Annotated in this window: 106 protein-coding genes and 1 pseudogene (1 of these 107 cut by a window edge); 72 read left to right on the forward strand and 35 right to left on the reverse strand. The window is 62.2% G+C overall.

Annotation, left to right across the window (positions count from 1 at the left end):
* Both ATC00_RS24100 and ATC00_RS24105 read right to left on the reverse strand, forming a co-directional pair.
* The coding region (locus ATC00_RS24100; RefSeq protein WP_064254945.1) for an alpha/beta hydrolase at positions 1-593 on the reverse strand (593 nt) is incomplete at its 3' end.
* 63 nt (positions 594-656) lie between these two features.
* A complete protein-coding gene (locus ATC00_RS24105) occupies positions 657-863 on the reverse strand; it encodes a hypothetical protein (RefSeq protein ID WP_064254679.1) in 207 nt (68 codons plus the stop codon).
* 277 nt (positions 864-1140) lie between these two features.
* Between ATC00_RS24105 and ATC00_RS34155 the strand changes: the two genes are divergently transcribed.
* Positions 1141-1574 (forward strand): Crp/Fnr family transcriptional regulator (locus ATC00_RS34155; protein ID WP_153045283.1); only part of this gene is annotated, 434 nt, incomplete at its 3' end.
* A 1-nt stretch (position 1575) separates the two neighbouring features.
* A pseudogene (locus tag ATC00_RS33775) lies at positions 1576-1978 on the forward strand (Crp/Fnr family transcriptional regulator); the annotation flags it as partial.
* A gap of 154 nt (positions 1979-2132) precedes the next feature.
* Here ATC00_RS33775 and ATC00_RS24120 read toward each other — a convergent pair.
* The 3 genes from ATC00_RS24120 to ATC00_RS24130 all read right to left on the reverse strand — a co-directional run bounded on the left by ATC00_RS24120 (position 2133) and on the right by ATC00_RS24130 (position 5918).
* Entirely contained in the window at positions 2133-3212 is a 1080-nt protein-coding gene (locus tag ATC00_RS24120) for a nucleotidyltransferase family protein (RefSeq protein WP_064254681.1), read from the reverse strand.
* A gap of 448 nt (positions 3213-3660) precedes the next feature.
* On the reverse strand, positions 3661-4869 hold the full coding sequence (locus tag ATC00_RS24125) for an MFS transporter (RefSeq protein ID WP_064254682.1): 1209 nt from the start codon (positions 4867-4869) through the stop codon (positions 3661-3663).
* Between the two features lie 59 nt (positions 4870-4928).
* Entirely contained in the window at positions 4929-5918 is a 990-nt protein-coding gene (locus ATC00_RS24130; protein ID WP_064254683.1) for an AraC family transcriptional regulator, read from the reverse strand.
* Between the two features lie 1137 nt (positions 5919-7055).
* Here ATC00_RS24130 and ATC00_RS24140 point away from each other — a divergent pair.
* The 8 genes from ATC00_RS24140 to ATC00_RS31630 all read left to right on the forward strand — a co-directional run bounded on the left by ATC00_RS24140 (position 7056) and on the right by ATC00_RS31630 (position 15135).
* Positions 7056-7808, forward strand: coding sequence for a FadR/GntR family transcriptional regulator (locus ATC00_RS24140; RefSeq protein ID WP_064254685.1), 753 nt, complete (start codon positions 7056-7058; stop codon positions 7806-7808).
* Between the two features lie 65 nt (positions 7809-7873).
* Positions 7874-8779, forward strand: coding sequence for a 5-dehydro-4-deoxyglucarate dehydratase (kdgD, locus tag ATC00_RS24145; RefSeq protein WP_064254686.1), 906 nt, complete (start codon positions 7874-7876; stop codon positions 8777-8779).
* Between the two features lie 83 nt (positions 8780-8862).
* Positions 8863-10371 carry an ABC transporter substrate-binding protein gene (locus ATC00_RS24150; protein WP_082912539.1) on the forward strand — a complete coding sequence of 503 codons (1509 nt, stop codon included), beginning with the start codon at positions 8863-8865 and terminating at the stop codon, positions 10369-10371.
* Positions 10372-10449: 78 nt separating this feature from the next.
* A complete protein-coding gene (locus tag ATC00_RS24155) occupies positions 10450-11364 on the forward strand; it encodes an ABC transporter permease (RefSeq protein ID WP_064254687.1) in 915 nt (304 codons plus the stop codon).
* Between the two features lie 3 nt (positions 11365-11367).
* A complete protein-coding gene (locus tag ATC00_RS24160) occupies positions 11368-12291 on the forward strand; it encodes an ABC transporter permease (RefSeq protein WP_064254688.1) in 924 nt (307 codons plus the stop codon).
* Positions 12288-14018, forward strand: a complete 1731-nt coding sequence (locus ATC00_RS24165; RefSeq protein WP_064254689.1) for an ABC transporter ATP-binding protein — start codon at positions 12288-12290, stop codon at positions 14016-14018. Before ATC00_RS24160 ends, ATC00_RS24165 begins: the two co-directional genes overlap by 4 nt.
* On the forward strand, positions 14015-14570 hold a 556-nt coding region (locus tag ATC00_RS24170; protein WP_153045285.1), incomplete at its 3' end, for an aldehyde dehydrogenase family protein. The genes ATC00_RS24165 and ATC00_RS24170, both read left to right, overlap by 4 nt.
* 265 nt (positions 14571-14835) lie before the next feature.
* A complete protein-coding gene (locus ATC00_RS31630; protein WP_072642916.1) occupies positions 14836-15135 on the forward strand; it encodes a DUF982 domain-containing protein in 300 nt (99 codons plus the stop codon).
* 528 nt (positions 15136-15663) lie between these two features.
* On the opposite strand, the gene groL is transcribed toward ATC00_RS31630, so the two are convergent.
* Both groL and groES read right to left on the reverse strand, forming a co-directional pair.
* On the reverse strand, positions 15664-17292 hold the full coding sequence (gene groL, locus ATC00_RS24175; RefSeq protein ID WP_064254690.1) for a chaperonin GroEL: 1629 nt from the start codon (positions 17290-17292) through the stop codon (positions 15664-15666).
* A gap of 29 nt (positions 17293-17321) precedes the next feature.
* A complete protein-coding gene (groES, locus tag ATC00_RS24180; RefSeq protein ID WP_064254691.1) occupies positions 17322-17636 on the reverse strand; it encodes a co-chaperone GroES in 315 nt (104 codons plus the stop codon).
* Between the two features lie 331 nt (positions 17637-17967).
* Here groES and ATC00_RS24185 point away from each other — a divergent pair, with 331 nt between their 5' ends.
* The 3 genes from ATC00_RS24185 (at position 17968) to ATC00_RS24195 (ending at position 19461) form a co-directional block, all read left to right on the forward strand.
* Positions 17968-18429: an Hsp20 family protein gene (locus ATC00_RS24185; protein WP_064254692.1), complete on the forward strand. Its 462-nt coding sequence runs from the start codon at positions 17968-17970 to the stop codon at positions 18427-18429.
* Positions 18430-18530: 101 nt separating this feature from the next.
* Positions 18531-19040 carry an Hsp20/alpha crystallin family protein gene (locus ATC00_RS24190; RefSeq protein WP_064254693.1) on the forward strand — a complete coding sequence of 170 codons (510 nt, stop codon included), beginning with the start codon at positions 18531-18533 and terminating at the stop codon, positions 19038-19040.
* Positions 19041-19086: 46 nt separating this feature from the next.
* Entirely contained in the window at positions 19087-19461 is a 375-nt protein-coding gene (locus tag ATC00_RS24195; protein ID WP_234782414.1) for an NADH dehydrogenase ubiquinone Fe-S protein 4, read from the forward strand.
* Positions 19462-19670: 209 nt separating this feature from the next.
* On the opposite strand, the gene ATC00_RS24200 is transcribed toward ATC00_RS24195, so the two are convergent.
* From ATC00_RS24200 to ATC00_RS24220, 5 genes are all read right to left on the reverse strand, one after another.
* Positions 19671-19970 carry a DUF982 domain-containing protein gene (locus ATC00_RS24200; protein WP_234782415.1) on the reverse strand — a complete coding sequence of 100 codons (300 nt, stop codon included), beginning with the start codon at positions 19968-19970 and terminating at the stop codon, positions 19671-19673.
* Positions 19971-20339: 369 nt separating this feature from the next.
* The gene (locus ATC00_RS24205) at positions 20340-21413 is read right to left on the reverse strand and encodes an ABC transporter substrate-binding protein (RefSeq protein ID WP_064254696.1); all 1074 of its coding nucleotides are present in this window, start codon (positions 21411-21413) and stop codon (positions 20340-20342) included.
* A 29-nt stretch (positions 21414-21442) separates the two neighbouring features.
* Positions 21443-22312, reverse strand: a complete 870-nt coding sequence (locus ATC00_RS24210; protein WP_064254697.1) for an ABC transporter permease — start codon at positions 22310-22312, stop codon at positions 21443-21445.
* The gene (locus ATC00_RS24215; RefSeq protein ID WP_064254698.1) at positions 22302-23192 is read right to left on the reverse strand and encodes an ABC transporter permease; all 891 of its coding nucleotides are present in this window, start codon (positions 23190-23192) and stop codon (positions 22302-22304) included. The genes ATC00_RS24210 and ATC00_RS24215 overlap by 11 nt, the downstream gene beginning before the upstream one ends.
* A complete protein-coding gene (locus ATC00_RS24220) occupies positions 23189-24307 on the reverse strand; it encodes an ABC transporter ATP-binding protein (RefSeq protein ID WP_064254699.1) in 1119 nt (372 codons plus the stop codon). The genes ATC00_RS24215 and ATC00_RS24220 overlap by 4 nt, the downstream gene beginning before the upstream one ends.
* A gap of 277 nt (positions 24308-24584) precedes the next feature.
* On the opposite strand from ATC00_RS24220, the gene ATC00_RS24225 reads away from it, so the two are divergent.
* From ATC00_RS24225 to ATC00_RS24315, 19 genes are all read left to right on the forward strand, one after another.
* On the forward strand, positions 24585-25283 hold the full coding sequence (locus ATC00_RS24225) for a GntR family transcriptional regulator (protein WP_064254700.1): 699 nt from the start codon (positions 24585-24587) through the stop codon (positions 25281-25283).
* Between the two features lie 101 nt (positions 25284-25384).
* Positions 25385-26746, forward strand: coding sequence for an aspartate aminotransferase family protein (locus tag ATC00_RS24230; protein WP_064254701.1), 1362 nt, complete (start codon positions 25385-25387; stop codon positions 26744-26746).
* Positions 26743-28455, forward strand: a complete 1713-nt coding sequence (locus tag ATC00_RS24235; protein WP_064254702.1) for an acetolactate synthase catalytic subunit — start codon at positions 26743-26745, stop codon at positions 28453-28455. The genes ATC00_RS24230 and ATC00_RS24235 overlap by 4 nt, the downstream gene beginning before the upstream one ends.
* Positions 28452-29228, forward strand: coding sequence for an SDR family oxidoreductase (locus tag ATC00_RS24240; protein ID WP_064254703.1), 777 nt, complete (start codon positions 28452-28454; stop codon positions 29226-29228). Before ATC00_RS24235 ends, ATC00_RS24240 begins: the two co-directional genes overlap by 4 nt.
* A gap of 12 nt (positions 29229-29240) precedes the next feature.
* Complete coding sequence (locus ATC00_RS24245; RefSeq protein WP_064254704.1) at positions 29241-29939, forward strand: winged helix-turn-helix transcriptional regulator; 699 nt, start codon at positions 29241-29243, stop codon at positions 29937-29939.
* Between the two features lie 601 nt (positions 29940-30540).
* Positions 30541-31257, forward strand: a complete 717-nt coding sequence (locus ATC00_RS24250) for a winged helix-turn-helix transcriptional regulator (protein WP_064254705.1) — start codon at positions 30541-30543, stop codon at positions 31255-31257.
* A gap of 187 nt (positions 31258-31444) precedes the next feature.
* Positions 31445-32707 (forward strand): 8-amino-7-oxononanoate synthase family protein, encoded by a 1263-nt coding sequence (locus ATC00_RS24255; protein WP_064254947.1) that lies wholly within the window; start codon positions 31445-31447, stop codon positions 32705-32707.
* 58 nt (positions 32708-32765) lie between these two features.
* The gene (gene rctB / locus ATC00_RS24260; protein WP_064254706.1) at positions 32766-33083 is read left to right on the forward strand and encodes an SMa0974 family conjugal transfer regulator; all 318 of its coding nucleotides are present in this window, start codon (positions 32766-32768) and stop codon (positions 33081-33083) included.
* 857 nt (positions 33084-33940) lie between these two features.
* Positions 33941-35689 carry a type I secretion system permease/ATPase gene (locus tag ATC00_RS24265; protein WP_161951943.1) on the forward strand — a complete coding sequence of 583 codons (1749 nt, stop codon included), beginning with the start codon at positions 33941-33943 and terminating at the stop codon, positions 35687-35689.
* Positions 35686-37002 carry an HlyD family type I secretion periplasmic adaptor subunit gene (locus ATC00_RS24270; RefSeq protein WP_064254708.1) on the forward strand — a complete coding sequence of 439 codons (1317 nt, stop codon included), beginning with the start codon at positions 35686-35688 and terminating at the stop codon, positions 37000-37002. The genes ATC00_RS24265 and ATC00_RS24270 overlap by 4 nt, the downstream gene beginning before the upstream one ends.
* A 227-nt stretch (positions 37003-37229) precedes the next feature.
* Positions 37230-37667: a hypothetical protein gene (locus ATC00_RS24275; protein WP_037380690.1), complete on the forward strand. Its 438-nt coding sequence runs from the start codon at positions 37230-37232 to the stop codon at positions 37665-37667.
* 241 nt (positions 37668-37908) lie between these two features.
* Positions 37909-38334, forward strand: a complete 426-nt coding sequence (locus ATC00_RS24280) for a VOC family protein (RefSeq protein WP_064254709.1) — start codon at positions 37909-37911, stop codon at positions 38332-38334.
* Positions 38335-38571: 237 nt separating this feature from the next.
* Entirely contained in the window at positions 38572-39012 is a 441-nt protein-coding gene (locus ATC00_RS24285) for an acetyl-CoA carboxylase biotin carboxyl carrier protein (protein ID WP_064254710.1), read from the forward strand.
* Positions 39012-40403, forward strand: a complete 1392-nt coding sequence (gene accC, locus ATC00_RS24290; RefSeq protein ID WP_064254711.1) for an acetyl-CoA carboxylase biotin carboxylase subunit — start codon at positions 39012-39014, stop codon at positions 40401-40403. Before ATC00_RS24285 ends, accC begins: the two co-directional genes overlap by 1 nt.
* Positions 40404-40444: 41 nt before the next feature.
* A complete protein-coding gene (locus tag ATC00_RS24295) occupies positions 40445-40855 on the forward strand; it encodes a biotin/lipoyl attachment domain-containing protein (RefSeq protein WP_234782416.1) in 411 nt (136 codons plus the stop codon).
* Positions 40852-41562, forward strand: coding sequence for a 5-oxoprolinase subunit PxpB (pxpB, locus tag ATC00_RS24300; RefSeq protein WP_064254713.1), 711 nt, complete (start codon positions 40852-40854; stop codon positions 41560-41562). The genes ATC00_RS24295 and pxpB overlap by 4 nt, the downstream gene beginning before the upstream one ends.
* On the forward strand, positions 41559-42557 hold the full coding sequence (locus ATC00_RS24305; RefSeq protein WP_064254714.1) for a 5-oxoprolinase subunit C family protein: 999 nt from the start codon (positions 41559-41561) through the stop codon (positions 42555-42557). Before pxpB ends, ATC00_RS24305 begins: the two co-directional genes overlap by 4 nt.
* A gap of 38 nt (positions 42558-42595) precedes the next feature.
* A complete protein-coding gene (locus ATC00_RS24310) occupies positions 42596-43402 on the forward strand; it encodes a 5-oxoprolinase subunit PxpA (protein WP_064254715.1) in 807 nt (268 codons plus the stop codon).
* A 12-nt stretch (positions 43403-43414) separates the two neighbouring features.
* The gene (locus ATC00_RS24315) at positions 43415-44617 is read left to right on the forward strand and encodes a pyridoxal phosphate-dependent aminotransferase (RefSeq protein ID WP_064254716.1); all 1203 of its coding nucleotides are present in this window, start codon (positions 43415-43417) and stop codon (positions 44615-44617) included.
* A gap of 195 nt (positions 44618-44812) precedes the next feature.
* On the opposite strand, the gene ATC00_RS24320 is transcribed toward ATC00_RS24315, so the two are convergent.
* On the reverse strand, positions 44813-45307 hold the full coding sequence (locus ATC00_RS24320; protein ID WP_064254717.1) for a BA14K family protein: 495 nt from the start codon (positions 45305-45307) through the stop codon (positions 44813-44815).
* A 173-nt stretch (positions 45308-45480) separates the two neighbouring features.
* Positions 45481-46386, reverse strand: coding sequence for a LysR substrate-binding domain-containing protein (locus ATC00_RS24325; RefSeq protein ID WP_064254718.1), 906 nt, complete (start codon positions 46384-46386; stop codon positions 45481-45483).
* Positions 46387-46668: 282 nt separating this feature from the next.
* Between ATC00_RS24325 and ATC00_RS24330 the strand changes: the two genes are divergently transcribed.
* The 14 genes from ATC00_RS24330 (at position 46669) to uxuA (ending at position 60218) form a co-directional block, all read left to right on the forward strand.
* Positions 46669-47439 carry an SDR family oxidoreductase gene (locus ATC00_RS24330; RefSeq protein WP_064254719.1) on the forward strand — a complete coding sequence of 257 codons (771 nt, stop codon included), beginning with the start codon at positions 46669-46671 and terminating at the stop codon, positions 47437-47439.
* Positions 47432-48139 carry an amino acid ABC transporter permease gene (locus tag ATC00_RS24335; protein WP_064254720.1) on the forward strand — a complete coding sequence of 236 codons (708 nt, stop codon included), beginning with the start codon at positions 47432-47434 and terminating at the stop codon, positions 48137-48139. Before ATC00_RS24330 ends, ATC00_RS24335 begins: the two co-directional genes overlap by 8 nt.
* Complete coding sequence (locus tag ATC00_RS24340; RefSeq protein WP_064254721.1) at positions 48136-48894, forward strand: amino acid ABC transporter permease; 759 nt, start codon at positions 48136-48138, stop codon at positions 48892-48894. The genes ATC00_RS24335 and ATC00_RS24340 overlap by 4 nt, the downstream gene beginning before the upstream one ends.
* The gene (locus tag ATC00_RS24345) at positions 48891-49655 is read left to right on the forward strand and encodes an amino acid ABC transporter ATP-binding protein (RefSeq protein WP_064254722.1); all 765 of its coding nucleotides are present in this window, start codon (positions 48891-48893) and stop codon (positions 49653-49655) included. Before ATC00_RS24340 ends, ATC00_RS24345 begins: the two co-directional genes overlap by 4 nt.
* Before the next feature lie 32 nt (positions 49656-49687).
* A complete protein-coding gene (locus tag ATC00_RS24350; protein ID WP_064254723.1) occupies positions 49688-50524 on the forward strand; it encodes an ABC transporter substrate-binding protein in 837 nt (278 codons plus the stop codon).
* A gap of 249 nt (positions 50525-50773) precedes the next feature.
* Complete coding sequence (locus ATC00_RS24355) at positions 50774-51448, forward strand: 4-carboxy-4-hydroxy-2-oxoadipate aldolase/oxaloacetate decarboxylase (protein WP_064254724.1); 675 nt, start codon at positions 50774-50776, stop codon at positions 51446-51448.
* A gap of 142 nt (positions 51449-51590) precedes the next feature.
* Positions 51591-52388, forward strand: coding sequence for a trehalose-phosphatase (gene otsB, locus ATC00_RS24360; RefSeq protein ID WP_064254948.1), 798 nt, complete (start codon positions 51591-51593; stop codon positions 52386-52388).
* 45 nt (positions 52389-52433) lie between these two features.
* Positions 52434-53822 carry an alpha,alpha-trehalose-phosphate synthase (UDP-forming) gene (gene otsA / locus ATC00_RS24365; RefSeq protein WP_064254725.1) on the forward strand — a complete coding sequence of 463 codons (1389 nt, stop codon included), beginning with the start codon at positions 52434-52436 and terminating at the stop codon, positions 53820-53822.
* A gap of 283 nt (positions 53823-54105) precedes the next feature.
* Positions 54106-54852, forward strand: a complete 747-nt coding sequence (locus tag ATC00_RS24370) for a FadR/GntR family transcriptional regulator (protein WP_064254726.1) — start codon at positions 54106-54108, stop codon at positions 54850-54852.
* Positions 54853-54888: 36 nt separating this feature from the next.
* Positions 54889-55863: a sialic acid TRAP transporter substrate-binding protein SiaP gene (locus ATC00_RS24375; RefSeq protein WP_064254727.1), complete on the forward strand. Its 975-nt coding sequence runs from the start codon at positions 54889-54891 to the stop codon at positions 55861-55863.
* Between the two features lie 67 nt (positions 55864-55930).
* Positions 55931-56503 carry a TRAP transporter small permease gene (locus tag ATC00_RS24380; RefSeq protein WP_064254728.1) on the forward strand — a complete coding sequence of 191 codons (573 nt, stop codon included), beginning with the start codon at positions 55931-55933 and terminating at the stop codon, positions 56501-56503.
* Positions 56504-56506: 3 nt separating this feature from the next.
* A complete protein-coding gene (locus tag ATC00_RS24385; RefSeq protein ID WP_064254729.1) occupies positions 56507-57913 on the forward strand; it encodes a TRAP transporter large permease in 1407 nt (468 codons plus the stop codon).
* A complete protein-coding gene (locus ATC00_RS24390) occupies positions 57910-58977 on the forward strand; it encodes an L-idonate 5-dehydrogenase (RefSeq protein ID WP_064254949.1) in 1068 nt (355 codons plus the stop codon). The genes ATC00_RS24385 and ATC00_RS24390 overlap by 4 nt, the downstream gene beginning before the upstream one ends.
* A gap of 41 nt (positions 58978-59018) precedes the next feature.
* Positions 59019-60218, forward strand: coding sequence for a mannonate dehydratase (gene uxuA, locus ATC00_RS24395; RefSeq protein ID WP_064254730.1), 1200 nt, complete (start codon positions 59019-59021; stop codon positions 60216-60218).
* Here the strand turns inward: uxuA and ATC00_RS24400 are convergent.
* From ATC00_RS24400 to ATC00_RS33880, 4 genes are all read right to left on the reverse strand, one after another.
* Complete coding sequence (locus tag ATC00_RS24400; RefSeq protein WP_064254731.1) at positions 60189-63329, reverse strand: efflux RND transporter permease subunit; 3141 nt, start codon at positions 63327-63329, stop codon at positions 60189-60191. The genes uxuA and ATC00_RS24400 overlap by 30 nt on opposite strands.
* 15 nt (positions 63330-63344) lie before the next feature.
* A complete protein-coding gene (locus ATC00_RS24405; RefSeq protein WP_064254732.1) occupies positions 63345-64529 on the reverse strand; it encodes an efflux RND transporter periplasmic adaptor subunit in 1185 nt (394 codons plus the stop codon).
* 101 nt (positions 64530-64630) lie between these two features.
* Complete coding sequence (locus ATC00_RS24410) at positions 64631-64810, reverse strand: hypothetical protein (protein ID WP_064254733.1); 180 nt, start codon at positions 64808-64810, stop codon at positions 64631-64633.
* Positions 64811-65298: 488 nt separating this feature from the next.
* Positions 65299-65421, reverse strand: coding sequence for a hypothetical protein (locus ATC00_RS33880; protein ID WP_082912542.1), 123 nt, complete (start codon positions 65419-65421; stop codon positions 65299-65301).
* A gap of 350 nt (positions 65422-65771) precedes the next feature.
* Between ATC00_RS33880 and asnB the strand changes: the two genes are divergently transcribed.
* From asnB to minE, 7 genes are all read left to right on the forward strand, one after another.
* Positions 65772-67706 (forward strand): asparagine synthase (glutamine-hydrolyzing), encoded by a 1935-nt coding sequence (asnB, locus tag ATC00_RS24415; RefSeq protein ID WP_064254734.1) that lies wholly within the window; start codon positions 65772-65774, stop codon positions 67704-67706.
* A gap of 26 nt (positions 67707-67732) precedes the next feature.
* The gene (locus ATC00_RS24420) at positions 67733-67996 is read left to right on the forward strand and encodes an acyl carrier protein (RefSeq protein ID WP_064254735.1); all 264 of its coding nucleotides are present in this window, start codon (positions 67733-67735) and stop codon (positions 67994-67996) included.
* 28 nt (positions 67997-68024) lie between these two features.
* Entirely contained in the window at positions 68025-69572 is a 1548-nt protein-coding gene (locus ATC00_RS24425) for a class I adenylate-forming enzyme family protein (protein WP_064254736.1), read from the forward strand.
* Complete coding sequence (gene nadE / locus ATC00_RS24430) at positions 69569-70576, forward strand: NAD(+) synthase (protein WP_064254737.1); 1008 nt, start codon at positions 69569-69571, stop codon at positions 70574-70576. Before ATC00_RS24425 ends, nadE begins: the two co-directional genes overlap by 4 nt.
* A 424-nt stretch (positions 70577-71000) precedes the next feature.
* Positions 71001-71750, forward strand: coding sequence for a septum site-determining protein MinC (minC, locus tag ATC00_RS24435; protein ID WP_037380624.1), 750 nt, complete (start codon positions 71001-71003; stop codon positions 71748-71750).
* Positions 71751-71783: 33 nt separating this feature from the next.
* A complete protein-coding gene (gene minD, locus ATC00_RS24440; protein ID WP_064254738.1) occupies positions 71784-72599 on the forward strand; it encodes a septum site-determining protein MinD in 816 nt (271 codons plus the stop codon).
* Positions 72596-72856: a cell division topological specificity factor MinE gene (gene minE / locus ATC00_RS24445; protein ID WP_037380620.1), complete on the forward strand. Its 261-nt coding sequence runs from the start codon at positions 72596-72598 to the stop codon at positions 72854-72856. Before minD ends, minE begins: the two co-directional genes overlap by 4 nt.
* A gap of 19 nt (positions 72857-72875) precedes the next feature.
* On the opposite strand, the gene ATC00_RS24450 is transcribed toward minE, so the two are convergent.
* Complete coding sequence (locus ATC00_RS24450; RefSeq protein ID WP_064254739.1) at positions 72876-73994, reverse strand: hypothetical protein; 1119 nt, start codon at positions 73992-73994, stop codon at positions 72876-72878.
* Positions 73991-74704 (reverse strand): N5-glutamine methyltransferase family protein, encoded by a 714-nt coding sequence (locus tag ATC00_RS24455; protein ID WP_064254740.1) that lies wholly within the window; start codon positions 74702-74704, stop codon positions 73991-73993. The genes ATC00_RS24450 and ATC00_RS24455 overlap by 4 nt, the downstream gene beginning before the upstream one ends.
* A 213-nt stretch (positions 74705-74917) precedes the next feature.
* Here ATC00_RS24455 and ATC00_RS24460 point away from each other — a divergent pair, with 213 nt between their 5' ends.
* The 12 genes from ATC00_RS24460 to ATC00_RS24515 all read left to right on the forward strand — a co-directional run bounded on the left by ATC00_RS24460 (position 74918) and on the right by ATC00_RS24515 (position 90858).
* Positions 74918-76237 carry a lipopolysaccharide biosynthesis protein gene (locus ATC00_RS24460; protein ID WP_064254741.1) on the forward strand — a complete coding sequence of 440 codons (1320 nt, stop codon included), beginning with the start codon at positions 74918-74920 and terminating at the stop codon, positions 76235-76237.
* The gene (locus ATC00_RS24465; protein ID WP_064254742.1) at positions 76227-77375 is read left to right on the forward strand and encodes a hypothetical protein; all 1149 of its coding nucleotides are present in this window, start codon (positions 76227-76229) and stop codon (positions 77373-77375) included. The genes ATC00_RS24460 and ATC00_RS24465 overlap by 11 nt, the downstream gene beginning before the upstream one ends.
* A gap of 134 nt (positions 77376-77509) precedes the next feature.
* A complete protein-coding gene (locus ATC00_RS24470) occupies positions 77510-79102 on the forward strand; it encodes a GumC family protein (RefSeq protein WP_064254743.1) in 1593 nt (530 codons plus the stop codon).
* 11 nt (positions 79103-79113) lie between these two features.
* Positions 79114-80445: an O-antigen ligase family protein gene (locus ATC00_RS24475; protein WP_064254744.1), complete on the forward strand. Its 1332-nt coding sequence runs from the start codon at positions 79114-79116 to the stop codon at positions 80443-80445.
* Positions 80438-81193 (forward strand): polysaccharide deacetylase family protein, encoded by a 756-nt coding sequence (locus ATC00_RS24480; protein ID WP_064254745.1) that lies wholly within the window; start codon positions 80438-80440, stop codon positions 81191-81193. Before ATC00_RS24475 ends, ATC00_RS24480 begins: the two co-directional genes overlap by 8 nt.
* 24 nt (positions 81194-81217) lie before the next feature.
* Positions 81218-82447 (forward strand): glycosyltransferase family 4 protein, encoded by a 1230-nt coding sequence (locus tag ATC00_RS24485; protein ID WP_064254950.1) that lies wholly within the window; start codon positions 81218-81220, stop codon positions 82445-82447.
* A gap of 135 nt (positions 82448-82582) precedes the next feature.
* Positions 82583-83932 carry a glycosyltransferase family 4 protein gene (locus ATC00_RS24490; protein WP_082912545.1) on the forward strand — a complete coding sequence of 450 codons (1350 nt, stop codon included), beginning with the start codon at positions 82583-82585 and terminating at the stop codon, positions 83930-83932.
* 38 nt (positions 83933-83970) lie between these two features.
* Positions 83971-84327, forward strand: coding sequence for a VanZ family protein (locus ATC00_RS24495; RefSeq protein WP_052035381.1), 357 nt, complete (start codon positions 83971-83973; stop codon positions 84325-84327).
* A gap of 100 nt (positions 84328-84427) precedes the next feature.
* Complete coding sequence (locus tag ATC00_RS24500) at positions 84428-85426, forward strand: glycosyltransferase family 2 protein (protein ID WP_064254746.1); 999 nt, start codon at positions 84428-84430, stop codon at positions 85424-85426.
* 2 nt (positions 85427-85428) lie between these two features.
* A complete protein-coding gene (locus ATC00_RS24505; RefSeq protein WP_064254747.1) occupies positions 85429-87597 on the forward strand; it encodes a tetratricopeptide repeat protein in 2169 nt (722 codons plus the stop codon).
* A 117-nt stretch (positions 87598-87714) separates the two neighbouring features.
* Positions 87715-88752 (forward strand): capsular polysaccharide export protein, LipB/KpsS family, encoded by a 1038-nt coding sequence (locus tag ATC00_RS24510; RefSeq protein WP_064254748.1) that lies wholly within the window; start codon positions 87715-87717, stop codon positions 88750-88752.
* Positions 88753-89046: 294 nt separating this feature from the next.
* Positions 89047-90858, forward strand: coding sequence for a methyl-accepting chemotaxis protein (locus ATC00_RS24515; RefSeq protein ID WP_064254749.1), 1812 nt, complete (start codon positions 89047-89049; stop codon positions 90856-90858).
* A gap of 614 nt (positions 90859-91472) precedes the next feature.
* On the opposite strand, the gene ATC00_RS24520 is transcribed toward ATC00_RS24515, so the two are convergent.
* From ATC00_RS24520 to ATC00_RS24535, 4 genes are all read right to left on the reverse strand, one after another.
* Positions 91473-92042 (reverse strand): TadE/TadG family type IV pilus assembly protein, encoded by a 570-nt coding sequence (locus ATC00_RS24520; protein WP_064254750.1) that lies wholly within the window; start codon positions 92040-92042, stop codon positions 91473-91475.
* A gap of 10 nt (positions 92043-92052) precedes the next feature.
* On the reverse strand, positions 92053-92583 hold the full coding sequence (locus ATC00_RS24525; protein WP_064254751.1) for a TadE/TadG family type IV pilus assembly protein: 531 nt from the start codon (positions 92581-92583) through the stop codon (positions 92053-92055).
* A complete protein-coding gene (locus ATC00_RS24530; RefSeq protein WP_064254752.1) occupies positions 92580-94016 on the reverse strand; it encodes a TadE/TadG family type IV pilus assembly protein in 1437 nt (478 codons plus the stop codon). Before ATC00_RS24530 ends, ATC00_RS24525 begins: the two co-directional genes overlap by 4 nt.
* A 186-nt stretch (positions 94017-94202) precedes the next feature.
* Entirely contained in the window at positions 94203-95222 is a 1020-nt protein-coding gene (locus ATC00_RS24535) for an AraC family transcriptional regulator (RefSeq protein ID WP_064254753.1), read from the reverse strand.
* A 688-nt stretch (positions 95223-95910) separates the two neighbouring features.
* Between ATC00_RS24535 and ATC00_RS24540 the strand changes: the two genes are divergently transcribed.
* Positions 95911-96351 carry a helix-turn-helix domain-containing protein gene (locus tag ATC00_RS24540; protein ID WP_064254754.1) on the forward strand — a complete coding sequence of 147 codons (441 nt, stop codon included), beginning with the start codon at positions 95911-95913 and terminating at the stop codon, positions 96349-96351.
* 148 nt (positions 96352-96499) lie between these two features.
* On the opposite strand, the gene ATC00_RS24545 is transcribed toward ATC00_RS24540, so the two are convergent.
* The 5 genes from ATC00_RS24545 to ATC00_RS24565 all read right to left on the reverse strand — a co-directional run bounded on the left by ATC00_RS24545 (position 96500) and on the right by ATC00_RS24565 (position 103590).
* Complete coding sequence (locus tag ATC00_RS24545; RefSeq protein WP_064254755.1) at positions 96500-99652, reverse strand: efflux RND transporter permease subunit; 3153 nt, start codon at positions 99650-99652, stop codon at positions 96500-96502.
* A gap of 28 nt (positions 99653-99680) precedes the next feature.
* Positions 99681-100820 (reverse strand): efflux RND transporter periplasmic adaptor subunit, encoded by a 1140-nt coding sequence (locus tag ATC00_RS24550; protein ID WP_064254756.1) that lies wholly within the window; start codon positions 100818-100820, stop codon positions 99681-99683.
* A gap of 38 nt (positions 100821-100858) precedes the next feature.
* Positions 100859-101467, reverse strand: coding sequence for a TetR family transcriptional regulator (locus ATC00_RS24555; RefSeq protein WP_064254757.1), 609 nt, complete (start codon positions 101465-101467; stop codon positions 100859-100861).
* 348 nt (positions 101468-101815) lie between these two features.
* On the reverse strand, positions 101816-103360 hold the full coding sequence (locus ATC00_RS24560; RefSeq protein WP_064254758.1) for a M10 family metallopeptidase C-terminal domain-containing protein: 1545 nt from the start codon (positions 103358-103360) through the stop codon (positions 101816-101818).
* On the reverse strand, positions 103357-103590 hold the full coding sequence (locus tag ATC00_RS24565) for a hypothetical protein (protein ID WP_064254759.1): 234 nt from the start codon (positions 103588-103590) through the stop codon (positions 103357-103359). Before ATC00_RS24565 ends, ATC00_RS24560 begins: the two co-directional genes overlap by 4 nt.
* Here ATC00_RS24565 and ATC00_RS33075 point away from each other — a divergent pair.
* The gene (locus ATC00_RS33075) at positions 103589-103750 is read left to right on the forward strand and encodes a hypothetical protein (RefSeq protein WP_082912546.1); all 162 of its coding nucleotides are present in this window, start codon (positions 103589-103591) and stop codon (positions 103748-103750) included. The two genes, ATC00_RS24565 and ATC00_RS33075, sit on opposite strands and share 2 nt — an antisense overlap.
* 21 nt (positions 103751-103771) lie before the next feature.
* Here ATC00_RS33075 and ATC00_RS24570 read toward each other — a convergent pair whose 3' ends face one another.
* A complete protein-coding gene (locus ATC00_RS24570) occupies positions 103772-104821 on the reverse strand; it encodes an ornithine cyclodeaminase (RefSeq protein ID WP_064254760.1) in 1050 nt (349 codons plus the stop codon).
* Positions 104822-104953: 132 nt separating this feature from the next.
* Between ATC00_RS24570 and ATC00_RS24575 the strand changes: the two genes are divergently transcribed.
* The 3 genes from ATC00_RS24575 to ATC00_RS24585 all read left to right on the forward strand — a co-directional run bounded on the left by ATC00_RS24575 (position 104954) and on the right by ATC00_RS24585 (position 106841).
* Complete coding sequence (locus ATC00_RS24575; protein ID WP_064254761.1) at positions 104954-105406, forward strand: Lrp/AsnC family transcriptional regulator; 453 nt, start codon at positions 104954-104956, stop codon at positions 105404-105406.
* 88 nt (positions 105407-105494) lie between these two features.
* A complete protein-coding gene (locus tag ATC00_RS24580) occupies positions 105495-106091 on the forward strand; it encodes a DUF922 domain-containing Zn-dependent protease (protein ID WP_064254762.1) in 597 nt (198 codons plus the stop codon).
* A 219-nt stretch (positions 106092-106310) separates the two neighbouring features.
* On the forward strand, positions 106311-106841 hold the full coding sequence (locus tag ATC00_RS24585; protein ID WP_064254763.1) for a DUF992 domain-containing protein: 531 nt from the start codon (positions 106311-106313) through the stop codon (positions 106839-106841).
* A gap of 105 nt (positions 106842-106946) precedes the next feature.
* Here the strand turns inward: ATC00_RS24585 and ATC00_RS24590 are convergent, their stop codons facing one another.
* The 5 genes from ATC00_RS24590 to cyoA form a co-directional block, all read right to left on the reverse strand.
* The gene (locus tag ATC00_RS24590; RefSeq protein ID WP_064254764.1) at positions 106947-107699 is read right to left on the reverse strand and encodes an SURF1 family protein; all 753 of its coding nucleotides are present in this window, start codon (positions 107697-107699) and stop codon (positions 106947-106949) included.
* Between the two features lie 151 nt (positions 107700-107850).
* Positions 107851-108252, reverse strand: coding sequence for a cytochrome o ubiquinol oxidase subunit IV (gene cyoD, locus ATC00_RS24595; protein WP_064254765.1), 402 nt, complete (start codon positions 108250-108252; stop codon positions 107851-107853).
* Positions 108249-108878 (reverse strand): cytochrome o ubiquinol oxidase subunit III, encoded by a 630-nt coding sequence (cyoC, locus tag ATC00_RS24600; RefSeq protein ID WP_037380553.1) that lies wholly within the window; start codon positions 108876-108878, stop codon positions 108249-108251. The genes cyoD and cyoC overlap by 4 nt, the downstream gene beginning before the upstream one ends.
* A gap of 4 nt (positions 108879-108882) precedes the next feature.
* A complete protein-coding gene (gene cyoB / locus ATC00_RS24605; RefSeq protein WP_064254766.1) occupies positions 108883-110886 on the reverse strand; it encodes a cytochrome o ubiquinol oxidase subunit I in 2004 nt (667 codons plus the stop codon).
* Positions 110887-110923: 37 nt separating this feature from the next.
* Positions 110924-112084 (reverse strand): ubiquinol oxidase subunit II, encoded by a 1161-nt coding sequence (cyoA, locus tag ATC00_RS24610; protein WP_064254767.1) that lies wholly within the window; start codon positions 112082-112084, stop codon positions 110924-110926.
* A 272-nt stretch (positions 112085-112356) separates the two neighbouring features.
* Between cyoA and ATC00_RS24615 the strand changes: the two genes are divergently transcribed.
* Positions 112357-113697 (forward strand): MFS transporter, encoded by a 1341-nt coding sequence (locus ATC00_RS24615; RefSeq protein WP_037380541.1) that lies wholly within the window; start codon positions 112357-112359, stop codon positions 113695-113697.
* A gap of 149 nt (positions 113698-113846) precedes the next feature.
* Positions 113847-114352, forward strand: partial view of a hemolysin family protein gene (locus ATC00_RS24620; protein ID WP_064254768.1) — the start only. It continues 823 nt past the right edge of the window; the window shows 506 of its 1329 coding nt (coding positions 1-506); its start codon is at positions 113847-113849; the stop codon falls past the right edge of the window.

A 114352-nucleotide genomic window follows, 5' to 3' on the forward strand; every position in this document is an offset into this window, starting at 1 on the left:
AGATCGGAGCGGAACGGATCCTTGATAAGGAGTGCAACCGGAAAGTAGGGGTAAATCGTCTGAGCGAGCGACAGCACCGACAGGTAGCCAGAAACGAGAACGACGGCAATAGCCGGTCTTCGCCGCGCAGTCTCGACCGCGACGCCGCTTCCCAGCGATTGGCCTAGAAGAATGATCTGGCTTTCAGATTCTCCAGCAAGCCAGTCGAACGCGGCAACGCCGTCGGTGAGTAGCCCGACCTCGCTCGGTGTCCCCGTCGACCCGGGATAGCCGCGATAGGAAATTGCCAGCAGGCCGATCCCCCGTGAGGCCAGCGCTTGAGCGAGAAAGCTATAATTGTCGATCCGGTCAGCGTTACCAAGAAAGAACAGCACGGCCGGCTTGCGGGGTTTGCCCCGGCTGTAGAGTCCAAAGAGCGTCTCTCCATCGGGCGTCCTGATATAGACACTCTCGCCCCAGCTTGCGTGCCCAGGCGCCTGCCGCGCACCGGGATAGAGGAGGGCTCTCTGGGAGAGGTAGGTCACGCCGAGGAGGGACACATAGGCGATAGTCGCCACAGTCAAGCACATCAGCAGGAGTTTCGCGGTGCTCACAACATCATCCACCGACGCCTAACCGAGTGCCTCAGCGCCAGAGTGATCGGCATGCAGGGCCCCTCAACACCGCTTCGCTGCGGCGGCTAGATCTGTGTTGTCGCGGATCCCGGACTGATAGGCTTCGATCAGCTTCGCAGCAAGGACTTGTGCTTCTTCCGACTTCAGCGGTAGAGCCCGCAATTGCAGTTCGCTTCGGAAAATTTTCTCGATCATCTTGAGCTCGTCAGGCCCGATTGGGTCGAAGCTCCAAACTCGCTCGGATTTCATCAGCTTTTCCTCTGTGCCGGGTAACGCCGGTCGGTGTCGGCGCAAAGTCTACGCCACTTCACCAATATGGCGAGTCATTAGAGCGCCTAGCGGATCAAGGGTCCGGAACCGTACGAAAGAGGAGGCGAGTCTCACGCGGCCGACGGTGACTCTGCTATTCGATTACACGGGGTGCAGATTGGCGACCGGCAGCCGCCATGCTAATGTGCGATCCGTTTCGGTCGTAGGGGAGTTGGCGGCGAGGCGCCGCGGTGCTCCGGCTCCTAGGGGAACGGCTATGGCAGTTCCTTCCCAAGCTTCAATAGACAATCAGTTGTTGACCCTGCTGCCGGAGCCCGACTATCGCCAGATCGCGCCCGATCTCGACTCTGTCAATGTGGCGAGAGGGGCGTTGCTGGCAACGGCCGGCGATCCCATCGAGCATGTCTACTATCTCACATCCGGCATCGGTTCGCTGGTCGCCTCCACGCCGGAAGGCAACAGAGCAGAGGCGGGCATCTTCGGGCGTGAAGGTTACATTCCGACCTCTGCGGCGATGGGTGTTGAGCTCAGCGTCCACGACGTCATCATGCAGATCGAGGGAGATGCTTATCGGATGGAGTTCACCGCATTCCGGAAGTGGATGGATGATAATCGGAACTTCGCCAAGGTCATGATCCGATGCATCGAGGCCTTCTCGATTCAGCTTACCTACACTGCCATTTCGAACGCNCCGGATGGAGTTCACCGCATTCCGGAAGTGGATGGATCATAATCGGAACTTCGCCAAGGTCATGATCCGATGCATCGAGGCCTTCTCGATTCAGCTTACCTACACTGCCATTTCGAACGCCGTGCACGGGGTGGACGAGAGATTGGCGAGATGGCTGCTGATGTGTCATGACCGTGTATCAGGCGACGAAATTCCTCTGACGCATGAATTCATTTCGCTGATGCTCGCCGTTCGTCGTCCAAGCGTCACCACGGCGCTGCATGTTTTGGAAGGAAACGGCTTCATTCGCTCAGTCAGGGGCAACATCATCATCCGGAACAGACAGGCCCTCGAGGAGTTCGCCCGGGACGCCTATGGTAAGCCGGAAGCGGAATACCAGCGGCTTATGACAGGGCTTTTCTAAGTCCGGAAAGAAGTTTCCAAGTCGGGCCAACATCTGCCGAGGGGCAGGCCATCAATGTGCAAGCCATCAGTGTGCGGTTTTGTAACCGATCCGACACGATTATGCTCCTTTCCAGTTCACGGTCGATCCAACCCAGCCCAGGCCTATTGCTCCCTCAGAATGGCAAGGCCGCTTTTTCTCCTATTTCCTTGCTTCCGGTCTCAAGACATTCCCGGAGCTGGTCCTTACGCTCGTTGGGCAACATCGCGGCTCCGAGCTTGATGCCTTCCTGCCATTGAGGGCCACGTTCCCATGCTTCTATATAGACCATGGCGAGGTCGGAAGATCGTCTGGTCTGCAGCAGAGCCTCGACAAGAATCCCGGCCTGCATCACGTCCTTGTCGCGCTTGAGTGCACTAGTCGCATGACGTCGGGACGCGACGATGAGCTTGTGAACAGCAAAGCGAGCTGGATCGGGGACCAATACCGAAACCCCGGATCCGTACAGGAGCACCGTTCTGACAGGTTCGCGGATAAGGAAATCCATAAACCTAAGCGGTTGTGCGCTAGCTTCACCAAGGGCAGGCATCTCGGCAGGCTTGTCGAGATACTCGTCCTTGCCACGATTGGCAGTCAAAAATTCGACGCGATAGCCTTCGCCATTGATGAATGCGGTCGTCTCGGCCCCCGCCAAAGACGGCACGGCACGGAAGGTCGGATCAATGGATTGCAGCAGTTCGAGGATCGGCGGCAGGCTGTCCATGACGCCGGCCGAAATCGCATAATCCTGTGCGAAATCGGCATCTCCGGTCATGATAGCGGTAGAGGGAAGGCGGACACCCAGAAGGCCCGAATATGTTCGGAAGGCGAGGGTGCCTACAAGCACAGCGCGAAGCCGAAAGAGGCCTGCAGCGGCCAAAGCTTCGACGATCACGCCGGAGTTTCGGTCGGCCGCTAGCAAGCCGCCGTCCCGCGTCAGGCTGGAAACCAGACGTCGCCGTGTCCTGAAGTCGGTTTTGATGGTTGAGAAGTCCTCGACGCGTTTCTTGATCTCAGGATCTTCTACGGGGCCGACATATTTTCGCCTTTGACCGCCTTCGCCATCTGGCTGATCGAAATACCAATAGTCGCGGTCCTTGACTTTGACCTTCACAAAGCGACCTCTCGGCGGAAAGTCCAGCGTCCAAGCGTCATCCATGGCTCGCTGACCGACCTCAGCGAGCATCGCCTGATACATCATGTCGATGGGTTTCAGGATGAGCTTCCCAAGGATTATACTGAAATTTGCGATTTAGTATAACGCGACCGGAGCCGAGGTCAACGCCATTATATTATAATCGCAAATCTGGTATAATCGCCGAGGTGTCGCGCCTAATAGCGCCTGCTCGCCAAGTGCAAAACCCGCAGGCCAACGCAGCGATGATTAAAGGTCGTAAGGTTCGAATCTCTCCAAGGCGGTCGGTCAGGATCCGGGAGCATATCTGGGTCGAGTCGCTATGGCATGACCACGTTTGGGCGCACTGCGGACGGAGATTGGCTCAAGTCCAACCCTCAACTGTCATACTCCGAGGTCGAGCCGGGATTGAGGAACCGCCCACGCGCTCGATGCGATTTCGGAACACCTTGCGGATGCGCCGAACTTTCGCCGCATCCGCAAGCATCTCAAGGCCAGGGATGCGCCTGGTTATGCCGCCAGTACAATATTAGTCGCGGGGCTGGAGCAGCGCCAGTGCGACCGTCGATGCGGCAAGGACGGAGGTAAGAGTCAAGGGTCCAGTGGCGCCATAGTTGTCCACGACGTAGCCGCCGAACACCGCGCCGATACTGATGGCGACTTGGAAAGAGACGACCATCAGACTGCCCACCGCTTCAAGCGCGTCGGGTGCCCCACGGGACAGATTGGTAGGCAGCACCACCGGCGCCATGCCAAAAGCGAAGCCCCAAAGCATAGCGAAGCCGAAGGCGACGACGATATGCGCGCCCCAAAGCACCAAAGCGTGGGTGGCAAACGCCATCAACGCTGCGGTGACCATGAGCGCAACGCGGATATCAGCGTCAGCCATTCGGCCACCGGCAATATTGCCGATCACAGAGGCAATGCCAAACCCGAGCAGCGCGAGGGCAATCGGCCAGGTTTCAAGGAGCGTCACTTGTTCGAGGAAGGGGCGCACATAGACCGAGCCGGCAAAATGCCCCGTCATCAGCAAAAGGATCGCAAGCATTCCCAATTGAACGCCACGCCGCCGTGTCAGCCGGAAGACATCGGCAACGCTGTTGCTTGTGTTCGCAGGCAGCGTCGGCAGGCTAAGAACCTGCAATAGCATGGCTAGCGCGGCAAGCGCCGCTGTCATGGCCATGGCGCTGCGCCAGCCCAGCAAGTCGCTGATCAACGCGCCCATCGAGGGCGCGGCAATGGTGGCGAGCGAGACGCCGAGGGTGACGACCGCCATGCCCCGACCCGTCGCATTGGCGCCGACCAGCCTCGCCACGACGGCAACTGAAAGGGCCCAGAAACCGCTTAGCGCGATGCCCAACCCGGCGCGGCCCAACAGCAATATCCAGAAATCGGTCGCCAGCGCCGCAAGAATATTGGAGCCGATCGCCAAGGCACTGAGACTGACCAGAACCGTCTTGCGGTTTAATCTGCCGATGAGAACATTGCTCAACAGGGCCGTCACCGCGCCAACGGAAGCGGTGGCGGTGACGACCTGTCCGGCCGTTCCCTCACTAATGCCGAGATCGCTTGCCATTGGCGTCAGCAGACCTGCCGGCAGGAATTCGGCCGACACAAGGGCAAAGCTGGTAGCCGCCATCGAAAGGACCGCGAACCAGGTGGTCGCGCTCCAGGCGGCCGGCTCAGCGGCATCAATGTCTATCAGCGCGCTGTCAAACTGTGATGTTGTGTCCGTCATTGAAGCATCTCCAAGGTGTGGAGATCTTCTTAGACCAGTCTTGCAGGATGATATGTAGCTTAGAATCCGAAATCCATGTCCGTTCGTCCGGAAATGCTGCGACGCACAACGCCCGGCGAGACGTTGGTGATGCGCTTGAACGCCCGAGCGAAGGATGCCTCGGATTCATAGCCTAAACGGGTTGCGACCTCAGCAACTGACATGCCGCTTTGCTCCAATAGTTCGCGGGCTAGCTGCATTCGAAGACGAGCGAGATAACGTGCTGCACCTTCCCCTAGAATAGCGCTGAAGCGCTCGGCGAAGATCGAGCGCGATTGACCTGCCACGCCGGCGAGGCTTTCGAGGGTCCAGTTATGGCCGGGGTCGCCGTGCATGGCGACCAGGACGCGACCGATATGCGGATCGCGGATGGCGGCGAGCCAGCCGGTGGTTGAGGCTCCGCTGCAATTGACCCAGCAGCGGATGAGCCGCGCGACGAGCAGGTCCGCCATACGCGATAAAACGGTTGCGCTGCCCATCTGCGGCTGTGCGGACTCTGCCGTCATAGCCGCTAGCAGGGGACCAACAATCGGGTCATTGCCGGCCACATCGCAGCCCTTAATGATTGACGGCATCAAAGCGATCAAGGGATTAAGCGCACCGGCGCCCAAGGCCATGGAGCCGCAGAAAAGGGTGCTGGTCTCACCCGTTCCCTCCCGCACCACTTCGCAGACGTTGCTACCCAACTTGGTCACTTGGCAACTCTGGAGCGAGTCGTCGACAACACCGGGCGCGCTGGCCAGCCGGTGGGCGATGCCTTGCGGCAGCAGCACCAGGTCACCATCGTGCAACTCCTGCCAACCATGCGTTTCCGTATGGATCCAGCACGGCTCCCGGCTGACGAAGTGAAAACGAAGCGACGATTGTTGCGGAAAGGCAATGCTCCATGGATGTCGGAGCTCGCAGCGGCCATAGTTGACGCCACTCAAGCGAAAGTCTCGTAGGACTTCGCTTAGCGCATCCATTGGAATATTTCGCGGCGAAGAGGATCGGGACGAACGGTCAAGCATTTACCCAATTTAGATGCCGTCCGTCCGGACTGCAAGGTGGCCGTGGTTTAATACAATCGGCATTGGCGGGCGACCGCTTCGCGCTCTGCACCCAGCGGCCCCGACCAAGGTAATCGCCTATCATCGGCTCGGAAGTGCGCATCTGCCATACGGGATTTCGGGGTACGCGCTCTACCTTCGCTTTTGGGTTCTCCTTGAGCCGAAAACCGGCTGCGAACGGGCGATCGCTCTGGAGCGCACCCTTCGCTCCGCCGACTGTTAATCGAGGTCGGCCGGGTAAATCAGCGCAAGCTCCATACCAGTTCTGCATGCCAACCTTTGAATGCCATTTCCAACGCCCTATTCGACCGCAAACCGGCGTCCATCGCGATCGGTCTTGCTCTCCGCAACAACATCCGCATCAACGCGGTGGCGCCTGCTGTCGTTGAAATCCCGTCTCCCGCCGCCGTCGGTTCGATCCCAACAAGGCGAGCAGGATACTAATGTCGTCTCCGAGGCGATGAAACCAGAACCCAATCCGGCCGTGCGCTCATGGTTGACAAGCAGGTCGCTGAAACGCTGTATCTGTCCAGTGTGACGCGGGCCGAACTGTTGTTTGGTATCGGTGCGCCTGATGGGCGGCGCAAGATGGCTCTGACCGAAACGCTCGACGGCGTGCTCCAACTGTTTGGCCATCGCGTGTTGCCTTTCGACATCGGCGCGCACTACCGCCCTAGCGGTGGCGGCGCGAGCGGCTGGGAAGGGGCGACGCCCGACGGATATATTGCCGCCATTGCCGCCTCCAAGGGATTTATCATAGCTACGGAACACCAGCCCCTTCGAAGCCGCAGGAGTAATCGTAGTAGTAAACCCTTGGGCACCGATGAAGCCATCTTCCGCTGGTCTCGGGTCCGTATAGGTTCAAGAGCAGCAACTCCCTGCTCAGAATTCAACGAAAAGCAGAAGCCTTGCCGCTGCGCCTGCAGTGGCTGCAATAGCTGCCCTCCTTTTCTGCGCGCGGGCAGTCGTTTCGCTGCTTCCGAACATCAAATCATCGTACGATTGCTGAGGAAGGCATGGAGGATTCATAGGATGCTATCGCTTTTGCTGCCGACTGGGAGTATGCATTATCTCCAGAACGGAAAATCTGGAGGAATCATGCAGCGGGCTGAACGTCCAACGTCGCGCAGATCATTCGCGTCACAGGTCGCCGAAGCCCTGCGCGCGCAGATCGAAGCAGGTTTCTACGCGCCAGGTGACAAGCTGCCGACCGAGCCGGCCCTCATTGATCGCTTCGGGTTCAGCCGTACCGTGATCAGGGAGGCGATCGCCGCGCTGCGTGCCGATGGGCTGGTGGAATCGCGGCAGGGGGCGGGGGTGTTCGTGATAGGTGCGAAGCCGGCCGATGAAGGGCTGAAGCTGTTCACGGACGAGACCGACAAGATTTCCGACATCATCGAGGAGCTCGAGCTCCGCATCGGTATAGAGGTGGAAGCCGCAGGTCTCGCGGCGGCCCGCAGCTCGCCGGCGCAGGAAGCCGAAATCCAGGCGCAGGTCGACAGATTCGCCGACCTCGTCGCTGAAGGCCGACCCACCGACGAGGCGGATTTCCAGTTCCACATGGCAATCGCCACGGCGACCAACAACGCGAGATTCAAGGCCTTCCTCGAACATGTCGGCCGTCGGATGATCCCGCGGGTGAAGTTCAAGACCGTCATGGGCGGGGTCGATCCCTTGCCCAGCCGCGACCAGCCGATCCTCGAGGAACATCGCGAAATCGCCGAAGCGATTATCGCTCGTGACCCGGATAAGGCGCGCGAGGCGATGCGCCGCCATCTCGTCACCGGGATCAAGCGCTATCGCTCGTTAATGATCCGTCGCTCGACGGTGGATCGCGAGAAAGGCGATTGACTCATCTCTAAAGTCATCATATGACTTCCTCCGCGACATCATATTAGTTCGTGGGAGGAATTCCTTTGTCACCAGATGCAATCAAGTCGCGTATCGGCTCGGGTCTGCTGTCGTTCCCGGTTACGCACTTCAACGACGACTTCAGCCTCAACCTCAAGAGCTACCGCGAGCACGTCGCATGGCTTTCCGGCTTCGGGGCCGCCGCCCTTTTTGCCGCCGGAGGAACCGGCGAATTTTTCTCCCTCTCGCCAGAGGAGGTCGGCAAAGTGACGCGCGCTGCCAAGGAAGCTTCCGGCGACGTGCCGATCATCGCCGGCTGCGGCTACGGGACGGTGCTCGCCAAGGAAACCGCCCGCCACGCCGAAGCCGCCGGCGCCGATGGTCTCCTGCTTCTGCCGCATTACCTGATGGAAGCGTCGCAGGAGGGCATCTACCGGCATGTGAAGGCCGTATGCGAATCCACCGGCCTCGGCGTCATCATCTACAACCGCGCCAATTCGGTCGCCAATGCCGAGACCGTTGCGCGCCTCGCGGAAGCCTGCCCCAACCTCATCGGCTTCAAGGACGGCACCGGAAAAGTCGATCTCGTCCGTCAGGTGACAGCGAAGCTCGGCGACCGGCTCACCTATATCGGCGGCATGCCGACGCATGAGCTTTTTGCCGAAGGCTTCAACGGTGTCGGTGTCACGACCTATTCCTCTGCCGTCTTCAACTTCGTGCCAAAACTGGCGCAGCGCTTCTACAATGCGATGCGGGCGAGCGACCGGGCGACTATGGAAGAGATCCTGCACCGCTTCTTCTTCCCCTTCGCGGCGCTACGCGATCGCGAGCAGGGTTATCCGGTTTCGATCATCAAGGCCGGTGTCGACCTCATCGGGCGCACGCCAGGTCCGGTGCGCCCGCCGCTGACGGACCTCAAGCCTGAGGAGAAAGACACGCTGCGAGAATTGATCGAGAAGGCCGCAGCTTAAAATCAGCAGGTTCGGCCGGTGGGTGAATGGGACGAGGATGCTCGCCCGACGTGGCCGAGAAGCAAACACCTAGGGAGGAAAACATGAAGAGGTCAAATGTTCTTGCGATAGCGTCCGCCGTCCTGATGGCGGCCGCCGCATCGTCGGCAATGGCGCAGGCGGGGCAAGAAATCCGCATCGTCCTGCCTGAGCAGCCGGCAAATCTGGAGCCCTGCGGCACGATCATCACCAATGTCGGGCAGATCCTCAGTCAGAACGTGGTCGAGCCATTGACGGTGATCGACCCGAAGTCCGGACAGCCGCAACCGAAGCTTGCGATCGAATGGACGCAGGTCGATCCGGTAACCTGGCGGCTCAAGCTGCGCGGCGGCGTGAAATTCCAGGACGGCTCGGACTTAAACGCGGAAGCGGTCGTCTTCTCGATCAACCGGATGCTCGGCGGCAAGATCACCTGCAGCAACATCGCCAAGTTCGGCGATGCGAAGCTGGAGGTCACCGCCGTCGACGATCTCACCGTCGAGATCAAGTCGGACAAACCTCAACCGATCCTGCCGACGCTCTTGAGCGTCGTCATGGTCGTCTCACCGAGGACGCCGGAGGACAAGGCCGTCAACGATCCGGTCGGGACCGGCCCCTTCAAGCTTTCGACCTTCTCGCCTGAGACCGTCGTGCTCGATGCCTTCGACGGCTATTGGGGCCAGAAGCCGGAATTTACCAAGGCGACCTATGTCTGGCGCCCCGAATCCTCGATCCGCGCCGCCATGGTCGCCACTGGCGAAGCGGACCTGACGCCGTCGATCGCCATCCAGGACGCAAGCAATCCGGAGACCGACTTCGCCTATCTGAACTCGGAAACGACCGCGATCCGCATCGACACCGCCCAGCCGCCGCTTGACGACCCGCGCGTCCGTAAGGCGCTCAATCTGGCGATCGATTGGGAGGGCCTCGCCCAGCTCTTCGGCGACGATGTCAAGCGGGCGTCGCAGATGGTCGTTCCGGGGATCAACGGCCACGACGACACACTCGAAGCGTGGCCCTACGATCCGGAAGAGGCGAAGAAGCTGCTCGAGGAGGCAGCTGCCGACGGCGTTGCCGTCGATACCGAGATCAAGCTCATCGGCCGCAACGGCATCTATCCGAACGGTGCGGAGGCGATGGAAGCCATGATGACGATGTGGCAGGCCGTGGGCCTGAACGTCAAGCTCACCATGCTCGACGTCGCCGATTGGCTCAGATACCTGCAAAAACCCTTCCCGGAAGAGCGCGGAGCCAACCTCCTGCAGATGATGCACGACAACAACAAGGGCGATGCGGCCTTCACGATCCCGATCTTCTACCGCTCGAGCGGCAACTACGCGACTCTTTCCGATCCCGGCCTCGACAAGGAGATCGACGCAGCGCTCGCCGCCACCGGCGAAGACCGCACGAAGAGCTTCAAGGCGATCTTCGACGAGGCGCGCAAGGAGGTGGTAGCGGACATCCCGATGTTCCACATGATCGGCTACACGCGTGTCGGCACCAGGCTTGACTGGAAGCCGGATATTACGACCAACAGCGAAATCCCGCTGGCCAAGATTCATCTCAAGGACTGATCGACCGGATCGCAGGGTGGCCGGCGCCACCCTGCGATCCCATCTGCTTGCGTGCGATACCTTCGAAGGGCATCGGAAATGTTCAGCTACATAGGGCGCCGTGCGTCCCATAGCATCCTGTCGGTCATCGGCCTATTGACGCTGGTCTTCTTCCTGACGCGGCTGACCGGCGACCCGTCCGCCTTGTACCTGCCGCTCGACGCGACAGCGGAAGCGCGGGCCGCATTCGCAAGACTGAACGGCCTCGACCAGCCGATCCCCTGGCAATTTGCAGAGTATCTTAAGGACTTGCTGCATCTCGATTTCGGCCAGTCGCTGCGACAGAACCGTTCGGCGATGGAGGTGGCGCTCCAGGCTTTTCCGGAGACGCTGAAACTTGCCTTCGTCGCGATCACGCTTTCGACGGCGCTCGCTATCCTCGTCGGATCGCTCGCCGCCGCGCGTCCCGGCAGCCTCTTCGACCGTATCGCCAGCATTGCTTCCCTTGCCGGTGCTAGCGCTCCGGATTTCTGGGTGGCGATCGTCGGTATCCTAGTCTTTGCCGTCGGCCTGGAGATCCTACCGACATCAGGCACCGGCAGCTGGGCCCATTGGATCATGCCGATCTTCGTGCTGATGCTGCGGCCCTTCGGGCTGCTCGTGCAGGTCGTGCGCGGCACCATGCTCTCCGCGCTTGCCTCGCCCTACATCAAAACCGCACGTGCCAAAGGGCTTCGCCGGCAAACGATCATCTTCGGGCATGCGCTTCGCAACTCGCTTTTGCCCGTGGTCACGGTCGCCGGCGATCTTGCCACCAGCCTCGTCAACGGCGCGGTCGTGGTCGAGTCGATCTTCGGTTGGCCGGGCATCGGCAAGTTGATGATCGACTCGATCATCCAGCGCGATTTTGCCGTGGTCCAATCGACGATCCTGGTAACGGCGACCGCCATCTTCATCCTGAACATCGCGATCGATCTGCTCTACGCGTTCCTCGATCCGCGCATCCGGTATTGAGCCATGACAATCATATCTCCCGATATCAAGCCGGCGGCGGCCCCAGGCGCCAGTCGTGTCCTGCTCGCCTATTTGCGGCGCGACAGGCTGGCGCTGGCCGCGGCAATTTTCCTAGCGCTCTTCGTAATGGCGGCGATCCTCGGACCATGGCTCGTCGGCGACGCGGCGTCTCGGCTGGGACTGCGCCAGCGCAATCTTGCGCCGTTCTCCCTCGAACATTCATGGATCTACTTTCTTGGCGCCGACACGCTGGGGCGACCGCTTCTCGCGCGTCTGATTGTCGGAGCCCAGAGCACGCTCGGAATCGCCGCGGCCGCGGTTTTCTCTTCCATGCTTATCGGCGGGACACTCGGCCTCATCGCCGGTTACTCCGAACGATGGTACAGCCATATGATCCTGCGCCTTGCAGACGTAGTGATGAGCTTTCCGTCGCTGCTTCTGGCACTGATCGTGCTCTATACGCTGGGTCCGAGCATCACCAATCTCGTTATCGTTCTCGCCATCACGCGCATGCCGATTTATCTGAGGACCGCGCGGGCCGAGGTGCTGGAACTGCGCGAGCGCATGTTTGTCAGCGCGGCTCGCTCGATGGGGGCGGGACCCGCCCGCATCCTTCTGAAGCACATCGCGCCACTTGTCCTGCCGACATTGATCACGATCGCCGCGATCGACTTCGCGACGGTCATTCTGTCGGAATCGGCACTGAGCTTCCTCGGCCTCGGTATTCAGCCTCCCGACTTTACCTGGGGCGCAATGGTGGCGAACGGGCGCGGCTATCTCTCAACCGCCTGGTGGATCGCTTTCTGGCCGGGTCTTGCGATCATGCTGACGACGCTGTCCCTCAACATCCTTTCGAACTGGGCCCGGACCGTCGCCGATCCGCAGCAACGTTGGCGTCTGCAGACTTTGCGAAAGGCAGCCCGATGAAGAACAAACACGATTCCATTCTCAAGGGCGAGGGGCCGATCCTGAAGATCGAAGGGCTCACCGTTGATTTCCTCTCGAACGATGAGCCGGTTCGCGCGGTCGACAATGTCTCCTTCAATGTCAACCGGGGCGAGACGCTCGTCATCCTCGGCGAAAGCGGCTCGGGCAAAAGCGTCAGCACGAGCACGGTGATGGACCTCGTCGATTGCCCGCCGGGCGATATTGTCGGCGGATCGTGCCTCTTCGACGGCACCGAACTGTCGCGCCTGGACGCGGAGGGCCGCCGAAACATCAACGGTCGCCGGATCGCGATGATCTTTCAGGATCCGCTCGCCTATCTCAATCCGGTTTACACCGTTGGACGACAGATCGCGGAGGTGTTCGAGAGCCATGACGCGGCACATGGCAAGCAGGCACGTGCCAACGCAATTGAACTGCTTCGGCGGGTCGGCATCCCCGAGCCAGAAAGTCGGGTGGATTTCTATCCGCACCAGTTCTCCGGAGGCCAGCGCCAGCGCGTGATGATCGCCATGGCGATCGCGCTGAAGCCCGATATCCTGATTGCCGACGAGCCGACGACGGCACTCGACGTCAGCGTCCAGGCGCAGATTCTCGATCTCTTGCGCGATCTCCAGAGCGAGACCGGCATGGCGCTTGTCATGATCACCCACGATCTCGAGGTCGCCGCATCCATGGCCGACCGAATCATCGTCATGAATGGCGGAAAGATCGTGGAATCCGGCCTCGCCCAGGAAGTGTTCAGCAACCCGCAACACCCCTACACGCGACGCCTCATCGCCGCACTCCCGCACGGCGAGGCGGCGGAAACGTCGCACAGACGGTCGACGGACCTTACAGGCGCGACGCTTCTCAAGGTGCAGCACCTGACGAAGGAATATGTGCTTGCATCCGGCGCCTTCGCCGGCAAGCGCACGTTCAAGGCAGTCGACGACGTCAGTTTCGAAGTGCGGAAAGGCGAGACGCTCGGCATCGTCGGAGAGTCTGGCTCAGGTAAGTCGAGCATTGCACGCATTCTGTTGCGGCTGAACGATCCGAGCTTCGGCGAGGCGATCTATGCAGGCGAAAACATCTTCGAGATGAGCGGGAAGTGCCTCGTTGCGTTTCGACGAAAGGTCCAGATGGTGTTTCAGGATCCCTATGGCTCCATGAACCCACGCGTGAACGTCCGCGCCATTATCTCGGAGCCTTGGGCGATCCACCGCGATCTCCTGCCCAGGAGCAAGTGGAAGGACCGTGTGGCGGAGCTTCTGGATCTGGTCGGTCTGAGGCCGGAACATGCCGAGCGCTACCCGCACCAGTTCTCCGGCGGCCAGCGGCAGCGTATCGCGATTGCCCGGGCGCTGGCGAGCCAGCCGGAACTGATCGTTTGCGACGAGGCGGTCTCCGCACTCGATGTCTCGATCCAGGCACAGGTGATCGATCTGCTTGCCGATCTTCGCACGAGGCTCGGCCTATCCTATATCTTCATCACCCATGACCTGCCGATCGTGCGCCATTTCGCCGATCGGATCCTGGTGATGAAACAAGGAAAGGTCGTCGAGGAGGGTCCGACCTCGGCATTGTTCAGCGCGCCGCGACACGAGTACACGCAGAGCCTGCTCAAGGCGGTACCGAAACCGAAATGGCTCATGTCGACCGAAGCGCCGCCGGCAGTGCCAGGCGCGCCTCGACCTGAGCGGACGAGAAACGGGAGCGTGGCAGGATGACACTTCATCAGAATCTCATTGCCGGCGAATGGGTCGGCAGCGACGGCGTCGCCAACGTCAATCCGTCGAACACCAACGACGTCATCGGCGAATATGCCCGTGCCACCGCCGACGATGCTTCAGCCGCGATTGCCGCGGCCAAGGCGGCGTTTCCGGCCTGGTCGCGCTCCGGCATTCTCGAACGCCACGCAATCTTGAGAAAGACCGCCGACGAAATCCTCGCCCGCAAGGACGAGCTCGGCCGGCTGCTGTCGCGCGAGGAAGGCAAGACGCTCGCCGAGGGCATCGGCGAAACGGTGCGTGCCGGCCAGATCTTCGACTTCTTCGCCGGCGAATGCCTGCGCCTCGCCGGCGAGACGCTGCCGTCGGTCCGCCCGAACATCGGCGTCGAGGTCACCCGCGAGGCGGTCGGCGTCGTCGGCATCATCACGCCGTGGAACTTCCCGATCGCCATTCCGGCGTGGAAGATCGCCCCGGCGCTTTGCTACGGCAACACCATCGTCTTCAAGCCGGCCGAACTCGTCCCGGGCTGCTCCTGGGCGATCGTCGACANGATTCCGGAAAGAAGGTCCCCAAGTCGCTGGCCAGCAGATGTTGTCGCGCTCACCCTCAGAGCTCAAAAAAAGCCCTCGGAGCATTTGCCGAGGGGCAGGCCATCAATGTGCAAGCCATTAGTGTGCGATTTGTAAAGTAGGGCACGAATCGAAATTGCTCCATCCTCGCTCGTCCTGCGTACGAAATCGGACCAAAGGCTCGGGCGGTGGAACGACATGTGCGCCTCCTGGTTGGATAGCAGGTTCATAGAAGGGAGGTCTCAATGAAGGAGATCCCCTGGCGCATAGCCATTTCGGTAAGACTTCAAAACGGCATAGAGCGACGGTTCTGTGGCCCGTATGACGCCCTCGACTTCCTCGAACACGAGTGGCCGAACCATGGAAGACGTTACTACCAAGCAGTCAGAGATTGCCGTGCGGCGTTGTCGAGGCTTCAAACAGCCGAGGTGGCAAGGCTATCATTTATCGATGCCTGTATAGAGGCATCGATGCCATTTGCGGAGACCCGTGGCAGTCACACACCGGCTCTGCTTAAGGGCACTTCTGCGCGTCGGCGGTACTGACAGAAACTAGCGTGAATTCCTGACCACATCCTTACGCATCAAAAGACGTTCCCGAGGACTTCGCTCAAACGACTTCTTTCGCCGCCGGCTCTCTTACGCTCGGCGTCTATGGTCTTCGAAATCTACTGCATGTCTCCTTAGATCGACCTCGATTTAAGGAGACATGCAGCAATTCAAAGTGCTGCAGCGACCTTTGCGCGTCTGATAAGACGCGCGGCGCAGTAGCAGGTGAGCTTGTCCGTCATCTGGTTGGGAATGCCGCCGTTCTGCGCGACGAAAGTCCCAACGGAGTCTCCTCCCGATACCATCACTCGCGCTTGGCTTGTCGTGTCGCCGCGTGGTCATTTTTTTCCCCGATTTCTTCAGATCCTCCTTCGGAGCGGGCTGACGGCCTCGGTCCAGCCTACTTGGAGCCGATCTCGGGCTCCTGCCACCCTGCTCCAAACCGATGTTCGAACGCTTCACCCGTTGAGGGCGAAACCATTCGTTCACGGGTCCGCGCCCGTCGGGCGCGGACCCATGCTTCCGTCAGAAGTCCATGCCTCCAGGCGGCATCGGCGGAACCGGCGCCTCCTTCTTCGGCTTCTCGGCGACCATTGCCTCGGTGGTAATCAGCAGCCCGGCGACCGAGGCGGCGTCCTGCAACGCGGTGCGGACGACCTTGACCGGATCGATCACACCTTGCTCGTAAAGGTCACCGAACTCGTTGGTCTGGGCGTTCCAGCCATAGCCAATGTCGGATTTCTCGCGTAGCTTACCGACGATGATCGAACCTTCGGCACCCGCATTTTCGGCGATCTGGCGCACCGGCGCTTCGATCGCACGGCGCACGATCTCGATGCCATGCCTCTGGTCGGGGTTCTCGGTCTGAACGCCGTCCAGGGCCTCGACGGCTCGAAGCAACGCGACACCGCCGCCGGGCAGCACGCCCTCCTCGACGGCCGCCCGGGTTGCATGCATCGCGTCGTCGACGCGGTCCTTGCGTTCCTTGACTTCGACCTCGGTCGAGCCACCGACGCGGATCACGGCAACACCGCCGGCGAGCTTGGCGAGACGCTCCTGCAACTTCTCGCGATCGTAATCCGAGGTGGTTTCCTCGATCTGCGCCTTGATCTGGGCGACGCGGCCCTGAATTTCCGTCTTCGAACCAGCGCCGTCGACAATCGTCGTGTTTTCCTTTTCGACAACCACCTTCTTGGCGCGGCCGAGCATCTCGAGCGTGACGTTCTCAAGCTTGATGCCGAGGTCCTCGGAGATTGCCGTTCCGCCCGTCAGGATGGCGATGTCTTCGAGCATGGCCTTACGACGGTCGCCAAAACCAGGCGCTTTCACGGCAGCCACCTTCAGGCCGCCACGCAGCTTGTTGACGACGAGCGTGGCGAGCGCTTCACCCTCGACGTCCTCGGCGATAATCAGCAGCGGTTTGCCGGATTGAACGACAGATTCGAGAACCGGAAGCAGCGCCTGCAGATTGGACAGCTTCTTCTCGTGGATAAGCACATAGGGCTCCTCCAGCTCGACGCGCATCTTCTCGGGATTGGTCACGAAATAGGGCGAGAGGTAACCGCGGTCGAACTGCATGCCCTCGACGACTTCGAGCTCCGTGACCGCGGTCTTGGCTTCTTCGACGGTGATCACTCCTTCGTTGCCGACCTTTTCCATCGCTTCTGCGAGGAAGCGGCCAATCTCCGTGTCGCCATTGGCCGAGATGGTGCCGACCTGGGCGATCTCATCGTTTCTGGTGACTTTGCGGGCGTTCCTCCGCAGCTCCTCGACCACAGCCTCCACCGCCTTGTCGACGCCACGCTTGAGGTCCATCGGGTTCATTCCCGAGGCCACGGCTTTCGCTCCCTCCTTGACGATCGCCTGGGCGAGAACCGTTGCCGTCGTGGTGCCGTCGCCGGCGATGTCACTGGTCTTTGACGCCACTTCGCGCACCATCTGGGCGCCCATGTTCTCGAACTTGTCCTCAAGCTCGATCTCCTTGGCGACGGTGACGCCGTCCTTGGTGATCCGTGGAGCGCCGAACGATTTGTCGAGCACCACATTGCGACCCTTCGGGCCCAACGTCACCTTCACCGCATTGGCGAGAATGTCGACGCCGCGAAGCATCTTCTCGCGGGCTTCGGTATGGAATCTCACTTCCTTGGCAGCCATTTTTTCTACTCCTCCAATTGGCCCGGCTCTCAGGCGGCCTTCTTCGCCGAGGCTTCGTTCTCAATCACGCCCATGACGTCGGATTCCTTCATGATCAGAAGCTCCTCACCATCGAGCTTGATTTCTGTGCCAGACCATTTACCGAACAGGATGCGATCGCCGGCTTTGACGTCGAGCTCGACGAGCTTGCCGCTGTCATCGCGTGCGCCCGGGCCGACGGCGATGACCTCGCCTTCCTGCGGCTTTTCCTTCGCCGTGTCGGGGATGATGATGCCGCCGGCCGTCTTTTCCTCGGCTTCAATGCGGCGGACCAGGATGCGGTCATGCAGGGGACGGAACGTCATGTCGCTCACCTCGTGGACAAACAGATTTTTAGAAGCTCCTCCGCGCCGCATCCGGCTCGATCCGACGCGGGACGCACGATGTTTTGGCATCGCGCCAATCGATCTGGTTTCTGATTTTTCGAGTTTCAAGAGGGCGGCGCAATTTTTTAGCACTCGATCCATGCGAGTGCTAATCCCATGAATTTATATGGTCTTCCCGCTCCCCCCTTGACGTAACGCGGTGGGATCCCCAACTCATTTCTGCCGACGCCCATTGGGGTCGGCTTGGTCAGGGAGCGCCAAGCTTCTTGGCGCTTCCTCGTATCTATGTTGCTCTACGGAGGATGTAGCTATGAGAACAAGCCTCGACTTTACCCCCTTCTACAGGTCGAGCATCGGCTTCGATCGCATGTTCGATCTGCTGGAAAACGCCAGTCTGAACGCTGAAAACTGGCCGCCTTACAACATCGTCAAACTCGGCGAAGATGCCTACCGCATCGAAATCGCGGTCGCAGGTTTTGCCGAAGACGACCTGACAATCACCCACGAGGCGAACATGCTCGTGGTCAACGGCGCCAAGTCCAAGGATGAGGAGGTCCAGTACCTGCATCAGGGCCTTGCTGTTCGGCCGTTCGCGCGCAAATTCGAACTCGCCGATCATGTCCTTGTCGAGGGCGCAAAGCTCGAAAACGGGTTGCTTGTCATCAATCTCAGGAAGGAGATCCCTGAGGAGATGAAGTCGCGTCGGATCACCATCCAAACCGAAGCGACCAAGCCCGCTTCGAAGCAGATCGAAGGCGACAAGGCAGCCTAAACCGGCTCGCGCCGCTCGAACCTCGGCTGTTTTCGAACAGGCGAGGGCCGGGAGAGAAGCGCAAAAAAAGGAGTGAACGAAACGGAAGAAAGGATGAAGCCATGAATGTACGTGACCTGATCCCCTGGAATCGTAGCAGCAGCCAGGTTCCAAGCGCCTTTCGCGGCGATGACATGGATCCGTTCCTGTCGCTGCACCGCAATGTAAACCGGCTGTTTGACGACGTATTCCGCGGTTTTGGCCAGCCCTCGTTGTTTGGTGGTGCGACGTCCTTCAATGGCTCGTGGCCGACAGTGGAGATCGAGGAGAACGACAACGAGATCCGCGTGACAGCGGAGGTTCCCGGTATCGATCCAGATGACGTCGAGGTGCTGCTGGACGATGGTGTGCTAACGCTTCGCGGCGAGAAGAAATCGGAAACCGAGGACAAGGGCCGCCGGTTCACGGAGCGCTACTACGGGCGCTTCGAACGGCGGCTGGCTCTTGGTGGCCAGGTCGATGAGAATAAGGTCGCCGCAACGTTCAGGAACGGCCTGCTCTCGGTGACACTGCCTAAGACCGAGAAGGCGCGAGCCAACGTCAAGCGCATCAGCATCGATAAGGCCAAATAGTGCCGCCGCCCCGCCGGCCGGGTCGATTGCCCGGCCGGCTAGTCTGGTGACGACAACCGAAGTCATGACGGAACTCCGACAGGGAATATCTGGTAGCGCTGCCCGGAAGTTCGCAGAGCAGGTCAGCGACAGCCAGCATCCCGCGGCTGATAAGGACCGGTTAAAACCAAACATTGACCCGGTAGCACGCATCTTTCGCCCGTCACGTTCCGTGATGACGTCAGCGCGCGTCTCAAGGCGACCTTGGCTGCTGGTGTTCGAACGGAGAGTCCCGCCGACGATCGATTATTTCATGGGCTATACCGGAGGGAGCGACACGCTAGCTCAGCTCGAGCTGCGCTTCCCGTCTCGCGATGCTGCGATTGCCTACGCCGAACGACAGAAACTGAACTACATCGTCCTGGATGACAGAAGCCGCTAGTGTTTAGGGGGAGCGGTAAATGGCTTTGGCCGAAGCGCTGTACCGTTCTTGGCTGCGAATGTTCGGTTCCCATCATCAATCCGGAACCGTCCGCCGCTGCAGCGGTGGACGGTACTCTTGGATCCTACGAAGGCTGGAAACACAAAGAATTGGTACGTGGCCGCGCGAATACGCATCGGGGCACCAAGAGTGCCCCTTTTCTCGCCATCCTAGGCGAGCGAGTGCTGACCGCCGGCTCCGGTCTTCGGCGCAAACATTGCATCCGTGTCCGTCGACATGCCTGCATCACGGCAGAAGTCTACGAAGGCTTCGCGCGCGATAGCCACTGGCGTCATTCGGTTTAGAGCGCGACGACACGTTTGAACGGCTCGGTTGTATTTGCTGCCTCGATCCACCCAATCCCCCTCGAGGAAATCGAGCGCGTCGTTGACAGAAGCAAAGACCTGGGAAGCCCCGTCCTTCATGCGGACGGTCACGGGCGTCATCCAAACCAATTCCGGGTTGAGCATGATGTCCTCCTTTCGCATTCACGCCGGATGAAAAAGAAGCGACGAAAATATCGGCGTCGAAATGGCGGATTTCAAGTCTTTCAGAGCCGCCAGGCCCGGAAAGGAGGTCTAGTTCGCGCGCCATCACCAGACACTCCATACGTGACCGGCAGGCGGCCGCTATGGGTCGCTCCCGGCCGCTGATCAGAAACTGTCGAGCGACTGCTTTTGGAGCAAACGAGGACTTACGTGGTGCTTGCGTAAGCCTCGGTTCGCTCCAAAGCGCGCGCTTGGCTCGAATCGAGCATCAGATTTTACCTTCAGACGATTTTCCCGGGCGGAGGCGCGGCACGCCGCGCCTCGCCTCCATGCACACGGGCAGGCGGGCAATCATCGAATCCACTCGTTCCAGCGCTGCAGCATCATCGCGGCATTGGCGTTGATCCACTCCGCATCGGGAATGATGACGTAATCCCGAACGTCGTCACCCTGCGGCATCGTCTTGCGCGCCTCATCCGACATCATAGCGATTGCCTCGCTGCTCGGGGGCGTGCAGGACAGAACCTCGCATGCCTTGGCCTGGGCCTGCGGAGAGTTCAGCCAAAAAGCCATCAGCTTCAGCGCATTCTCACGGTGCGGCGCGCCCTTTAGCAGCGCTATGCGGTCGCCAACGAGAAATGAGGCGTTGTAGGACCAGGCGATCGGCAGTCCCTCATTGTGCATCGCCTTCGCCCGTGTCAACCAGATCTGCCCCAGCGAATACTCGCGATTGCGAAACCCTTGCACGCTCTGATCGCCCGTCTTCCACCACAGCGAGACGGAAGGCCTGATCTGCTCGAGCTTGGCCAGCGCGCGATCGATGTCGAGCGGAAACAGTTCATCGCGCTTGACGCCGTCGGCGAGCAGCGCGGCGGCCATCACGCGCCAGGGATCGTCAAAGTTCGGGAAGGCCCGCTCTCCCGGGAACTTCTCAGTGTCCCACATGTCGGCCCAGGTCTCGGGAACGGGCTCCCCAGCCTCCCCGATCCTGTAGGCCAGCAGCGTGGCCGTCGACTGAAGCAGCGCCCCGCCGGCCGAGCAGGCATTGGCGCTGAGATCTTCGCGACCCGCAAATTGGCGGCAGAAGTCCGTCAAATCCTCGGTGACCTCCCGGTGCGCCTTGGACGCGGCCTGGATCTCGCCGTCGAGATAAAGATCCCAACTGACGTTTCCGGTTTTCACCATCGCCGCGGCCTTGGCGCGCATTTCGGCGTTGGTCGCTGCGACCGTGACCACTTCGATTCCCGTCGCCTTGGTGAATGGATCGAACCAGGCCGCTTGTAGCGCCTTGTCATAGGCGCCGCCCGTCGACGCGATGATCACTCGTTCGGCGGCGAACGTCGGAAGCGACAAGGCCATCAATGACAGCAATCCAGCGATGGTCGCCTTCAGGACTGTTGTGGAGCGGGAAAGGAGAGAGGTCATGATAGATTCCCTTCGTTTGCAGTTCGTCTTCAATAAGAGCGGGATTTGCGGGCGTTCATGAGATGAACCGCGCCCATTAGCAGGAGGGACGTGGCGACGAGGACGGTGGAGACCGCGGCAATGACCGGCGTCAGGTTGAAGTCGATGTCTTCGAACATCTTACGGCCGAGCGATTTGCCCCCGATGTCGGAGATGAAGAACGCAACGGTCGCTTCATCGAATGAGGCGAGAAAGGCGAACACGGCCGCGGCTGCGACACCGGGCACGATGTTCGGCAGTACGACCAGGAAGAACGCCTGCAGCCTGTTCGCCCCGCAGCTCAACGCCGCCAGTTCGAGCGTCGGATCGAAGCGCTGCAGCGACGCGGTGACGGTGATGATCACGTAAGGCACTGCCAGAACGGTATGGGCGACCAGGAATCCAAAAAAACTGCCGGTGAGTTGCAGTGGCGAGAAGGCGAGGTAGAGCGCCACACCGAGGATGATGTGTGGCACGATCATCGGTCCAAGCGTGAGCGCCTGCAATGTGGATCTGAACGGAAGAGATCCTCGTACAATCGCGATAGCGGCCATAGTACCCGCGACCGTCGCTGTCGCGGTTGTCGCCATGGCGATCTTGAGACTGAACCACGTTGCCGCCATCCAGTCCGGATCATCGAAATAGGCGCTGTACCATTTGAACGTCAGGCCCTGAGGCGGGAACTCGATGTAGTGGGTTTCGCTGAGCGACATAGGCAGGACAATCAGCGTTGGCAGCAGTAGGAAGAAGAGGATACCTCCAATCCCGATACCGGCTACAACGATGGCCACAGCCGTCGAATAGGAGCGAATGGTAGGGGAGGCGAAAACATCCTTGAGCGTGGGAAATCGGGCCGTCACCCGAGCATGATCAATAGACACTGTTCAATCCCTTGCTGAGCGATAGCATTCTGCGGAACAGCAGAACAAAAAGGAGCGTAACGGCGAGGAGCACGGTCGAAAGCGCCGCCGCGAACGGCCAATCGAGCAGGACCGTTGTCTGCTGGCCGATGAGCGTCGCCATCAGCATCGAGCCGGGTCCGCCGACCAGCGCCGGTGTGATGTAGAAGCCGAGCGCCAGCACAAAGCACATGATGCTGCCGGCAAAGACGCCAGGCAGGCTGAGCGGCAGAGTTACGGCGACGAAGGCCCGGATAGGACCGGCGCCGAGATTGCGGGCGGCTCGCACGTAATCGGGGGGCAGGGCGCGCAATGCCGAATAAATCGGCAGGATCATGAAGGGCATTAGCACATGTGTCATGGCGAGGATGACAGCGCCTTCAGTGTAGATCAGCTTCAGCGGCCATTCGGTCACGCCCGTGTCGATCAGCAGCTTGTTGATGATGCCGTTGCGTTGGAGAAGGACGACCCATGCATAGGAGCGGACGAGGACGGAGGTCCACAACGGGATGAAGACGCAGGCGGCGACCGCCATCGCCAGGCCCCTGCTCAGCCGTGCCATGAGATAGGCGACCGGGAACCCCAACAGCAGGCTTGCAACTGTCACCACAAACGCAACCTCGATCGTGCTGAAGAGAACGTCGAGATGAAGCGGTTCGGCGAAAATACGCCGATAATGGCTGAGCGTTCCCCCGGAAAAGCTCAGCGCGATCAGCCGCGCCACCGGATACAGGAACCCGGCGAGCAGGGCCGCGATGAGCGGCGTGACCAACGCCAAGGAGGCGTTTGGCGAATAGAAGCGTGCGGAACTCGACCGGCGGAATGACGGCGAAGATGAGAGTGATGCGAGTGAGCGCGTCATGCTGCGCACCTCTCGGTCACCGGAAAAACGTGCCCGGCTGCTCCGTCGAGGACGATATCCACCGCGTCGTCCCTTTGGTATGGAATCACGCCGTCGGCGGGGACCTCTACCTGTAGGCTTGCTGCCGGACGATCGGCAAGGCGGACGAGAAAGATGTACGTCGAGCCGAAGAACACGGCGGCGTCGACAACGCCCGGCAGCGCGTCGGCCCCGCCATCGCCGCGCTTCGCAAGACGCATCCGTTCCGGACGGATTGCCACACGCAGAGCCGTTCCGGCATCATATTTGCGGGTGCGCTCGTTCGCGTGGGAACGGAGTTTAAGCACCGTACTCTCGGATAGGCGTACGACCGTCTGCTCAGCCGTGCAATCGAGGCAGTCGCCATGGAGGAAATTCATCCGGCCGATGAAGTCCGCGACGAACTCAGTGTTCGGCTGCCGGTAGAGTTCCGTCGGCGTGCCGAACTGCACCAGGCGACCATCGGACATGATAGCGACGCGGTCCGACATCGTCAGCGCTTCGTCCTGATCATGGGTTACGTAGACGACGGTGGCGCCAAGCCGCTCCTGAAGCCGTTTGATCTCGAACTGCATCGCCTCCCGCAATTTCTTGTCGAGCGCGCCAAGTGGTTCGTCCATCAGGAGGACGGGCGGCTCGAAGGCAAGTGCGCGCGCGACGGCGACGCGTTGCTGTTGGCCCCCCGAAAGCTGGTTGGGATAGCGCTCTGCGTAGCCGGAGAGCTGCACGAGTTCCAGCATCTCGTCGACGCGCCGCGATATCGCCGTCTTCTGCATTCGCCCGCGCATCCTGAGCGGGAATGCGATGTTCTGGTGGATCGTCAGGTGCGGAAAGAGCGCGTACTTTTGGAACACCATTCCGATGTTCCGGTGATTGGGCGCAAGGAGGGTTACGTCCCGGCCGCCGATGGCGATCCTGCCGGTGCTCGGCGCCTCGAAGCCGGCTATCATCGTCAAGGCTGTCGTCTTGCCGGAGCCGGAAGGCCCCAAGAGGGAGACAAATTCCCCGGCTGCGATCTCGAGCGACAGCTCGCGAACCGCAATGGCTTCGCCATATCGCTTTTGAAGTCCCCCAAGGGACAGAGACTGACCGATCAATTTCGCGTTTCCTTTCAGCTGCTGACGCTCTTCGGCGTCTTTCCCCTGGATACGGCCGGTTTCTGGCCGCAATGAAAGCCTCTTCCGACGCGGGGACGAGTCAGGACGATGTGCTTATTGCAGAGGCTCTGGTGTCTCACGGGCCGCTTGTCGGTCCGCGTGACGGCGTATGCGAAAGCTGCTATTAGCCGTTGATGCGACAAAAACTTTGCAGAACCTTCACACTTCATTTTTGTTGCATCAAAAATTCATAGTGTCAACTGATCGAGAGAGTGAAATGGGGGGCAATTTGAACGAAGCGCCAGAATTTGAGAGGGCTCCAGAAAGGCTGGGGGATGCCGCCTATCGAGAAATGAAGGAGCGCATCATCCGTGGCGTCTATAGGCCGAGCCACAAGTTGACGGTGCGTGCCGTTGCCCGGGATCTCGACGTCAGCACAACGCCCGCGCGCGACGCGATCAATCGGCTGACGAGCGAGGGCGCCCTCATTTACGCTGGTCCAAAGACGGTCGTCGTTCCGGTTCTCGATGCGAGCGCTCTTCGAGAAATAACGCTCACCCGCCTAGCGCTCGAGGGGCTCGCTTCGGAGCAAGCCGCCCAGAACGGCGCGCCTGCCAATGTTGAGGAACTAAAATCCTTGCAGGGGCTAATTAATTCCGCCCTCGACGAAAAGCGCTATGCCGAGGCTTTGTGGCACAACAAGGAATTTCACTTTACGATTTATCGCCTCTCGGGCCTTCCTCAGCTCGTTTCGATGATCGAAACCCTGTGGCTGAGGATCGGTCCCTCCTTGCACAATCTCTACCCAGAGTTTGCCGAGGAGAAATACGGCGTTCGCAACCACGAGATAGCCATGGAGGCTCTCGGGGAGCGCGACGCGGCGAGCCTCAGGGCGGCAATGGAGAATGATATTCGCGATGGATATCGCCGGCTGAAGCGCGCCAACCTGGAGAGGGGTGCTGGCACTTCGGCGTAAGATTTTGTTGCATGGACTTGACGGGCTGCGTTTTTGTTGCAACAAAATTGTGAAGCTCGTGCAAAGCGAGCGGTCGTTTTTCACTTCAGGAAGCCGGAACTATGCTCGTTCAAGCAACAAACAGGCTGCGGCAGGCGTCTGCCCGCAGTAGGTCCAAGCATTTATTCAACCGCGCCAAGGCCGTGTTCCCGGATGGAACCACCCGCGCCACGGTGGAGAGGGATCCGTTTCCGATCTATCTCCAGCGGGGCGAGGGGGCCTATCTCATCGATGTCGATGGGAGCCGCTACCTCGATCTGAATAACAACTTCACCACGCTCATTCATGGGCACGGCTTCGCGCCGGTCGCTGAGGCTGTCGTCGATCTACTGCACTCGGGAACCTGTTTCGCCAATCCGACGGAACATGAAATCGCGCTTGCGGAACTGCTGACGGCCCGCATTCCCGCAATGGAGCGGGTCCGCTTCGTCAACAGTGGAACGGAAGCGGTAATGTTTGCTATCAAGGCGGCGCGCGCCTTCACCGGCAGGCCCGCGATCGCGCGGATCGAAGGCGCCTATCACGGCGCCTATGATTGGGCAGAAGCCGGGCAGGGTGTTGCACCAGACAAAGATGGTTGGGAGCCGGCGCCTGTCGCGACTCCGGCCTATCGGGGCACGCCGCCGAGCGTGGCGAAAGAGGTGCACCTTCTGCGCTTCAACGACATCGACGGTCTCCAAGCACGCCTGAGCGCGGCAAGCGACAGGATCGCCTGTGTACTGATCGATCCGATGCCCAGCCGGGCAGGCCTGATGCATCCGGAACCTGATTTCGTCAAGGCGTTGTCGCAAACGGCACGCAAGCACGGAATCTTGATCATCGCCGACGAGGTGCTCAATCTTCGGCAAGGCTATGCCGGAGCCTCGGCACGCTATGGCCTGAACCCCGATCTGGTCACGGCCGGCAAAATCATCGGAGGCGGCTTTCCGATCGGCGCCATCGGCGGCCGCGAGGAGGTAATGCGTGTGTTCGGCACCGCAGACGCAAGACCGTTGCTGTCCCAAGGCGGCACCTTTTCGGCCAATCCGGTTTCGATGGCGGCCGGCCGGGCGGCGATGGCGGCAATGACGCCCCACGCCTTCGAGCGCCTGGAGGCGATGGGGAATAGACTGCGCAGCGGCTTGAGGGCCAGCATCGCAAAGCGCGATGCGTCGTTTTCGGTGACCGGCGCCACCTCGCTCTTCCGGATCCACCCGAAGCGCGTCGTGCCGCGCGAGTACCGCGATGCCTATCTGGGCGCCGAAGCGACGTCCCTCATGCGAGGAATGAGCCGCCATTTCCTGGAAAAGGGCATCCTGCTCCCCTATGGCGCCGCGGCCTGCCTCTCGACGGCCATGGTCGACAGCGACATCGACCTCATCCTCAGTGCATTCGACGAATTTCTTGAGGCCGAAACCCAATCTGGAAAGGAGCGCGCGCAATGACGACGCAGAATCCCATCGAAACCGTTGCGCAGCGTATCGCCAAGACTCTTCGCCGTCACGAGGTTGAATTCATTTTCGCCCAAAGCCTCCCATCGGCGGTGATCCTGGCGGCGGAAGCAATCGGCATTCGCCAGATTGCTTACAGGCAGGAGAACATGGGTGGCGCGATGGCGGACGGATACGCGCGGGTCTCCCACAAGGTCGGTGTCGTCGCCGCGCAAAACGGTCCGGCCGCAACCTTGCTTGTGCCGCCGCTGGCCGAGGCGCTGAAAGCCAGCGTGCCGATCGTCGCAATCGTCCAGGATGTCGAGCGCAATCAGACGGACCGGAACGCCTTCCAGGACCTCGATCAGGTCGCGCTCTTCCAGTCCTCCACCAAGTGGGTGCGGCGCGTCACTGTCGCGGAACGCATCGACGACTATATAGATGCCGCGTTCACGGCCGCAACGTCCGGCCGGGCCGGACCGGCAGCTCTGCTGCTGCCTGCCGACCTTCTTCGTGCCGAGGTGCAAGCGCCGGCAGCCGCGCGCTCAAGGAACCTAGGCCATTGGCCGCTGGACCGCGTCCGACCCTCGGATGCTGCACTGGCAGAGGTCGCCTCTCTCATCGCCGCGGCGAAAGCTCCGATCGTCATCGCCGGCGGAGGCGTTCATTGCGGCGGCGCCGCGGCGGAGCTTGCGGGCCTACAGCAGGACGCAAGCCTGCCGGTCTTCACCACGAACATGGGTAAGGGAGCGGTTGACGAATACCATCCGCTGTCGGCCGGCGTGCTCGGCTCGCTGGTTGGCCCACGCTCGCTCGGACGCCACTCGTCCGCCTTGGTCGAGGCCGCGGATCTCGTCCTTCTGGTCGGAACTCGGACCAACCAGAACGGCACCGACAATTGGCGCCAGATTCCCTGCGGCGCGACGATCGTGCACATCGATGTCGATCCGGTGGAGATTGGGCGCAATTACGAATCGGTCCGGCTCGTCGGCGATGCACGGGAAACGCTTGCGGCGCTGCGAGCGGCGCTCACCCGGATTGACCTCACGCGGAGGCATGCGGATCGCTTGCGGGTGGAGGAATCAATCGCCGCATACTGGAAACGGTTCGAGCTTGACCGGTATGAGGTGGCGACATCGCGCTCGCGCCCAATCCGTCCGGAGCGGGTGATGGCGGAGCTTCAGGACCTGCTGACCGACGACGTTACGGTCGTCGCCGACGCGAGCTACTCGTCTATGTGGGTATTGGGCCAGCTGCGGGCGCCGACGAGCGGGACGCGCTTTGTTACGCCGCGCGGCCTGGCGGGGCTTGGCTGGGGCGTGCCGCTTGCTATTGGCGCCAAAGTCGCCCGGCCGGACAAGCCGGTCGTCGCCATCGTCGGCGACGGCGGCTTCGCGCACAGCTGGGCGGAGCTCGAGACAATGGTCCGGATGAAGCTTCCTGTCACCATCGTCGTTCTCAACAATGGCGTTCTGGGTTTCCAACGCGATGCGGAGACGGTGAAGTTCGGCAGCTACACGTCGGCATGCCATTTCGCCGAGGTCGACCACGCGAAATTGGCGGAGGCCTGCGGCTGCCCGGCAGTTCGAGTCGACGATCCGAGCGAACTTGCCTATCATTTGCAGCGCGGCATGGAAGAGGGGCCGCTTCTCATCGAAGTGATGACCGATCCCGCGGCGCACCCTCCGCTCTCGCTCTTCGCCAGAATGGACGAAGCGGCATGAGGAGCCATGCCACACCAAGGGTTGCCGTCGTGACCGGCGGCACTTCGGGAATAGGGCTGGCGACGGCCCGACACCTGCTTGAACGTGGGTGCCGGGTCGCCGTCTTCGGTCAGAGACCTGTCAATGTCGAAAATGCCGCCGGGGTCTTGTCGCGGGAGTTCGGCGCCGAGCGCGTGTTCGCGCGGGTCGTCGATCTGGCCGTGACGGCGCAGATAACGGCTTTTTTTCAGGAACTGGATCAGTGTTGGGGCAAGGCCGAGATCTTGGTGTGCAACGCCGGAATCTCGCCGAAGGGGCCAGATGGCTCCGGTCCATTCCAGGAGATCACGCTCGAGGAATGGAACACCGTTCTTTCCGTCAACCTGACCGGAACAATGCTGTGCTGCCAGTCGGCGTTGCCGGGTATGGTCGAAGCCCATTTTGGCAGGATCGTTTTCGTCGGCTCCATCGCCGGGCGCGCCATGCCCAGGATTGCCGGCGCCGCGTATGTGGCTTCGAAAGCCGCACTTTCCGGCCTTGCCCGTTCGCTTGTGGCACGCCACGCCGCGCAAGGGATCACAGTGAATGTGGTGGCGCCCGGTAGGATCGCGACCGACATGGCAGGGCCGCGCGACAGCGGGGTCAACCGCGCGGCCGTTGCCCGCATTCCGGCGGGTCGCATGGGCGAGCCGAAGGAGGTCGCGGCCGCCATCGGTTTCCTGACCTCCGACGAAGCAGCATTCATCAACGGCGCGACCATCGACGTCAACGGTGGAGAGTATACGCCGCTCTGAGGTGGAGGTCATATGCATGCGGATGTGTTGATTTATACGGGCGACCCGGAGCTCTTCCTTCTCCTGGAGCATATTCTCAAGGCCGAAGGTTTCCCGGTCCGGCTGTGCGTTCATGAAAGCGAGCTGCTTGCTGCGATCCGGGCCGAAGAGCCGCTGGCTGTGCTGGCCGATTGCTCCGATTCTCGCCCGTGGGGATCGAGCCTTTGCCTCCGCATCGCGGAAGAGAGCGGTGATCGCGTCCCCGTCGCCGCGTTTACAAACGCTTCCGGAGAAGAATTCAGCCGTAATACCCCGGCGGTCGATGCAGTCATATGCAGCCCCTACGACCCCAGTCGGCTGCTCGCCTTCCTCAAGGGCATTCGAGCAAACTTGCCATATAGCCGTTCAGGCGCGGCGCCCGAGCAGATCTACAGGCACGCGGATATTGAGCTAAACGTCCCGAGTGTTCGGGTCACGCGGAACGGTCACGCCGTGTATCTCTCCGCCCTCCAGTTCAGGCTGCTTCTGCATCTCATGAGGATGCCCGGTATCGTGCACAGTCGCGACGACCTGATCGCGGCATGCTGGCCCTGCGAAGCCGAAGTAGAGCCCCGCACCGTTGATATCCATATCGGCCATCTCAGGCGTGCGCTCAACCGTTTTGGACCAGACGTAATTCGCACTGTGCGATCCGTTGGCTACGCGCTCGACGGACCCAATCAGCCATTATAAATCGAGCATGCTCGATTGTTGACCCCGGAAAGACCGGGAAGGCTCCCCGGAAACCAAGCCAGAGATCGGCCGGACGCCTTTGCCGAGGCAGCGCATGTTGACGGCGACGCCCATTAGCCCGAGCGACTTTTCATCCCTGGTCGCCCCGCGCCGCGCCGACGGCGACCTCTGGAGCATTGTCTACGTGGTGCAGTAAACCGCCATCAGGGGTGATTTTGCGGGTTTTCCATGGACGATTGCCGCCGCCATCAAGTTCGGAGCCCCCGTAAAGGGCACGGACGAGGATATCAATCATGAGCTCAACATGGTGCTTTGGGTGTTGATCGAGAATTGGCGGCAGTGAAAGCCATCAGGGCGGCTGTCGAATAGGTTGGCGGAGAAGCGCCGACTTTGCCCCTCCTTTAAAGGTACAGGTCGCGTCAAATTCAATATGATGTTGCAACAAAATACAGGCCAAACTGCAATTTTTTCTCTTCCTAAACACGAAGATACGCAGTTCCAGTAAAATTGCGGGGATTGAAAGCCAATTGTGAAGGTATTAGTTCCACATTTTGTGACATCAAAGATCGGAATGAAAGCGGCGGCGAGGACAAGTTGACTGATGAATGTTCAGCATAAGAAACCCTCGGTCCTGATTTGCTCTGATGATGCCAATTTCTATGTGATGCTCGCATATATCCTCGCACGGGAAGGGTTCCAGACGACCCTGGTCAGCGAAAGCGAGGTGGCGGACCAGGCCACGATAAGACCCGTCACGGCAATCATTTTGATTGCGGCTGAGGATTCTGGCCCGATGTTGAGAGCCTGTGCGGCGATCAAGGGCTCCGACACGACCGCGCATATCCCGACGATCGCCGTCGTTTCGTCGGGGGATTATCTGGCATTGCTCAAGGCGGGAGCGGACGAAAACTTCGTGCGCCCGATCTCGCCGGCGCGGCTGTTGGCCTATCTTGGTTCTCTTCCAAAAGACGACGCGAATGATGTCCGGCTGCTCGATGCGGATGAAGAGGCACGGACCTTCGGGCCGTTGAGTATAGACCCCGGGCGCCGTATCGTCCGATATGGAGATCAAGAAACTCGATTCGGCCCGATCGAATTCAATCTGCTGCGGTGCTTTCTCAGGGCGCCGGGTCGGGTACGCAGGCGCTCGGAACTGATAGAGGCCGCGTGGCCCTCCGATCACTACGTTCAGCCGCGCACCGTGGATGTGCATGTCGGCCGCTTGCGCCGATCGCTTGAGCGCCTCACCGGCCGCACTTTAATTCGTACGGTCCGGGCCGCGGGCTATGCCATCGAAGTGGACGAAAGATCGGGTTGACTTGGAGCGTGTTCACAATCCTCGTGTTTGTTTTGCAATGCATAACAATAAAGTTTAATGTGCGACACATCATCGCCAGATTTGCAAAACAATGCTTTGAAATAATTTGCATATACTTTGTTGATTTTGGCTGCAAATGAAATAGACCTCTCGATTGTTCATGTTCAAGGATCGGGAGATATTTCGGATGGAAGGCAAAGCGCCAGGGCAGGGAAGTATTGTGGGCAGCGGTGCTCAAAGGAACACCAGCAGCCTCATTCAGTACGCCCAAAGCCATTTCGATGCCGCGCATTTTCAGGGGCTGATGGCGATCTACGGGCGGCCGCTCAAGGGGCGCGCCGTGGCGCTTTCCCACGACCACGGGCGCAAAGTCGTTGACTTCGTGCGCTGTTCCTATCTCGGCCTGGACAACCATCCGAACATAATCGCTGGCGCGATCGAGGCGCTGAACAAATACGGCGCACTCCATTGGTCATGCGCACGAACGCGCCTTAACTTCGCCATCCTGGGTGAGTTGGAGGAAGCCCTGTCGGATTTGTTCGGCGCACGGGTAATCACCTATACTACTGTTCTGGCCGCAAACATGAGCGCTTTGCCGGTGATCGCTTCCGGACACCTTACCGATGGCGTCAAACCAGTGATTGTGTTCGACCGCTTCGCGCACGCGACGCTCTCATTTCACAAGGGAACCATTGCCGCTGAAACAAGAGTGGAGACGATCGCTCACAACGACCTTGACGCCCTTGAGACTCTGTGCCGCGCGAACGACTGCGTCGCGTACATTTGTGACGGCGTCTACTCAATGGGTGGAAGTGCCAGCATCGGGCAATTGCGCTCGCTTCAGGAGCGATACGGCCTCTTTCTCTACGTCGATGATGCCCACGGCGTTTCGATTTTCGGCGCGCGGGGGGAAGGTTTCGCCAGGTCTCAAATCGGAGGCTCCTTGGGTGAGCGGACGATCATTGCCGCATCGCTCGGAAAAGGCTTCGGCGCCTCGGGTGGGATGGTCATGCTCGGCACGGCTCGACAGGAAGAGCTGTTTCGAAGGTTCGCCGTGGCGCATGCGTTTTCGGCATCGCTGAACGTTGCAGCTATAGGCGCAGCAATGGCATCGCAGGAGCTGCATCGAACGGAAGAGCTTGCGCTCCTTCAGCAGACGCTCAAGAAGAGGATCGCCCTCTTCGACAGCATCGTTCCGACGGAGCAAAACGGTTCACCCCTGCCGATCCGGACCGTGGAAGTGGGTGACGAACTCACGGCGATCGCGGTGGCAAGGGGCTTGCTGGATTGCGGCTGTTACACGTCCGCAATTTTCTTTCCCACAGTTGCGAGGGGAAGGGCGGGACTGCGGCTGTGCCCGACAGCGGGTCATTCGCAGGACGAAATCCGTGCGTTGGGGAGCGCGCTCCAACACGTTCTTGGAGAAATTGGCGATGCCGCGGTTAGATAGCGCAAACTTATGCACTCAACGTGCTTCAATGTCAGGCGGTAGCTCCATCGAGCGGGATATGCGCGGTTACGTCTTCGAGTGCCGTGTTGTTTTGTCGAACACGACGTTGTTCCATGATCAAACGCGGCTGCGGCTTGCCGGATATTACGAGATCATGATCGACCACGGGACTGTAAAAACGTTTGTGTTCATCGATGGATACGCAACCACGGGAGCCGTGGATGGTGGCCTTCGAATGCGGGTAGGAGCGACGAACCTCGTCTCATCCCACGCTATCAGAACAGCCTTCGAGAAGTCGATTCTCGACGTCGTCCCATCTGCGCCTGAGAAAATCGCCTGGTATTCGGTCGGCCAGGGGCAGCCTGTCACGATCTGAAAGGCGCCGACTGTCTAATTCATGCTAGAAATGCGCTAAGTTTTTGAGGTTCGCGGCGACGTAGCGCGTGCATAGTGGTGCCGAAGATCAGCGCAGTTTGGCGCTTACCATCCCTCCGCCGAACTAAAGGAACGTGGTTCGCGGGAAGGCGCGCCGTGGTGAATTTGGTCGCAGTACCAGATGTGCGCCCTGCAGCTGCGCGTGCCACATATCTGGACCGAGCGCAGGAAGGCGTCCTCGACAGATTGGGATTCTTGCTTTTTCGCAAAGGTGGCCAGCGCCGGAGAGGCTAACGATGCGAGGCTTCCAAGTCCTGTCGAAATCTGAGTCGCTCAGGTTCTTTTGCCAGAGGTGAAAGCGCCAGTCGGGAAATGAGCGCTCCAGAAAGGGCCTCTTCCATTCGGTCACATGGGCGGCGAAGGTCGCCAGCCGCTTCGCAGAAGCACCACCAGCAATTCCAGGGGCATTCCTACTCACCACTCTCCACCGAGATCAAGTCGCGCCGACCTGCACACAAAGCTCTCCTTTTATGGTTCGCAACAATATCCTGCCGAATTTGCAAGCAATGCAGGCGCGTCCGCATCGCCGCGGTGCCAAGTTGTGGCAGATCGCCGGATCGCAATGAGCAGGTTGGTGCATGCAATGGGCAACCGGCAACCCATCGTATAAATCCCTGTCACCCCGGTAACAACTTCTGCATGCGCACTTTGAAAAATTAGGCCAACGTGATTTAAGGTGCGGAGCAACAAGCTGACCGAACACACTCTTCTCGGCGCGCCCGCGCCGGGACCTCAACAAAAGGCCGCCTTGGCGGCCGGAACATGCCGACCTGGAGAAATTCGCCGGTGCCTGAACCTTTGACAGTATCGAGCGGCAGGAATGTCGATCCCGCCTCCGCCTTGCGAGAGTGCCGATCCGCCTTTGTCGGCGTCGGCATTGCCAGTGCGCTCGTCAATATCCTCTATCTCACCGGCTCGTTCTTCATGCTCGAGGTCTATGACCGGGTTCTGCCCAGCCGCAGCATTCCCTCGCTGATTGCGCTCTGTCTGCTGGCCCTGCTGCTCTATGCCTTCCAGGGCGCCTTCGAGCTGATCCGCGGGCGGATGCTGGTGCGCATCGCCGGCGCGCTCGACGAGAGCCTGAGCGGCCGCATCTATCGGGCGGTCGTGAAAGCGCCGTTGAAGCTTAAGATGCAGGGGGACGGGCTGCAGGCGCTGCGCGACTTCGATCAGGTTCGCTCGTTCCTTTCGAGCGCCGGGCCGTCGGCGCTGTTCGATCTCCCCTGGCTGCCCTTCTATGTCGCCATCTGCTTCCTGTTTCATCCGGTCATCGGCTTCGTGGCCATTGGCGGCGGGCTGATCCTGACGCTTCTCACCTATCTCACCAATCGCGGTACCCAGGCGCCGGCCCGCAAGGCGTCCGAGGCGGCCGGCCTTCGCAATGCCTTTGCCCAGGCCTCGCAACGCAACTCCGAGGTCGTCCAGGCGATGGGCATGACGGGCCGGCTTGCCGAGCTCTGGGAGCGCCGCAACGCCGAATACCGGGAAGAAAACCGGCGCACCTCCGACATCGGCAATGGCTATGGGGCGCTCTCCAAGGTGTTCCGCATGGCGCTGCAGTCGGGCGTGCTGGCCGCGGGCGCAGTGCTGGTGATCGAGGGCCAGGCGTCGCCCGGCATCATCATCGCCGGCTCGATTCTCACCGCCCGGGCGCTCGCCCCGGTGGAGCTCGCCATCGGCAACTGGCGCGGGCTTGTCCAGGCGCGGCAGAGTTGGCAGCGCCTGAAGGACCTCTTGAAGGCATTGCCGGAAGCCGAGACCCCGCTGGCGCTGCCGAAGCCGCATGAGCGTCTGAGCGTCGAGGCGCTGGGGAGCGGGCCGCCGGCAGCGCAGCGGCTGATCTTCACGGATGTCAACTTTACCGTCCGTGCCGGCAGCGCGCTCGGCGTCATCGGCCCGAGCGGTTCGGGCAAGTCGTCCCTAGCGCGCGCCCTTATCGGCGTCTGGCCAGCCTATCGCGGCTCGGTGCGGCTGGATGGGGCGGCACTCGACCAATGGGACGGCGATGCGCTCGGACGGCATATCGGCTATCTGCCGCAGGACGTGGAGCTTTTTGCCGGAACCGTGGCGCAGAATATCTGCCGCTTCGCCGCGGATGCGACCTCCGAGGCGATCGTCGCGGCTGCTAAGGCGGCGCGCGTCCATGAGTTGATCCTGCGTCTTCCGAACGGCTTCGACACCGAAATCGGCGAGGGCGGCACGGCACTCTCGGCCGGCCAGCGCCAGCGCATCGCGCTCGCCCGGGCGCTCTATGGCGATCCCTTCCTGGTGGTCCTAGACGAGCCGAATTCGAACCTCGATGCGGATGGCGAGCAGGCGCTCAGCGAAGCGATCATGAATGTGCGCCAGCGCGGCGGCATCGTCGTGGTGATTGCCCACCGGCCGAGCGCGCTTGCCAGCACCGACCTCGTCCTGATGATGAACGAGGGGCGGCAGCAGGCCTTCGGCCCGAAGGAGGAAGTGCTCGGCAAGGTGTTGAGGACGCAGCAGGCGGAGCGCCCGTCGCCGCTGAAGATCGTCGCGGAAGGCCAGGAGGCAAAGCAATGAGCGCCAGCACGCAAAAGGCGTCGAACGCGCGCCGTTCGCTCGGTCGGCACATGATGGGGGTCTCGCTCCTCGCGCTTGCTCTCGTCGTCGGCGTCGGCGGCTGGGCGGCGACAACGGAGCTCTCTAGCGCGATCGTTGCCGGCGGCGTGGTCGTCGTCGACGACAATGTCAAGAAGGTCCAGCACCTGACCGGCGGGATCGTCGGCGAACTCAAGGTCAAGGAAGGCGACCGCGTCGAGGCCGGCCAGGTGCTGATCCGCCTCGATGGCACCACGGTGCGTGCGAACTTGGCGATCGTCGAAAGCACGCTGGCGCAGCTTTATGCGCGACGCGCCCGGCTGCTGGCAGAGCGGATCGGCGCCGAGTCGTTCGAGATCGACAAGGACCTCGCGAACTTCGTCTCCAGCGCGGCGGCGGCAAAACTCGTCGACGGCGAACAGAAACTCTTTGCTAGCCGCCGCACGGCGCTGCTGGGCATGAAGGGACAGCTGCAGTCGCGCAAGGCACAATTGGCCGACGAGATCGACGGCCTGACCGTGCAGCTGAAGGCGATCGAGGACGCCTTGACTCTGATCGCCGAGGAACTGACCGGCGTCGACTCGCTCTATGGCCGAGGCCTGGTGCCGATGCAACGGGTGACGACGCTCAAGCGGCAACGGGCGGAGCTCGAGGGCGACCGCGGACGGCATATCGCCTCGCGTGCCCAGGCACGCGGCAAATCCAGCGAGATCGATCTGCAGGTGCTGCAACTGGACGAGGACCGGCGCACTGAGATCTCCAAGGAGCTGACCGATGTCGAGGCGAAGATCGCCGAATATGAGGAGCGGCGTACGGCCGCGACGGACCAGTTGCGGCGGCTCGACATCACCGCGCCGCTGCCGGGCCGCGTCTATCAGCTAGCCGTGCATACGGTGAACGGCGTCGTCAATCCCGGTGAGACGCTGATGCTCGTGGTACCGGAGGCCGACGAACTCACCGTGGAAGCGCGGGTGGCGACCCACGACATCGACCAGATCCGCGTCGGCCAGCCGGTCGAAATCCGCTTCAGCGCCTTCAATCAGCGCACCACGCCGGAGGTCGAGGCGGAGGTGGTGACCGTGGCTCCGGATATGGTCAGCGACGAGCGGACCGGCGCCACCTACTATCCGCTGCGCATTCGCCCGAAACCGGAGAGCCTCGCCAAGCTCAAGGGGCTCTCGCTCTATCCCGGCATGCCGGCCGAGGTGTTCATCAAGATCGCCGATCGCACGGTCATTTCCTATCTGGCGAAGCCGCTCACCGACCAGATGCGGCACGCTTTCCGCGAGGATTGAGACGATCGCGAGAAACGGGCTGGCGTGCCCGAGCATTGCCCGGGCGCCGGCTCGTCCCGCATGCGAGGGTGGCGCCGGGGCGCGGGTCCGCGCGGAATCCAGCGATTTTTGCTGGTTAAGTGTTCGCGGGGCATTTTCGTGATTGGACTTCGCGGCCGGTTGGAGTCACGTTTATTAGGCGTATGAGGTGGAATGGGGGACCAACTAAGTCTGATTAGGAGGTCACAATGAAGCACCATGCAATCGAAGACCTGCAAAGCGTCGCCGAGGTCAAACAGGACCTTCCGCGCCGGGCTCTGTCGCGCAGCGAACGTCTGGAGCGCTGGGCGGAACTCCTGGAACGCAGCCCGCACAGACGGCTTTCGACGTTGCACGAGACCGAGTATCAGCCGGCGCATGTGCGCGCGACGATGCGCGGCGACGGCACGCCGATCTCCGTTGCATTCGAGGACCCGGTCCTTCGGACCGCCGGCCTGGACAACGACAGCTACGGCGAGGCGAAGCGGTTCTTCGAACTGAGTGACGAGCAATTGCACAAGGTCATCTGCTATTGCCATTTCGGCGCCACGGTCAGTGCGTCGACGGCGGCACGTCACATCCGCGCGATGCTTGTCGAAAATCAGCCAGGCCTGTTTGCCCGCTTGCGCCAAATATTCTTCGGCTGAAGCAGGCGACGTTTGCGACCACGGGTTCAAATGACGGCCGACGACGCCGGCCGAAGAGGGTGTGTTGCGGATTGTCCGCTGCAATGACGATGACGTGGCCTGGTGAACGTCTCTAAGGTACTGGCGACCCAAAGCGGGGGAGGCACTTCGCCGCTACGGCGCCTCTTGCTGAAGCAAGGACGCGGGAGCGGCGAAGTGTGCGCGGCGGTCGTGTGCGGCCCTACGCAACCCCGGTGAACTCATGAAGGCGCGCATATCTGTTCTGACGCTTGGCGTTGCCGACCTTGAACGGTCGCTCGCCTTTTATCGTGACGGTCTGAAGCTGCCCACGCAAGGGATCGTCGGCCGCGAGTTCGAGCATGGCGCGGTCGCGTTCTTTGATCTCGCGAGCGGTTTCAAACTGGCCCTGTGGGCGCAGGAAGATCTCGCCCATGACAGCGGCCTGAAAAAAGCATCCGGTAGCAGCACCTCATTCTCGATCGGCCACAACGTCTCGGATCGCCGGGAAGTGGACGAGTTGATGGAGCAGGCGCGCGTTGCCGGGGCGAGCATCGTGAAACCCGCTCAGGAAACATTCTATGGCGGATATGCCGGTTACTTCACTGATCCGGATGGTCATCTATGGGAGGTGGTGTGGAATCCGGCCAATCTGCCGCAGGACGATTGAACCTTATTATAGTATTCTGGAACCCGCCAAAAAATTCCCAGCCAAAAGCTTTCATCCATTGCCCATCAACAGCCTCCCCCGGCCATAGAAACTTTGTCTGCCCCCATCAATAGAGCCGTCGTGTAACTATTCTGATCGCTTCGTTCGGTTGCCGGGCCGGCCCGTCACCGATCCGGTTTGTCACCGATCCGGTTTGTCATCCGGAAAGTGCCCGAAGCGATGAGTGGGTGGACGGCGATGGATTTGGAAACGATCAAAACGCTTATCGACTTCGTCGGCCGCTCGCGCGTTTCCGAACTTACGGTCAGCGAGCACGGTACCACCGTCCGGATATCGGCCGGCTTAGCCAAGCGAACTTCACCCGTGCCAATCCCAAATGGCCGCCGCGACCGGATCGTCGAAGTCACCCCCGCCGATGGAGGCGAGATTGCCCGTGGTGATAGCAGCCGAATGGTGAAGGCGCCTGTATTCGGAGTCCTGCATCGCTCGCCCAATCCCGGCGCCCCTGCTTTCGTCGAGGTCGGAGATGTCGTGGGGGTCGGGCAGAACCTCTGCATCGTCGAGGCGATGAAGGTCTTCAACACCGTCTCCGCCCACAGGGCCGGGCCGATCACGCGCATTCTTGCAGGCGATGGTCAGGAAGTCGAAGCCGGGCAGCCCTTGATGGAGATCGGATAATGGCGCCCGTGCAGATGGGAAAAGAGGGTAGAAGCGGGCTCCGGTTCGAGAAGGTGCTGATCGCCAACCGCGGCGAGATCGCCGCGCGCGTGCAGCGGGCTTGCCGGGAGCTCGGCCTGAGGACGGTTATGATCTGCTCGGACACCGACCGGGACGCGCCCTATGGGAAAACCGCCGATGAGTTTGTCTGCATTGGGCCAGCCGCTCCGGGCCAAAGTTACCTCAATCAGGCCGCGGTCCTGCTTGCCGCGAGGACGACCGGCGTCGGGGCAATTCACCCCGGATACGGCTTTCTTTCGGAGAATGCCGGTTTCGCGGAAGCCGTCGAAACCGCGGGACTTGTCTTCATAGGGCCGCCTGCCTCCGCGATCCGCACGATGGGCGACAAGATCGCCGCCAAACGCGCAATGATCGAAGCGGGCGTGCCATGCGTGCCCGGCCCGGACGCAGCGCTTCCCGACGACATCAAGTCGATTGAGAGCATTGCCGAAGGCATAGGATATCCGGTGATCGTCAAGGCGGCAGGCGGTGGCGGCGGCCGCGGCATGCGCGTCGTTCATGACTCCTCGGCACTCGGCGATGCCGTGTCGGTCACCCGCGAGGAGGCTAGAAGGGCGTTCGGGCGACCGGAGCTCTACATGGAGAAATTCCTCGAGCGTCCACGTCACGTCGAAATCCAGGTTCTCTGCGACAATCAGGGCAATGCCCTGTGGCTCGGCCACCGCGACTGCTCGATGCAGCGGCGCCACCAGAAGGTGGTCGAGGAAGCGCCTGCGCCCGGCATCCCCGCGGATATTGCCGCAGCGGTCGGAGAACGCTGTGCGGATGCGTGTCGACAGATCGGCTATCGGGGCGCCGGAACCTTCGAGTTCCTCTACGAGAATGGCGAGTTCTACTTCATCGAAATGAACACACGTCTGCAGGTCGAACATCCGGTGACGGAAACGACCGCGGGGATCGATATCGTTTGTGAACAGCTTCGCGTTGCCCAAGGGCTGCCGCTGTCCATTGCCCAAGCCGATGTGCGGACGCATGGCCATTCCTTCGAGTGCCGGATCAACGCCGAAGATCCGTTCACCTTCGCCGCTTCACCAGGCAAGATCATGGGTGCCGAGTTTCCGAGCGGGCCTGGCATCCGCGTCGATACCCATGTGACGACCGGCTACAAGGTATCGCCGCACTACGACTCGCTGATCGCCAAACTGATTGTCCACGCGCCGACGCGAGACCAGGCCATCCGCCGGATGCGGGTGGCATTGGCCGATACTAGGATCGACGGGATCTCGACCAATCTTCAGCTCCATCGGGAGCTCTTCGAGGACCCGGCATTCTGTGCTGGCGGGACCGATATCCACTACCTTGAGACGTGGCTGGGCGAGCGAAAGAAATGAAGGGTCGTAAGCGAAAGGGCGGTTCGATCGCCGAGCAGATATTGGATCCGGCGATCTTGGAGAAGGTCGCGCTCTGGCTCGATGATGCCGGGGTCAATTCTGTCGAGATCGAGACGGAAGACGGCCGGCTCGTGCGGATCGTGGCCGGCGCGGGCGTCTCTACCGATGACGTCGCCAGCAACCCGGATATCTCGGTTGCGCGGAACCGTGCGAAGCCCGTCAAAGCACCTATTGCGGGCCACTTCCTGCCCGTGCATCCGGCACGCGATCGTGAGGAAGCGACCGTCGGCGCTGCCGTCGTCGCGGATGAGATCATAGGTTTCGTCAAGATCGGGCCGCTCGTCATGCCCCTCCGGGTCGAAGAGGCAGGAAGGCTGGAGGGTTGCGGCATCGAGCCCGGCGCGTTGGTCGGATATGGCGACACCGTTTTTCTGATTGAGCCTGCACAATGATTTCCATTCAAAACGAACCGCTCTCAACGCCTGCCTTCATCGCTGCGGTCCCTGCCGGCGAGCCGAAGATCTCCGTCATCGGCACGGGCGCCTACCTGATCGAGGCGCCAGGCGCATTCGACCTTGAGGCACAGCGACGCATCTGGGCCCTGGCGCATGCCGTGGAGCTGTGGCCGGAAGTCCGGGAAGTCGTTCCCGGAGTGACCAACCTGCTGGTGATCCTCAAGCGGACGCCTGTGGAGCCGGAGCAATTCGAGGCTCGTCTGCGGACCGAATGGAACTGCTCGCGGGCCATCGACCTCGTCGGCAAGACAGTTGAGATTCCCGTCACCTATGGCGGCGAGCATGCAACAGACCTTGCCGCCGTCTGCGATTACACGGGGCTGACCGATCGGGAAGTCGTGCAGCTGCACTGGCAAGGCGACTACACGGTCGTGGCCCTCGGCAGCGCGCCGGGCTTTGGATACCTGCACGGCCTCGACCCACGCATCCATGTGCCGCGCAAGACCGTGCCGTCGCTCAGGATGCTCAAGGGCACGGTGACGATCGGCGGCATGCAGACGGGCGTGTCGGTCCTGACCGGCCCGAACGGCTGGAACTCGATCGGCTTTGCCGAACTGCCGATGTTCGACCCGATGAAGAATCCGCCGGCGCTGCTTGCTCCAGGCGACAAGGTCTGCTTCGTTCCCGAGAGGATCGAATTATGATCGAGGTTCTTCAGACCGGTCCCTTGAACACCGTGCAGGATCTCGGTCGGTTTGGTTTCCGCAACGCCGGTGTGACCTCGAGCGGCGCGATGGATCGGCTTGCGCTGGCGGTCGGCAACCTGCTCGTCGGCAACGACGAGGGGGAGGCCGCGCTCGAAGTCCAGACCTTTCCATTTCGCCTTCGGTTCGACCGGGACACGACCGTCGCGATCACCGGCGCGGATTGCGACGCGCGTCTCGACGGGCGGCGGCTTCCGCCGTGGTGGGCGCTAGCGGTTTCGGCCGGCCAGGTTGTGGAACTCGCTACGCCCCGACACTCAGCGCGTGCCTATCTGAGCTTTGCCGGTGGCATCGAGGTTGAGCCGGTGATGGGGTCGCGCAGCACGTCGCTTCGCGGCGGGTTCGGGGGCCTGGACGGTCGCTTTCTCGCGGCGAATGACCGGTTGGGTGTTCGCCCTGCAGGTGCCTGCGTCGTGCCGCCAGGCGGATTCGGAGCCATGCCGCCAGAGACTGCGCTGGCCGACCACTTTCCGGCGTCCGAGGACGGCACGCTTCTCGTCCGCGCCATTCCCGCCGGAGAATACGCCCTGTTCGGCGGCGAAGCCGAACGGTTCTGGTCCCAGACCTGGAAAATCTCCTCGCAAAGCGACCGTACCGGCTACCGGCTCTCCGGCGAGCCCATCAAGCTCGTTTCTCCGGTGGAACTGCGTTCGCACGGGGTCGTTCCCGGCGTCGTCCAGATGCCTCCCTCGGGCGAGGCGATCGTCCAGATGAGCGACGCCAACACCGCCGGCGGCTACCCCAAGATCGCCGGCGTCATCGACATCGATCTTTGGCGGCTGGGCCAGGCGCGGATCGGCAGCCGCTTACGGTTCGTCCGGTCGAGTGTCGCCGAGGCGCTCGCTGTGGAGCGGGCGGTAGAGACCTATCTGGGGGACATCCGTCGCACGGTGCCAATGCTCGCCGAGGCGCTCGCAGCTATGTCGCGCCGGTAATTTGCTGTGTTGACCAAGCCAAGACCAAAGGAGCCACGATGAAAATCGATCTCAATTCGGATATGGGCGAGGGTTTCGGCCCCTACCGGCTCTGCGACGACGAAGCACTCATGGAGGTCGTGTCGTCGGCCAACATCGCCTGCGGCTTTCACGCCGGCGACCCGAACACGATGGCGCGGATGGTGAGGCTCGCAAAGGCCCTAGGCGTCGCTGTCGGCGCCCATCCCGGCTTTCCCGACCGGGTCGGCTTCGGCCGTCGGGAGATGCCCGTCGAGGCTGACGAGATGCGCCAGCAGGTCCTATACCAGTTGGGTGCGTTAACCGCGATCGCCCGGGGCGAAGGCGTGCCAGTCGCCCACATCGGCTTTCACGCCGCGATGGGCAATATGATCAACCGCGATCCCGCGCTCGCCGACCTGATCATGCAAGCCGTCAGCTCGGTGGACCCGGACCTCATCGTCTTTGCAATGCCCAATACTGAAATAGAGCGGGCCGCGACGCGCGCTGGTTTGACGACCCTCACGCTCTTCCTGGCGGATCGGGCCTATGATGCGGCCGGCCAGCTTGTCTCGCGCAATCTGCCGAATTCGGTCCTCAAGGAGGAAGCCACGGTTCGTGCCCGGGTCCGCCAGTTCCTCGAAAGTGGAACGGTAACGACCATCGACAACCAGACGATCGAGATCCGCGCCCGCTCGATCCTCGTCCACAGCGACACGCCGGGTTCGCTCGAATTGGCCCGGGTCGTGCGCAGCGAGATCGAGGCTGCCGGAGCGACGATCGCGCCCGCCCGCGAGGTCCTCGCCTGCGCCGATGGCGCAACACACCTGACACATCAACGAACTTGAAAGACGGAAACCATGCCGACCCTCGCCGACCGCCTCAAGAACGTCTCCGTATCCGCGTCTGCTGCAATGACGCAGCGTGCCCGCGATCTCGCCTCACGAGACATAGACGTGGTTTCCCTGTCCTCCGGCGAGCCTGACTTCCCGACGCCGCCCCACGCGATCGAGGCCGCCCATGCCGCGGCCTTGGCGGGAGACACCAAATATCCTCCGCTCGACGGCACGCCGGCGCTCAAGGCGGCGATCGCCCGAAAGTTCAAGCGGGACAACAATCTCGACTACGAGCCCGGCCAGATCCTTGTCTCCGGTGGCGGCAAGCAGGTGATCTTCAATGCGGTGCTGGCGACCTGCAATCCGGGCGACGAGGTCGTCATACCCTCTCCCGCATGGATCAGTTATGCGGACATCGTTCGCTTCGCAGGCGGCGTCCCGGTTCCGGTCGCCTGCAGCCACGTGAACGGATTCAGGCTCAAGGCCGAGGATCTCGAAGCGGCCATCACCCCGCGGACGAAGTGGCTGTTCCTCAACTTCCCGAACAATCCGACCGGCGCGGCCTGTTCGCGCGAGGAGATGGCCGCGATCGCCGAGGTCATGCTGCGCCACCCCGATGTGTGGATCATGACCGACGACATGTACGAGCACCTCGTCTATGACGATTTCGAGTTCTGCACGATTGCCGAGGTCGAGCCCCGGCTCTACGACCGGGTGCTGACGGTCAACGGTGCCTCCAAGGCCTATGCCATGACGGGCTGGCGGCTGGGTTTCTGCGGCGGGCCGAAGGCGCTCATTTCGGGCATCAGCAACGTCAACGGCCAAAACTCGGGCGGCACCTCCACGATTACCCAGGCCGCGGCGGTGGCCGTGCTCGACGGGCCCCAGGATCTCCTGAAGGAGCGCGCGGCGATCTACCGGAAGCGGCGCGACTTTGTGCTCGACAAGCTCGCCGGCATAGACGGCCTGACCTGCCACAAGCCCGAAGGCGCTTTCTATCTCTTTCCGAGCATCGCCGGGCTTATCGGCAGGACGAGCAAGTCGGGCCACAGGATCGAAACCGACACGGATTTCGTCATGGCGCTCATCGACGAGCAGCACGTGGCGACCGTGCAGGGCGCCGCTTACGGCATGAGCCCGTTCTTCCGGATATCCTACGCGACCAGCATGGAGAAACTTGCCGAGGGTTGCGATCGGATCGCGCAGTTCTGCAGCGATCTGAAGTAAGCGCGCAAGGCTTCAGGCAGATCGCGACGCTCTGCTTGGGAGTAGGACAGTCCGGGGCTCAGCAGCCTGTTAAATCACGATGATCTTGGTTCAAATCGACCCAGATCATAAACGAGATGCAAAAAGAGTTAGAGCGGGATGCGGGCGGAAAACCGCATGCACCTTTCCTCATCCCGCTCTATGCGCTACGCCATCTCAGTAAGGCGAGATACACGGCTGCCGCGGACCGACATAGGGCTGGAACGTGTCGTCGTAAGCCCTGTAGGACCTGTAACGCGCGTAACACCAGCGCGTATGCGCATCCCCGCCATAGTAGGTTTGCCGATAATAGCGTGGCGCGTAGTAGCGCGGGCGGTAATAGGTCGGACCGTAATAGCTCGAGCCGTAATAGGCCGGACCGTAATAGCCCTCATCATAGTAGCTCGGGCCATAATACCTTGGCTGTGCCAGCAGCCCGCCGAGAATCGCGCCAGTGGCAAGTCCGCCGAGCGCCCAGGCCCAGTCGTCGCCACCGTTGTGATGATGCCCGTGGTGTCCGCCGTGATGGCCGCCATAGTGGCGCCTATATTGGATCAGTTGCACCTGCGGGGCCTCGACCTTCGGCGCAACAAATGTCGGAAACGCCATGGCCGGCGAAACGCTGGTTAGCGCCGTCGCCAGCGAGAGGGCAACCATTGCTAGCCTCTTCATTGGCTTCACCTTTCCCTCGGAACATTGCGCGTCGAATATAGCGCGGAAAGCCCTCCGTAGCACTTTATTTCCAAGCTGATGCCGACGCTGTCTGCATTTCTCGCGGCGCGATAAGCTCAGGAAATCACGGGGGGCAACCGCGCCTTGCAGATTCGTCGAGGGCCTGTTTCGCGCTACGGCCTCAGCCGCTCCGTCAGTTCGCGCAGCAGCTCCTGGACGGCGAGCGCCGGTTCGGAAAGCGGTGCGAATTCCGACACGCACAGGGAGAGCGTCTCCTCGATCTTCGGTGAGATGCTCCGGCAAATGGTCGGGCCGGCACCCTCGGATACGATGCGATCTGCCACGGCCTTCGGCATGATCGTCGCCCCAAGACCGCTGCCGACGGCGCGCGTCAGCGTCCGGATGACCTCGACCTCGCCGATCACGGTGAGATTCGCCCGGCTTCTTGCAAAAGCCGCCTCTACCGCGCGCCGCACGAAGTTGTAGGCCGGCGGCATCAGAAAGGGCAGGGGTTCCAGAGCCGAGATCGGCACCGGCGTATCGCCGGCTTCGATGCCGAACTTCTCGTGCGCGACGAGGTAGAAATCCTCCCTGAGAAGCGGATCGAAGCGCACGCCCTTCATCGGACCCGCGCCATGGATCAGCGCGATCTCCAGCCGATTGTTCATCAACATCTGGCTATAGGTTTGCCCGACACTTTCGGTGAGGTGAAGGACGATGCCGGGATGGCGCCGCCGCATTTCCGCCAGAAGCTCGAAGGACAGGGTGGCGGCGCTGCTGAATGGCGTCAGCCCGACGGACACGCGACCCGCGAGATGCTTGCCGGCCGCGGTCACGTCGGCGCGCGCCTGCTCCATCTGACGGAGGATGATCTGGGCGTGCCGGTAAACTTCGGCGCCGGCGTCTGTCATGACGACGCCCTGCTGGCTCCTTATCAGCAGTTTTGTTCCGAAATGCTCCTCCAGTGCTGCCAATTGCTGACTGAGAGCAGGCTGCGCAATATGGAGGATATCCGCAGCTCTCGTGATGCTGCCTGTGTCGACGATCACGACGAAAGATTTGAAGCGTCTGGTATCCATCGGCGAATTGCGCTCGCTGTTGCAGCCGGCCTGAATGGATACAGCCCGACTGTGTTTTTCTTGCGCGGCCCCTCAAAGCTCCTCGTTTCGAAGGGCGCAGGGCCGCGAGTCTTGCCGGACGCCCGTCCGATCACGCCCGGATCGTACAGATTAGCGTTGTGAAATCAACCGGCTACCACAGCGCGACGCGCTTCATAAGCTGGGCTTATCCCTCCAAAGGTAATCGGAATTATCGCCGGCTCGAAAGGTCAGCTAAGCTTCCTGAAACAAAGGGAAAAGCCGATGCCATTCTCCGATTACAAGACCGCGCTTGTCACCGGTGCTTCCTCCGGAATTGGAGCAGCGATTGTCGAGCGCCTTTGTGCCGAAGGGCTCGAGGTGCATGCGATCGCGCGCAGTGCCGAGCCGCTCAGCAAGCTCGCGGAGCGCACCGGCTGCGTGGCGCACGCGATCGACGTCACCGACAGAGCCGCCCTCGCAGAGCTTACACGTCGCGTGCAATTCGACATTCTCGTCAACAATGCTGGCGTCGATCGCCCCAAGAAGTTTCTGGAAGCGGAAGATGGCGACATCGACCTCCTTGTCGACGTCAATCTTCGCGCGGTTCTACATCTGTGCCGCATGGTGGTTCCGGGAATGGTGGCGCGTGACTGCGGCCATGTCGTGAACATCTCGTCGATCGCCGGCACCTACAATTTTGGTGGAAACTCCTCCTATCATGCGACGAAGGCAGGGGTCAGCATGCTGTCGAACCAGTTGCGCATCGATGCCTTCGGCAAGCGTGTCCGCGTCACCGAAATCTGCCCGGGGCGCGTGGCAACCGACATCTTCGCGCATGTGCATGGTGACAGCCCCGAGATTCGCGAACGTTTTCTCGACGGCTTCGAGCTCCCCGAGGCCAAAGACATCGCCGATGCCATCGCCTTCGCGATCGCCGCGCCGGTCGCCGTGAATATCGGCCACATGGAGATTACGCCGACGCTTCAGGTGATGGGCGGGTTGCAGACGGCAAAGCCACAGTCTCCGAAGAGCGGGGATCAAGGCGGTGAGTAGCTTCGACCTCACCGAGATTCTCGGCAATCCGGAATATGTGTCGATGCTGCTGCTCGGCATCAAGATGACCTTCGTCGTCGCGATCGGCTCCTGGACGCTCGCAATGACCTTGGCGCTCCTGCTGCTCGGGCTTCGCTACGCGCCAGGTCCGTTCGGCAATGCGTTCGTCACGGTTTACGTTTCCTATCACCGCAACGTGCCGACGCTGGTGCAACTCCTGCTCTGGTATTTTGGCATTTTCACCCTGATGCCGGATCCGGTCACCTTCTGGCTTAACGACCACAATGCCGAGGCGATCTTCGCCGTGATCGGATTGGGCCTCTGTCAGGCCGCCTATTTCAGCGAGGACCTTCGCTCCGGCATGCGGGCGGTGAGCCCCGGCCAGATGGAAGCGGCCCGCGCGCTCGGCCACAGCTATGTTTCGGCGATGCGCTTTGTCATGGTCCCGCAAGGGGTCAGAAACGCGCTGCCCGCCCTCGTCAACCACAGTGTCTCGTTGTTCAAGAACAGCAGCCTTGCCGTCGCGATCGGCGTGGCGGAGCTTACCTATGCAGTCAAGGAGATCGAAAATCTGAGCTTCCGCACCTTCGAGAGCTATCTGCTGGTTACGGTCCTCTACCTCGTGTTCTCGCTGATGATCATGGCGGCCGGCGCCTACATCGCTCGCAGAGCCGACCCGCTCAGGAGGGCACGGCCATGATCAGCGACATCATCGCCATCATCCGCGATTACTGGCTGCTGCTGCTCATCGGGCAATATCCGAATGGCCCGCTCGGGGGACTTGCGGCGACATTGATACTGTCCGTTCTCGCGATCGCCTTCGCCTTTCCGGTGAGCATTGCGCTGGCGCTCGCCCGGCTTTCAAAGTCGCCGTTCCTGAACTGGCCGGTAACCGCGCTCGTCTACTTCACTCGCGGTGTGCCGCTGCTGATGCTGATCCTGTGGGGCTACTTCCTCGTGCCGCTCGCTACGGGCGCCAATGTGCCGAGCTTCCTCACCATGCTGGTGACACTCGTCGTCTACCAGGGCGCGTTCCTGAGCGAGGTGGTCCGCGGGGGGGTCGTCGCACTCGGCCACGGTCAGATGGAGGCCGCCCGGGCGCTTGGCCACAGCTACCTCGGCGCCATGCGCTACGTGATCCTGCCCCAGGCGCTCTACAACGTCATCCCGAGCATCATCTCTGTCTTCGTCTCGACGATCAAGGATACGACGCTCGGCTACGTGATCAACGTGCCGGATCTGACCTTCGCCGCCAGCCAGATCAACAATCAGCTCCTGACGCAACCGTTCCAGGTCTTCTTCATCCTGGCGGCCGTCTACTACGTGATCTGCTGGTCGCTGACCCGGGTGGCCGTGGCGACGGAAGGAAGGATCACCCGCAAGCGCGCCGGCACGGTGCCGCTGCAAACCGCGAAGTCCCTTAAACTCGCAGCTCTCACGGATCAGCCATCATGAATACGACCGCGCCCTCGAGGAATTCGCCGATGATCGAGCTGAAAGGCGTATGCAAGAGTTACGGCCTTTACGAGGTTCTCAAGGGAATCGACGCCGAAGTGGCGCGTGGGGAGGTCGTCGTCATCTGCGGCCCGTCGGGCTCGGGTAAGTCGACATTGATCCGGACCGTCAACCGGCTTGAGGAGATCGGCAGCGGCTCAATCAGTTGCGACGGCAACAACATCCATCGGCCGATGCCTGCCAAGGAACTCAACCGGTTGCGCAGCCGCATAGGTTTCGTTTTCCAGAGCTTCAATCTGTTTCCGCACCTGTCGGCCATCGAAAACATTGCGATGTCGCCGATCCGTGTAAAGGGTGTTTCGCGCGACGCCGCCTACGCCAAGGCCACTCAGCTCCTGGAGCGTGTCGGTCTCACCGAGAAGGCCAATGCCTATCCCGGCCAACTCTCGGGCGGGCAGCAGCAGCGCGTCGCGATCGCGCGCGCATTGGCGATGGAACCGCCCGTGATGCTGTTCGACGAGCCGACGAGCGCACTCGACCCTGAAATGGTCGGCGAGGTCCTCTCGGTCATCAAGGGCCTCGCGGCAGACGGCATGACGATGATGTGCGTTACGCACGAGATGGGATTTGCGCGTGATGTCGCGGATCGCGTCTGGTTCATCGACCAGGGGCAGATCGTCGAGTCCGCGCCCCCCGAAGAATTTTTCTCTCGCCCTCAAACCACGCGAGCGCAGCGCTTCTTGAGCGAATTGCGGCACTAACCAAAAAGCCAACCCCAGAGGAGACCAAAGCAATGAAAATGAAGTCATGGACGCTCGGCGTCGCGCTCGTGGTGACCGCCGTTGCCGGTCCGGCAAAGGCAGACAAGCTAGCTGACATCACGGCGGCCAAGGTGATCCGTTGCGGAACTTTCGCCGACGTCCCGCCCTTCGCCGCGCCGGACCCGGCAACGCGCGAGATGGCGGGCTTCGACGTCGATCTCTGCAACGCGATTGCCCGCGAACTCGGCGTCAAGGCGGAGATCAAGCCTCTCTCAGTCGAAGCGCGCGTTCCGGAAGTGAAGCTCGGGCATGTCGATATCGCGGTGGCCAATCTTGCCTATACGCTCAGCCGCGCCGAACAGATCGAGTTCAGCCATCCCTATTATCTCGCCAAGGAAATGCTGATCGTGAAGGCGGACGACCCCGGCCAGAAGAAGGCCGATTTCGCCGGCGTCCGGCTCGCCTCGACGAAGGGTTCGACATCGGAACTTGCCATCCGCAAGAACGAGTCGAAGCCGCTGACCTTCCAGGATACCGGCTCGGCCTATCTGGCGGTTCAGCAAGGCAAGGCACGCGGCCTGGTCGCCAATACGATGACGACGACGAAGATCGTCAACGAATCCAAGACCAAGGGCGCCGAGATGCGGATGATCGAAGAACCCATGCTCTTCCAGCCGATCGGCATCGGGATGAAGAAGGACGAGCCGGCTTTGACCGCGAAGATCAACGAAATACTGGTCTCGCTCGATAAGTCCGGTGAGATCAACAAGATCTGGGACAAGTGGCTCGGACCGAGCACCGAGTACAAGATGACCCGCACCGACAAGGTCGTCCCGATCACCGAACTGAAATTCGAGCCGATCCCCTAATCACTAAAGCGCGCCGCGTTCACACGTATTCACGCGGCGCGCTTTAGGTCTTTGTCTTTGTGTATGTCGTCATCCCAAACCGCTGCACACTTTTGGGCGACGTGCATGAGCAGCAATGAATGTCCCTTTCCCAGATGCGGCCTGAGTTCGAGCCGCATAACGGGGCAGTTGTGCCCGCATGCGGTGGAGCCCCGCAGCGATCATCAAAACAACACCGGCAGGCGTCGGTGCCGCAAGGAGAAACCTCAAATGGTCAAACTGAAGCAAAGGTTCGAGCGCCCGAGCAAGGACGAGATCGAGGCCATCGCCAGATTTTCGCCGGCGACCCTTCATGAAGCCCAGGGCCGCAGGGGCGCGCTGTCGTCCCGGCTGAAGCCGATCGACTATCGGATGAAGCTCTGCGGCCCCGCCTTCACGGTCAAATGCGCGCCGCGCGACAACATCATGCTCCAGGTCGCGATCAACTACGCTGAGCCCGGCGACATCATCGTCGTTTCCGCCGGCGAATATGAGGAGGCGGGGTCGTTCGGCGATGTGCTCGCCAATGCCTGCCTCGCGAAGGGCATCGGCGGTCTCGTCACTGACACGGGTGTTCGAGACACATTGCAACTGCGGGAACTCGGCTTCCCGGTCTTTTCCCTCAGCGTCTGCATCAAGGGCACTGTCAAGGAGACGCTCGGCGCCACCAACGAGCCGATCCTGATTGGCGACGAAATCGTGCATCCCGGTGATATCATCGTCGGTGACGCGGATGGACTGGTCGTCGTTCGGCGGTCGGAGGCGCGTGACGTGGCGAAGCTGGCGCAGGCCCGGGAGGACGCCGAGGCCGACTACATTGCCGCATACAAGGCTGGCAAGTCGGTCATTGAAGTCAGCAAACTGGAAGCCGTCCTGAAAGCAAAGGGTCTCGTCGTCGAAGAGTGACGCGACTGGCTCTTCGTGCTCGCCAGTTACCCCTTCAAGCCGCTCGGCTTCCGCCGCGATGTGCTCCGGAAGCCGCCCCCGACTTCCCTCCAATGAAAGAAGGGGGTTGGCCGATACCGTGGTCTGATATAGACATGTGCTCGTGTGTTGCCAGAAGCAGTTTCTCAGCGACTCGAAACCGGATGCCGTTTCAGGAGAGGATTTCTTTCTCTCCGCTCTCTCGACGGATCCGGACAGTTGGGCCCTATTCCTCGATATCGACGGTACTCTGCTGGACCTCGCCGCAACGCCGGACGCCGTAACCGTTCCGCCTTCGCTGCCTGCAAATCTCGATACCTTGTCGAGAGAACTCGGAGGTGCCTTGGCGCTCGTGACCGGTCGCGCTCTTGACTATGTCGACCAGCTTTTCCGTCTGTCCCATTTTCCGATCGCCGGACTTCACGGTGCCGAGCGCCGCGATCCGGATGGTCTCGTGCACAAAGCCGCAGCGACGGCGGAATTCGAGCGGCTGAAGGCCGGCCTTGTCGCCGAGACTGCCAACTGGGCGGGCGTTCTAATTGAGGGCAAGGGAGCGGCAGTCGCCGCCCATTACCGGCTGGCGCCGGACAGAAAACCCGAAGTTGAACTGCTGATGGAACGGGCGTTGATCCGGGCGGGGCCGAACTGGACGATCCAGCACGGCAAGATGGTGATCGAGATCCGCCCGGCCCGCGCCGACAAGGGCCACGCGGTCGCGGCGTTTCTCGCGCAGCCAGCCTTCGCCGGCAGACGCGCGCTGGCGATCGGGGATGATGTGACAGACGAAGCGATGTTTCGCACGGTCAACAGGCTCGGCGGCTATTCGATCCGCATCGGACCGCATTTACCCGCGAGCGAAGCGCTTGGCTCCATTCCCTCCGCCAATGCCTTGCGCAGCATTATCGCCGCATTGGCCTCCTGAATATTTGAGCGCCTGACATATTTTCATGCAGGAAAGGAATTCGGCATGAGCCGTCTCGTCATTGTGTCCAATCGCGTGCCCGTTCCGGACAAGGGCGGCATTGCGCCGGCCGGCGGGTTGGCGGTTGCGCTGAAAGCCGCCCTCGAAGAGCAGGGCGGCATATGGATGGGCTGGTCGGGACGATCGAGCGGCGAGCAAGAGCCGCAGCCGCTTGCGCAACTGCAGCAGGGCAATATTACCTATGCTCTGACGGATCTGACCGATACCGATGTTGAGGAATACTACCACGGCTTCGCCAATCGGGTTCTCTGGCCGATCTGCCACTACCGGCTTGATCTCGCCGAATACGGCCGCAAGGAAATGGCCGGGTATTTCCGCGTCAACCGCTTCTTCGGCCGTCGGTTGGCGCCGCTTGTCAAACCTGATGACGTCATCTGGGTGCACGACTACCATTTGATTCCTCTCGCAGCGGAACTGCGTCAAATGGGCCTGAAGAACCGCATCGGCTTCTTCCTTCACATTCCCTGGCCGCCTGCCGACGTGCTCTTCACGATGCCCGTTCATGAGGAGATCATGCGTGGCCTGTCGCACTACGATGTCGTCGGCTTTCAGACCGATCATGACCTTGAGAATTTCGCCGGTTGTCTGAGGCGGGAAGGCATTGGTGACGAACTTGGAGGAGGGCGCTTCACTGCCTATGATCGCATATTCAAGGGTGGCACCTATGCAATTGGTATCGAAACTGCGGCCTTCGCCGAATTCGCCGAAAAGGCGTCGACCAACAAGACAGTCAAGAAAGCGCGTGAAAGCATCGAGCACCGCAGTCTGATCATGGGTGTCGATCGCCTCGACTACTCCAAGGGGATTACCCAGCGCATCGACGCGTTTGAGCGTTTCATTCTGGCCAATCCGGCACAGCAGGGGCGGGTCACCTATCTGCAGATCACGCCGAAGTCCCGCTCCGAAGTTCCGGAGTATGAGGCCATGCAGCGCACTGTTGCCGAACAGGCCGGCAGAGTGAACGGTGCGCTCGGCGCCGTCGATTGGGTGCCCATACGCTATATCAACCGCTCGGTGGGCCGGCACATTCTTGCCGGGCTTTACCGGCTTGGCAGAGTGGGGCTGGTGACGCCGCTTCGAGACGGGATGAACCTCGTCGCCAAGGAATATGTGGCCGCGCAGGACCCCGATGATCCGGGCGTGCTGGTGCTTTCGCGTTTCGCCGGAGCTGCCTGCGAGCTAAGGGGTGCGTTGCTTGTCAACCCATACGACATAGAGGGTACCGCCAACGCCATGGCGCGCGCGCTCAGCATGCCGCTGGAAGAGCGGAAGGAGCGATGGAAGACGATGATGGATCACCTGCTGGAGCACGATGTCTCGCGCTGGTGCCGGGATTTTCTCAACGATCTAACCACACGGGACCAGTGCGGTTAGAGCTCCTTGGTCAAGCACCATCAATGCGCACCGATGGCGTGCCGGTATTGGACCGTGACCGGTTATACTCGAATGGCTGGTGGGGAAGCCGCAGCGGCTTGCCTCTCGAGTGTACGGCCCTGCGCATCGCACGCTCGCAGGGATACCCAATGGTCGGCTAAAACGCTGCAGCGGCAGAGTTGTTGTGGTTGACAACGGAAAGGCTTTGCGTATTGTACGCGAATTGGTATGACCACTTGGCCACCAGCCGCTAGGGCTCGCGTCGGCCTGCAGCGAGGATATGATGTTCTCTGCCGTGGAATCGCGCCGCCTGTACCGGCAGGTGGCGGACCAGATGCGAGGCCTGATCGAGCGGGGTGAATTGGCTCCGGGCTCCCGGCTTCCGGCCGAGCGGGAGCTTGCGCAGAAGCTGGGCGTGTCCCGCCCGACCGTCAGGGAAGCATTGATCGTGCTCGAGGTCGAAGGCTTCATCGATATTCGCATGGGATCCGGCATTTACGTCACGGCGCGCAAGGCGCCGGCAGCCGATGTGCCGCCGGAGGATTTCGAAGGGCCGTTCGAATTGCTGCGGGCCCGGGCGGTCGTCGAATGCGCGATCGCCGAGGAGGCGGCTCGGCTGGCGCGGCCCGAACACATAGAAGTCCTTGACGATAACCTGGCGCGCATGGCCGCCGCGCTCGAGGATCGGCGTGAGGCGCTGGCGATCGATCGCGAGTTCCATGTCATCGTCTCAAGCATCATCGCCAACCAGACGCTGAACCGCTTTGTCGGCAGTATCCACGACATGCGCATGACGCCCTATTTCGAGAAGCTCGCCAGCTATTTCGAAAACACCGACACCTGGCGGGCGGCGATGGAGGAACATCGCGTCATCCGCGACGCGATCGCCGCGGGCGATCCTGCCGCCGCACGGGCCGCGATGCGAGCGCATCTCGATCAATCGCAGCTTCGCCTTTCGGCCAGCTTCGGGGAGGAGCCGTCCGACAGCACGACACCGGCCGCATGGAGGCGTGCCGGCAGCAGTCAGTAAAGCATGCAGTGACTTCACTTTGGGAGGAGTAAGAAGATGAAAGTCAGACTGTTAACGCTACTCGGCGCAACCGCGGCCATCCTGGGTTCGGCCTTGGCAGCGCAGGCCCAGACGGCGCTCAAATGGGCGCATGTCTACGAGACGTCGGAGCCGTTTCACACTGAATCCGTCTGGGCGGCCGAGGAGATCGGCAAGCGCACCGAGGGACGTTACAAGGTCGACGTCTTCCCGGCCTCGCAGCTTGGCAAGGAAGCGGATCTGAACCAGGGCCTGAAGCTCGGCACGGTCGATATCATCATTTCCGGTTCGAGCTTTGCCGCGCGTGAATATGCGCCGATCGGCGTCACCTATTTCCCCTATACGTTTCGCGATCCCGCCCATCTGATCGCCTATACCAAGAGCGACGTCTTCAAGCGCCTGGCGGCAGGCTATGAGGAGGCTTCCGGCAACCACATCACCGCGGTAACCTATTACGGTACGCGCCACACCACGTCGAACAAGCCGATCGCTAAATGCGCCGACATGCAAGGGCTGAAGATGCGCGTCCCCGACGTCCCGGCCTATCTCGCCATGCCGCGCGCCTGCGGCGCCAACACGACGCCGATCGCCTTCGCCGAGGTCTATCTCGCTCTGCAGAACGGCACGGTCGAGGCCCAGGAGAACCCGCTGACGACCATCGAAGCGAAGAAGTTCTTCGAGGTGCAGAAGCACATCGTGCTGACCGGCCATATCGTCGATCATCTGAACACTGTCGTTTCGAAGAACCTGTGGTCGCAGCTCTCCGATGCCGACAAGCAGATTTTCACCGAGGTGATGCAGGAGGCTGCGGAGCGCGCCACCAAGATCATCGAGGAGCGCGAAAAGGCGCTCGTTTCGACCTTCAAGGAGCGCGGTCTCGATGTGGCCGAGGTCGACAAGGCCGATTTCGAGGCGACCGTCATGGACAAGGTCGCGCTTGAGGACTTCGGCTACAAGAAGGAGGACTGGGAGGCGATCCGCGCCGTCAAGTGAACCGCCTTTGTCGGCTCGCTGGATGGCGGGCCGACATTCCGTTTCTCAAAACGCCGGATGATCGCCCATGTCACAGGAAATCCATTTGCAAGTGACGCCGGAGGAAATCGCTCATTCCTTCGACGAGGCTCCGCCCGCCGCGGATGTCTCCAGCTACGCCTCCGAGGATTGGGTGACGCTCGCCGTCTTCTGGGTAATGACGGGATGCGTGTTCCTGCAGTTTTTCACCCGCTACGTTCTCAACGATTCCTATGCCTGGACGGAGGAGATCGCCACCAACTGCCTGATCGGCGTGGTGTTCCTGGGCTCGGTCATGTGCGTTCGCGTCTCCCGCCACATCCAGGTCGACGTGCTCTACCACTATCTTCCGCGGCCGCTGGCGCGGGCGATGGCGATCTTCGTCGATCTGGTGCGCATCGGTTTCTTTGCTTATGCCTGCTGGCTGATGTGGCGCTATGTGGCGATCGTCGCCCATGAACGCATGGTGACCGTCGACCTGCCGCGCAACATCGTCTTCTACAGCGTCATGGCCGGCTTCGTGATGATGCTCGTCCGCTCGGTCCAGGTGTTCATCGCCAATCAACGCCGCGGCTATTCGGTTCTCGAGAAGCCCGAGGAATTCCAGAAGGTCGAGGACTGATCCATGTTGCTGCTCGTCGGTTCGTTTCTGGTGCTGATGGTGGTTGGCGTTCCCGTCGCCATCTCCATGGCCGTGGCGTCGGTCCTCTATCTGGTCTTCTACAATGTCGCGCCTGACATCATCGCGGCGCAGCGGATGATTGCCGGGGTCGAGAGCTTTCCGCTCCTGGCGGTGCCGTTCTTCATCCTCGCCGGCAACCTGATGAATTCCGCCGGCGTCACCGGCCGCATCTATTCCTTCGCCGTCGCGCTCGTGGGCTGGATGAAGGGCGGGCTGGCGCAGGTCAACATCATCGGCTCGGTGATCTTTTCGGGCATGTCCGGCACGGCGCTCGCCGATGCCGCCGGCATCGGCACGATCGAGATCAAGGCGATGAAGGATCACGGCTATCCGGTGGAAACCGCGGTCGGCGTCACCGCCGCATCGGCGACGCTCGGGCCCATCTTCCCGCCGTCGCTGCCCTTCGTCATCTACGGCATGATGGCCAATGTCTCGATCGGCGCGCTGTTCATGGCCGGCATCGTGCCGGGCGTGGTGATGACTGTGCTGATGATGCTGACGGTCGCGATTTTCGCCTACCGGCGCGGCTGGGGTTCGGATACGCCCTTCGAGATCAGACGGCTGCTCTCGGCTTCGGTGGAAGTAGTCGTCGTGCTTTCGGTGCCGGTCGTCATCTATCTTCTGATGTCGGCGGGGCTGTCGATGAACGTCGCCGTCGGCCTGGCACTCGCCGTGCTTCTGGCGCTCGACTGGTATTTCGACTTTTCGGCGGTCATGGCGCTGATGACGCCGGTGATCCTGATCGGCGGCATGACGATGGGCTGGTTCACGCCGACGGAAGCAGCGGTCGCCGCTGTCCTCTGGTCGCTGTTCCTGGGCCTTGTCCGCTACCGGACGATGACGATGTCGACGCTGGCGCGGGCGACCTTCGATACGATCGAGACGACCGCTTCGGTGCTGTTCATCGTCACCGCCGCCTCGATCTTCGCCTGGCTGCTGACGGTCAGCCAGGCCGCCCAACTGCTCTCGGGCGCGATCCTGACGATCACCGACAACAAGTGGGTGTTCCTGATCCTCGTGAACCTCTTGATGCTATTCGTCGGCTGCTTCCTGGATACGATCGCGGCGATCACCATCCTTGTGCCGATCCTCTTGCCGTTGACGGCGCAATTCGGCATCGATCCGGTGCATTTCGGCCTGATCATGACCCTCAACCTGATGATCGGCCTGCTTCACCCGCCGCTCGGGATGGTGCTCTTCGTGCTGTCTCGGGTGGCCAAGCTCTCGGTCGAGCGGACGACGATGGCGATCTTGCCCTGGCTCCTGCCGCTCTTCATTGCGCTCATCCTGATCACCTTCGTCCCGGCGGTAACGCTGTGGCTGCCGGCCGCGGTCGGACTGATCCGATGAGGGCGGGAGGCGTGAGGCATGCGCGCGTCGCCCGGCTCTACGACCGGCGCGACCTCAGGGTGGAGATGGCGGAGATTGCAGCGCCTGACGAGGGCGAGGTCCTCCTGAAGATGGCGGCCTGCGGCATTTGCGGCTCCGATCTCCACTACTACCAGGACGGCGGCTTCGGCCCGGTGCGGGTGCAGGAGCCGATCATTCCCGGGCACGAGGCCTCGGGGCATGTCGCGGCGCTCGGTGCAGGGATCTCAGGACTTGCAGTCGGCGAACTGGTGGCGGTGAACCCGAGTAAGCCATGCGGCACCTGCCACTTCTGCCGCGAAGGACTCGCGATCCATTGCCTGAACATGCATTTCATGGGCAGCGCCATGCGCTTGCCTCACGCGCAGGGCATGTTTCGCGACTGGCTCGTCGTTCCAGCGGGCCAGTGTTTTCCGGCCGGCAGGCTGGTCAGCGCCGGCGAAGCGGCCTGCGCGGAACCGCTGGCGGTCTCCCTGCACGCGGTGGGGCAGGCCGGAGATCTCACCGGCAAGCAGGTACTCGTCACCGGTGCTGGGCCGATCGGCGCACTCGTCGTTGCGGCCGCCCGCCAGGCGGGGGCGGAAGCAATCGTGGTCACCGACCTCGCCGATGCGGCGCTCGCGCGGGCCGAAGCCATGGGCGCGACGCGGGTTGTCAACATTCGCCGCGATCCGGCGGGTCTGGCCGAGTACGAGACCGACAAGGGCCAGTTCGACGTCGTCTTCGAGTGCTCGGCCGCCGAGCCGGCGCTGCGCGGCGCGATCGCTGCGGTCAGGCCGCGTGGGCTGATCGTGCAGGTCGGGGTGACCGGCGACATCACCCTGCCGCTCAACGGGCTGGTCGGCAAGGAGCTGCGGTGGATCGGGTCGCAGCGGTTCGACGATGAATTCGCCGGGGCCGTCGCGCTCATCGCCGAGCGCAGGATCGATGTGCGGCCGATCATCTCGCATGCCTTTCCGGTCGATCAGGCGGTGCAGGCCTTCGAACAGGCCGGCGACCGATCGTCCGCCTGCAAGGTGCAGCTGACATTTCATGGTCCGAATTGAATACGGGAAGCGGGCGGAAGACCGCTCGGAAGGAGTTGGAAATGCGACATACATGGCGGTGGTTCGGGCCGGTGGACCGGGTGAGTGTCCAGGACGCGGCGCAGGCCGGCGCGCAAGGGATTGTCACCGCGCTGCATCACATCCCGACCGGGGACGTCTGGCCGGTGGGCGAGATCGAGAAGCGCCAGCAGGAGGTTCGCGACGGCGGCTTGGAATGGGAGGTGGTGGAGAGCGTTCCTGTATCCGAAAGCATCAAGACGCAGACGGGCCCCTGGCGAGAGCATCTCGCCAACTGGCAGGAGACGCTGCGCCGCCTTTCGGCGGCAGGCATCCGGACCGTCTGCTACAATTTCATGCCGGTGCTCGACTGGACGCGCACCGATCTGCGCTGGACCGCCCGTCACGGCGCCAAGGCCATGCGCTTTGACCGGATCGACTTTGTCGCCTTCGACCTTTATCTGCTGCAGCGTACGGGGGCGGCCGAAGACTACGACGCGGAGACGCGGGAGGCGGCGGAACGGCGCTTTCGCGCGATGACCGAGGAGCGCCGGCTTGGCCTCTCCCGCAACATCGGCGCCGGGCTTCCGGGCTCAGCCGACGGTTACAGCCTGCCGCAGCTTCGCGAGCACTTGCAGACCTATGCCGGCATCGGCCGCGACGCGCTGCAACGCCACCTCGTCGAATTCCTTGCCGAAGTGACGCCGGTCGCCGAACGGGTCGGCATCAATATCTGCGCCCATCCGGACGATCCGCCGTGGCCGCTGCTCGGTTTGCCGCGCATTCTTTCGACCGCCGAGGACTATGCCTTCATGCTCAAGCAGGTCGACAGCCCGGCGAACGGTGTCACCTTCTGCACCGGTTCGCTCGGGGCCCGCGCCGAGAACGATCTGTCGGCGATGGTGCGCCAGTTCGCGCCGCGCATCCATTTCATTCATCTGCGCAATGTTCGCCGGGAGGAGGAGCGGACGCCGTGCTCGTTCTACGAGGACGAGCACCTGGAGGGAGACACCGACATGGTGGCGGTGATCGCCGAACTGCTTACCGAGGAGAAGCGCCGGCGTGCCGCCGGACGGGCGGATCACCAGATCCCGATGCGGCCCGATCATGGCCAGGAGATTCTCGACGATCTCACCCGCGGCGCCCAGCCCGGCTACCCGGCGATCGGCCGGCTGAAGGGGCTCGCGGAACTGCGCGGCATCGAACGCGCCCTGTCACACGTCACCTTTGGGCTGCGCGGATGACGGAATGGCGGCCTGGCTGATCGGCCGCCTGCCGAATAGCCGTTTGATACCGTCGGCGAGGCTCTCCATGTAGAGATAGATCACCGGCGTCACGAACAGCGTTAGCGGCTGCGAGACGAGCAGGCCGCCGACGACGGCGACGCCGAGCGGCTGGCGCAGTTCTGCGCTGGCACCGCTGCCGAGCGCGATCGGCAGCGTCCCCATGAGAGCGGCGAGGGATGTCATCAGAATCGGCCGGAACCGCATCAGGCACGCCCGGTGGATCGCCTCTTCGGCGGGCAGACCCTCGCGCTGCATCGAGAGCGCCACGTCGATCATCATGATCGCATTCTTTTTGACGATGCCGATCAGCATCAACAGCCCGATGACCGCGATGATCGACAGGTCGAAGCCGCCAAGGCTGACCGCGACAAGCGCTCCGGAAGCGGCCGACGGCAGACCGGACAGGATCGTGAGGGGATGAATGAAGCTCTCGTAGAGAATGCCGAGCACGATATAGATCGTCAGGATCGCGCCGAGGATCAGCCAGGACTGGTTGGAGACCGCATCCTGGAAAAGCTGTGCCGTGCCGTAGAAGCGGGTGGTCACATCCGGCGGCATGCCGATCTCAGCCTTCAGGCGACCGATCTCGTCGACGCTGTTGCCGAGCGCCACACCGGTCGGCAGGTTGTAGGAGATCGTCACCGCCGGCAATTGTCCGAGCTGGTTGACCGTCAGCGGCCCGGGGACCGTATCGACGCGCGCGAAGGCGCCGAGCGGGACCAGCTTGTTGTCTGCGGTCGGCACCTGCAGTTCGGCTAGCGTGGCGGCGGACCAGCTTCTTGCCGGATCAATCTCCATGATGACCTCGTAGCTGTCGCCGGAGGTGTAGAGGGTCGAGATCTGTTCCGAGCCGAAGCCGCCATAGAGCGTCGAGCGCAGCACGTCCGTCGAGACGCCGAGTGCGGCCGCCTTGTCGCGGTCGATGACGAGGCGCGCCTGCGGGGAATTGTTCTCGAGGTCGGTGCTCACATCGGTGAAGAAGGCGCGGTCGTCGCGCATCGCTTCCGTCAGCTTGTCGGCCCACGCGTTCATGGCGCTCTGGTCGAGGCCTTGGACGACGAGCTGATATTGGCTGGCGGAGCTGCGCGCGCCGACAGAGAGGTTCTGCACCGGCGTAATGTAGGCTTTGATGCCAGCGATGTCGGCAAGTGCCACGCGCAATTCGGAAAGCACCTGAGGCAGTGCCGGTCGCTCACGCTTCGGCTTCAGTTCGACGAACAGCCTTCCCGAATTCAGGGCCGACGATCCGGCCCCGCCAGAGCCGATCGAGCTTGCCACATGCGCGACGTAAGGCGAGCGCGCGAAGACATCTTCGACCTTGGCCTGCAGCGCCGACATGGCGGCGAAGGAGATATCCGTCCGCGCCTGCGTGGTGACCTGAAGCTGGCCGATATCCTCCTGCGGGAAGAACCCTTTCGGCGTCGCGCCGACCTGATAGACCGTCACGCCGATGCTCGCCAGGAACAGGACGAGGACCGCAAATCGGGCGCGGATGCACAGCGTCAGCAGCCGCTCGTAGCCGCGTACCAGTGTTTCGAAACCGCGCTCCAGCCACGCGTCGAGGCCATGCCTGTCGTCCGCGTCGCCGGATTTATCGGGCAGGCGCGCCGCCAGCATCGGCGTCAGTGTCAGGGAGACGAAAGCCGAGGCGAGGATCGAAATGGTGACGACGACGGCGAACTCGTTGAAGATCTTGCCGATCACCCCGCCCATCAACAGAACCGGCATGAAGACCGCGACCAGCGACAGCGAAATTGCGATGATGGTGAAGCCGATTTCGCGCGAGGCGGCGATCGCCGCCTGGAAGGCGCTCTCTCCCGTCTCCTCGATATGCCGGACGATATTCTCCAGCATGACGATCGCATCGTCGACGACGAGGCCGACCGCGAGCGTCAGTGCCATCAGCGAGATGTTGTCGATCGAAAAGCCGAGCGCATACATCACCGCGAAGGTGGCGATGATCGAGATCGGCACGGCCAGCGCCGGAATGAGCGTCGCCCACAGGCGCCGCACGAAGATGAAGATCACCAGGATCACCAAGCCGATCGTCAGGCCCAGCGTGAATTCGACGTCGTCGACGGCACCGCGCACGGAGACGGAGCGGTCATTGAGCGTTTCGAGCGATGCTCCGCCCGGCAGGGACTGGCGGAAGGTCGGCAGCATCGCCTTGACCTTGTCTACGACGGCCACCGTGTTGGCGTCCGGCTGGCGCTGGATGGCGAGGATGATCGCCCGCGAACCGTCATGCCAGCTCGCAGTCTGGGTGTTGGCGACCGAGTCGATCACCTTTGTCACGTCGCCAAGTCGAACTGCCTTGCCGTCCGCAGCCTTGATGATCACCTTTGAGAATGCGGCAGCATTCTCCAATTGCGTGTCGGCGACGATGGTCATCTGCCGCCCGGTCGACTGCACCGTGCCGAGCGGCGAATTGTCGTTTGCCGCAGCGATCGCGGTCTGCAACTCAGCGAGCGAGATGCCGCGCGCGGCAAGGGCGTCGGGATCGATCTCGATGCGCACGGCAAATTGCTGGCTGCCGAAGATCGAGACTTCCGCGACGCCTTCGAGGGTCGAAAGCGACGGCGAGATCACCTGCTGGGCAAAGGCATCGAGCTTGGTGAGCGGCACCGTATCGCTCTTCAAGGCGAGGAGCAGCACGGGCGCATCGGCCGGATTGACCTTGCGAAAGCTCGGCGGGGAGGGCATGTCCTGCGGCAGGGTTCGCAGCGTGCGGGTAATCGCCGCCTGGACATCGGCAGCGGCCGCATCGATATCGCGGTCGAGCGCGAACTGGATGGAGATCGAGGTCGCGCCGAGGGAATTGTTGGTCGAAATGCTATCGATCCCGGCAATGGTGTCGAATTGCTTGATGAGCGGGGTTGCAACGGAGGTCGCCATCGTCTCGGGCGAGGCGCCCGGCAGCGACGCGGAGACGTTGATGACCGGAAAGTCGGTCCGTGGCAGCGCCGCAACGGGCAGCGCCGCATAGGCAAAGAGACCGGCAAAGACGAGCGCCAGCGACATCAACAGCGTTGCGACCGGTCGGCGAATGCAGAACTCGGAAATCAACATGACCGTTTTCCATTGCTACCGGACGACGCGCGCCTTGTCGCCGGCCTTGAGATGCAACTGACCCTCGGTCACGACACGGTCGCCAGGGGAGAGGCCAGAGCTGATAGCGGCGTTCTGCCCGTCATTGGCGGCGACGACGACCGGACGGAGTTCGACCGTATCGTCGGCGTTCAGTCGGTAGACGAAATTCCCTTTCTGGCCGGCCTGGACGGCGACGGCGGGAATGACTGGCGTCTTCGAAAGCGTCGTTTGCTCGATATCGACATCGACATACTGGCCCGGCCAGAGCTTCTCTTCGGCATTGTCGAACCTGGCGCGCATCAGCACCGTCCCGGTCGCCGTATCGACGGCGGAATCGATGAAGTCGAGGACGCCGGTGCCGATGACCTCCCGGGTGCCGCTGAGCCGTGCCGTGACACGAGGCGGAACGCCCGAACTGAGTCGGCCCTTGAAGGCTTGCAAGTGGACCTCGGGCAAATGGAAGGAGACTTCAATGGGGTCGATGGCGGTAATGCTGACGAGGCTCGTACCCGAGGTGCTGTTGCCGACGAGATCGCCGATCGTCACCTGCACCTCACCGAGGCGGCCGCCGATCGGGGCGCGAATGCGCGTCAGGTCGATCGACACCTTGTCCGCTTCCACCGCCGCCTGGTCAGCCGCGACGGTGGCCTTGGCGGATTGCTGCGCCGAGAGCGCACTGTCATAGGCCTGCTGCGTGCCGGTTTTATCGTCGCGCAGCGTCCGGGCCCGGTCGAGCTCGATCGCGGCATCGGCCAGCAGCGCCGAGTCCTTCGCCAATATCGCTTCGTCACGGCTGAGGTCGGCCTGCAGGGCGCGGTCGTCGAGCGAAAACAGGAGGTCGCCTGCCTTGACCATCTGGCCGTCTTTGACGTGAATGCCGACGATCTGGCTGGATATGCGCGCGTTAACTTCGACGGTCTCTGGGGCCTGGACATTGGCGAAGGTGCTGATGAGGACGGGAAAGTCTTGCTGCTCGACTTGCGCGACCTGGACTGCGGTGGCCTGAGAACCGGCGCCATGGGTTGCCTTGCCGGTTCTCCCAGTCTCGCCGTCCGTGTGTGCGTCGGCGACCGAACCGAACAGCGCGACGCCGGACACTTTCGTGACGAGCGGCGCAATGGCCATGCCGGTAAGCATGGAGCCCAAAGCAATCGCAACGATGACGACCCGGCTGGACATCGGACGCGCTCCTTGTAAGAGCATCGGGGCCGCGCGGGCCACCGGTGGTGCAACCAGCATCTAGAAGAAGCGGGGGTCACGTCCAGTGTTATTTCAATAGGTTACGAAGATTTAATCCGGCCCGAGAGGAGGTCGACGAGTTCGGAGCCGGCCATAACTTCGATCTTGCGCTCATTGGGCCGATTGGCTTCGATCTCCAGCTTCTGCGCGGCGCGACGCAAGTGCTGCCATTCCTTTTCGAAACGCAGGAACGCTTCCGTCGACATGAACCTTGACTGCATATCATCTCCTCACGCTGCCGTCTTGAAACACGCAGGCGCAACTTTCGTTCCCGAGCCATCTTGGGATTGCCGCGGATCATTGCTGACGAATGCCGCAGGTGCATGGCTGCCGCAGTTCCGGATCAAAAATGTATGTCGCCCAAAATTGTTCAGCAGTTTTGGGATGCCGACATGCACAAAAGCAAAAACCTGAAGCGCGCCGCGTGAATACGTTTGAACGCGACGCGCTTTAGGTGAACCGCGCAGCTGCTGATCGGTTATGCGGCGGGGTCCACCTATCGCCCCTCGAACTGGAGAGGCCGCCGCGCAGCGGACTGCGAAATCGGCGGCCTCAGGCAGTACGCCTCAGAACCGATTCCACTCCTCGAGCGGCCACCCGTCAAGGTTTAGCGATTACTTAATTCGAGCTACAAGTTACATCGGACGGACAGGAAAAGATGTCCGGAGAACCTTGCTGCCTCGCCGGCTAAGGGCAAGGCGCACCATCGTTAGATGGATTGCAAGGTCCAGGACGTGGCGGCCAGAACGAGGCCGACCGTCAGCACAATGCCGATCCCGTATTTCATCATCTTCATGCGGCGCGTGCGTTCGCCGGTCCAGTCGTAGCTCATCATGCGCTCCGAGCGATATTGCGCTTCGAAACCGAAAATTGAACCGAATTTGTTAACAAAAAGGAAACCAAAGCTTTTCTGAGCCGTCTGCCCCGTCGATGGCGGCGAAACGTCAGGTTCCTACAGTTCGCTTGGGCAGAAATAAGTATAAATTTAATAAAACGTTCTGGTGGCTGCTGATTAAGTAGATCAATTGTAGCCTGACGACAGCTTCTCTCTTCTTCTACCTTCGGCATGGCTCCTTTTGAATAATTTACCATCATTGGAGAAACCGTGCGCGGGTTAACGCTTGCTCTCGGCATTCGGTCTATACACTCAGCTCGGGTTGCGGGCTTCAGAGTGATTTTCAAATGTGTGGTTTCAGCGGCTATTTTGGCTCGATACGAGACGGCAGGGCGCTTCTCGAAACGATGACGGCCGCGATCGCGCATCGGGGGCCGGACGAGCAGGGCATTTTCACCGCTCCCGAAGCCGGTCTCGGCCATGTGCGGCTCTCCATCGTCGGGCTCGGCGACGGCCAGCAGCCGATGTCGGATGCTAGCGGCGAACTGACGATCGCCTTCAACGGCGAAATCTTCAACTATGTGGAGCTGAGGGACGAGCTTCGCGCCAGGGGGCGCCGTTTCCGCACCTCGAGCGACACCGAGGTCATCCTCCACCTCTATGATGAGATGGGCGAGGCGTGCGTCTCGCTGCTCAATGGCGATTTCGCCTTCGCGATCTGGGATGCTCGCCGCCGCCGGATGATGCTGGCGCGCGATCGCATGGGGGTGCGCCCGCTCTTCTACACTGCGCATGGCGGTACATTCTATCTCGCCTCCGAGATCAAGGCGCTCCTGAAGGTGCCGGGCATCTCGGCGGAGATCGATCCGATCGCGCTCGACCAGATCTTCACCCTCTGGGCGCCGATCGCGCCCCGCACGCCTTTCCGCAATATTCTCGAACTCGAACCCGCCCACCTGATGGTCGTCGACGAGCGTAGCGTCACGACGCGGCCCTATTGGCAGCTTCAATATCCGGACCGGGATCGGCCGGGCGGCATCGACGAAAGGACCGCTGCCGAGGAACTGCGTGCTCTCTTGACCGACGCGACCCGCATCCGCATGCGGGCCGACGTACCCGTCGGCGCCTATCTCTCCGGCGGGCTCGATTCATCGGTCGTCTCGGCGCTGGCGGCCGGCATGGCACCGCAGGGGCTCCGGACCTTCTCCGTGACCTTCGACAGCGCCGAGCATGACGAAAGCGCTTTCCAGCTGGAAATGGCCGCGGCTCTCGGGACTGATCACAAGGCGATCGCCTGTCGCGAGGGCGAAATCGCAAGGGTCTTTCCGGACGTGATCCGCTTCACCGAAAGACCGATCATCCGTACCGCCCCGGCGCCGCTTTACCAATTGTCCGGGTTGGTGCGGGAGGCCGGCCTCAAGGTCGTGCTGACCGGCGAAGGGGCCGACGAGGTATTCGCGGGCTACGACATCTTCAAGGAAGCCCGGGTGCGTCGTTTCTGCGGGCGGCAGCCGGGCTCGCGCATCAGGCCGCATCTCTTCCGCAAACTCTACCCCTATCTGCCGGGCCTCAAGCAGCAATCGGCGGAATATCTCGCCGCCTTCTTCGGCGCCGGCGACGAGCGGCTCGACGATCCGCTCTTTTCGCATCGGCCGCGCTTCAAGGGAACGGCGGCGACGAAACTGTTCTTCTCCGCCGAACTGCGCGCGCAATTGAAGGATTACGATGCCGCGGCCGAGCTTGTCGGCCGGCTGCCACTGGATTTCGGTCGATGGCACCCGCTGCACCAGGCGCAATATCTCGAAAGCCGCTTTCTGTTGCCCGGCTACATCCTCTCCAGCCAGGGCGACCGCATGGCGATGGCCCACGGGATCGAGGGCCGCTTCCCCTTCCTCGACCATAGGCTTGTCGAATTCGCCGCGACGCTGCCGCCGGAGGTGAAGCTCAGGGGTCTGACGGAAAAGCATATCCTGCGCGAGGCGACGAAGGACCTGTTGCCGCCTGCGATCGGCAGGCGAGTGAAGCAGCCCTACCGCGCGCCCGACAGCCACTCCTTCAGCGGCCCCGGCGCACTCGACTACGTTCGCGGCGCCTTCAGCACGGAAGCGATCGCCGCCGGCGGCCTCTTCAATGCCGGGGCGGTGGCGAAGCTCTACGAAAAGTGCCGCTCGCGCCCGGCCTCGGGCTTCCGCGACAACGCCGCTTTCGTCGGCATTCTGTCGACGCAGTTATGGCTGCAGACATTCACGGGGACTGGCATCCGCAAGGCGGAAGCGGCCTGAAACAAAAAACAGGGAAAGGAAACCACATGACGCAGACGATCAAGGAGAAGGTAAAGACCTTCATCATCGAGAATTTCCTCTTCGGCGATACCTCCTACGACCTCGCCGATACCGCCTCGCTGATCGAGAACGACATCGTCGATTCGACCGGCGTCCTGGAACTCGTCGCCTTTATCGAGGACCAGTTCGGAATCGCGATGGCGGATGCCGACATCGTCCCGGCGAACCTCGATTCGCTGGCGCGCATCTCGGCCTTCATCGAGGCAAAAGCAGTGCCGGTCACGGCGTGAGCGGCGGCGGCGCGGGGGCACGACGAAGATGAGGTTCGAGCAATTCCTTATCAGGAACGCCGCGGCCCACGGGGCAAAGACGGCGCTCATCACCGATCGGAAGCGGTTGAGCTACAGGGAACTGGACGATCTTTCGTCGCGTCTTGCCGCCGCGCTCGCCGCAAGCGGCGTGAATGCCAACGACCGTGTTCTGGTCTTCATGGACAATTGCTGGGAAGCGGCCGTGGCGATCTTCGCGATCCTCAAGGCCGGCGCGACCTTCACCCCGATCAACGCCTCCACCAAGGCCGACAAGCTCGCCTATATCATCGCCGATTGCGAGGCGGCGGCGATCCTGACGCAGGCGAAGCTGATGTCGGTCGTCACCGAGGCGCGTGCGTTTTCTGCCGCCAGGCCGCTTTTCGTCGCCTCGACCGCGGCTGTCGGCGGCCGCACGCCGGACGGGGCGGCCTCCCTTGAGGAGTGCCTGCAGGCCGAGCCCTTGCGCGTGCTTCACGGCGGCATAGACGTCGATCTTGCCATGCTGATCTACACGTCCGGTTCGACAGGCCGTCCCAAGGGCGTGATGATGACGCACCGCAATATCGATGCGGCGTCGGAATCGATCACCACCTATCTTCGCAACACGCCGGATGACATCATCCTCAACGTCCTGCCGCTCGCCTTCGACTACGGCCTTTATCAGCTGCTGATGGCAATCCGGCTCGGCGCCACGCTCGTCCTCGAAAAGTCCTTCGCCTTTCCGCAGGCGATCTTCGAGCGGATCCGCGCCGAAGGCGTCACCGGCTTCCCGCTGGTTCCGACAATGGCCGCGATGATCCTGCAGATGCGCGACCTCCAGCCCGGCTTCCTGCCGAGCCTTCGCTACCTCTCCAATACCGCCGCGGCTTTGCCGCCGGCGCATATCGCCCGCCTGCGCGAGCTCTTTCCGCAGGCCCGGCTCTATTCCATGTACGGACTGACGGAGTGCAAGCGCTGCACCTACCTGCCGCCGGACGAGCTCGACCGCCGGCCCGGTTCGGTCGGTATCGCGATTCCGAACACCGAAGCCTTCGTGGTCGACGACGAAGGCCAGCGCGTGCCGCCGGGCGTTCCAGGTGAACTGGTGATCCGCGGGCCCCACGTCATGCAAGGCTATTGGCGCAACGAGGCAGCCACCGAACGCATGCTGCGCCCGGGTCCGAACCCGTGGGAAAAGGTGCTCTATACCGGCGACCTCTTCCGCACCGACGATGAGGGCTTCCTCTATTTCGTCGGCCGCAAGGACGACATCATCAAGACGCGCGGCGAGAAGGTGGCGCCGAAGGAGGTCGAGACCGTCCTGCACGCCCATCCGGGGATCGCTGAAGCGGTCGTCATCGGCGTGCCTGACCCGGTGCTCGGGGCTTTGATCGGCGCTCTCGTCGTCCGCTCCGACGCGGCGCTCACCGAGAAGGACATCATCCGCCACTGCGCCCGTCACCTCGAGGATTTCATGGTGCCGAAGGTGGTCGAATTCCGCACCGAGCTGCCGAAGACGGACACGGGCAAGGTGAGCCGCAGGCTGGCGGCCGAGACATTGGAGGCAGCAGAATGAACATCCGCCCCGATCAGGAGACGTTCGTCTTCTCCGCCGATAGCTTGAAGATAGACGACGCCGCGGAAAGCGAGCGCATCGTCGCGGGCTTGCGCGCGCAACTGCGCGGCATGCGCAAGCGCGGGCTGGTGCTCGGCCTTTCGGGAGGCATCGACTCGAGCGTTTCTGTCGCGCTCGCCGTACGCGCCGTCGGCGCCAAGAACGTCTTCTGCCTGTTCATGCCGGAAAACGATTCCGATCCGGAAAGCCTCCGGCTCGGGCGGCTGGTGGCCGAGACCTTCGGCGTCGAAGCGGTCGTCGAGGATATCGGGCCGACGCTTGCGGCGATGGGCTGCTATGCCCGCCGCGACGCCTTCATCCGGGAACTCGTGCCGGATTACGGGCCGGGCTGGGCGTCGAAAATCGTCATCGCCAATGCGCTCGAGGGCGAAGGCTACAACATTTCCTCGCTGGTGGTTCAGGACCCCGAGGGGAAGCGGACGAAGCTGCGCATGCCGCCATCGGTCTACCTCGGCATCGTCGCGGCCACCAACATGAAGCAGCGCACCCGCAAGCAGCTCGAATATTACCACGCCGACCGGCTGAATTTCGCCGTGCTCGGCACCCCGAACCGGCTCGAATACGACCAGGGATTCTTCGTCAAGAACGGCGATGGTGCGGCCGACGTCAAGCCGATCGCGCACCTCTACAAGTCGCAGGTTTATGCACTTGCCGCCTATCTCGGCGTTCCCGAGGAAATCCGCCGCCGGCCGCCGACCACCGATACCTATTCGCTCGAGCAGACGCAGGAGGAGTTCTATTTCTCGCTTCCCTACGACCGGATGGATCTTTGTCTCTACGGCCTCAACAGCGGCTTCGCCGCCGAAGCGGTCGGTCGCGCTGCGAATCTTTCGGCGGCGCAGGTCGAACGCGTCTGGGCGGACATTGCCGCCAAGCGCAAGGCGACTCGCTATTTGCATCTCGGGCCGCAGCTCGTGCAGCCGGTCGCCGAAATCGGCGAATGATCTGAGTACGCGGGTATTCGCTGCAACGCTGCCGCGTGACCTTGTAGCGGACTGAATAGCCCCCTCTGGCCTGCCGGCCATCTCCCCCACAGGGGGGGAGACCGCATGGGGCACACTCAGCGCGCCCTAAAAACCTCTCATTTCCAGGCCTTTCTGTTGGAGCGGTCAGGGTCCCCGCACATATTCTCCTTCCTTGTGGAGAGAGGTAACTGCCCGCAACTACCGCTTGCGACACTTTCGCAATGGCCCGCTGACGCTCGTCATCCCGTTAACTTCCGGGCCAACTTCTCGTCCCTGATCGACCCTCTGACCCCATAATTTCCGTGCCGCCGGAGCCGTCTCTCCAGCCCCGGGCAGGGTAGGGGAATTAACCATTTGTTAACCGTGACTCGCCTACATCTTGGGCAACGAAAAATTAACGTAGATGACCAAAGTGCTAACAGACACCCGCTCGATCCGCATCAAGGGCCGCTCGTTCCTGGCACTGGTGCTTTCACCGGAGCCACCGCTCGACGCCTGGCTCACCCGCCTCGATGATTTGGCCTCGCGCTCCGCCGGGTTTTTCCTGGGGCGACCGGTCGTTCTCGACGTCGCCGACCTCGAAATCGACCGGGCTGAGCTCAAGAAGCTGATCGACGAACTCGGCAAGCGCAATGTTCGGATCATGGGCATCGAAGGCGGCCGCCCGTCGCTCTTCGAGCCCGGCATGCCGCCGGCCATGAAGGGCGGCCGCCCGGCTCCGGACATCGAAATTCCGGCCGAGGCGAGCGTTGAATCACCCGGTGCTGCGCCGGCCGCGGCCACGGCGCCGAGCCTCCAGGTGGAGCCGCCAGCGCCGCGCGCGATCTCGTCGATCGTCATCCGCGAGCCGGTGCGCTCCGGACAGTCGGTGATCTTCCCGGAAGGCGACGTCACCGTGGTCGGATCGGTCGCCTCGGGTGCGGAAATCATCGCCGGGGGCTCGGTGCATGTCTACGGGACGCTGAGGGGTCGGGCGCTCGCTGGCTCGGTGGGCAACGCTTCGGCGCGCATCTTCTGCCGCCGGCTCGAAGCGGAGCTCTTGGCAATCGATGGCGTCTACAAGACGGCGGAAGACATGGCCCCCAATCTTCGCGGACAGGCGGTTCAGCTCTGGCTGGAAGGCGATTCGATCATGGCAGAGAGACTTAACTGAGCCGATGACCGGCCAGCATACAGGAGCGGGAAGATGGCGAAAGTAATCGTTGTTACATCGGGTAAGGGTGGCGTCGGCAAGACGACATCAACCGCCGCGCTTGGCGCGGCCTTGGCACAGAGGAACGAGAAAACGGTCGTGGTCGATTTCGACGTCGGCCTGCGCAATCTCGACCTCGTCATGGGCGCCGAGCGGCGGGTCGTCTACGACCTCGTTAATGTCATCCAGGGCGACGCCAAGCTGCCGCAGGCGCTGATCCGCGACAAGCGGCTCGAGACGCTCTTCCTGCTGCCGGCCTCGCAAACCCGGGACAAGGACAGCCTGACGCCGGAGGGTGTCGAGAAGGTGATGGGCGAGCTCAAGAAGCATTTCGACTGGATCATCTGCGACAGCCCGGCCGGCATCGAGCGCGGCGCGACGCTTGCGATGCGGCATGCTGACATCGCCGTCATCGTTACCAACCCGGAAGTCTCGTCTGTGCGCGACTCAGATCGCATCATCGGCCTCCTCGACGCCAAGACCGAACGGGCCGAGCGCGGCGAGCGGGTCGAAAAGCACCTGCTGCTGACCCGCTATGATCAGGTGCGCGCTGAGCGCGGCGACATGCTGAAGGTCGACGATGTGCTCGAGATCCTGTCGATCCCGCTGGTCGGCATCGTGCCGGAAAGCACTGATGTCCTCAAGGCTTCCAACCTCGGCGCACCGGTTACGCTTGCTGACAGCCGGAGCGCCCCGGCGCTCGCATATCTCGACGCCGCACGCCGGATTGCCGGGGAAACGGTGCCGATGACCATTCCGGGCGAGAAGCGCGGGTTCCTCGGTAAATTGTTCGGACGGAGGGCAGCATGAGCATATTCCGTTTCTTCAGCAAACAGACCTCGGCGCCGACGGCGCGCGAGCGTCTGCAGGTCCTGCTTGCGCATGAACGCGCCTCGGTCGGGCACTCGGATCTAGTGGCGAAGCTTCGCGAAGAGATCCTCGCCGTCATCGCCAAGCATGTGCAGGTGGACGGCGACAAGGTCACCGTCAAGATGGACCGCGGCGAGAACGTCTCGACGCTGGAAGTCGATATTGAAATCCCGCTGAACGCGGTGCGCGCGGCCTGAAGCGGCCGCGCGATCTTTACTAACCGTCGAAGGAGCCGCCGATCAGGCGGCTCCAATGCTCTCCGGCAAGGCCATTGACGAAGCCCCGCGCGTGGCGGAAGGCGTCGACGAGTTCCTCGTCGCGGGAATGGACGACGGTCGAGGCAGCGTGGACGAAGCCGATGCGGCGGCCCATCATCGCTTCGAGGAGCGCCGGCTGGGTGCGGCCGCGCAGGGCTGAGGCGCCCCGGGCCGCGGCATGATCGATCAGGCAGTCCAGGACGGCACCGGCTTGGCCGGGCATGGCGAGCAGTTGCAGGACGCGGGCGGTCCCGCCCGGCTTCATGTGGTAGAAGAACGCCCCCACCGGCGCGCCGGAGCGCGTCTTGACGGCGCCGAAGAGCGGCTCGCCGAATTCTGGCTTTTCCGTTGCGTCCCTCAGAATGTGGCCGAACTGGCCTTCGGTCCAGGCGGGCTGCACGGCAAAGTGTCTGGTCAAAGGTGCGAAGAGCTCGGCAAAGGACCCGGCATCGATATCGGCGGCCTGAAGCGTTGCCGGCAGACCGGCGTCTTTCGGAACCGCCGACCAACGCAGATCGCCGCGCGCCATCTTTCCGCGAAAGCGCTCGTCGAAGACCCGCGCCAAGGGACGAAGCGCGCGAACCGGCCTGATCCGGCCGGAAAGAAGCTCAACCGCGAAACTCGCGGGACGAAGGACGCGGACCCAGTCGAGGCTGTATTGTGGCAGCACGATGCCGCGCAGCTTTGTCCACATTTGCGTCGAGACTTCGCTTGCCGTCTCGCTGAAGGAGAGATCCTGCGGTCCGGCCAGGAAGGCCTTCAGGAGCCGGGCGCCGGCCATCGGGTCGCTCTCGCGCCCTTCGACCATCAGTGCGCCGCAGACGGCGGCGCGCAGCTGCCGGCCCTTGTAACTCATCGGCAGCGCGTTGACCCCGACGAAGCCGGAGATGCGACCGCCGTCACGGACGTGGACGAGAGGCGCGACCTCGGGGTCACAGCCCGGAGCCTCCAGATAAAGGCGGCGGAGATAGTCGACGAGCGCCGGCGGCGGAGATTGGTCGCCGTTGCGGAAGATCTTTTGAAAGAGTCCGGCAACGGCCGGGATGTCGGCGGTGGTGAGCGGACGAATGTCGCTCATCGCGCCGATCCCTCCTCCAGCCTGCGCACGATGGCGACCCGCGGCTTGCCTTGCGCGTCGTCGGCGAAGCTTACGGCTTCATAGGCCTTGGTCCGCGCGATGAGGGCTGCGGCCTGCCGATCCTGCCCCTCGCCGAACTCGAAAAGGAGCCAACCGCCCGGTTTCAGGAAGGCGGCGGCATCGCGGATCAGCCGCTGGTGGATGGAAATCCCATAAGGACCGCCGTCGAAGGCCTCGCGCGGCTCGCTCTCGAGGAGATGCGCGCTGTCGCCGGCGAGACGTGCCGTCGAAATATAGGGTGGATTGCAGACGATCATGTCGACCCCGCCTTCGAGGCCGGCTCCGTCAAGAGCGGCAAAGAGGTCGCCCTGGCGGATCACCACGCGCTCTTGCAGCGACAGGCGCTCGGCATTCCGGCGGGCGAGTGCAACGGTGCTGTCGGTCAGATCCGCCCCCCAGACCCGCGCCAGCGGAACGGCAGCGGCGATCCCGAGGGCGAGATTGCCGGAGCCGCAGCACATGTCGATGACCGTCACCGGTTCCGTCGGGCCGCCAAGCCGCGCAACGGCGTTCCGGCCGAGCAACTCCGTCTCCTCCCGCGGCACGAGAACGTCGGGCGCGAGTTCGAGTTCGATGTCCATGAAGCGGACGAGGCGAGGCGAACGGCTGGCCGCCGTCCCGGCGCCGGGAATGTTGTCGCGCTGCAGCACGAACGCTCCTTTTGTGGTGGGATGGTTATCAGGTACCGCGCAGACTAGCGCATTCGGGTAAACGGAAGCTGAAATACAATTGATTGGCGTATGTTAACCGCCCAATCATCTCTGCTCTCTAGTCTGCACCTTGGAACCGGCGGATGGATCGCGGCAAGGGACGGCCTTTGCGGATGTCGAATCCAGTGGCGCAAGATCGACAGGGCAGGTCGGATGTCTTCGGAAGGCTTAACGGAATCGCGCGGCTACAAGCCTTTCCTGCCGATGATCCTGTCCTATGTGGCGTCCGGCGGCAGTCTCGTTCTCGGTTCGGCGGCGCAACTGGTCACCTTCGCGATCCTGGCGCGCTTTCTCGGCGTCGACGAGTTCAGCGTCTTCGTCGCCATCACCGCCGTCGCTAGCATCGCCGTTCATCTGTGCGGACTGGGCGCCATGGAATCCCTCGTGCGGCGGGTCGCGCGGGATCGCGCGATCTATCCCAAGATGCTCGGCCACAATATCCTGCTCACGGCCGCGAGCGGCCTCGTCCTCGTGCTTGCCGGCGCCGTGACGCTGCCGTTCTTCTTTGCGCTTTCAGCCGATGCGGTCACCAATTTCCTGGTGATCGCGCTGATGCTCGTCACCAACATCGTCCTCGTCCGGATCATCGTTCTTGCCGAGCAGATCTTCATCGCCCATTCCGATTTCGCCTCGGCCAACAAGGTGGTGGTCGGCTTTGCCGCGGCGCGCACCGCGGCGGCGGCGCTCGCATGCCTGGTCTTCAGCGTGTCGACGGTGGCCTCGTGGGCCGTTTGGCAATTCGTCTGCCACGTTCTGGTCGCCGTGGCCTGTCTCCGGGCGATCAAGGCGCTGGGCAAACCGCGCTTCCGCATCGTGCGGGAGGAACTGCCGCAGGGTCTCTATTTCAGCATTCCGTTCATCCTGCGTGCCTTGCGGCAGAACGCCGACCTCCTCGTGCTCAGCCTCGTCACCACCGCCGAGATCGTCTCGAGCTATAGCGTCGCACGGCGAATGCTCGAGAGCAGCTTCCTGTCCGTCGAGGCGCTGAACCGCCTGATCTATCCGGGCTCGGCACGGATGACGACATCGGGACTGCACCACGCCTTGCAGCGGGTGCTGCGTGTCCTTGCCGCCGCAACGGTCATCAGCCTGGCAGCGGCGCTGACCGTCTTCCTCCTGGCGCCCGTGCTGCCCTACCTGTTCGGACACGAATATGTCTCTCTCGTCGACTTCGTGTGCGGTCTCGCATGGGTCGTCGTGCCGCTCGCCGTCTGGTCGGTCGCGGTGGAAGCGCTGGGCGCCTCCGGCTACCACGCCGCCCGCGCCACCGTCATGGGACTTGGAAGCATCGTCGGGGCCGGGATCGCTGCGGCGGCAAGCTGGTACGCCCCGCCTACCGGCACCTTCGTCTCCTTCTATGTCATCGAGATCGCCATGGTCGTCGCCGCATGGAGCGTCTTCCTTCGCCTCGTGCGCCGCGACCGGGAGCGTGCAGCTCGCGAATTTCAGGCGGAATCAGCGTATGGGAATTGAGTTGCGGAAGATTGTGCCGCATCCGCCGAGCATCGCGGAACCGCCGTGCCCGGCCGGCACGCGGACGATGAAACGTACCGATATCCCGACGATAGGGCGATTGTTCAGCAAAGTCTTCCGCAGCCGTGACGGCGCGGCGGGCCAGGATCTGTGTCGTTATATTGAGGCCGTTTTCTTCGGAAGCCCGTTCTATGCCCCTGAGCAGGGCAGCATCGTGCACGAGAACGGCAACGGCGACATCGACAGCGCCATTCTTTCCCTGCCGATGGAATTCGATGCCAAAGGCCGCCGGCTCATGGCGCGCCTTCTCTGCGCCTTCATGGTCGACGGCAAGGCCGGCGCGGCCGGCGCGGCGCGTCTTGCGCGCAGCGTGCGCGCGGCACGCCAGGATCTCTGCTTTTCCGACAGTTCCTCTCCCGTCAGCGCAGACCACTGCGTTGCCGGCGGGGGTGTCATCCTGCCGATCCAGAGCCTCGAATGGCAACGCTTCTTGCGGCCGCTCGCTGCGGCTGCCGTTCTCGCCGGCCGACGCATTCCGATCCTCAGGGCGCCCCTCGTGGTCGCAGCACTGCGGCTGATCGATGGAGCCACTCGCCGTCTGAGCCCTTCGTCGAAGCCCCCACGGATGCCGGGATGCCGGGTGCAGACGGCAAGTCCGTGTGAATTCCTCCGTTGCGCCGCACCGATGCTCGAGCGGTTTTCGCTTCGCCCGGCCTGGTCGAAATCCGAGTTCGACTGGCTCGTCACCGTCGCCTCGATGAACGAGAACCTCGGGGCGCTTCAGTGCCGGAAGGTCCTGCGCGAAGACGGCCGCACGATTGGGGCTTTCCTGTTCTTCGGAAGACCCAAAGGCATGGCCAGCGTACTGAACGTGATCTGCGACGAAGGCCGCGAAGCCGATGTCACCGCGGCGATGTTCGCTTGCCTCGACGCGGAAGGTTATGCGGTTGCGACCGGCATGGCGCAGCCGTTCCTGATGAACGCGATTTCGCGCCAGCGGTGGTTGTGCTTCCGCCACCGGGGCTATTTCTGCATTGTCACCCGGCGTGCCGACATCAGGGAAGCGGTGCTCAGCGGCGACATCTATATCGGCGGCCTCGCGTCGGAAAGCTGGAGCCGGTTGCTGACCGATTTCTGAGACCGCAAAAGTTACCGGCCGCATGCAAGTCTTAACCGAATATTCACCCTGCACTCCTAATTCTTGACGGGAGATCTTGCAACGCAGGGCAGTGCTCTTCGGTGGCTTCAAGGGCATGCGTGGGGAAAAGACGGATGTATCGGCGGAGCGAGCCGTTAGAGCAAGGATTGCGCCTGGAGACGCGTAGCCCCGGGCGTAGCGGCGGCTCGCTGCTGGACCTTGTTCCGGTCGTGGGCGAGGAAACCCGGGTAAAGCCCGGTGAGCAGGAGGTTTCCGCCCCGACGGTGCGGCAGGATGTTTCGCCGCCAGCGCCGACGGCAAAGCCCAATGCGCCGACGGTCGGCGCCTATTTTCCGCAACTTCACACGCTCGGCAGCGTCGGCATAGACCACTTCATCCTGTGGTTGCGTGACGGGATGAGGTGGATCGTCCTTGCGCTCGTCCTTTGCGTCGCCGCCGCCTTCATCTTTGCGGTTACGGCGACACCGCGCTACACCGTCTATACCGACCTGGTGGTGGACCCCTCCAACCTCAACGTCGTCAGCGACGACGTCTTTACCAGCAACCCACAGCGCGACGCCCAACTGCTGGAGGTCGAGAGCAAGCTCAGAATCCTGACGTCGCGAAACGTTCTGAAGCGGGTCATCGACAAACTGCAACTGACGAACGACCAGGAGTTCGTCAAGTCGTCGCCACTTGCGTTGCTGATGGCTTTGTTCTCATCCGGAGACAGCAAGGCCGACAAGGAATTGACGGCCATTCGGGCTCTGTCTGAAAGGGTCGAGGCGCGCCGCGAGGAGCGCTCCTTCGTGGTCGTCCTCGAGGTTTGGAGCGAGGAGCCGGAAAAGGCTGTCGTCCTTTCCGACGCGATTGTCGAGGCCTTCGAGGCGGAGCTTTTCCAATCGGCTGCTGAAAGCGCCGGCCGGGTGGCTCAGAACCTCAATGCCCGGCTCGATGAATTGCGCCGCAACGTGACCGAGGCGGAAAAGAAGGTCGAGGATTTCCGGCGCGCGAACGGCCTGCTGTCGGCCAATGGCGAACTGGTCAGCAACCAGCTCTCGAGCGAGCTCAATACCCAGGTTCTCGAGGCCCAGCAGCGCTTGATCCAGGCCGAGACACGTTACAAGCAGATGAGTGCGGCGATTGCGCAGGGACAGACGACCAGCGCCTCGGTCTTCGAGTCCACCGACATGACGAACCTGCGCCAGCAGTATAACGCCCTGCAGCAGCAGATCGGCTCGATGCAGCTCACCTATGGCGAAAGGCATCCCCGTCTTGCCGCGGCACGCTCCGAGCGCGCCACGCTCGAAGCCGGCATCAACCAGGAAGCGCGCCGCATAGCCGAGCGCGCCAAGGCAGATTTCGATCGCGAACGCTCGGCGCTCGGGGCCCTGAGGGCAAAGGCCGACGACGAGCAGTCGAATGTCTTCACCGACAACGAGGCGCAGGTCCACCTTCGCGACCTGGAGCGGGATGCGCGCACCAAGGCGGCGATCTACGAAACCCATCTGGCGCGTGCCCAACAGATCACCGAGCGCCAGCAGATCGACACCACCAATATCCGCGTCATTTCGCGCGCCATGCCGCCGAATTCGCGCAGTTGGCCGCCGCGGACCTCGATCCTGCTCATCGGCGGCGCCGTGGCCGGTGTCGCCGCAGGTGTCGCACTCGCGCTGGGGCTCGGCCTCTGGGGATATGTCCGCGGTTCGCGGCCGGCGGCCGGATAGGGAGCCGGGCAATGACCACCGCCGCCTATGCGGAGACCAGTGCGCCGGACATCGTCAGGGTGCGCGTCGGCGCCTTCCTCTTCATGGCGATGTTTCTCTTTCTCTGGGTATCGATCACGCCCTATGTCGATCTGACAGGTGAGGCGATCCTCGATCCTTCCGCCGGCAACTCCAACCGTTTGAACCAAATCCTGGCGCTGCTGCTCTCTGCCGGCATACTCGGCTACGGGCTGCTGCATCCGATGCGCGATATCATCCTGCAGCCGCGCCTCCTTCTCGCCATTCTCTACTTCTGGTTCCTGCTCGTCTCGTTGGTCTCCGCGCATCCGATGCTCGGCATCAAGGGCATCGTTCTCTCGACGATTATGACGGTGAATGCCAGCATCTATCTGCTGCTCCCCGCCTCGGAGCGTCACTTCGCCAAGATGCTGGGGATCGGCAGCCTGATCATGCTGGGGTTCGCCTACTACGGCATTCTCTTCAAGCCGACGCTCGCCATCCATCAGGCGTCCGAACTGCGCGAGCCGATGAACGCCGGACTGTGGCGCGGTCACTTCCCGCACAAGAACAGCGCGGCCTCCGCGATGGTGCTCGCCGCCTTCTTCGGGCTGTTCGTCGCGAGTGCCTGGTCGCGCATAACGGGTCTCGCGATATTCGCGTTGTCTTTCCTCTTCCTCGTCAACACAGGCGGGAAAACCTCGACGGCGATGCTGCCGGCAATCCTGATGCTCGGCTGGCTTTTCGAAAAAATGCGGCCGCTGCGTGGTCTGATCGTCGTTGGCGGCGTCGGCCTGTTCAACCTCTTCGCCGTCGGTTCGGCGGTCTTCAGGCCGCTCGGAGAGTTCATCAGCGGTCTTGGCATCGACGCGACATTCACCAACCGCTCCGACATCTGGCGGTTCGCCTTCTCGGCGCTCGCCGAGCGGCCGCTGACGGGTTATGGCTTCCGGGCGTTCTGGCAGACGGAGGAGCTGGTTTACAGCGGCGGCTCGGTCGAGACCTGGGCGGTCGCCGCTGCAAACGGACACAATTCCTATCTCGACATTGCCTTGACGACGGGATTTCCGGGGCTGCTGCTGACGCTCGTCTGGCTTGTCCTGCTGCCGCTTCGCGACATTTCGCGCATTGCACCCGACCGCGAGAAAGCGCCTCTGACGCGGCTCTACATCCGCATCTGGCTCTACACGATTTTCCACGCCGGCCTGGAAACCCTTTTCTTCGAGGGCGGAAGCTTTGTCTGGTTCACTTTCGTCTTCGCCCTTTACGGACTGCACCTGCAATCGAGCGCCGTACTGGCGAAAGGTGCCGTCCCGGAAAAAAGAAAGCGTGTCGCTCATGCGTGATGTTCAGGAAAAGATCGGCGGGCTCGTCGACCGGCTGGCCAACCGGGCGATCTGGCGCCTCGCCAGGATGCGGCGGGAAATCAAAACGGAGACACCGCTCGTCTCCTTCACCTTCGACGACGTGCCCGACAGCGCGCTTTACGAGGGGGCGCGGATTCTCGAGCGGTACGATGCGCGGGGCACCTTCTATATCGCCGGCGGGCTGGCGGGACGGGTGGAAAACGACCGGACGCTGATCACGCCGGAAGGATGCGCGGAGTTGTTCGTGCGCGGGCACGAGATCGGCTGCCACACCTTTGCGCATCGCAGAGTTCGCAGCGCCGGCGGCCTTGCCGCCGACCTCGAGCGCAATGCGGACTACCTGAAGAGCGTCGGGGTCGCGTCGCCGGCGCGGAACTTCGCCTTCCCCTATAACGCCGCCTGGCCGCTGGCTCGCCCCGAGCTGCGCCGTCGGTATCGATCCTGCCGCGCCGGCGGCGAGGCCATCAACCGGGGGCCTATAGATCCGCTGATGCTCAAGGCCGTCGAAATCCGCCAGCCGGAGCAGCATGCTGAGACGCTGACCGGATGGATCGACGCGCTCGTCAATGAGCCCGGCTGGCTGATCTTTTTCACGCATGACATCGCACCGCGTCCGACGCCCTATGGCTGCACGCCGGCGACCTTCGACCGTCTCGTCCGCTATTCCGTCGATAGAGGCTGTTGCGTGCTGCCGGTCGATGAGGCGCTTGACCGGTTCAATTGGTAGGAGGCTGCGATGCCTGAGCATGACATAGCCGGGAAGCGCCTGCTGGCGATCAACAATTACTTTTATCGCCGCGGCGGAGCCGAGGCGGTGTTCTTCGATCACATGAGTATGTTCGGGGAGATAGGCTGGGACGTCATACCCTTCGCCATGCGCCACGATCTGAACGAGCAAACGCCATGGTCGGACCATTTCGTCTCCGAGATTGAATACGGCCGGAAGACGGGCCTGCTGCGCAAGGCGGTTCAAGCGGCGAGCGTCATCTATTCGCTCGAAGCCCAGCGCAACATCCGCCGGCTGATCGACCGGAGCCGCCCCTCAATCGCGCATGCCCACAATGTCTACCACCATCTGTCGCCAGCGATTTTCTCCACCTTGAAATCCGCAGGCATCCCTGTAGTCATGACGGTGCACGACCTCAAGCTCGCCTGCCCCTCCTACAAGATGCTGCGCGACGGCAAGGTCTGCGAAGACTGTCGCGGCGGGAAAATCTACAACGTGCTGCGCCATCGCTGCGTCAAGGACTCCGTTCCGTTGAGCGCCGTCGTGCTGGCGGAAACGATGCTGCACCGTCTGCTCGGCCTTTATCGCGACAAGGTGGATCGGCTCGTCGTGCCGAGCCGCTTCTACCTGGAAAAACTCGCCGAATGGGGCTGGCCGCGCGAGAAGATGGTCCACATAGCCAATTTCGTCGATGTTTCCAGCTTTCGCACCGATTGGCAGGAGGGCGACTATTTTGTCTTCGCCGGTCGCCTGGCGCCGGAAAAGGGGCTGGCGACGCTGATCAGGGCGATCGCCCTTTCGGGGGAGCGGCTGATCATTGCCGGAACCGGGCCGGAGGAGGCGAACCTCCGCCACCTTGCGGCCGAACTCGGCGCCGACGTCACCTTCGCCGGTTATCTCTCCGGCGAGAAGCTGCACCGCCTCATCGGCCAATCCCGCGCCCTCGTGCTTCCTTCGGAATGGTACGAGAATGCGCCGATCAGCCTTCTCGAGACCTATGCGCTGCAGCGCCCGGTCATCGGCGCGGCGATCGGCGGGATTCCGGAGATGGTCAGGGAAGGCGAGACGGGGCTGCTTGCCGCCTCCGGAAGGCCGGAAGACCTTGCAAGGGCCCTCAGCGAAATGGCGGCGCTTTCGCCTCACGCACGCGGACGCATGGGAGCGGAGGGCCGATCCTGGATCTCCAGAGAATTCTCGGCCGCGGCCTATCGGGCAAGAACCCTCGACCTCTACGCGTCGCTCGGCGTGGCATAGGGGTTGGGAACGCTGGTAAGACCCAGCGTCCAGTTTTCGGCCGGTTTCCTAAAACTTTAGCGGTCTTCTTACGCCCGGCGAAAGTGTTCTGCCCGTAAAAGCTGCCGAAAGGGAACTTCCGGGGCAGGGACAACCATGAGCAGTCAGACGGCAGCGGCAGTCTCGCGGGATCTTGCTCCGCAGCAGACGAGGGGTTCGGCGACCGCGGTCAACCCCGCTCGTAGCGGCGAGGGGTTTGCCGAAAAGCTGCGCTCCGTCGATACGCAGGGCCTTGCGACGGCCGTGCTGCTCGAGGGGCCTTCCTCCGGCCTCGGCACTGCATTGTCGCCGGACCAGTTCGAAGCATTTCACCCGTCCATCCAAAAGGCGGCTGCGCGTCCGCGCGTGATGATGCTGGGCCTGCGTGGAATACCCGATGTGCAGGGCGGCGTCGAAAAGCATGTCGAGATGCTCTCCGCCAGGCTCGCGGCCCTTGGCTGGGGTGTCGACGTCATCGGACGGCAGCGCTACCTCGCGAAGGCCTCCTCCTATTCCTGGAGCGAAATTCGCGTCTTCCCGCTCTGGGCACCGCGGTCGATGGCGCTGGAGGCAATCGTCCACACCTTCGTCGGCGTCTGTTTCGCCGCGCTGCGCCGGCCGGACGTGCTGCATATTCATGCGATTGGCCCGGCATTGCTGGTGCCGCTGGCACGACTCCTGGGCCTGAAGGTGGTGGTGACCCATCACGGCTATGATTACGACCGGCAGAAATGGAGCACTTTCGCGAAACGCATGCTGAAGCTCGGTGAGCGCATGGGCATGCGGCTTGCGCATGGGCGCATCGGCATTTCCAAGGAGATCGTGGAGACGATGGGCGAGCGCTACGGGGTGCCGGTGGATTTCGTCCCGAACGGCGTCGCAATTTCTCCTTGGCGCGGCGAATCGGGCATACTCGATGAGTTCGGTCTGACGCGCCGCCGGTACATTCTGCTTGCGGCGAGGCTCGTTCCGGAAAAACGCCAAACCGACCTTATCCGGGCCTTCGCAGGTCTCGGCGATACGGACGTCAAACTTGTCCTGGCGGGGAGCGCCGAGTTCGAAACGCCCTATGCGGCTGAGGTGAAGGCGTTGGCCGAAGGCGTGCCCGGCGTTGTCCTGACGGGCTTCCAGTCGGGTCACAGGCTGGCCGAACTCTTCGCCAATGCGGCTCTTTTCGTCCTCCCATCGAGCCACGAAGGCATGCCGATCGCCCTCTTGGAGGCGATGGCCCATGGCTTGCCGGTGCTCGCCAGCGACATCGTCGCCAACCGCGAGCTCGCCCTCGCCACCGACGACTATTTCCCGCTCGGCGACATCGATGCCCTTGCCGCCGCCATCGTCAGAAAAATAGCAAATCCCCCGAGTGACGACGCGGTCAGCGCGCAGATCGCTCATGTGGAATCGGCCCATAGCTGGGCGAGCGTCGCGCAAAAGACGCTAGCGGTCTATCGGGCGCTGGCAAGATGATCTTCGCGAAGCGCCGAGACGGGCGCAAGAAAGCGATCATGAATTTGCGGCGCGCGGCTGCGATCCTCGCGTGGTTCCTATTGGCGTTGATCGCCGTCTCGACTCTGTCGCCGATCGCCATGCGTCCGCATATCGGCACGTGGGTTCACGTCGAGCGGTTCGGTGCCTATGGGCTGGTCGGCTTCCTCTTCGCCGCCGCCTATCCGCAGCGCATTGCCCTTGTTCTTGGTCTGGTGTTTGGAGCGGCGGTTGGCTTCGAATTGCTGCAGATGCTGTCGGCCGATCGCCACGCGCGCGTGGGCGACCTTGCGGTCAAGATGGCCGGCGCAGCATGCGGCGCCGGTGCAGCCTGGTGCGCCGCCCGCCACGGGCGGCAGTTACTGGCTGCGAAGTAAACCAAAACGCAAGCCATCGCAGGTAGAAAGTTCGGCTTAGTGCATTTCGGCGGCATGGTGTGGCGAGCGGAAAGCCGGCGCACGCTATCTGGGGGCCCTCTTGGCGATATCCGTCATTATCAAGACCTTGAATGAAGAAAAGCGAATCGCCGCAACGATCGAGAGCGCCCTGACGGCACTCCAGCGCCGGGGCGGCGAGGTCATTGTCGCGGACAGCGGCTCGTCGGACTCCACCATCGAGATCGCCGCACGATATCCGACCGTCATCGCGCAGATCGTGCCGCCGGCGCTTCCAAGTTGCGGCATCGGGCCGCAGCTCGGCTTCCAATATTCGCGCCATGACTATGTCTGCCTCATCGACGGCGACATGCTGCTGGATGCGGATTTTCTCGACGAGGCCGTCCGCTTTCTCGAAGACCACCCGACCATTGCGGGCGTGACCGGTCACGTCGAGGAGATGCACGTCGCGAACCTCGAATTTGCGCGGCGCGTCAACCGCAACGCTCCGGAAAATCGGACGGGACAGATCGACCGCATGAATGGCGGCGGACTTTACCGGCGCAGTGCCATCGAGGACGTCGGCTACTTGTCGGACCGCAATCTGCACGGCTATGAGGAGTTCGATCTCGGCATCCGGCTGAGAAGCGCCGGCTGGGGCCTTTACCGCCTCGATCGGCGCTTCGTCCAGCATTTCGGTCACACGGTCAATTCCTACCGGCTGCTAATGCGTCGCTGGAAGAGCAAGTATCTCTACGGCATTGGCGAGCTCCTGCGCGCCTCGCTCGGCAAGCGCTATTTCCCCCAGCTTCTGCGCGAACTGCCGGAACTCAGGCTGTGGGGGCTTGTGCATCTCTGGTGGCTGTTCTGCCTTTGCCTTATCGTCTTCCTGTCGGACAAGCTTGTCGCCATTGGCATCGTGCTCGCCATGATCGCGGGTGTCGTTGCCCTGGCAGGCATTAAGAAACGCAGCCTCAGCATGGGTCTCTACACGGTCGTCGCCTGGTTCTTTCACGCGGCGGCGCTGCCCGTCGGAATGCTCAGAAGCCGTCGACGACCGGACAAGTTGATCGAGAGCAGAATCCTCAGGAAACCGGCGTGACGATGCGTTTATTGCTCGCTGCCGCGGCGATCTTCCTCGGCTGCTTCATGCCGCCGGCGAATGCTTCCGACCAGTGGGTGCCGGTCCGCGACGTTTCGCTAGAAGTCCAACCGGGCAGCCCGCTCGATTTTTCCAGCTTTCTGCCGAATGGCGTGATCGACGCGGATCATCGCCTTGTCGCGGGAGAGGGAGGGCGGCTGGCGCATGCGCAGTCGCCGAAAAAGCCGCTCAGGATGCTCTGCTCCTCGCTCGCCTGGAGCCCGGCCTCGGGCGGTTTCCCGGATCACGAGGGGGCGGAGCGCTACGCCCGACAGTTGGCGCTTCATGGCTACAACATCGCGCGGCTACATTTTACCGATGCGAGCCTGATGTTCGGCCGGCAGAAGGACTTCGACTTCGATCCGGAGACCCTCGACCGCATCCACTACCTGCTCGCGGCGCTGAAGCGCAACGGCATCTATTGGATCATCGACGGGCTTTCGTCGCCGCGCGGAGCCTATGGCGGTCATGACGACCGCTGGGAGGCGAATGGCGATCTCAAGCTGCGTCTGCACCTCGATGAAGAAGCATTCGTGCATTGGAAGAGGCTGCAGGAGACGTTCCTGGGGCGGGTCAATCCCTACACCGGCATCGCGCCCATCCGCGACGATGCGCTGGCGCTGGTGATCCTCGCCAATGAAAACGGCATCGAATTCGACAGCGTCGTGCATGAGCGGCCGGGCGAACCCGCCTATGAAAAAGCGCTTGCTGCACCCTTTAACCGGTGGCTCGCCAAGCGCTACGCCTCAACCGACCAACTCGCGCAGGCCTGGGGAAAGCTTGGCGACGACGAACGGCTGGAAACTGGCACAGTGAGGCTTCCGCCCGATCGCTACGCCGACAGCCTCCGTATGCGTGACCTGCAGGCATTCTTCACTGAACTGGAGCGGGCATCGGCCACCCGGATGAGCCGGTCGCTGCGCGATCTCGGCTATAGGGGCCTGATCAGCGCCTACAACAATTGGCCGACGATCCAGACCGCGCTGAGCCGGCGCGACGTCGAAGCGATCGCCATGAACACCTATCACGACTGGGTCGGCGGCTATGCCCCGGGAAGCGCCCTCCTGCAGGTGAGTTCCATTGCCGACGGCGCCAACTACCTCAGGATGATCGCCGCGGCGCGCTGGATCGGAAAACCCTTCATCGTCAGCGAGTACGACCACCTGTTCTGGAACCGCTACCGCTACGAGGCGGGTCTGGTCATGCCGGCCTATGCGTCGCTGCAGGGGTGGGACGTGCTCTGCCGGCATGGCCACGGGCCGATCGTGCTTGCCTACGGGGAGCCCTATCCGCACAAGCGCGCGATGCTCCCCTATGCGATTGCGCTCGACCCGGTGGCGCGGGCCGGCGAAACGCTGGCCGCCCTTCTTTACCGGCGCGGCGATGTGGCGACCTCCGGCCTCACCGTTCCGTTTGCCGTGCGCGGCGAGGATGATCTCGGCGAGGATATGCAGGCCCGCGAGCCGGAGCGCCTCACCGAGCTCGCCTTGACCGGCGGCATCGGCCTCGTTCCTGCCGACAACATCGACGACCGTGTCGGCGTGGCGCAGTCGCGGACGCAGGCAGCAGAGGAAATACTGACGGCTCTTCGCGACAGCGGCTCGCTCTCTGGCATCAATCAGACCGACACGGAAGCGGGCCTCCATGAGAGCGACACCGGCCAGATCCGGCTTGATCGCCGCGCCGGGCAGTTGCGGGTCTCGACGACGGCAACGGAGGCGGCGGCATTCTCGTCGTTGCGCGAGCCGATCGATCTCGGCATTCTCCGCATTGAGCAGGCGGATGGCGACGGCCTCGTCGCCCTTTCGGCGATTGATCGTCATCCCTCGCTCGCACAAAGCCGCCGCATGCTGCTGATCTTTGCGACGGACGCCCAGAACAGCGGCATGATTTTCAGAGACAGCGAGGAGAAGGTCATCGAGGATTTCGGCAGCCTGCCTGTGCTGATCCGCAAGGGCAATGTCGATCTTGCGCTTAAGAGAAGGGCCAAATGGAAGATATCTCCCGTCGGACTGGACGGCACCGTCTATCCGCCGGTGCGCAGCGGCGCCGGTTCCATCGCCTTCCGCCTGTCGAATGATACGCCCTATGGGCCGACGACCTATTTCCTCTTGGAGCTCGAGGACGGCTGAGTTCGCCGCGCACCGAGTTAGCGATTGCATTTCCCGCCTCAACCTGATTTTGGTCCGCCACTGAGGGCGGTCGAACGACGCTGTCGGTCCGTGAGATGCATGGAGTGTTGTGAAGCGATGGACAGCTTGCCCGAGATTGGCGGCAAGACCTGGTGGCCGAAGCCCGGCAGCCGCCTCGGTGCGACATTCTTCGTGCGTAATGCATTTCCCTGGCTTGGGCGTTATTTCGGCGGCGGGCCGCTCGCCTCGACGCTGTCGCCCGGGATCGAGGGCATCATCTCCTGGGGCGGGCGCATCCCCGCAAAGGCGGCGATGGCGGTCGCCCGCGTGCGGCGGCTGCCGCACTGGCACCTCGAGGACGGCTTCCTGCGTTCGGTCGGTTTGGGCAAGGATGGTGATGCTCCCGTCTCGATCATCGCCGACGACCTGGCATTGCCGGTCGACGGCGGCCAGGCTTCGCGGCTCGAACTGCTGATCGCCGAGGCGGCAGGCGGCGGACATGACGCGTTGGGCCAGCGCATCCGCGAGCGAATGGTCGAATACAGGCTCTCCAAATACAACAACCTGCCGCATCGCCCGCCGTCGATCGTGCCGAGCGGCCGGCGGCGCATCCTGCTGGTCGACCAGGTCTTCGGCGATGTTTCGGTGGGGCGCGCGCTCGGCAGCCGCCGCTCGTTCGACCGTATGTTGGACGATGCGCTGGCAAGCGGCGCGCAATGTGTCGTCAGGACCCATCCGGATGTGATGGCGGGCTATCGCAAGGGGTACATCACGGAACGCGCCGCCAGCACCCCCGGCGTCATTCTGCTCGCCGACAAGGTCTCGGTCGCCTCGATCCTCGATGTCGTAGACGAGGTCTGGACCGTTTCGAGCCAGGTCGGGTTCGATGCGCTGTTGAGGGGATTGCCGGTGCGCTGCTACGCGGTGCCCTTCTACGGAGGATGGGGGTTGACGGAAGACCGGGTGAGCCCAGGGGCTGAATTCGCCTTGGCCCGGCGAGCCGTAGCGAGGCCGACGGCCGACCAAATCACCGCTGCCGCCCTCGGGCTCTATCCAAGCTACCGCGACCCGGAAGATTGGCGGCCGATGGATGTCTTTACCGCAATGGACCTCCTACATCGCCTCGTGTCATTGGACGTGCAAAGGTCGCTGTAACACTCGATCGGCGCCCTCAACCCCCGGTGCCTCCGACAGGCGCAAAATGGTTGGGCGGTATCCCGCTTTCCACACATTTGTATCGATTTAATCCACGGCTGCTGCCCTCTTAACCATTCTGCAATCATGGAATGCAACTAATTATTGTGGCGCGGGCGTGGTTGCCCCTGCGACGACGGAGATTTGGCACCGCGAGGACTCGCGCTGTGAGACACCTTTCACGCGTGCCCACAAAGTTGATTTCTGCATTTTTCGAGGGTCCCCTGCGGGACAGACATTTTTAGGGGCAGACAAATGAAACTCAACATTGCACGCGGCATGATTGTGTTCGGCGGAATCATCGCGGTCGGACTGCTGGTCTCGATCGGCATCAAGACATACGCCTTCGACAAGCTCAGGGTGAACGGGCCGGTCTACACCCAGATCGTTTACGGCAAGGATCTCGTTGCCGACATCCTTCCACCGCCCCTCTACACGGTCGAATCCTATATGCTCGCGATGGAGGCGGTCGCCAGTCCGGAGCTCGCCGCCATGAACCAGGAAAAGATCGGCGCGCTGAAGCGCGCCTATGACGAGCGGCGGGTCTACTGGAAGTCCTCATCGGCGCCGGAGGCCCTGATGAAGAAGCTGGAAGATGGGGTGCTCGCCAGGGCCGATCTCTTCTGGCAGGTGATGGAAGAGCGGTTCCTTCCTGCGCTGCAGGCAGACGACCTTGCCGGGGCCGGTCAGGCCCTGAGCACCTTGAAGGACAGCTTCCATCATCACGAGGTTGCTGTGAACGAACTCGTGCAGATGGCTGTCGCTTTCCAGGCCGGCGAGGAAGCGGCTGCAACGGTGGATACGGACCGCCTGTCCATGGCGGCGACGGCAAGTTCGGTGATCTCGGTGCTGCTGCTTGCCGCCGGCCTCTGGTACTTCCGTCGCCGCGCCGTCCAGCCGCTGGCGGCGATGTCGTCCTATATGGAGACGCTCGCCGGCGGGGACTACAGCCGGACGGTACCGTTTTCGGATCGCACGGATGAGATCGGCGCGGTGGCGAAATCCGTTGCCGTCTTCCGCGAGGCGGCCATCGAGCGCCGCAGCATACGAGAGCGTGCGGAGGAAGAACGTCGCCGCCGGGACGAGCAGGAGACGGCGCTCCGCGGGCAACAGGCAGCGGAGGAAAGGGATCGGCGTGCCGTCATCGATCAGCTCAGCGGCGGATTGGGGCGCCTGTCGTCCGGCGATCTCACGGCGCATATCGACGCCGGCTTCGCCCCGGAATTCGAACGGCTCCGCAGCGAATTCAACGGCAGCGTCGAGCAGCTTGCCGAAGCGATTTCCGGTGTGCTCCAGGCAACCGGCCGGCTGCGCTCCGGTTCGTCGGAGATTGCCAGCGCGACCGACGATCTGGCAAAGCGCACCGAACACCAGGCCGCGTCGCTGGAGCAGACCGCCGCCGCCTGTGACGAAATCACCGCCACGGTGCGCACCTCGCTGGAGCGTGCAAGGGAAGCAAGCCTGGTGATGCGCACGGCGAAGGACGGCGCGGAACGCTCTGCGGCCGTCGTCCGCGATGCGGTCGCCGCCATGGAACGGATCGCCGGCTCCTCGACACGCATCCGGCAGATCCTCAATGTCATCGACGAGATCGCCTTCCAGACCAACCTGCTGGCCTTGAATGCCGGAGTCGAGGCGGCCAGAGCCGGCGAGGCCGGCAAGGGATTTGCGGTGGTCGCGCAGGAGGTTCGGGAACTCGCCAGCCGCTCGGCTGCCGCAGCCAGGGAAATCAAGCAGCTGATCGAAACCTCGGCCCGCGAGGTCGCCGACGGTGTCGAACTGGTCAACCGGACCGGTTCGGCACTGACGGGCATCGAAGGGCATATGCAGCAGGTAAGCGGCCTGATCGGCACGATCGTCACCGCGGCCGACGAGCAATCCTCCGCCCTCGACGGCATCAACGCCGCTCTGCAACAGATGGACCAGGTCACGCAGCAAAACGCAGCGATGGTGGAAGAGACGAATGCCGCCTGCCGCACCCTCAGCGAAGAGGTGCTCGATCTCGATCGGATTGCGGGACGGTTTCAGATAAGCGCCAACGCCGGGTCGCTGCGCCGCGTTGCCTGAGCCGCGTAGTGCATCGGCCCAAAATCGGAATCAATTTTCGGAAAGCACGATACGTAGATTCATAGTGTTACGCGTCCGGCGCGTCTGAAAAGACGCATGGCGCTGTAACGGCTGCGGCTGGGAAGATCTTTGTCCTTGGAACAGTCGGCGCCAGTGGGGTCTCTGATGGGTGAGACGCTTCGCAAGCTTGCAGCTGAGCGGCACGTGCCAGCGGCAAACCAAGCCGCTGGCACGATACCCAGGGCATCATGCCCAAGGCTGCCCTGCACCCACGAGAGGGAGTGTAAGCGGACTGACCGCCGCTAGGCTATAGTCGAAGATGATATCCATATCCGCATTGCGAAGAAGGTATACGGTTCACGCAAAATAGCGCGGTGCGGCTTCTGAGAACGTGAGGTGTACAGTAACAATCAACAATAGGATGCAATTTCTCTTTATGTATATTATTTCGTGTACTAATGCTCAGGTAAATGTCGTGGCACAAACGTGTCTAGTCTGCGTCTGTATTACGGCACGCAATCCCGAGGCGATTACTCGCATCTGTCGACCGGCGTTCGGAACAGTTGAAGTCCTCAAGAAACACACTCCGGCGAGGGGTCACGGCCGTATGAAGCCTAACTGTAGGTGATCATGTTGCCGTTTCGCGGCCGGATGAAGAAGTGCTGGTCATATTCGTAAGAGCCGCCGCCCGTGAAACTTTCGAAAAGACCTGAGAAGATCGTATCCAGCTTGTATTGGACGCGAGTCACCACCAGTTGCACGTCCTCGATGCGCAGTTCCTCGGGGACCTCGACGGGCGAGTCCTGCCCTGAGGAGAGGGCGGTCGTGCCGTAGGCGGCAGACCAGTTCACGGTCGCCTTGCCCTTGCTGTCGATGTCGAGAACGCAAAGAACGATCGCGAGTTCGTCGGTGTCATAGGGCTGCACGATGGTGCTGACGCCGTCGAGGATCGATTCGACGCTCGCCTCCGTCCAACTGCTTTGCATGGCGATGATCTCGCTGCTCGTCGATGCGATCTGATTGACCTTCCTACGAACCGTCAGGCCTTGGCCGAGGTCGACCAGCCCGGCGAGCAGCAGCAGCAGGATCGGAAAGAGGAAAGCGAACTCGATCGCGGAAGCCCCGTCGCGGTTCCGCAGGCAATGCCGCAGAAGGGCGACTGTTCTCTTGGCGATCGGTGTCATACGGGCATCCTCAGAAGGGTTCATTGCGCAGCAGGACGGAGGCGCCCATCAGGTAGCTGCCGTCCGCGAGTGTGGAGCTCGAAAGCGAGTAGAGGCTGACGATCGGCTTCCACGGGAGGAAAGCCTGGACCATTACGTAGTCGCTCCCCTTGCCGATTTCGAAGCCTTCGGTAATCGAGACGGCGCCGCTGCTGTTGATCGCCTTCATCGCGCCGGAAGAGGACGTGTCGGTGAGCGTGTCGACGGCCACCAGCAGCTTGTCTTCGCAGTCGAGCACATAGAGCAGGTTGCCGCAGACCTCCGTCTTGAAGCCGGGGAGGGTCATGTTCTCTGCAGTGGCCTGGCCCGTCCTGATCAGGCGAGCGGCCTTGTGAACCGCCGCATCGAGGGCCGTGTCGATGAAGAACATCGCCGCACATTCCAGAATGCCGAAAATGATGGTGAACAGTGGCAGGGCGAGGAGCGCGAATTCAATGGCGGCAACACCCGACCTGTCGCGCAGCAGCCGGCGCAGAAGCGTGATCTTCGAACGGCTCGTCATTGGGTGAGCCGTACCGAAGTCAGATATTGGTTGAAGAGGGTGGAAAGCCCGGCGGTGATCTCGTCTTCCGAGGCGGCGGAGATGAACAGGTCGGACGAGGAGGCACAGTCCTGCAGCGCGATCGGGATGTAGTCGTGTCTGGTGGTGCTGCTGCTCACGCCGCTATGCAGCGTGCCGCCCCATGTCGACGTCCACCTGCTCTTCGCCATCGTGTCGTCAAGGGTGTCGTTATATCCCCAGTCCTCTGGGATGGCGAGGTACTCCGTATAGAGGACGGCCACTGTGGCATCGTCATTCTTGAGATACCCACACCAGTCTGGGTTGAGAGGCGCCACAATTCCCCAATTCTTGCCGGAGTTGGAGGTGTGTCGGCTACAATTTCCCACGGAGTTAGTCTGGAGACATTTTGCTTTCTTCCAGTCGACGTTGTTGATGACCCAGTTGCGGCTCGACTGGACGCCATCGGTCAACAGAAGGACCAGTTTGAGCGGTGAAGCGGCCGACGTGCCGTCGCCGGCGGTCCCCACCTTCTTCTGAAGAGCCTTCAGTGACGTCTTGAAATCGGTCGTCGAGGTGGACGTGGCGCTCGTTAGTCCACTAGCGTCATCGGAAAGCTTCTTTCGCGCGGTGCTGGTTGAGTATGTTGGGGCGAGGGCCTCTGTAATAGTGTCACCGAGACTGTATAGTCCGACCTTGATCCTCGCATGGTCCTCATCCGCCGCGTCGATCATGTCGAGTACCTCTTCAACGGCGTCGAGTGCGACGTCCGTGCGGAGCTTCACGCCGAGACTCTCAATGTAGGCGTAATAGCTGGGGGCCAACACGGACCCGGTCATATTCTTCCTAACTTTTTCGCTGTCTTCGGTGCTGTGGCAGGCAAATTCACACCTTATGTTCGGGTCAGCGCGCAACATCAGCTGGTCTTCACTCGTCGCCGCAAGCAGCATCGACGGCGACTTGTCGATGACGATGTAGACTTCGAGGTAAGAAGTAGCCGGCCCCTCGATGGCGCTGACGACGCCGACCGGAACGGTCTTGATGTCCGCCAGGGTCATGACCGTCGTCGGCACAGTCCCACTCGCCGAAGCGGTGATCGTGTGACCGGTCTTGTCGACCTTGATGTCCGTCAGGTCATAGGTGGCGTTCTGCTTCTCCGACTGGGCATCGAACCACTCCTTCATCTTTTCGACGATTGCGTCCTCGTCGTAGTCGTCGATCTCCTTGATGGCCGCCACCAGCGCCGCGTCGAGGTCGGATTGCATTCTGCTCTGGATGTTGTAGGCGCGCGTATAGTCGAGCCCGGCTCCGACGGCGAGAAGCATGGGAACCATGCAGATTGCGACCGTCAGCGCGACATTGCCGCCCTTGTCGCGGACAATGTTTGCCATTCGGCCGGTGATCAGCTGACGGAATAGGCCGAGATCGAAATGCATGTTAAGTGACCAGCTTTGTTACTTCGCGTGCCGATCGTGCATTGCAAATATTATTCGTGAGTAAATTAGCGCCGTCTGCGGCTGGCCGATTGGCGCGCGCCTATCCGGATTGCGCAGGAAAGCAATGCGGGCGGTCAGAACGGCGCCGGCGATGACTGAGATGGGCGGGCGGGAGCCGCTCGGCGGTCAGCGGCTGCTGTCGGTCGATCGTGACGATGCCACGCCGGCACCGCGCCGGCTATGGAGCTTGGCCGTTTCGGATGGCGTCTGACCGAAGGCGTCATGATAGATCGCGGAAAACCGCCCCATATGGGTGAAGCCCCAGGCGCGTGCCACCTGCGCGATCGAGAGTGCGTTGGCACTGTCGGAAAGCGTCTTGCGAACACCTTCAAGCCGCATCTGCCGAAGAAAATTCAAGGGCGTGGTATCCTTGAACTGCTGAAAGGCCGTCTGCAGGGCACGCACGCTCGTGCCGGCCTCTCGGGCGATTTCGGCGACGCTCATGGGCTCGGCGATATTGGCAACCATGTATTCGATCGCCCGTTTCAGGTTTCGTGGCATGGCGGGGGACATTGGTTTTTGCAGTCGCGCGCTGTAGTTGTGGGGGACCGATTCAAGAATCATGACCATTGCTGCCTGGAAAAGATGTGTCGTCGCCGTCGTTGACACCCGGTCTTCGCCGTCGAAACAATCCCAGAGCAGGCTTCCGAGAGCTGCGAGCCTGGAACCGACGGCCGAATCCGTTTCCAAGGTCGCACAAAGGTCGATGTCTCCAAGAACCGGGGCGTCGAGGAGCTGGCTAAGCTGGCGGACCATCGCCGATTTCTCAAACGCGATGCCGATATGGCCGCGATTCTCGTGAATCGTTAGCTTTTCGAATTGCGCCATATTGCCGACCATGGCCGTACCAGGTGTCGACAGAAGGCGTTTCCGGCCGACATCGATCTCCATGGCGCTCGAATGTGGCAGGTAGAGCACGAAGGCATCGGACGGCCGCGAGAACGTGACTTTCATGCCCGAATGGCACATGCCCGCCCAGATGCTGAACGGCCCGGCAGAATAGTGGCGATCCTCGACCGAGATGTGCCCGCCGACTTGCAAGGGTTCAACCTTCGCGGGCGACAATGTCCTTGCATAATGCTCTGACATTTCGTCGGCATCTGCTTTGACAATGCGGAAAGCCGGTCGCTGAGGAACGTACCTCATCAAGTTTCCAAAAAACCAGCGGCGCCATGCCGCTTGGCGCCTCGAATGACATTTTTTGGTCTCAGCTTCACGCCACCTCCTTTTGATGGGTACTCGCCTTGTCCCGCATTTATCGTACAAATAGAACGTATATTAGCTATGGCGTAAACGGTTATGTGTACCCGCCTATCCAAAAAGCGAAAAACGCAGCCGGATTTCGCAGAAATTGATCGCCGGCGCCGGATGAGCGTCACGCTTCACAGGTGGCGGGCACAATCGAAGCGCGGACGAGGCTCGCCCACTGATCGAGGGCGCGGGCGGCGGAATGATGCGACCGGCAGCGCGTGGGTATTGATCCAATCGCGGCATCGCGACGCCTATTGCAGTTGACCGCGCGGGCAGTTCATCCTCACTCCAAATCGGCAATCAAGGAACATTCAGCTCCGTGTGATGAGCGTCACGTTCACCGCCGAAGGATCATTGCAGACGGAAAGCGTCGCCATCGGGATAAGCCCTGCGCTATGCGGATACTGGAGCAGTTGTTTCCGTATGTCTTTTGTAAGCCGTCCGACATATTCAAGGAAGTGGTGATTTTAAGTTGAAAACTACTCCCGCAGGCCCTGGCTTCTACTGAACGTGGTGTCCTGCGGAGCAATCCATAGCGCTTGATTGAACGCAGGACGCTCCAACAAGGTGGGAACGAGAACGAATGCAGGTCAGACCGAACAAGAAAGAACCCCGCGCAATCGACATCCATGTGGGCAACCGCATCCGATTGCGCCGATTGGCTTTGGATTGGAGCCAAACGAAGCTCGGCGAGGCGCTCGACGTCAGTTTCCAGCAGGTGCAGAAATACGAAAAGGGCCTGAACCGCGTCGGGGCGAGCCGCCTTCAGCGTGCCGCCGAGGTCCTGAGCGTGCCGGTGTCCTATTTCTTCGAAGGCGGCCCGGAGAGCACGAACGCTGCGGAGCACAATGGCGCCGCGGTAACCTCCAGCGATGAGATGCTGCAGTTTCTCGCGACCGAGGAGGGCGTGGCTCTAAACCGCGCCTTTGCCCGCCTCAACGATCCGCAGGTTCGGCGGAAGATCGTGGCACTCGTCAAAGCCTTGGCGCCGACGGCGGAAGAGGCACCTATAGCAGCGGAATAAGGCCACCGGCACCGTAGCCAATCACGACTTTCTCGAGCTACAGCGCACCATCGAAGATGTGGGCCGCCAGTCAGGCGTTTCGGCTCACCTTGGATGAGGGCGTCGCCGCCGCGACAGTCAACGCGGCGGCGTGGATGAGCCCGACAGGTCATTCGGCGGCGATGGGCGCAGGATAGGCGGAGTTGTCCTCGATCGTCGCCGTGGTCGCCTCGGCGGTTTCGCCTTCGGGCTCGGCTGCCTTGGGCTCCCTGCCGAAAAACAAGGCGTAGCCGGCCGGCAGCACCAGGATCGTCAGCACCGTCGCCACGAGAATGCCGCCCATCATCGCGTAGGCAAGCGGTCCCCAGAACACGCCGCGCGAGATCGGAATCAGCGCGAGGACGGCGGTCAGCGCCGTCAGCACGATCGGCCGGAAGCGCCGTACCGCTGCGCCGATGATCGCCTCGGAGCGTTCCATGCCCGCTGCAATGTCCTGGTCGATCTGGTCGACGAGGATAATCGAATTGCGGATGATGATGCCGAGCAGCGCGATGACGCCGAGGATGGCGACAAAGCCGAAGGGAGCGCCGCTGATGAGCAGGGCCGCAGCCGCACCGATGATGCCGAGCGGTCCGGTCGCGAGCACCAGCATCGACTTGCCGAAGTGCTGGAGTTGGGCCATCAGCAGGACGACGATGACGAGCAGCATGATCGGCGCCTTGGCGGCGATCGATGCCTGGCTCTCGGCACTGTCTTCCGCACCGCCCTGGATCTCCACCTTGTAGTTCGGGGCAAGACCGTCACGCAGGCCCTGAAGTTCGTCATAGAGCTTGAGGGTCACGTCGTTTGGCTGGATGCTGTCCGGCAGCGTTGCGCGCACGGTGATGGTCGGCAGACGATCGCGCCGCCATTCGATGCCCTGCTCCATGACCGGAACCACCTTGGCCACCTGGGAGACCGGCACGAAGCTGCCGAAATCCGTCGGCACATAGACCGAGTTGACGGCCGAAAGCAGCTGGCGGTTGCCATCCGGCTCGCGCGCCACGATCGAAACGGTCTCTTCGCCGTCGCGGAAATCGTCGAGCGGAACGCCGGACATCGCCGCCTGCAGCATTTGACGGATGCGCTGCGAGGTGACGCCCAGCGCCCGGGCGCGGTCCTGGTCGATCACCAGCTTCATCGCCGGCACGGGCTCCAGCCAGTCGTCGTGGATCGCGCCGAGCAGCGGATTCGCGTAGAACTTCGCCTTCACCTGATCGGCGATGCGGCGCACCTCCTGGCGATTCGGCCCCATGACCCGGATCTGCACCGGCCAGCCGGTCGGCGGACCGAGGAAGAGGCGGTCGACCTTGGCGCGGATAGACGGGAAATCTTCGGCGAGGATCGTCCGCAACTTGACGATCAGCCTTTCGCGGGTGGACTCGTCCTTCGCCATGACGAGGAGCTGCGCGAAGTTGGGGTTGCGGAGCTGCTGGTCGAGCGGCAGGAAGAAGCGCGGTATGCCTTCGCCTATATAGGTGGCGATGAAGCGCTTGTCCTCGTCATCCATCATGCGCGCCTCGAGCGCCTTGGCTTGCCTTTCGACTTCCTGGATGCTCGTGCCCTCCGGCAGCCAGAGATCGACCAGGATTTCCGGCCGCGAGGACTGCGGGAAGAAGTTCTTCGGAATGAATTGGAACGCCCAAAGGCTCGCCATGAAGGTTGCGAGCGTCATCACAAGGACGATGACGCGGTGGCGCACGGCCCAGCTGACGGTTGCACGGAGACGCCGGTAGAAGCGGGTATCGAATGCGTCGTGGTGACTTCCCGCATGGTGGCGCTGCTTCAGGATCATGTAGCCGAGCCAGGGCGTGAAATAGACCGCGACGAACCAGGAGACAACAAGCGCGATGCCGACGACATAGAAGAGCGAGCGGACATACTCGCCCGCGGTCGACTCCGCAAAGCCGACGGGAATGAAGCCGGCCGTGGTGATCAGCGTACCCGTCAGCATCGGAAAGGCAGTGGAGGAATAGGCAAAGCTCGCCGCTTCGATCTTCACCAGCCCTTCCTCGAGCTTCCGTTCCATCAGTTCGACGACGATCATCGCGTCGTCGACGAGGAGGCCGAGCGCAATGATCAGCGCCCCGAGCGAAATACGCTGCAGGTCGATGCCGAGCTCGTACATGATTGCGAAAGTGGCGGCCAGCACCAGCGGGATGGCGATGGCGATCACCAGGCCCGAGCGCCAGCCGATCGATAGGAACGAGACAACGAGCACGATGATCAACGCCTCGACGAGCGCATGGCTGAATTCGCTGATTGCCTCGGTTACGACCTCCGGCTGGTTGGAGATCTGTTCGACCGACACGCCGTAGGGAAGGGAGGTTTCGAACCGCTCATAAGTCGCCTCCACGGCCTTGCCCACATCGGTGACCTTATGCCCCTTAGCCATCACCACGCCGATCTGGACGCTATCGTGGCCATTGAAGCGGAACTTGCGCGAATAGGGATCTTCGAGCCCCGAGCTGACGGTGGCGATGTCGCCAAGCCGGATCGTCTCATTGCCGGCGCGCAGCCTCAGCTCGCGGATATCCTCGGCGCGCCTGACATCGCCGTCGACGGAAATGCGAACCGAGCGAATGCCCGTCTCGACAGTGCCGGCGGGATCGACATTGTTCTGTCCGGCGACGGCGTTGCGCAGGTCGTTGAGCGTCAGCCCGCGTGCGGCAAGCAGTTTGGAAGAAACATCGATGTAGATCTTCTGCGGCTGGTCCCCGAGGATCACTACCTTCTCGACGCCCGGTGTCGTCAAGAGCATGTCGCGCCCCTCGGTCGCGAAGCGCTTCAGTTCGGGATAGCTGTAGCCGTCGCCGCTGATCGCATGGAGCGTGATGAAAGTATCGCCGAACTCGTCGTTGAAATAAGGACCGAGGACGCCGTCCGGCAGTTCGTTGGCGATATCGCCCACCTTCTTGCGCACCTGGTAGAAGGCATCGGCGACGTCGTCGGCGGTGGTGTCACCCTCGATCTGCACGGTGATGACGGCGCTGCCGGCGCGGGTGTAGGAGCGGACGAAGTCGAGATGCGGCGTCTCCTGCAGCTTGCGCTCGATCTTGTTGACGACCTGGTCCTGCATCTCCTCTATCGAGGCGCCGGGCCAGACGGCCTGAACCACCATGGTACGGAAGGTGAATTCCGGATCTTCGCGCTGCCCCATGCGAACGAGGCCGAGTGCGCCGGTGATGATGATCAGTCCGAACAGAAACCGCGCGATGCTCGGATGGCCGATTGCCCAGCGCGAGAGGTTGAACGGTTTCTTGTCCCCGTTGGCGGCGTGCATCGGCGTATTTCCGTTCTGTTGATTGGTCTTAGCGGACGACTTCGCCCGTTTCGGCGCGGGCGGACTGCTGCTCGGCAAGAGGCAGCTTGACCTTCAGGTCTTCGGCCATGAACTGCGTACCGGCGGCGACGACGAGATCGCCCGGCCGCAACCCTTCGGCGACGCGCACCTGTTCGCCGGCGTAATCGGCGAGCGTGACGGGGCGGGCATGTACCGTCGTGGCGCTGCGATCGACTACCCAGACGATGTCCTTGCCGTCCTTCTGCGCAAGCGCGCTCAAGGGAATGGAGACGAGGGACTCGGGGTTGGCGGCCGCGGCCTCGACGGTCGCGGTCATCCCGAGCAGGACGCGCGGATCGCTGGGCAGGCTGATGCGCACCGAGAATGTCCGGGACTGCCGCTCCGCGCTGCCGGAGACCTCGCGCACATGACCGTCCAGCGTGAGCATGTCGTTCGACCAGAAGCGCGCCTTGACCGCCTTTCCAGGCGTGAACTCGGCGATGTCCAGTTCCGGAACGGCAACCTCGATCTCCTTTTCGCCATCAACCGCGACAGTAACGACCGGCGTGCCGGTCCCGACCACCTGGCCGACATCGGCATTGATCGCAGTCACGATGCCGCTCTGGTCCGACTTGAGACCAGCATAGGCGACCTGGTTCTTCGCCTGGCTCAGGCTGGAGGCGGCCGCGTCGCGCGTGGAGACCGCCTGGTCGTAAAGGAGGTCCGCCTGGTCCAGCTCGGCCTTGGAGGAGAACGACTTGGTGAAGAGCTGCTCGGCCCGCCTCTTCGTCAGGGATGTCGTCTGCACCTGCTTTTCGGCGGCGAAGAGCGTTGCTTCGGCGCTCCTGACGGCGAGCTCATAGTCGGTCGAATCGATGCGCGCGAGAAGGTCGCCCGGCTTCACCCGGTCGCCGACATTGACGAACCGTCTGGTGATTTTGCCGCCGACCCGGAAGCCGAGATTCATCTCGGTGCGCGCCTTCACGGTACCGGCATAGTCGAGCCGGCGAGCCTCGCCCGTGGCGGCGATCTCGACCACCTTGACCGGCCGTATGATCTCCTTCGTTTCCGCCTTCTCCTGCGAGCAACCGGAGAGCACGGCGGCAAGCGCGGCAAGGGCGAGCACATGGGCAAAGAGCGGCCGGTTGTAAGCTCTTGGTGAAAACATCGTTCGGACTCCTGATCCGGTATTGGCGGCTGCTGCTCTTACTTCTTCAGCGCTTTGATGGCGAACTCGATCAGTTCGTCGGGTGTCGGGCGGTTTTCCTTGGCGAGACACTGCGCGACGATCTGCGGATGGCAGAGGGTGACAATGCTCGCGCCGAAGCATCGGGCGGCGACCTCAGCGTCCTGCTTGGCAAACTCGCCGGCCTCGATACCTTCGCGAATAACGCCGGCGAGAAGCTTGTCGATACGGTCGAGATGTTTCTCGATGACGTGCCATTCCTGCTCGATTGCCACGACGACCATCTCGTGAACCTTTTGCTCGTCGAGCATGGTTTCGACCGTCATCCTGTGCTGCGCCAGCACATACCGTCGCAGGCGCTCGGTAGCACTCACGGGGAGCCGGCAAATTCCGGAGGCCTGCTGATAGCTGGCCTCCAGCATCCGCGCGCAAAGCGCCTGGTGGATCTCGGTCTTGGAGCTGAAGAAGCGGTAGATGTTGGCCGGCGACATGCCCAGGTCGCGCGCGATGTCGGCCACATTCGTTTTGGTGTAGCCGTAATGCCGGAAAAGCCGCTCGGCGGAATCTAGGATCCGCGCGATGTTTTCCTGCCGGGTCGTCTCGATGCTGCTATCTGCCGGTTCGCTCATGATTCATTCGTGATGAGTGACGAATTTCGAATTTCGTCAGTCATAATCCGACAGGCGATGCTTGTCAATCGTCGGGCTTCGCGCCATCGACGCTCGGGCCATTTGGGGGGGAGCGATAGCGAGAGAAAAGATCGCGGTGATCTGGGCCTACCAGCCAAGATGATTCGACGTAGTTGCACGAAGGATGGGCCGGGAGGCGCCGCGGATATCGCTCTCAGCGGGGGAGTATCAATTTTCGTTCGCCGCCGAGGAGCGTCAGCCTACGTCGCCTGCGAAGCAGTGCGCCGCTGAACAAGCCGCGGCCGCGCCGTTAGCGGGATTTCGCTGCGGAACGGGGCTTACTCACTTCTAGAGGACGAAGTAGCCCTTCTGCAGTGCTACGGCGTCATCGAGGTGAATGGCGAAGTCCGCCTTCTTGTCGCCGTTGACGTCGCCATAGATATAGGTGTCTGAGGCAGCGCGGTCGTAACGCAACTCGCCCTTCTTGCCGCTGAAAGCGGCAGTTCCGACGAAGGCGAACGTCTGGTCGCCAGTCGTGGTCGTGTTGGCGTCGATCGCCGAGAGATCGATCCGATCGGACTGTGACGCTAGGAAATCGTAAATTGTGTCGCGGCCGGTTGAGGCGGCCGTGCTTTCGGCCAGCGTCCTGAACGAAAACGTGTCGGCACCGGCGCCGCCGTAGAGCCTGTCTGCTCCGGTCCCGCCGTAGAGAGCATCGTTGCCCGCTTCTCCAACAAGAGCGTCATTGCCGCTGCTGCCATAGAGCTTGTCCGAACCGATACCGCCGTAGAGCAGGTCATTGCCCAAGTCGCCGTTCATCGTGTCGTTGCCGGCATAGCCATATAGCTTGTTGGCTGCCTGGTTTCCTGTGATCGCGTCGCCGGCCGAACCGCCCTTGACGTTCTCGATCAGCGATGCCGTCTTGCCATGATAGAGCAGTGCGTTGAAGATGTTGCCGGCCGCGAAGCCCTTGTTCGTTCCGCCGCCAAGCCAGGCAAGCTGGTCGATGCTGAAGGTCGAGGCCTTGCCTGGCCGCAGATCAATCTTGAGCGCCGTCGTGTAGGCGGTGAGGTCATAGGTATCGCTGCCGCCGCCATCCCAGATCGTCGCGAATATGCGGTTGGCGCCTGGCGCTATGCCGACTGCTCCATTCACGAGCGTGGCGCCGCTACCGGGCGTCCATTTATAGACGGTGTCGCCGCTGTTGGTCGTGAAGTCGGCGCCGTACATTTCCTGCAGTGCCGCAATGTCGGCCATCATGAAGGTCTGCGGCGCGCCGTATTCCTCGTAGGCGTAGCCGTCGGAGCCGCCGTCGCCGATATAGCCGCTGTAGGTCATGATCGAGTATTCGATCGAATCATATTGGGCGGGTAATCCGGGGAAGCCGCCCTCTGCCTCATGACCATGCTTCAATCCGAGAGCATGGCCGATCTCATGCATGATCGTGTGCCAGGCATAGTTGCCGGCGACGGGCTGTCGATAATCATCGGGCGTGCCTATGTATTTAGTGCCGAACCAGATGTCGCCTGCCTGGGAATAGCTGCCCGGCATGTAGGCGTAAGCCGTACTCGGGACGGCCGATTGTGCAAACCGAATCGTAGCGCTGGTGGTACTTCCCGGATCGAACCTGGCACCCGTAAAACCCTCGACCGAGAAGCCATCATTGGCTGCCGAACCATAACCCTGCTCCATCGCGAACAGCGCAGCGCTTTTCTGCGCCGTCGACACGGAGCCGAAGCTCGAATACTTCTCTTTGCCGTAGCTGTAACTGCTGCTCAATGCGGGAAATGCGTAGTAAATGGTGCCGGACCAAGCGTCACCTGATAGTACGCCGTCGATCAGATCGTTGCCCGTTGCCGTTACGGATATGATGGATTTGCCGGTCCCGCTCATGCGATATTCCCAGTGGTCAGATACGAGCCCATTGCGTTGGGCTCGGAGAATGCAGTGTTTGCCGCCGACGTTAGGCTCCGAACACCTACGATTGCTGTAACGAACTCGATAAGATTGGAGAGAATGGTGCCGTTCCTGAGGTCGCTGTCATACCTTGCCGCGATGATTGCAGCAGCGATTTGCGCTGCACCTATAGCGTCAGGCGCGGCAAAAGCAAGCGGGGTGGACATGCAGAAGCCTCCGGATCACGAGGCGGCCGTCCGGGCGGAATTCGCGAGAGTGAAAGCGGAGGATACGGTGGAAGCCTACGAGCGCTTCATCCGGCGCCATCCCGACCATCCATTGGTCAAGGACGCGGCAGAAGCCCTGGCGCGGCTCAAAAAGCAGTAGGCGGCGCCACCATGTGCCGCCTTATTTCGCGCGCTGCAGCATGCCGAACAGATCGCGCGGATCGTCTGGATCTGCGATCATGTCGAGGTTTTGATAGAAATCGGTCCCGGACAGACGGTCGCGCACATACCGCAGCGCCGAAAAGTCTTCGATGGCGAAGCCGACGCTATCAAACAGCGTGATCTGGCGAGCGTCGCGGCGGCCCGTTGCCGCGCCTGTAACCACCTTCCACAGTTCCGTCACCGGAAAATCCGCCGCCATCTGCTGGATTTCTCCCTCGATGCGGGTCTGCGGCGGATATTCGACGAAGACGTCCGAGCGCTTGAGGATGTCGCGGTGCAGTTCCGTCTTGCCGGGGCAATCGCCGCCGATCGCATTGATATGGACCCCGGCGCCGACCATGTTGTCGGTAAGGATCGTCGCGAACTGCTTATCCGCCGTGCAGGTGGTAATGATCTCGGCACCCTCGATCGCTGCCTGAGCGGTCGGGCAGGAGACGACCTCGAGGCCTGAGCCTGCGAGGTTGCGCGCCGTCTTCTCGGTCGCATGGGGATCGATGTCGTAAAGGCGGACCGTGTCGATGCCGCAGACTGCCTTCATCGCGAGCGCCTGGAACTCGGCCTGGGCGCCGTTGCCGATCATCGCCATGGTGCGGGCACCCTTCGGCGCCAAATGGCGCGCGGCCATCGCCGAGGTCGCGGCGGTTCTGAGCGCCGTCAGCATCGTCATTTCCGTGAGCAGCACGGGATAGCCGGTCGAGACTTCGGCGAGCAGGCCGAAGGCGGTGACGGTCTGAAGCCCGTCGGCGATGTTCTTTGGATGGCCGTTGACATATTTGAAGCTGTAGACGGTGCCGTCCGAGGTCGGCATCAACTCGATTACGCCGTCGCGCGAATGGCTGGCGACCCGCGGCGTCTTGTCGAAGCTCTCCCACCGGCGGAAATCGGCCTCGATCGCATCCGTGAGCTCCGCCAGAACGGTCTCAATGCCGAGGTGGTGAACGAGATGCATCATGTTCTCGACGCTGACGAAGGGCACCATCGCCTTGGCGGACGGGAGCGGTGAGAGCATCGAGATTCCTCCTGCATGTGCGGACTATCCCAAGAGAGTAATGACAGGCGCTGCTGGTCGAAAGTGCAAAGCTGTGCTAATTTCGTCACCGGATTGTGCAATTTTGCCAGCTAAACCGAGCAGTTTACCAAAATGGCAGCAAGAGACAGGTCCATCGCGAAATATGCGCCGGATGATCTGGACCGGCGGATCATCGCGCACCTGCGCGTTGATGGCCGGGCTTCGCTTTCCAAGCTGTCCGATGCGCTCGGCGTCGCGCGCGGTACGGTGCAGAACCGCCTGGACCGCCTCATGGAAACCGGGACGCTGATGGGGTTCACGGTGCGCGTCCGTGAGGACTACGACCTGAACACCGTACAAGCGGTGATGATGATCGAGGTCGTCGGGAAATCGACGACCCAGGTCATCCGCAAGCTGCGTGGCATTCCCGAAATCCACACGCTGCACACGACGAACGGCAATTGGGACCTGGTCGCCAATGTTCGCGCTGCGAACCTTTCCGAATTCGACCGCATCCTGCGCGAGGTGCGGATGATCGACGGCGTGGCCAACAGCGAAACCAGTCTTCTCTTGAGCAGCGTTTGAGCGTTTCCACGATGTCGGCAATTGAAAGCCGAGCGCCCGCCCGTTAGGTTCCGCCCGCAATCAACGGAAGTCCGATAGGGGGTATTGCGTGACGAGGAGCGGTCGTCTTTTTATTCTGCTGGCCTGCCTGGGATCACTGCCCTCGCCAGCCAATGCAGACTGGCAGGCGGTCGAGAAGGTAAAGAACTACGCGATCGCCGGACAATCCGGCCCGGAACTCTACGCCTCGATCGGCGAGCGCGGTCCGAAGCTCGGGCCAACGCGCGCCATCGCGCATACGAGCTTCAAGCTGACCTGGTCGCGAAAATACGAGCCCCAGGGCGATGCCTGTGTCCTCGTGTCGGCGCTCCCGAAGCTTGCCATCACCTATACCCTGCCGAAACCCGCCAAACCCCTGCCGGCGGGCACACGGGAACACTGGGAAGCGTTCATCGATGGCGTCCATAGGCACGAAATGGTTCATGGCGATTTCATCAAGGACATGGTGAAGAAGATCGAGGCGGCCACCGTCGGTCTCACCGTCCCCGCCGATCCGCACTGCCGCAAGATCAAGACCGAAATGACCAAGCGGCTCGGGGCGCTCTCCAATGCCCAGCGCCAGCAAAGCCGAGATTTCGACCGCGCGGAACTCAGCGACGGCGGCAAGGTTCACCAGCTCATCCTCAATCTGGTGAACGGGGGATAAGGTCGCACCCGGGAAGAGGCAGGACGCCGTAGGCCGCAATAGATACACGCAAAAAGCTGGTGACGGCCACAAACACGCCCCCGAATTGTCTCAATGGAGTTGAACTGTGCCGCGGCGTTACACGCGTGCGTCGTCCATCCTCCGTGGCGATGCGCGCCGTCCAATGCTGAATTTGCGTCGGAAGGGCGAGCTCGCCGCCGGTCCGAGAAGGGAGTATGCATGCACAGGAATTTCGTCGCCACCCTATCCGCAGCGTCGCTGTCTCTCGTCGGCCTCGCCGCCCATGCAGCCGACCTCGCTCCCTATCGGGAGCCCGCGCCGCCCCCGGTGCTGGACGAGCAAGACGGCGTCAAGATCGGTTACCTGGAATGCGATATTAGCGGTGGCGCCGGCTATGTTCTCGGATCGTCGAAGGAGATCGAATGCGTCTTCCGGTCGCTGGGGGGCGATGAGATCGAGGATCGCTATACCGGCGAAATCCGCAAGCTCGGCGTCGATATCGGCTTCACCATGCGCAGCCGGCTTCTCTGGGCGGTCTTCGCGCCGACGGCGGGTTATCACCACGGCTCGCTGAGCGGCCTCTACAAGGGTGCGACCGCGGAGGCGACCGTCGGCGCCGGCGTGGGCGCCAATGTGCTCGTCGGCGGCACCTCCGGGTCGATTCACCTCCAGACCGTCAGCGTCACGGGGCAGCTCGGGCTGAACGTCGCCGCCGCCGGTACGTCGATGACCCTTAATTCCGTCAATTGAGAGGCCTCAAGCTTTCGCTGGTTCAACGCGTTTGGCGACAGCTACGGCTATGTGATTTACCTCAGCGATTGTAAGCATCGCGTCGTTTCCGTGCCTTCACGACGCTTAGCGGCGAGCCCTTGCGGCCGAGCGCCAGAATAGGATGAGCATCGCGGCGCTCATTAGAGCCAGGCAGAACCAGGTGAGGGCGTAGATGAGATGGTTGTTGGGGAAGACGACGCGCGTCAGCCCGCCGACGGGAAGTCCGCCGGGATTGGGGGAGGCATCGGCGTCGATGAAATAGGGCGCAACGCCGGAAAGGCCGCGCGCCGCTGCGATTGCCCCGATATCGCGGGAGTACCAGCGCCCCTCCTGAGGCCTGTTCGAGCGCAGCAGCGAGCCTTTCGGTTCGTCCATGCGCATGAGGCCTGTCACCTCCGTATCGCTCTCGACTTGGCTCTGCGCCCGGGCCGAGGCCTCGCGCTTGTCGGTCGGCACGAAGCCGCGATTGATGAGCACCGTCGTGCCGTCGTCGAGCGCCAGCGGCGTCATCACCCAAAAGCCGGCGCCAAGCTCCGTCGCGGCATAGACCAGCGTCTCCTTGTCGTAGGCGAAGTGCCCGCGGGCGCGCACCAGTCGGTATTCGTCGCGGGCCGGGCTGACGTTCGGCCAATCGCTTCGGGACGGCGGGGGCACGGGTGCGGCGTGAATGCGTTGCTCGACCCGGGCGATCAGATTGAGTTTCCAAGAGAGGCGTTCGACCTGCCATGTCCCAAGCGCCAGCAGGCCGGCAATCAGCAGGAGCCCGATGAGGCTGATGAGGACAACATTGGGCCGAGAACACGGACGGGATGTGGTTTCGTTTTCGCGATCGCTCATTGCACGCCACCACTTGGCATCAGATGACAAACAGATCGATCTCCGTCGAGACGGCCCCTCGTCCGGCCTGCCTGTTAGTCCTCGGGTTAATCCCGAGGAGAGGGGCAAGAAGCTTGGGGTGAGGCGCAAACGTTGAGATCATCCGTTCCCGTCAGGGCATGTTCCTCATCATCTCCGGGCTCATCGGCATCATGTTCACGTCGAGATGATGCATGACCCAGAGCGAACCGGAGAGTGTGATGGCGACGAGGACGATAGTGAAGATCAGCGCCATCATCGTCCAGCCGCCTTCCGAGCGCGTGTTCATGTGCAGGAAGAAGATCATGTGCACGACGATCTGGACGGCGCCGAGCGCCATGATGATGACTGCCGTCAAGACCGGGCTGTCGAGGACATCGGCCATCACCAGCCAGAAGGGAATGGCGGTCAGGATGACGGAGAGGACAAACCCGGTGATGTAGCTTTTCAGCGTGCCGTGGCCCGCGTCGTGGCCGTGGCTGTGGCCATGATGGGCTTCAAATGCATCCTCATGCGACGGTGCGTGCATGCTCATCCGAGAACTCCCATCAGATAGACGAAGGAGAAGACGCCGATCCACACGACGTCGAGGAAGTGCCAGAACATCGACAGGCACATCAGGCGACGTTTGTTTTCGACGATGAGGCCGTGTTTCGCCACCTGGGCCATCAGCACGAACATCCAGACGATGCCGGAGGTCACGTGCAGGCCGTGCGTGCCGACGAGCGTGAAGAAGGAAGACAGGAACGCACTGCGCTGCGGTCCGGCGCCCTCGTGGATCATGTGCGCGAACTCATAGAGTTCGAGCCCGACGAAGGCGATGCCGAACAGGGCGGTGACCGCCATCCAGGCAAGCGTCGAATTCCTGTTGGCCTTCTCCATCTCCAGCATGGCCAAGCCATAGGTGATCGAGGAGAAGAGCAGCATCGACGTGTTCACGGCGACGAGCGGCAGGTCGAAGAGATCGGCAGGCGAGGGGCCGGCCGCATAATTGCGGCCGAGCACGCCATGGGTGGCGAAAAGGACCGCGAAGATCAGGCAGTCGCTCATCAGGTAGAGCCAGAAGCCGAGCATCGTGCTCCCCTCGGGATGATGCTCCTCCTTCAGATAGAAGGTCGGCGCCTGGCCTTCGCGCACCGAGTGGTCAGTAAAATCGGTCATGGCCTTAAACCTCGCTGGCAAGCATTTCGGTGCGCTTGCCCTCGGTTGCGGTGACGACATCGGCCGGGATGTAGAAATCGCGGTCGTAATTGAACGTGTGACCGATCGCGATCGCGACCATGGCAGCGAAGGAGAGGCAGGCGAGCCACCAGATGTACCAGATCATGCCGAAGGCGAAGGCGACGCTGAGCGCGCCGAGAATGACGCCGGTGCCGGTATTCTTCGGCATGTGGATCGGCTTGAAGCCGGCTAGCGGTCGGCTGTGGCCGCGCTTCTTCATGTCCCACCAGGAGTCCTGGTCGTGGACGACGGGCGTGAAGGCGAAGTTGTAGTCCGGCGGCGGCGAGGCTGTCGACCATTCGAGTGTGCGGGCATCCCAGGGGTCGCCGGTCGTGTCGCGCAGTTCTTCGCGCCGGATGAAGCTGACGACGAACTGGACGAGGAGCGACAGGATGCCGAGCGCGATGAGGAAGGCGCCGAAGGCGGCGATCACGAACCAGATCTGCAGCGACGGGTCCTCGAACTGGCTGACGCGCCGGGTGACCCCCATCAGGCCGAGCACGTAGAGCGGCATGAAGGCGAAATAGAAGCCGCTCAGCCAAAACCAGAAGGACATCTTGCCCCAGAACGGATCGAGCCTGAAGCCGAAGGCCTTCGGGAACCAGTAGTAGACGCCGGCCATCAGCCCGAAGACGACGCCGCCGATAATGACGTTGTGGAAGTGGGCGATGAGGAACAGCGAGTTGTGCAGGACGAAATCGGCTGGCGGTACGGCGAGCAGGACCCCGGTCATGCCGCCGATCACGAAGGTCACCATGAAGCCGACGGTCCACAGCATCGGCACCTCGTAGCGGATGCGGCCGCGATACATGGTGAAGAGCCAGTTGAACATCTTCGCACCGGTCGGGATCGAGATGATCATTGTGGTGATCCCGAAGAAGGCGTTGACGCTGGCGCCGGAGCCCATGGTGAAGAAGTGATGCAGCCAGACGATATAGGAGAGGATGGTGATGACCACCGTCGCATAGACCATCGAGGCGTAGCCGAAGAGCCGCTTGCCGCAGAAGGTGGCGACGACCTCCGAGAAGATGCCGAAGGCCGGCAGCACGAGGATGTAGACCTCCGGGTGGCCCCAGATCCAGATGAGGTTCACATACATCATCGGATCGCCGCCGAGGTCGTTGGTGAAGAAGTTCGTGCCGGCGTAGCGGTCGAGGGTCAGCAGGGCGAGCGTAGCGGTCAGCACCGGGAAAGTCGCGACGATCAGCACGTTGGTGCAGAGCGACGTCCAGGTGAAGACCGGCATTTTCATCATCGTCATGCCGGGCGCGCGCATCTTGACGATGGTCGCGATCAAGTTAATGCCGGACAGCGTCGTTCCGATGCCGGCCACCTGCAGGCCCCAGATGTAATAGTCGACCCCGACGCCGGGACTGTAGTCCGCGCCGGAGAGCGGCGGATAGGCGAGCCAGCCAGTGCGTGCGAACTCGCCGACGAAGAGCGACAGCATGATGATGATGGCGCCGGCGGTCGTCATCCAGAAGCTGAAATTGTTGAGGAACGGGAAGGACACGTCGCGCGCACCGATCTGCAGCGGCACGACGAAGTTCATGAGCCCGGTGACGAAGGGCATCGCCATGAAGAAAATCATGATGACGCCATGGGCGGTGAAGATCTGGTCGTAGTGATGCGGCGGCAGGTAACCCTCCGAGCCGCCGAAGGCGATCGCCTGCTGCAGGCGCATCATGATCGCGTCGGCGAAGCCGCGCAGCAGCATCACCAGTGCCAGGATGACATACATGATGCCGATCTTCTTGTGGTCGACGCTGGTCAGCCAATCGCGCCAGAGCGCTCCCCAGAACCGGTAGTAGGTGATCAGGCCGAGGAGCGCGATGCCGCCGATGACCACGGCGGCGAATGTCGCGACCAGAATCGGCTCGTGATAGGGGATCGCCTCGAGGGTCAGCCGGCCAAAGATGAACTTCAGGAGATCTGGATCGGAGAACATGGGAAACCCGTTCATTTGTTAGCGCAATGGGCCAGATTCAGTGGTTGAGCTGCGGCGGTGCGGGATCGCCGCCGCCCTCGGGGATCGAATGCCCCTCGTGCCCTCCCATTCCCGGCATGTCGTGCTGCATCGGTTCGTTGGCGCCGTTGGTACCCTGCGGTTCCTCCTGGCTGCGCGCGGGCGTTCCGGTGGCCGGAAAGGTCGCAGCCCCGGCACCCTCTTCGAGCGCGTGCCTGTTGTCGTATTCAAGGCGCTTGCGGTTCTCGACACTTTCCTTGCCCGCGCCGCCCAACGCATCGATGTGCATCATCTCGTGCATGCACATCTTGCCGGCCGTCACGCACATGTTGAGGATCGCGTCGTAGAGGCCCGCCTCGACGGTGGCGAAATAGCGAACCGGTTCCCGCTCGCTCGGCTTTTCAAGCTTCAGATAGGCATCGCGGTTGAGCGCCGTGCCCTGCGATTTTACGCGGGCGACCCAGGCGTCGAAGCCCTGCCGGTCAACGCCGTGGAACTTGAAGCGCATGTGCGAGAAGCCGTCGCCGCTGAAATTTGCCGAGAAGCCCTCGTATTCGCCAGGCTTGTTGATGACTGCATGCAGCTTCGTCTGCATGCCCGGCATGGCGTAGATCTGGCCGGCCAGCGCCGGGATGTAGAACGAATTCATCACCGAGGATGCGGTGATCTTGAAGCTGATCGGCACGTCCACCGGCGCAGCGAGCTCGTTGACGGTCGCTATGCCCTGGTCCGGGTAGAAGAACAGCCATTTCCAATCGAGCGCGACGACCTCGACCGTCAGCGGCTTTGTGTCTGCCGGGACCGATCGCGTTGCGTCGAGCCGGTCGAGTGGCCGGTAGGGGTCGAGTTTGTGCGTGCTGATCCAGGTGACGGCGCCGAGCGCGATGATGATGGCGAGCGGTGCCGACCAGATCACCACCTCCAGCGCCGTCGAATGGTGCCATTCCGGATCATAAGTGGCATTGGTGTTCGACCGGCGGTATCGCCAGGCGAAGAGAAGCGTCAGGAAAATCACCGGCACGATGATCAGCAGCATCAGGACCGTCGAAATGACGATGAGATCGCGCTGCTGCGTGGCGATGTCGCCGGAGGGCGCCATGACCACGAGATCGCAACCCGCAAGCAGCAGGAGCGGCGGCAAGGGGGCGAAGCGGCGGGTAAACTTCAGAAATGCTGGCACTTCCCTGAGCCCTTTCTGATGATGACCGCCCTGCGACTAAAGTAGGAGTGGTTCAAACGGTATGAGGTTTTTGGTCGCACCGCAGCATTCTTGTGCATTGCGGCGTGAAGTCGGGGCATGTCGGCTGCCGGTGATCCTGTCCCGGAAGACCGGGATTTTTACTACGGCAAGCGGCAATTTCGCAATTCAAGACTTGATATGATCCGGTCTTTGATCAACATCCCCTTGAGAGGCGCGGGTAAAGCGGCGCCGAGCAGCGGGAGGCCTTGCTTATGAGAAGTGTGACGCAGCAGTCCCTCGGCCCGTCGTCTTCCTCGATGGAGCGCGACGCGCGGCGCATTCATGACGACAGGCCCGTATCGGCAGGCAATATCGCCATCGGCGTCGTCATCGGGCGCGCCGCCGAATTCTTCGACTTCTTCGTTTACGGCATCGCTTCCGTGGTGGTCTTCCCGCAACTCTTCTTTCCATTCGCCCCTGACCGGCTGACCGCAACGCTCTATTCCTTCGCCATTTTCGCGCTCGCCTTTGTCGCCCGTCCCGTCGGCTCCCTCGTCTTCATGGCGGTCGACCGGACTTATGGCCGCGGCGTCAAGCTGACGATCGCGCTCTTCATTCTCGGCGGTTCGACCGCTTCGATTGCCTTCCTGCCGGGTTATGCAACGCTCGGGGCTTGGGCGATAATCATGCTGGCGATCTGCCGGCTGGGGCAGGGGTTTGCGCTCGGCGGCGCCTGGGACGGGCTCGCTTCGTTGCTGGCGCTCAACGCGCCGCAGCACCACCGTGGCTGGTACGCGATGATCCCGCAACTCGGCGCGCCGATCGGCTTCATGCTGGCGAGTGCGCTCTTTGCCTATTTCCTGATGTCCCTGTCCGAGGCCGACTTCCTCAGCTGGGGATGGCGCTACCCGTTCTTCGTCGCCTTCGCGATCAACGTCGTGGCACTCTTCACGCGGCTCCGACTGGTGATGACGAAGGAATTCGGCATCCTGCTTGAAGAGCACGAGTTGCAGGCAAGGCGGGTCACCGAAGTGCTGCGATTGCATGGGCGCAACGTGCTTATCGGCGCCTTCGTGCCGCTTGCCAGCTTCGCGCTCTTCCATCTCGTCACCGTCTTTCCGCTCGGCTGGGTGGAGATCTACACGGATCACGGCGCAAGTTCGTTCCTGATGGTGCAGTTCGTCGGAGCCATCTGCGGCATCCTTGCCATCGTCGCTTCGGGTCTCGTCGCCGACCGCATCGGCCGCCGCTATCACCTCGGCGTCTGCGCGGTGCTGATCGCTATTTTCAGCTTTGTCGCGCCGATGCTGCTCGAGGCCGGGGTCGCCGGCAGGAACGCTTTCGTGATCGTCGGCTTCAGCCTGCTGGGCCTGTCTTTCGGCCAGGCAGCCGGCGCCGTCGCATCGCGCTTCGGCCGGGCCTATCGCTACACGGGTGCCGCGCTCACCTCCGACCTTTCCTGGCTGATCGGAGCAGGCTTCGCGCCGCTGGTGGCGCTGGGTCTGACAAGCCGCTTTGGTCTGGCGTTCGCAGGCTACTACCTGCTTTCCGGCGCTCTTTGCACCATTGCCGCGCTGATCTTCAGCAAGACGCTTGAGATCCACAACGACTAGCTGGATGGTGCCCTGTCCGGCCCGGGGCTCGCGAGATTTTGGATAGAGGTGCCGTGCCTGCCGGCTTGGCGGCATGCCCGGCCGGAGACGGCGTGTTACACTCCCCGTTCGGTGAAACGGCTGGGTCCGCCTGGGCCCGAAAGGAGAACATGCCCACCTCTGACAGTAGCCTGTTCGATTTTCTCGGGATCATGGCGGTGTTCCTGCTCGTGGCCGCCAACGGTTTCTTCGTTGCGGCCGAATTCTCGCTGGTCTCGGTGCGGCGCAGCCGCGTCGCGGAACTGGTGACGCAAAACCGAATGAATGCGACCGCGTTGCGCCGCGCCGTCGACAATCTCGACGCCAATCTCGCCGCGACCCAGCTCGGGATCACCATCTCGTCGCTCGCTCTCGGATGGATCGGCGAGCCGGCTCTTGCCCATCTGATCGAACCCCTGCTGTCGATTCTGCCGCAGTTCTGGGCCACGGCCGGATCCCATGCCATCGCCTCGGTGATATCCTTCGTGATCATCACCGCGCTTCATATCGTGCTCGGAGAATTGGCACCGAAGAGCCTGGCGCTGCAGCGCAGCGAGGGTACGGCACTTGCGGTCGTCCGGCCGCTTGGCCTTTTCCTGTTTCTGCTCCGGCCTGCAATCCTGGTGCTGAACGGTCT

The organism is Sinorhizobium americanum (assembly GCF_001651855.1).
GTDB classification, from domain to species: domain Bacteria; phylum Pseudomonadota; class Alphaproteobacteria; order Rhizobiales; family Rhizobiaceae; genus Sinorhizobium; species Sinorhizobium americanum.

What these genes read in the sequence shown, in the direction of transcription:
- ATC00_RS24490 (WP_082912545.1), top strand. Translation starts at nt 82,583, where the DNA reads ATGAGCAGTCAGACGGCAGCGGCAGTCTCGCGGGATCTTGCTCCGCAG.
- ATC00_RS24575 (WP_064254761.1), top strand. Translation starts at nt 104,954, where the DNA reads ATGGCAGCAAGAGACAGGTCCATCGCGAAATATGCGCCGGATGATCTG.
- ATC00_RS24420 (WP_064254735.1), top strand. Translation starts at nt 67,733, where the DNA reads ATGACGCAGACGATCAAGGAGAAGGTAAAGACCTTCATCATCGAGAAT.
- ATC00_RS24345 (WP_064254722.1), top strand. Translation starts at nt 48,891, where the DNA reads ATGAATACGACCGCGCCCTCGAGGAATTCGCCGATGATCGAGCTGAAA.
- ATC00_RS24215 (WP_064254698.1), bottom strand. Translation starts at nt 23,192, where the DNA reads ATGACGCGCTCACTCGCATCACTCTCATCTTCGCCGTCATTCCGCCGG.
- minC (WP_037380624.1), top strand. Translation starts at nt 71,001, where the DNA reads ATGACCAAAGTGCTAACAGACACCCGCTCGATCCGCATCAAGGGCCGC.
- ATC00_RS24350 (WP_064254723.1), top strand. Translation starts at nt 49,688, where the DNA reads ATGAAAATGAAGTCATGGACGCTCGGCGTCGCGCTCGTGGTGACCGCC.
- ATC00_RS33075 (WP_082912546.1), top strand. Translation starts at nt 103,589, where the DNA reads ATGCAGAAGCCTCCGGATCACGAGGCGGCCGTCCGGGCGGAATTCGCG.
- ATC00_RS24235 (WP_064254702.1), top strand. Translation starts at nt 26,743, where the DNA reads ATGACGACGCAGAATCCCATCGAAACCGTTGCGCAGCGTATCGCCAAG.
- ATC00_RS24535 (WP_064254753.1), bottom strand. Translation starts at nt 95,222, where the DNA reads ATGAGGTACGTTCCTCAGCGACCGGCTTTCCGCATTGTCAAAGCAGAT.
- ATC00_RS24530 (WP_064254752.1), bottom strand. Translation starts at nt 94,016, where the DNA reads ATGCATTTCGATCTCGGCCTATTCCGTCAGCTGATCACCGGCCGAATG.
- ATC00_RS24405 (WP_064254732.1), bottom strand. Translation starts at nt 64,529, where the DNA reads ATGTCCAGCCGGGTCGTCATCGTTGCGATTGCTTTGGGCTCCATGCTT.
- ATC00_RS24245 (WP_064254704.1), top strand. Translation starts at nt 29,241, where the DNA reads ATGCATGCGGATGTGTTGATTTATACGGGCGACCCGGAGCTCTTCCTT.
- ATC00_RS24505 (WP_064254747.1), top strand. Translation starts at nt 85,429, where the DNA reads ATGCGTTTATTGCTCGCTGCCGCGGCGATCTTCCTCGGCTGCTTCATG.
- ATC00_RS24390 (WP_064254949.1), top strand. Translation starts at nt 57,910, where the DNA reads ATGAGGGCGGGAGGCGTGAGGCATGCGCGCGTCGCCCGGCTCTACGAC.
- uxuA (WP_064254730.1), top strand. Translation starts at nt 59,019, where the DNA reads ATGCGACATACATGGCGGTGGTTCGGGCCGGTGGACCGGGTGAGTGTC.
- otsA (WP_064254725.1), top strand. Translation starts at nt 52,434, where the DNA reads ATGAGCCGTCTCGTCATTGTGTCCAATCGCGTGCCCGTTCCGGACAAG.
- ATC00_RS24280 (WP_064254709.1), top strand. Translation starts at nt 37,909, where the DNA reads ATGAAGGCGCGCATATCTGTTCTGACGCTTGGCGTTGCCGACCTTGAA.
- ATC00_RS24565 (WP_064254759.1), bottom strand. Translation starts at nt 103,590, where the DNA reads ATGTCCACCCCGCTTGCTTTTGCCGCGCCTGACGCTATAGGTGCAGCG.
- ATC00_RS24590 (WP_064254764.1), bottom strand. Translation starts at nt 107,699, where the DNA reads ATGAGCGATCGCGAAAACGAAACCACATCCCGTCCGTGTTCTCGGCCC.
- ATC00_RS24615 (WP_037380541.1), top strand. Translation starts at nt 112,357, where the DNA reads ATGAGAAGTGTGACGCAGCAGTCCCTCGGCCCGTCGTCTTCCTCGATG.
- cyoD (WP_064254765.1), bottom strand. Translation starts at nt 108,252, where the DNA reads ATGAGCATGCACGCACCGTCGCATGAGGATGCATTTGAAGCCCATCAT.
- ATC00_RS24510 (WP_064254748.1), top strand. Translation starts at nt 87,715, where the DNA reads ATGGACAGCTTGCCCGAGATTGGCGGCAAGACCTGGTGGCCGAAGCCC.
- ATC00_RS33880 (WP_082912542.1), bottom strand. Translation starts at nt 65,421, where the DNA reads ATGAGCTACGACTGGACCGGCGAACGCACGCGCCGCATGAAGATGATG.
- accC (WP_064254711.1), top strand. Translation starts at nt 39,012, where the DNA reads ATGGCGCCCGTGCAGATGGGAAAAGAGGGTAGAAGCGGGCTCCGGTTC.
- ATC00_RS24550 (WP_064254756.1), bottom strand. Translation starts at nt 100,820, where the DNA reads ATGTTTTCACCAAGAGCTTACAACCGGCCGCTCTTTGCCCATGTGCTC.
- ATC00_RS24555 (WP_064254757.1), bottom strand. Translation starts at nt 101,467, where the DNA reads ATGAGCGAACCGGCAGATAGCAGCATCGAGACGACCCGGCAGGAAAAC.
- ATC00_RS24105 (WP_064254679.1), bottom strand. Translation starts at nt 863, where the DNA reads ATGAAATCCGAGCGAGTTTGGAGCTTCGACCCAATCGGGCCTGACGAG.
- ATC00_RS24450 (WP_064254739.1), bottom strand. Translation starts at nt 73,994, where the DNA reads ATGAGCGACATTCGTCCGCTCACCACCGCCGACATCCCGGCCGTTGCC.
- ATC00_RS24520 (WP_064254750.1), bottom strand. Translation starts at nt 92,042, where the DNA reads ATGACACCGATCGCCAAGAGAACAGTCGCCCTTCTGCGGCATTGCCTG.
- ATC00_RS24585 (WP_064254763.1), top strand. Translation starts at nt 106,311, where the DNA reads ATGCACAGGAATTTCGTCGCCACCCTATCCGCAGCGTCGCTGTCTCTC.
- ATC00_RS24305 (WP_064254714.1), top strand. Translation starts at nt 41,559, where the DNA reads ATGATCGAGGTTCTTCAGACCGGTCCCTTGAACACCGTGCAGGATCTC.
- ATC00_RS24470 (WP_064254743.1), top strand. Translation starts at nt 77,510, where the DNA reads ATGTATCGGCGGAGCGAGCCGTTAGAGCAAGGATTGCGCCTGGAGACG.
- ATC00_RS24400 (WP_064254731.1), bottom strand. Translation starts at nt 63,329, where the DNA reads ATGTTGATTTCCGAGTTCTGCATTCGCCGACCGGTCGCAACGCTGTTG.
- asnB (WP_064254734.1), top strand. Translation starts at nt 65,772, where the DNA reads ATGTGTGGTTTCAGCGGCTATTTTGGCTCGATACGAGACGGCAGGGCG.
- ATC00_RS24250 (WP_064254705.1), top strand. Translation starts at nt 30,541, where the DNA reads ATGAATGTTCAGCATAAGAAACCCTCGGTCCTGATTTGCTCTGATGAT.
- ATC00_RS24240 (WP_064254703.1), top strand. Translation starts at nt 28,452, where the DNA reads ATGAGGAGCCATGCCACACCAAGGGTTGCCGTCGTGACCGGCGGCACT.
- ATC00_RS24465 (WP_064254742.1), top strand. Translation starts at nt 76,227, where the DNA reads ATGGGAATTGAGTTGCGGAAGATTGTGCCGCATCCGCCGAGCATCGCG.
- ATC00_RS24570 (WP_064254760.1), bottom strand. Translation starts at nt 104,821, where the DNA reads ATGCTCTCACCGCTCCCGTCCGCCAAGGCGATGGTGCCCTTCGTCAGC.
- ATC00_RS24475 (WP_064254744.1), top strand. Translation starts at nt 79,114, where the DNA reads ATGACCACCGCCGCCTATGCGGAGACCAGTGCGCCGGACATCGTCAGG.
- minE (WP_037380620.1), top strand. Translation starts at nt 72,596, where the DNA reads ATGAGCATATTCCGTTTCTTCAGCAAACAGACCTCGGCGCCGACGGCG.
- ATC00_RS24515 (WP_064254749.1), top strand. Translation starts at nt 89,047, where the DNA reads ATGAAACTCAACATTGCACGCGGCATGATTGTGTTCGGCGGAATCATC.
- ATC00_RS24255 (WP_064254947.1), top strand. Translation starts at nt 31,445, where the DNA reads ATGGAAGGCAAAGCGCCAGGGCAGGGAAGTATTGTGGGCAGCGGTGCT.
- ATC00_RS24165 (WP_064254689.1), top strand. Translation starts at nt 12,288, where the DNA reads ATGAAGAACAAACACGATTCCATTCTCAAGGGCGAGGGGCCGATCCTG.
- ATC00_RS24355 (WP_064254724.1), top strand. Translation starts at nt 50,774, where the DNA reads ATGGTCAAACTGAAGCAAAGGTTCGAGCGCCCGAGCAAGGACGAGATC.
- ATC00_RS24205 (WP_064254696.1), bottom strand. Translation starts at nt 21,413, where the DNA reads ATGACCTCTCTCCTTTCCCGCTCCACAACAGTCCTGAAGGCGACCATC.
- ATC00_RS24525 (WP_064254751.1), bottom strand. Translation starts at nt 92,583, where the DNA reads ATGACGAGCCGTTCGAAGATCACGCTTCTGCGCCGGCTGCTGCGCGAC.
- ATC00_RS24425 (WP_064254736.1), top strand. Translation starts at nt 68,025, where the DNA reads ATGAGGTTCGAGCAATTCCTTATCAGGAACGCCGCGGCCCACGGGGCA.
- ATC00_RS24460 (WP_064254741.1), top strand. Translation starts at nt 74,918, where the DNA reads ATGTCTTCGGAAGGCTTAACGGAATCGCGCGGCTACAAGCCTTTCCTG.
- ATC00_RS24340 (WP_064254721.1), top strand. Translation starts at nt 48,136, where the DNA reads ATGATCAGCGACATCATCGCCATCATCCGCGATTACTGGCTGCTGCTG.
- groES (WP_064254691.1), bottom strand. Translation starts at nt 17,636, where the DNA reads ATGACGTTCCGTCCCCTGCATGACCGCATCCTGGTCCGCCGCATTGAA.
- ATC00_RS24495 (WP_052035381.1), top strand. Translation starts at nt 83,971, where the DNA reads ATGAATTTGCGGCGCGCGGCTGCGATCCTCGCGTGGTTCCTATTGGCG.
- ATC00_RS24125 (WP_064254682.1), bottom strand. Translation starts at nt 4,869, where the DNA reads ATGACGGACACAACATCACAGTTTGACAGCGCGCTGATAGACATTGAT.
- ATC00_RS24310 (WP_064254715.1), top strand. Translation starts at nt 42,596, where the DNA reads ATGAAAATCGATCTCAATTCGGATATGGGCGAGGGTTTCGGCCCCTAC.
- ATC00_RS24320 (WP_064254717.1), bottom strand. Translation starts at nt 45,307, where the DNA reads ATGAAGAGGCTAGCAATGGTTGCCCTCTCGCTGGCGACGGCGCTAACC.
- ATC00_RS24225 (WP_064254700.1), top strand. Translation starts at nt 24,585, where the DNA reads ATGGGGGGCAATTTGAACGAAGCGCCAGAATTTGAGAGGGCTCCAGAA.
- ATC00_RS24200 (WP_234782415.1), bottom strand. Translation starts at nt 19,970, where the DNA reads ATGCTCAACCCGGAATTGGTTTGGATGACGCCCGTGACCGTCCGCATG.
- ATC00_RS24155 (WP_064254687.1), top strand. Translation starts at nt 10,450, where the DNA reads ATGTTCAGCTACATAGGGCGCCGTGCGTCCCATAGCATCCTGTCGGTC.
- ATC00_RS24410 (WP_064254733.1), bottom strand. Translation starts at nt 64,810, where the DNA reads ATGCAGTCAAGGTTCATGTCGACGGAAGCGTTCCTGCGTTTCGAAAAG.
- groL (WP_064254690.1), bottom strand. Translation starts at nt 17,292, where the DNA reads ATGGCTGCCAAGGAAGTGAGATTCCATACCGAAGCCCGCGAGAAGATG.
- ATC00_RS24325 (WP_064254718.1), bottom strand. Translation starts at nt 46,386, where the DNA reads ATGGATACCAGACGCTTCAAATCTTTCGTCGTGATCGTCGACACAGGC.
- pxpB (WP_064254713.1), top strand. Translation starts at nt 40,852, where the DNA reads ATGATTTCCATTCAAAACGAACCGCTCTCAACGCCTGCCTTCATCGCT.
- ATC00_RS24560 (WP_064254758.1), bottom strand. Translation starts at nt 103,360, where the DNA reads ATGAGCGGGACCGGCAAATCCATCATATCCGTAACGGCAACGGGCAAC.
- ATC00_RS24385 (WP_064254729.1), top strand. Translation starts at nt 56,507, where the DNA reads ATGTTGCTGCTCGTCGGTTCGTTTCTGGTGCTGATGGTGGTTGGCGTT.
- ATC00_RS24230 (WP_064254701.1), top strand. Translation starts at nt 25,385, where the DNA reads ATGCTCGTTCAAGCAACAAACAGGCTGCGGCAGGCGTCTGCCCGCAGT.
- ATC00_RS24380 (WP_064254728.1), top strand. Translation starts at nt 55,931, where the DNA reads ATGTCACAGGAAATCCATTTGCAAGTGACGCCGGAGGAAATCGCTCAT.
- ATC00_RS24540 (WP_064254754.1), top strand. Translation starts at nt 95,911, where the DNA reads ATGCAGGTCAGACCGAACAAGAAAGAACCCCGCGCAATCGACATCCAT.
- ATC00_RS24150 (WP_082912539.1), top strand. Translation starts at nt 8,863, where the DNA reads ATGAAGAGGTCAAATGTTCTTGCGATAGCGTCCGCCGTCCTGATGGCG.
- nadE (WP_064254737.1), top strand. Translation starts at nt 69,569, where the DNA reads ATGAACATCCGCCCCGATCAGGAGACGTTCGTCTTCTCCGCCGATAGC.
- rctB (WP_064254706.1), top strand. Translation starts at nt 32,766, where the DNA reads ATGCGCGGTTACGTCTTCGAGTGCCGTGTTGTTTTGTCGAACACGACG.
- minD (WP_064254738.1), top strand. Translation starts at nt 71,784, where the DNA reads ATGGCGAAAGTAATCGTTGTTACATCGGGTAAGGGTGGCGTCGGCAAG.
- ATC00_RS24370 (WP_064254726.1), top strand. Translation starts at nt 54,106, where the DNA reads ATGTTCTCTGCCGTGGAATCGCGCCGCCTGTACCGGCAGGTGGCGGAC.
- ATC00_RS24190 (WP_064254693.1), top strand. Translation starts at nt 18,531, where the DNA reads ATGAATGTACGTGACCTGATCCCCTGGAATCGTAGCAGCAGCCAGGTT.
- ATC00_RS24545 (WP_064254755.1), bottom strand. Translation starts at nt 99,652, where the DNA reads ATGCACGCCGCCAACGGGGACAAGAAACCGTTCAACCTCTCGCGCTGG.
- ATC00_RS24285 (WP_064254710.1), top strand. Translation starts at nt 38,572, where the DNA reads ATGGATTTGGAAACGATCAAAACGCTTATCGACTTCGTCGGCCGCTCG.
- ATC00_RS24330 (WP_064254719.1), top strand. Translation starts at nt 46,669, where the DNA reads ATGCCATTCTCCGATTACAAGACCGCGCTTGTCACCGGTGCTTCCTCC.
- ATC00_RS24480 (WP_064254745.1), top strand. Translation starts at nt 80,438, where the DNA reads ATGCGTGATGTTCAGGAAAAGATCGGCGGGCTCGTCGACCGGCTGGCC.
- ATC00_RS31630 (WP_072642916.1), top strand. Translation starts at nt 14,836, where the DNA reads ATGAAGGAGATCCCCTGGCGCATAGCCATTTCGGTAAGACTTCAAAAC.
- ATC00_RS24185 (WP_064254692.1), top strand. Translation starts at nt 17,968, where the DNA reads ATGAGAACAAGCCTCGACTTTACCCCCTTCTACAGGTCGAGCATCGGC.
- ATC00_RS24275 (WP_037380690.1), top strand. Translation starts at nt 37,230, where the DNA reads ATGAAGCACCATGCAATCGAAGACCTGCAAAGCGTCGCCGAGGTCAAA.
- ATC00_RS24130 (WP_064254683.1), bottom strand. Translation starts at nt 5,918, where the DNA reads ATGCTTGACCGTTCGTCCCGATCCTCTTCGCCGCGAAATATTCCAATG.
- ATC00_RS24160 (WP_064254688.1), top strand. Translation starts at nt 11,368, where the DNA reads ATGACAATCATATCTCCCGATATCAAGCCGGCGGCGGCCCCAGGCGCC.
- ATC00_RS24270 (WP_064254708.1), top strand. Translation starts at nt 35,686, where the DNA reads ATGAGCGCCAGCACGCAAAAGGCGTCGAACGCGCGCCGTTCGCTCGGT.
- ATC00_RS24315 (WP_064254716.1), top strand. Translation starts at nt 43,415, where the DNA reads ATGCCGACCCTCGCCGACCGCCTCAAGAACGTCTCCGTATCCGCGTCT.
- ATC00_RS24140 (WP_064254685.1), top strand. Translation starts at nt 7,056, where the DNA reads ATGCAGCGGGCTGAACGTCCAACGTCGCGCAGATCATTCGCGTCACAG.
- cyoB (WP_064254766.1), bottom strand. Translation starts at nt 110,886, where the DNA reads ATGTTCTCCGATCCAGATCTCCTGAAGTTCATCTTTGGCCGGCTGACC.
- ATC00_RS24375 (WP_064254727.1), top strand. Translation starts at nt 54,889, where the DNA reads ATGAAAGTCAGACTGTTAACGCTACTCGGCGCAACCGCGGCCATCCTG.
- cyoC (WP_037380553.1), bottom strand. Translation starts at nt 108,878, where the DNA reads ATGACCGATTTTACTGACCACTCGGTGCGCGAAGGCCAGGCGCCGACC.